Source organism: Acidobacteriota bacterium, from assembly GCA_016196065.1.
In the GTDB taxonomy this organism is placed as follows: domain Bacteria; phylum Acidobacteriota; class Terriglobia; order Terriglobales; family Acidobacteriaceae; genus Acidiflorens.
The window spans coordinates 57,672-173,014 of the sequence record JACPYL010000015.1 but is presented as its reverse complement, the minus strand read 5'-3'; the positions used below and the strand labels follow the sequence as shown (position 1 = coordinate 173,014).

At 56.5% G+C, this 115,343-nt stretch carries 109 protein-coding genes and 1 tRNA gene (2 of these 110 cut by a window edge); 38 read left to right on the top strand and 72 right to left on the bottom strand.

Annotation, left to right across the window (positions count from 1 at the left end; genetic code table 11):
* Positions 1–421: the 5' portion of a tyrosine-type recombinase/integrase gene (locus tag HY010_16630; protein ID MBI3477360.1), read on the bottom strand. Its footprint begins 545 nt before the window's first position; only the first 421 of its 966 coding nucleotides appear in the window; it begins with the start codon at positions 419–421; its stop codon lies off the left edge, out of view.
* A gap of 457 nt (positions 422–878) precedes the next feature.
* Here HY010_16630 and HY010_16625 point away from each other — a divergent pair, with 457 nt between their 5' ends.
* Positions 879–1,589 (top strand): hypothetical protein, encoded by a 711-nt coding sequence (locus tag HY010_16625; protein ID MBI3477359.1) that lies wholly within the window; start codon positions 879–881, stop codon positions 1,587–1,589.
* Here HY010_16625 and HY010_16620 read toward each other — a convergent pair.
* The 7 genes from HY010_16620 to HY010_16590 all read right to left on the bottom strand — a co-directional run bounded on the left by HY010_16620 (position 1,581) and on the right by HY010_16590 (position 8,286).
* Positions 1,581–2,783, bottom strand: coding sequence for a hypothetical protein (locus tag HY010_16620; GenBank protein MBI3477358.1), 1,203 nt, complete (start codon positions 2,781–2,783; stop codon positions 1,581–1,583). The genes HY010_16625 and HY010_16620 overlap by 9 nt on opposite strands.
* A 129-nt stretch (positions 2,784–2,912) precedes the next feature.
* Positions 2,913–3,728, bottom strand: a complete 816-nt coding sequence (locus HY010_16615) for a PRTRC system ThiF family protein (protein MBI3477357.1) — start codon at positions 3,726–3,728, stop codon at positions 2,913–2,915.
* The gene (locus tag HY010_16610; protein ID MBI3477356.1) at positions 3,691–4,407 is read right to left on the bottom strand and encodes a PRTRC system protein B; all 717 of its coding nucleotides are present in this window, start codon (positions 4,405–4,407) and stop codon (positions 3,691–3,693) included. The genes HY010_16615 and HY010_16610 overlap by 38 nt, the downstream gene beginning before the upstream one ends.
* Positions 4,373–5,461: a hypothetical protein gene (locus tag HY010_16605; GenBank protein MBI3477355.1), complete on the bottom strand. Its 1,089-nt coding sequence runs from the start codon at positions 5,459–5,461 to the stop codon at positions 4,373–4,375. Before HY010_16605 ends, HY010_16610 begins: the two co-directional genes overlap by 35 nt.
* A 308-nt stretch (positions 5,462–5,769) precedes the next feature.
* Complete coding sequence (locus HY010_16600) at positions 5,770–5,979, bottom strand: PRTRC system protein C (GenBank protein MBI3477354.1); 210 nt, start codon at positions 5,977–5,979, stop codon at positions 5,770–5,772.
* A gap of 53 nt (positions 5,980–6,032) precedes the next feature.
* Positions 6,033–7,286, bottom strand: coding sequence for a hypothetical protein (locus HY010_16595; GenBank protein ID MBI3477353.1), 1,254 nt, complete (start codon positions 7,284–7,286; stop codon positions 6,033–6,035).
* Between the two features lie 463 nt (positions 7,287–7,749).
* Positions 7,750–8,286, bottom strand: a complete 537-nt coding sequence (locus tag HY010_16590; protein MBI3477352.1) for a hypothetical protein — start codon at positions 8,284–8,286, stop codon at positions 7,750–7,752.
* 55 nt (positions 8,287–8,341) lie between these two features.
* Here HY010_16590 and HY010_16585 point away from each other — a divergent pair, with 55 nt between their 5' ends.
* The 4 genes from HY010_16585 (at position 8,342) to HY010_16570 (ending at position 10,845) form a co-directional block, all read left to right on the top strand.
* Positions 8,342–8,542, top strand: a complete 201-nt coding sequence (locus HY010_16585) for a hypothetical protein (protein ID MBI3477351.1) — start codon at positions 8,342–8,344, stop codon at positions 8,540–8,542.
* A 339-nt stretch (positions 8,543–8,881) separates the two neighbouring features.
* Positions 8,882–9,490: a hypothetical protein gene (locus tag HY010_16580; GenBank protein ID MBI3477350.1), complete on the top strand. Its 609-nt coding sequence runs from the start codon at positions 8,882–8,884 to the stop codon at positions 9,488–9,490.
* Positions 9,487–9,981, top strand: coding sequence for a hypothetical protein (locus tag HY010_16575; protein MBI3477349.1), 495 nt, complete (start codon positions 9,487–9,489; stop codon positions 9,979–9,981). Before HY010_16580 ends, HY010_16575 begins: the two co-directional genes overlap by 4 nt.
* Before the next feature lie 6 nt (positions 9,982–9,987).
* Positions 9,988–10,845 carry an ImmA/IrrE family metallo-endopeptidase gene (locus HY010_16570; GenBank protein MBI3477348.1) on the top strand — a complete coding sequence of 286 codons (858 nt, stop codon included), beginning with the start codon at positions 9,988–9,990 and terminating at the stop codon, positions 10,843–10,845.
* Between the two features lie 115 nt (positions 10,846–10,960).
* Here the strand turns inward: HY010_16570 and HY010_16565 are convergent, their stop codons facing one another.
* Positions 10,961–11,467: a PRTRC system protein E gene (locus tag HY010_16565; GenBank protein MBI3477347.1), complete on the bottom strand. Its 507-nt coding sequence runs from the start codon at positions 11,465–11,467 to the stop codon at positions 10,961–10,963.
* A gap of 72 nt (positions 11,468–11,539) precedes the next feature.
* Complete coding sequence (locus HY010_16560; protein ID MBI3477346.1) at positions 11,540–11,821, bottom strand: hypothetical protein; 282 nt, start codon at positions 11,819–11,821, stop codon at positions 11,540–11,542.
* 446 nt (positions 11,822–12,267) lie between these two features.
* Between HY010_16560 and HY010_16555 the strand changes: the two genes are divergently transcribed.
* The 4 genes from HY010_16555 to HY010_16540 all read left to right on the top strand — a co-directional run bounded on the left by HY010_16555 (position 12,268) and on the right by HY010_16540 (position 21,770).
* Positions 12,268–12,519, top strand: coding sequence for a hypothetical protein (locus HY010_16555; GenBank protein MBI3477345.1), 252 nt, complete (start codon positions 12,268–12,270; stop codon positions 12,517–12,519).
* Between the two features lie 67 nt (positions 12,520–12,586).
* Positions 12,587–12,865, top strand: a complete 279-nt coding sequence (locus tag HY010_16550) for a hypothetical protein (protein ID MBI3477344.1) — start codon at positions 12,587–12,589, stop codon at positions 12,863–12,865.
* A 335-nt stretch (positions 12,866–13,200) separates the two neighbouring features.
* A complete protein-coding gene (locus HY010_16545; protein MBI3477343.1) occupies positions 13,201–18,108 on the top strand; it encodes a hypothetical protein in 4,908 nt (1,635 codons plus the stop codon).
* A gap of 35 nt (positions 18,109–18,143) precedes the next feature.
* Positions 18,144–21,770 carry a hypothetical protein gene (locus tag HY010_16540; GenBank protein ID MBI3477342.1) on the top strand — a complete coding sequence of 1,209 codons (3,627 nt, stop codon included), beginning with the start codon at positions 18,144–18,146 and terminating at the stop codon, positions 21,768–21,770.
* A 204-nt stretch (positions 21,771–21,974) separates the two neighbouring features.
* Here HY010_16540 and HY010_16535 read toward each other — a convergent pair whose 3' ends face one another.
* Entirely contained in the window at positions 21,975–22,697 is a 723-nt protein-coding gene (locus HY010_16535) for a DUF932 domain-containing protein (protein ID MBI3477341.1), read from the bottom strand.
* A 141-nt stretch (positions 22,698–22,838) separates the two neighbouring features.
* Between HY010_16535 and HY010_16530 the strand changes: the two genes are divergently transcribed.
* Complete coding sequence (locus HY010_16530; protein MBI3477340.1) at positions 22,839–23,894, top strand: EamA family transporter; 1,056 nt, start codon at positions 22,839–22,841, stop codon at positions 23,892–23,894.
* A gap of 227 nt (positions 23,895–24,121) precedes the next feature.
* On the opposite strand, the gene HY010_16525 is transcribed toward HY010_16530, so the two are convergent.
* From HY010_16525 to HY010_16380, 30 genes are all read right to left on the bottom strand, one after another.
* The gene (locus HY010_16525; GenBank protein MBI3477339.1) at positions 24,122–26,452 is read right to left on the bottom strand and encodes a hypothetical protein; all 2,331 of its coding nucleotides are present in this window, start codon (positions 26,450–26,452) and stop codon (positions 24,122–24,124) included.
* A gap of 277 nt (positions 26,453–26,729) precedes the next feature.
* Positions 26,730–27,401 (bottom strand): hypothetical protein, encoded by a 672-nt coding sequence (locus tag HY010_16520; protein ID MBI3477338.1) that lies wholly within the window; start codon positions 27,399–27,401, stop codon positions 26,730–26,732.
* A complete protein-coding gene (locus tag HY010_16515) occupies positions 27,398–28,435 on the bottom strand; it encodes a class I SAM-dependent methyltransferase (GenBank protein ID MBI3477337.1) in 1,038 nt (345 codons plus the stop codon). The genes HY010_16520 and HY010_16515 overlap by 4 nt, the downstream gene beginning before the upstream one ends.
* A gap of 132 nt (positions 28,436–28,567) precedes the next feature.
* Positions 28,568–28,753 carry a hypothetical protein gene (locus tag HY010_16510; protein ID MBI3477336.1) on the bottom strand — a complete coding sequence of 62 codons (186 nt, stop codon included), beginning with the start codon at positions 28,751–28,753 and terminating at the stop codon, positions 28,568–28,570.
* A 103-nt stretch (positions 28,754–28,856) separates the two neighbouring features.
* Positions 28,857–29,054 carry a hypothetical protein gene (locus tag HY010_16505; protein MBI3477335.1) on the bottom strand — a complete coding sequence of 66 codons (198 nt, stop codon included), beginning with the start codon at positions 29,052–29,054 and terminating at the stop codon, positions 28,857–28,859.
* Entirely contained in the window at positions 29,051–29,623 is a 573-nt protein-coding gene (locus HY010_16500) for a zeta toxin family protein (protein ID MBI3477334.1), read from the bottom strand. Before HY010_16500 ends, HY010_16505 begins: the two co-directional genes overlap by 4 nt.
* 15 nt (positions 29,624–29,638) lie before the next feature.
* Positions 29,639–30,487, bottom strand: coding sequence for a phosphatidylinositol kinase (locus HY010_16495; protein MBI3477333.1), 849 nt, complete (start codon positions 30,485–30,487; stop codon positions 29,639–29,641).
* 144 nt (positions 30,488–30,631) lie between these two features.
* On the bottom strand, positions 30,632–31,189 hold the full coding sequence (locus tag HY010_16490) for a hypothetical protein (protein MBI3477332.1): 558 nt from the start codon (positions 31,187–31,189) through the stop codon (positions 30,632–30,634).
* On the bottom strand, positions 31,170–31,865 hold the full coding sequence (locus HY010_16485) for a helix-turn-helix transcriptional regulator (GenBank protein MBI3477331.1): 696 nt from the start codon (positions 31,863–31,865) through the stop codon (positions 31,170–31,172). The genes HY010_16490 and HY010_16485 overlap by 20 nt, the downstream gene beginning before the upstream one ends.
* 188 nt (positions 31,866–32,053) lie before the next feature.
* A complete protein-coding gene (locus tag HY010_16480) occupies positions 32,054–33,091 on the bottom strand; it encodes a hypothetical protein (GenBank protein ID MBI3477330.1) in 1,038 nt (345 codons plus the stop codon).
* 53 nt (positions 33,092–33,144) lie between these two features.
* Positions 33,145–33,582 (bottom strand): single-stranded DNA-binding protein, encoded by a 438-nt coding sequence (locus tag HY010_16475; protein ID MBI3477329.1) that lies wholly within the window; start codon positions 33,580–33,582, stop codon positions 33,145–33,147.
* Positions 33,583–34,029: 447 nt separating this feature from the next.
* Complete coding sequence (locus tag HY010_16470; protein ID MBI3477328.1) at positions 34,030–34,740, bottom strand: hypothetical protein; 711 nt, start codon at positions 34,738–34,740, stop codon at positions 34,030–34,032.
* Between the two features lies 1 nt (position 34,741).
* Positions 34,742–35,689, bottom strand: coding sequence for a hypothetical protein (locus HY010_16465; GenBank protein ID MBI3477327.1), 948 nt, complete (start codon positions 35,687–35,689; stop codon positions 34,742–34,744).
* A gap of 19 nt (positions 35,690–35,708) precedes the next feature.
* A complete protein-coding gene (locus HY010_16460) occupies positions 35,709–36,080 on the bottom strand; it encodes a hypothetical protein (GenBank protein MBI3477326.1) in 372 nt (123 codons plus the stop codon).
* 865 nt (positions 36,081–36,945) lie between these two features.
* On the bottom strand, positions 36,946–37,710 hold the full coding sequence (locus HY010_16455) for a hypothetical protein (protein ID MBI3477325.1): 765 nt from the start codon (positions 37,708–37,710) through the stop codon (positions 36,946–36,948).
* Positions 37,711–37,722: 12 nt separating this feature from the next.
* Entirely contained in the window at positions 37,723–38,271 is a 549-nt protein-coding gene (locus HY010_16450) for a hypothetical protein (protein ID MBI3477324.1), read from the bottom strand.
* Positions 38,237–38,584, bottom strand: a complete 348-nt coding sequence (locus HY010_16445; GenBank protein MBI3477323.1) for a hypothetical protein — start codon at positions 38,582–38,584, stop codon at positions 38,237–38,239. Before HY010_16445 ends, HY010_16450 begins: the two co-directional genes overlap by 35 nt.
* Before the next feature lie 32 nt (positions 38,585–38,616).
* On the bottom strand, positions 38,617–39,411 hold the full coding sequence (locus HY010_16440; protein MBI3477322.1) for a hypothetical protein: 795 nt from the start codon (positions 39,409–39,411) through the stop codon (positions 38,617–38,619).
* A 2-nt stretch (positions 39,412–39,413) separates the two neighbouring features.
* Positions 39,414–41,216 (bottom strand): type IV secretory system conjugative DNA transfer family protein, encoded by a 1,803-nt coding sequence (locus HY010_16435; protein MBI3477321.1) that lies wholly within the window; start codon positions 41,214–41,216, stop codon positions 39,414–39,416.
* A gap of 226 nt (positions 41,217–41,442) precedes the next feature.
* Entirely contained in the window at positions 41,443–42,264 is an 822-nt protein-coding gene (locus tag HY010_16430) for a TrbG/VirB9 family P-type conjugative transfer protein (GenBank protein ID MBI3477320.1), read from the bottom strand.
* Positions 42,265–42,326: 62 nt separating this feature from the next.
* Positions 42,327–45,095: a hypothetical protein gene (locus HY010_16425; protein MBI3477319.1), complete on the bottom strand. Its 2,769-nt coding sequence runs from the start codon at positions 45,093–45,095 to the stop codon at positions 42,327–42,329.
* Positions 45,096–45,679: 584 nt separating this feature from the next.
* Positions 45,680–46,414: a hypothetical protein gene (locus HY010_16420; protein MBI3477318.1), complete on the bottom strand. Its 735-nt coding sequence runs from the start codon at positions 46,412–46,414 to the stop codon at positions 45,680–45,682.
* A 181-nt stretch (positions 46,415–46,595) separates the two neighbouring features.
* Positions 46,596–47,780 (bottom strand): hypothetical protein, encoded by a 1,185-nt coding sequence (locus tag HY010_16415; protein ID MBI3477317.1) that lies wholly within the window; start codon positions 47,778–47,780, stop codon positions 46,596–46,598.
* 23 nt (positions 47,781–47,803) lie between these two features.
* The gene (locus HY010_16410) at positions 47,804–48,622 is read right to left on the bottom strand and encodes a hypothetical protein (protein ID MBI3477316.1); all 819 of its coding nucleotides are present in this window, start codon (positions 48,620–48,622) and stop codon (positions 47,804–47,806) included.
* Between the two features lie 10 nt (positions 48,623–48,632).
* Entirely contained in the window at positions 48,633–49,301 is a 669-nt protein-coding gene (locus HY010_16405; GenBank protein ID MBI3477315.1) for a hypothetical protein, read from the bottom strand.
* Positions 49,302–49,432: 131 nt separating this feature from the next.
* A complete protein-coding gene (locus tag HY010_16400) occupies positions 49,433–52,066 on the bottom strand; it encodes a hypothetical protein (protein MBI3477314.1) in 2,634 nt (877 codons plus the stop codon).
* A 4-nt stretch (positions 52,067–52,070) separates the two neighbouring features.
* Positions 52,071–52,403, bottom strand: a complete 333-nt coding sequence (locus HY010_16395) for a hypothetical protein (protein ID MBI3477313.1) — start codon at positions 52,401–52,403, stop codon at positions 52,071–52,073.
* An 18-nt stretch (positions 52,404–52,421) separates the two neighbouring features.
* Complete coding sequence (locus HY010_16390) at positions 52,422–52,877, bottom strand: hypothetical protein (protein ID MBI3477312.1); 456 nt, start codon at positions 52,875–52,877, stop codon at positions 52,422–52,424.
* A gap of 22 nt (positions 52,878–52,899) precedes the next feature.
* On the bottom strand, positions 52,900–53,562 hold the full coding sequence (locus tag HY010_16385; GenBank protein MBI3477311.1) for a hypothetical protein: 663 nt from the start codon (positions 53,560–53,562) through the stop codon (positions 52,900–52,902).
* Between the two features lie 21 nt (positions 53,563–53,583).
* Positions 53,584–53,955 (bottom strand): hypothetical protein, encoded by a 372-nt coding sequence (locus tag HY010_16380; GenBank protein MBI3477310.1) that lies wholly within the window; start codon positions 53,953–53,955, stop codon positions 53,584–53,586.
* 645 nt (positions 53,956–54,600) lie between these two features.
* Between HY010_16380 and HY010_16375 the strand changes: the two genes are divergently transcribed.
* Entirely contained in the window at positions 54,601–56,145 is a 1,545-nt protein-coding gene (locus tag HY010_16375; GenBank protein ID MBI3477309.1) for a SagB/ThcOx family dehydrogenase, read from the top strand.
* Between the two features lie 118 nt (positions 56,146–56,263).
* Here HY010_16375 and HY010_16370 read toward each other — a convergent pair whose 3' ends face one another.
* The 4 genes from HY010_16370 to HY010_16355 are packed head-to-tail and all read right to left on the bottom strand — an operon-like array spanning position 56,264 to position 59,962.
* Positions 56,264–57,616 (bottom strand): hypothetical protein, encoded by a 1,353-nt coding sequence (locus HY010_16370; GenBank protein MBI3477308.1) that lies wholly within the window; start codon positions 57,614–57,616, stop codon positions 56,264–56,266.
* Positions 57,613–58,542 (bottom strand): TrbG/VirB9 family P-type conjugative transfer protein, encoded by a 930-nt coding sequence (locus HY010_16365; protein ID MBI3477307.1) that lies wholly within the window; start codon positions 58,540–58,542, stop codon positions 57,613–57,615. The genes HY010_16370 and HY010_16365 overlap by 4 nt, the downstream gene beginning before the upstream one ends.
* Positions 58,539–59,048, bottom strand: coding sequence for a lytic transglycosylase domain-containing protein (locus tag HY010_16360; protein ID MBI3477306.1), 510 nt, complete (start codon positions 59,046–59,048; stop codon positions 58,539–58,541). The genes HY010_16365 and HY010_16360 overlap by 4 nt, the downstream gene beginning before the upstream one ends.
* Entirely contained in the window at positions 59,045–59,962 is a 918-nt protein-coding gene (locus HY010_16355; GenBank protein MBI3477305.1) for a MoxR family ATPase, read from the bottom strand. Before HY010_16355 ends, HY010_16360 begins: the two co-directional genes overlap by 4 nt.
* 158 nt (positions 59,963–60,120) lie before the next feature.
* Here HY010_16355 and HY010_16350 point away from each other — a divergent pair, with 158 nt between their 5' ends.
* Complete coding sequence (locus tag HY010_16350; protein ID MBI3477304.1) at positions 60,121–60,408, top strand: helix-turn-helix domain-containing protein; 288 nt, start codon at positions 60,121–60,123, stop codon at positions 60,406–60,408.
* Positions 60,409–60,533: 125 nt separating this feature from the next.
* Here HY010_16350 and HY010_16345 read toward each other — a convergent pair whose 3' ends face one another.
* Positions 60,534–61,769 (bottom strand): tyrosine-type recombinase/integrase, encoded by a 1,236-nt coding sequence (locus HY010_16345; GenBank protein MBI3477303.1) that lies wholly within the window; start codon positions 61,767–61,769, stop codon positions 60,534–60,536.
* Between HY010_16345 and HY010_16340 the strand changes: the two genes are divergently transcribed.
* From HY010_16340 to HY010_16330, 3 genes are all read left to right on the top strand, one after another.
* Positions 61,768–61,953 carry a hypothetical protein gene (locus tag HY010_16340; GenBank protein MBI3477302.1) on the top strand — a complete coding sequence of 62 codons (186 nt, stop codon included), beginning with the start codon at positions 61,768–61,770 and terminating at the stop codon, positions 61,951–61,953. The genes HY010_16345 and HY010_16340 overlap by 2 nt on opposite strands.
* A 506-nt stretch (positions 61,954–62,459) precedes the next feature.
* Positions 62,460–65,078: an alpha-glucan family phosphorylase gene (gene glgP / locus HY010_16335; protein MBI3477301.1), complete on the top strand. Its 2,619-nt coding sequence runs from the start codon at positions 62,460–62,462 to the stop codon at positions 65,076–65,078.
* Positions 65,079–65,206: 128 nt separating this feature from the next.
* Entirely contained in the window at positions 65,207–67,381 is a 2,175-nt protein-coding gene (locus HY010_16330) for a DUF3488 domain-containing protein (GenBank protein MBI3477300.1), read from the top strand.
* Positions 67,382–67,508: 127 nt separating this feature from the next.
* On the opposite strand, the gene HY010_16325 is transcribed toward HY010_16330, so the two are convergent.
* Complete coding sequence (locus HY010_16325; protein ID MBI3477299.1) at positions 67,509–68,153, bottom strand: hypothetical protein; 645 nt, start codon at positions 68,151–68,153, stop codon at positions 67,509–67,511.
* 135 nt (positions 68,154–68,288) lie between these two features.
* Between HY010_16325 and rimO the strand changes: the two genes are divergently transcribed.
* The 5 genes from rimO to HY010_16300 all read left to right on the top strand — a co-directional run bounded on the left by rimO (position 68,289) and on the right by HY010_16300 (position 72,474).
* Positions 68,289–69,800 carry a 30S ribosomal protein S12 methylthiotransferase RimO gene (gene rimO, locus HY010_16320; GenBank protein MBI3477298.1) on the top strand — a complete coding sequence of 504 codons (1,512 nt, stop codon included), beginning with the start codon at positions 68,289–68,291 and terminating at the stop codon, positions 69,798–69,800.
* Positions 69,801–69,887: 87 nt separating this feature from the next.
* On the top strand, positions 69,888–70,094 hold the full coding sequence (yacG, locus tag HY010_16315) for a DNA gyrase inhibitor YacG (protein MBI3477297.1): 207 nt from the start codon (positions 69,888–69,890) through the stop codon (positions 70,092–70,094).
* Positions 70,091–70,588 carry a phosphatidylglycerophosphatase A gene (locus HY010_16310; protein MBI3477296.1) on the top strand — a complete coding sequence of 166 codons (498 nt, stop codon included), beginning with the start codon at positions 70,091–70,093 and terminating at the stop codon, positions 70,586–70,588. The genes yacG and HY010_16310 overlap by 4 nt, the downstream gene beginning before the upstream one ends.
* 41 nt (positions 70,589–70,629) lie before the next feature.
* The gene (locus HY010_16305) at positions 70,630–71,688 is read left to right on the top strand and encodes a gluconolaconase (protein MBI3477295.1); all 1,059 of its coding nucleotides are present in this window, start codon (positions 70,630–70,632) and stop codon (positions 71,686–71,688) included.
* A 75-nt stretch (positions 71,689–71,763) separates the two neighbouring features.
* Positions 71,764–72,474, top strand: a complete 711-nt coding sequence (locus tag HY010_16300; protein ID MBI3477294.1) for a PEGA domain-containing protein — start codon at positions 71,764–71,766, stop codon at positions 72,472–72,474.
* Positions 72,475–72,505: 31 nt separating this feature from the next.
* On the opposite strand, the gene HY010_16295 is transcribed toward HY010_16300, so the two are convergent.
* Positions 72,506–72,961, bottom strand: a complete 456-nt coding sequence (locus tag HY010_16295; GenBank protein MBI3477293.1) for an NADH-quinone oxidoreductase subunit I — start codon at positions 72,959–72,961, stop codon at positions 72,506–72,508.
* 148 nt (positions 72,962–73,109) lie between these two features.
* Here HY010_16295 and HY010_16290 point away from each other — a divergent pair, with 148 nt between their 5' ends.
* From HY010_16290 to HY010_16280, 3 genes are all read left to right on the top strand, one after another.
* Entirely contained in the window at positions 73,110–73,265 is a 156-nt protein-coding gene (locus HY010_16290) for a hypothetical protein (GenBank protein ID MBI3477292.1), read from the top strand.
* Positions 73,266–73,381: 116 nt separating this feature from the next.
* Entirely contained in the window at positions 73,382–73,810 is a 429-nt protein-coding gene (tadA, locus tag HY010_16285) for a tRNA adenosine(34) deaminase TadA (GenBank protein ID MBI3477291.1), read from the top strand.
* 66 nt (positions 73,811–73,876) lie between these two features.
* Positions 73,877–73,966: transfer RNA gene (locus HY010_16280), tRNA-Ser, on the top strand.
* Positions 73,967–74,275: 309 nt separating this feature from the next.
* Here the strand turns inward: HY010_16280 and HY010_16275 are convergent.
* Entirely contained in the window at positions 74,276–75,598 is a 1,323-nt protein-coding gene (locus HY010_16275) for a PDZ domain-containing protein (protein ID MBI3477290.1), read from the bottom strand.
* A gap of 328 nt (positions 75,599–75,926) precedes the next feature.
* On the opposite strand from HY010_16275, the gene HY010_16270 reads away from it, so the two are divergent.
* The gene (locus HY010_16270; GenBank protein MBI3477289.1) at positions 75,927–76,439 is read left to right on the top strand and encodes a hypothetical protein; all 513 of its coding nucleotides are present in this window, start codon (positions 75,927–75,929) and stop codon (positions 76,437–76,439) included.
* A gap of 169 nt (positions 76,440–76,608) precedes the next feature.
* Positions 76,609–76,884: a hypothetical protein gene (locus HY010_16265; protein ID MBI3477288.1), complete on the top strand. Its 276-nt coding sequence runs from the start codon at positions 76,609–76,611 to the stop codon at positions 76,882–76,884.
* 575 nt (positions 76,885–77,459) lie between these two features.
* Here the strand turns inward: HY010_16265 and HY010_16260 are convergent.
* From HY010_16260 to HY010_16195, 14 genes are all read right to left on the bottom strand, one after another.
* The gene (locus HY010_16260; protein MBI3477287.1) at positions 77,460–77,828 is read right to left on the bottom strand and encodes a hypothetical protein; all 369 of its coding nucleotides are present in this window, start codon (positions 77,826–77,828) and stop codon (positions 77,460–77,462) included.
* Positions 77,829–78,122: 294 nt separating this feature from the next.
* The gene (locus HY010_16255) at positions 78,123–78,629 is read right to left on the bottom strand and encodes a nuclear transport factor 2 family protein (GenBank protein ID MBI3477286.1); all 507 of its coding nucleotides are present in this window, start codon (positions 78,627–78,629) and stop codon (positions 78,123–78,125) included.
* An 88-nt stretch (positions 78,630–78,717) separates the two neighbouring features.
* Positions 78,718–79,707 carry an AraC family transcriptional regulator gene (locus HY010_16250; GenBank protein MBI3477285.1) on the bottom strand — a complete coding sequence of 330 codons (990 nt, stop codon included), beginning with the start codon at positions 79,705–79,707 and terminating at the stop codon, positions 78,718–78,720.
* Between the two features lie 11 nt (positions 79,708–79,718).
* A complete protein-coding gene (locus HY010_16245) occupies positions 79,719–80,078 on the bottom strand; it encodes a nitroreductase family deazaflavin-dependent oxidoreductase (GenBank protein ID MBI3477284.1) in 360 nt (119 codons plus the stop codon).
* Between the two features lie 75 nt (positions 80,079–80,153).
* A complete protein-coding gene (locus HY010_16240; protein ID MBI3477283.1) occupies positions 80,154–82,523 on the bottom strand; it encodes a xanthine dehydrogenase family protein molybdopterin-binding subunit in 2,370 nt (789 codons plus the stop codon).
* 3 nt (positions 82,524–82,526) lie between these two features.
* Positions 82,527–83,048, bottom strand: a complete 522-nt coding sequence (locus tag HY010_16235; protein MBI3477282.1) for a (2Fe-2S)-binding protein — start codon at positions 83,046–83,048, stop codon at positions 82,527–82,529.
* 116 nt (positions 83,049–83,164) lie between these two features.
* Complete coding sequence (locus tag HY010_16230) at positions 83,165–83,671, bottom strand: damage-inducible protein DinB (GenBank protein MBI3477281.1); 507 nt, start codon at positions 83,669–83,671, stop codon at positions 83,165–83,167.
* A gap of 49 nt (positions 83,672–83,720) precedes the next feature.
* Positions 83,721–84,626, bottom strand: a complete 906-nt coding sequence (locus HY010_16225) for a DUF817 domain-containing protein (GenBank protein MBI3477280.1) — start codon at positions 84,624–84,626, stop codon at positions 83,721–83,723.
* A 147-nt stretch (positions 84,627–84,773) separates the two neighbouring features.
* Positions 84,774–85,769 carry an aldo/keto reductase gene (locus HY010_16220; protein MBI3477279.1) on the bottom strand — a complete coding sequence of 332 codons (996 nt, stop codon included), beginning with the start codon at positions 85,767–85,769 and terminating at the stop codon, positions 84,774–84,776.
* Between the two features lie 318 nt (positions 85,770–86,087).
* Positions 86,088–86,627, bottom strand: a complete 540-nt coding sequence (gene msrA, locus HY010_16215; protein ID MBI3477278.1) for a peptide-methionine (S)-S-oxide reductase MsrA — start codon at positions 86,625–86,627, stop codon at positions 86,088–86,090.
* Between the two features lie 39 nt (positions 86,628–86,666).
* A complete protein-coding gene (locus HY010_16210) occupies positions 86,667–88,484 on the bottom strand; it encodes a hypothetical protein (GenBank protein ID MBI3477277.1) in 1,818 nt (605 codons plus the stop codon).
* Positions 88,485–88,594: 110 nt separating this feature from the next.
* Positions 88,595–89,725 carry an aminofutalosine synthase MqnE gene (gene mqnE / locus HY010_16205; GenBank protein ID MBI3477276.1) on the bottom strand — a complete coding sequence of 377 codons (1,131 nt, stop codon included), beginning with the start codon at positions 89,723–89,725 and terminating at the stop codon, positions 88,595–88,597.
* A 69-nt stretch (positions 89,726–89,794) separates the two neighbouring features.
* Positions 89,795–90,658: a UbiA family prenyltransferase gene (locus HY010_16200; protein MBI3477275.1), complete on the bottom strand. Its 864-nt coding sequence runs from the start codon at positions 90,656–90,658 to the stop codon at positions 89,795–89,797.
* 103 nt (positions 90,659–90,761) lie between these two features.
* On the bottom strand, positions 90,762–91,967 hold the full coding sequence (locus tag HY010_16195; protein MBI3477274.1) for a threonine synthase: 1,206 nt from the start codon (positions 91,965–91,967) through the stop codon (positions 90,762–90,764).
* 158 nt (positions 91,968–92,125) lie between these two features.
* On the opposite strand from HY010_16195, the gene HY010_16190 reads away from it, so the two are divergent.
* A complete protein-coding gene (locus HY010_16190; GenBank protein ID MBI3477273.1) occupies positions 92,126–92,872 on the top strand; it encodes a hypothetical protein in 747 nt (248 codons plus the stop codon).
* Between the two features lie 344 nt (positions 92,873–93,216).
* On the opposite strand, the gene HY010_16185 is transcribed toward HY010_16190, so the two are convergent.
* Positions 93,217–93,957, bottom strand: coding sequence for a tetratricopeptide repeat protein (locus tag HY010_16185; protein MBI3477272.1), 741 nt, complete (start codon positions 93,955–93,957; stop codon positions 93,217–93,219).
* Positions 93,958–94,048: 91 nt separating this feature from the next.
* Here HY010_16185 and HY010_16180 point away from each other — a divergent pair, with 91 nt between their 5' ends.
* Positions 94,049–94,438, top strand: coding sequence for a nuclear transport factor 2 family protein (locus HY010_16180; GenBank protein MBI3477271.1), 390 nt, complete (start codon positions 94,049–94,051; stop codon positions 94,436–94,438).
* A gap of 85 nt (positions 94,439–94,523) precedes the next feature.
* On the opposite strand, the gene HY010_16175 is transcribed toward HY010_16180, so the two are convergent.
* Positions 94,524–95,153, bottom strand: coding sequence for a DedA family protein (locus HY010_16175; GenBank protein ID MBI3477270.1), 630 nt, complete (start codon positions 95,151–95,153; stop codon positions 94,524–94,526).
* Between the two features lie 76 nt (positions 95,154–95,229).
* Positions 95,230–95,454 (bottom strand): hypothetical protein, encoded by a 225-nt coding sequence (locus HY010_16170; GenBank protein ID MBI3477269.1) that lies wholly within the window; start codon positions 95,452–95,454, stop codon positions 95,230–95,232.
* Positions 95,455–95,566: 112 nt separating this feature from the next.
* On the opposite strand from HY010_16170, the gene nth reads away from it, so the two are divergent.
* Positions 95,567–96,409 (top strand): endonuclease III, encoded by an 843-nt coding sequence (nth, locus tag HY010_16165; protein MBI3477268.1) that lies wholly within the window; start codon positions 95,567–95,569, stop codon positions 96,407–96,409.
* A gap of 90 nt (positions 96,410–96,499) precedes the next feature.
* On the opposite strand, the gene HY010_16160 is transcribed toward nth, so the two are convergent.
* From HY010_16160 to HY010_16150, 3 genes are all read right to left on the bottom strand, one after another.
* Positions 96,500–98,155 (bottom strand): SpoIIE family protein phosphatase, encoded by a 1,656-nt coding sequence (locus tag HY010_16160; GenBank protein ID MBI3477267.1) that lies wholly within the window; start codon positions 98,153–98,155, stop codon positions 96,500–96,502.
* 56 nt (positions 98,156–98,211) lie between these two features.
* Positions 98,212–99,474: a DUF2029 domain-containing protein gene (locus HY010_16155; protein MBI3477266.1), complete on the bottom strand. Its 1,263-nt coding sequence runs from the start codon at positions 99,472–99,474 to the stop codon at positions 98,212–98,214.
* Between the two features lie 67 nt (positions 99,475–99,541).
* The gene (locus HY010_16150) at positions 99,542–100,747 is read right to left on the bottom strand and encodes a DUF2029 domain-containing protein (GenBank protein MBI3477265.1); all 1,206 of its coding nucleotides are present in this window, start codon (positions 100,745–100,747) and stop codon (positions 99,542–99,544) included.
* Between the two features lie 63 nt (positions 100,748–100,810).
* Here HY010_16150 and HY010_16145 point away from each other — a divergent pair, with 63 nt between their 5' ends.
* The 10 genes from HY010_16145 (at position 100,811) to HY010_16100 (ending at position 112,020) form a co-directional block, all read left to right on the top strand.
* Entirely contained in the window at positions 100,811–102,280 is a 1,470-nt protein-coding gene (locus HY010_16145) for a hypothetical protein (GenBank protein ID MBI3477264.1), read from the top strand.
* Positions 102,281–102,442: 162 nt separating this feature from the next.
* Positions 102,443–102,610 carry a Flp family type IVb pilin gene (locus HY010_16140; GenBank protein ID MBI3477263.1) on the top strand — a complete coding sequence of 56 codons (168 nt, stop codon included), beginning with the start codon at positions 102,443–102,445 and terminating at the stop codon, positions 102,608–102,610.
* 78 nt (positions 102,611–102,688) lie between these two features.
* A complete protein-coding gene (cpaB, locus tag HY010_16135) occupies positions 102,689–103,522 on the top strand; it encodes a Flp pilus assembly protein CpaB (protein ID MBI3477262.1) in 834 nt (277 codons plus the stop codon).
* 79 nt (positions 103,523–103,601) lie between these two features.
* Positions 103,602–105,053 carry a type II and III secretion system protein family protein gene (locus HY010_16130; GenBank protein ID MBI3477261.1) on the top strand — a complete coding sequence of 484 codons (1,452 nt, stop codon included), beginning with the start codon at positions 103,602–103,604 and terminating at the stop codon, positions 105,051–105,053.
* A 61-nt stretch (positions 105,054–105,114) separates the two neighbouring features.
* Positions 105,115–106,287: an AAA family ATPase gene (locus HY010_16125; GenBank protein ID MBI3477260.1), complete on the top strand. Its 1,173-nt coding sequence runs from the start codon at positions 105,115–105,117 to the stop codon at positions 106,285–106,287.
* Positions 106,288–106,292: 5 nt separating this feature from the next.
* Positions 106,293–107,588 carry a CpaF family protein gene (locus HY010_16120; GenBank protein MBI3477259.1) on the top strand — a complete coding sequence of 432 codons (1,296 nt, stop codon included), beginning with the start codon at positions 106,293–106,295 and terminating at the stop codon, positions 107,586–107,588.
* A gap of 3 nt (positions 107,589–107,591) precedes the next feature.
* The gene (locus tag HY010_16115; GenBank protein ID MBI3477258.1) at positions 107,592–108,554 is read left to right on the top strand and encodes a type II secretion system F family protein; all 963 of its coding nucleotides are present in this window, start codon (positions 107,592–107,594) and stop codon (positions 108,552–108,554) included.
* A gap of 3 nt (positions 108,555–108,557) precedes the next feature.
* Positions 108,558–109,463, top strand: a complete 906-nt coding sequence (locus tag HY010_16110; GenBank protein ID MBI3477257.1) for a type II secretion system F family protein — start codon at positions 108,558–108,560, stop codon at positions 109,461–109,463.
* Positions 109,464–109,492: 29 nt separating this feature from the next.
* Positions 109,493–109,891: a DUF192 domain-containing protein gene (locus HY010_16105; protein ID MBI3477256.1), complete on the top strand. Its 399-nt coding sequence runs from the start codon at positions 109,493–109,495 to the stop codon at positions 109,889–109,891.
* Complete coding sequence (locus tag HY010_16100) at positions 109,888–112,020, top strand: hypothetical protein (protein MBI3477255.1); 2,133 nt, start codon at positions 109,888–109,890, stop codon at positions 112,018–112,020. Before HY010_16105 ends, HY010_16100 begins: the two co-directional genes overlap by 4 nt.
* 36 nt (positions 112,021–112,056) lie before the next feature.
* On the opposite strand, the gene HY010_16095 is transcribed toward HY010_16100, so the two are convergent.
* From HY010_16095 to HY010_16085, 3 genes are all read right to left on the bottom strand, one after another.
* Complete coding sequence (locus tag HY010_16095) at positions 112,057–113,040, bottom strand: D-2-hydroxyacid dehydrogenase (GenBank protein ID MBI3477254.1); 984 nt, start codon at positions 113,038–113,040, stop codon at positions 112,057–112,059.
* Positions 113,041–113,172: 132 nt separating this feature from the next.
* Positions 113,173–114,780, bottom strand: a complete 1,608-nt coding sequence (locus tag HY010_16090; protein ID MBI3477253.1) for a 2,3-bisphosphoglycerate-independent phosphoglycerate mutase — start codon at positions 114,778–114,780, stop codon at positions 113,173–113,175.
* A 165-nt stretch (positions 114,781–114,945) separates the two neighbouring features.
* Positions 114,946–115,343, bottom strand: the 3' portion of a protein-coding gene (locus HY010_16085) for a DUF2059 domain-containing protein (GenBank protein MBI3477252.1). 175 nt of this gene lie beyond the right edge of the window; only the last 398 of its 573 coding nucleotides appear in the window; its start codon lies beyond the right edge, outside the window; the stop codon is at positions 114,946–114,948.

The following is a 115,343-nucleotide window of genomic DNA, read 5'->3' as shown; positions in this document are numbered from 1 at the left end:
AATTCAGTTTCACCCCAACACCGCGGCTGTTCGCAGAACAATTTCGATTTGCTTGTTCGAGAAGGGCGCGCGTTTCTCGCTCACTCAATGTTCGCGGAAGCTGCTTGATCCGACCAAAGCTCAGCTTTACCCGCCAGAATGGAGACTCGGGCAATTTTCCCTTTCTCACCCAATAGAAACAGAACACCTTCAGCGCGGCCATTTTCCTGCGTATCGAAGACGGTGCGTACCCGTTCTCGCGGAGGTGTGCGGCCCAGTGTTCAACAACGGCACCAGTTACGGACAGGAGGGGTATATCCGGTCCGGCAAACACCCGGAATTGGTTTAAGTCGGAACCGTATGCGGCCTTGGTCTTGCTCCCGCGATCATTCGTAGAAAAATATCCTGACAGAAACTCTACAACCGATTCGCTCAAGGACATTTGGGGGAAACCTAGCTCTCTGCCACACGACTGGCTGGCGTTCTCAAGCTGACAGAAAGAAAGGTCTTATATCGTACAGGAACTCTCGCGGTTGGACAGAAATCGTACAAATCGGACCCTTCGCGCCCCGATTCCGCTAGTACAGATAACTGAGAATTATCTTTCGTGCTCTAGTACAGATAACTGAGAATTATCTTTCGTGCTATTTGCAGCTTTCAAATCGCTTGTTCAGCAATTCCTCCTGATCTGCGGGCTACTTGCCGTGTGCGCCATTGCTGCATGGCTGTTCAATGGTCGTGACGCCGCAGTTGGCCTTATCCAGACTGCGGTAGTGGGCATGAAAGGGCCTTGGGTGTGGACGTTTGGAGTTGGTTTGGCAGCTTTTGTGTCGACGAGGGGCCGTCTCTTACCCTTGGACATCAATGGTGTGTTAGCCGCGAACGAGGTCACGGCTGCGATGACAGGCAGAATCGAGCGCTCAACACGCCACCGGAATGCCTATCGTTACACGATACCGGTCACCGTCGTGGGCGTGTTGCTGACCTCGGTTTACGGTATACCCAATACTGGCTTCGCGTACTATGCAATATTTCTTGGCGTATGCGCTATCTACTACGTCGCGGCATTCCTTCTGTGCCACTTCGTGGAAACAATTCTCGCTTTCCACGAATTGTTCGAGCACATGGAAACAGTCGAGTTCAAGCGTGTGTACAGTCCGTTGCATTTGGAAAACTTGACGTCCTATTTGGCGATGACGACGGCGCTAGGTTTGGTCGCCATTTACGCGGGATTCAGGGGGACCCTGACGGCTGGTTTTCACTTCCACCATGAGATGTGGAGAACTTTCCTGTCGACACCTCTTATCCTGTTTCTTCCCGGAACATTGTTCTACAACTACTATCCGCGCTACGTACTGCGGAAGATTCTGCAATACAAGGTGTTCAGAACGATGGAAAGACTAGGCGCGGCCGAGGAATCGAATACAAAGGGTCTTCTGCTCGATCTTCGGGAGAGTGCAGTGCTGAGCTCCCAAATCCTCCCCTTCTTGGACTATAAGAGTTTGCCTTCATACTTGCTGGCAATCTTCTTCGCAATCTCTCTGGCCTACAACAGTGACCCGGCAGTAAAGAGCTTTTTCAACTACCTGTTGGGCGTGCGTTCACCTTGAACGTATTCGCGACAAGAAGCGACTGACAGACTTCAGTACATGTGGGCCGAGAACGCTGCCCGGACGTAACACCGCATCAAGGCCCAGCCTCAGCGCCTTGACTCTCCGAAAGTCGAATTCTGCAAAAACTAGATCGTTGATGATGTCGTGCGGATACTGGCTCAGGTCCCGCACGAGCCGTTGGAAGTCGTCGCTATCGAAGGACAGTAGGCTCTCGAAGAGCGTCTCTTGGAAAATGCGATTCATCGCGGTCATATATTGGGGAATCGCATGCAACAGATGGTTGCGCATGAGTTTGTCGTCCCTTAGGCAGCCAACTATCGAAGCCGCCAGGTCACGATAGGAGCGCAACATCCGCGCGAGCCCGGTCGCACTGGCCGCAGGATTTGCTTGTCCCGCTTCTCCGAAGAAAACGATGCGGTCGAGCGCAGGTTGGTGCAGGCGTCCAACGGGGATGATCCCAAAATACGATTTCTGGCTCTTGGGATCCCATTCAACGTGTTGTGAGTAATGAGACTTCGTCAAAATGAAATGGAGGTCACCTTTTAGTGATCGGTCTATTCGATATTGGCGAGCTGGGAGGATTATGCCGGCATGCGCAGTACCCCTCGAACTAGGAAACAGTTCAAAGAATGCCGGATGCCGGTCGATGATTACATTATCCAGGGCGACCGGCGGCAGATCGTTCCTGATACGGACCTCTGTGCCGTACATAATGTAGTACCCAGTAATTGAAGCGATGTTCTTGGCGCTAACAAGGGGCGATCCGAAGCCCATACAGTCAACCAACAACCTTGCATGCAACGATTCCGCATTTGCACGGACTACGATGCCGTTTCGATTGTCGGAAACGCTGTAGAGCCTGTGTCCAGTCAGGATGCGAACTCCATGGTGGGAGAGTTCTAGGGCAAGCTGGTCGATGAGTTTGTTCGTATCCCAAAGGCAATACTTTCCATTCACCCTTGCCGTCAGCCCGTCGTAGGCAATGAAGTCGAGAAACTCATAGCACCTGTCGACGCAAGGAACGAGGTCAGGATTTCCCTGAAGTGCCTTCTCATCGGTTAACCAATACTTGTTCTGTGGAAGATGGCCAGACTGTTCGATCAGCACTACGGAACAGTGCGGTGCCAGGGCGCTGGCAATCAACAAGCCAGAGACGCCTCCTCCCGCCACGATGACGTCCGTAGCTAGCATCGATAATTCTCAGTTATCTGTGATAATTCTCAGTTATCTGTACTAGTTCAGCAATGATCCAACGGGACTTTGGCCTGTTTCTTTCTTGGGAGGGGAAGTCACCGATTTTCGTCTAGTTCGGATCGAGAGTCAAGCTGCCGCGGCGCCAGCGGGCCCTTTGCACGCGGACTGCCCACCACCGAATGGAACCGCCAAGCAGCTCACACGGCCAGTTGCAACATTTACGAACCCGCCATGATATGGCAGCCGACCGTAGCGAAACAGGCGCGCAAGCATGGCGAGAGAATGATTGGCTAGCACCTGGTTCACGAACGGTTCCTGCCGCTCCAAAGCCTCGACTGCGCTGCACGATGGCAGTTTGTCTCGTTTGTCCAATCTCGGATTGACGATCTCGGGGAAGAGATCCGCAACCGTTGGCAGCCGGCTTCCTCCCGTTTTGTTGTTTCGGTTATCGGGCTGGCCCAAAACGAATTGCCCAGTGTCAGCGTTGTTGCCGATGTCCAGCCAGTAGTAGCTCTCCCAGTACGATCTGGTGTTCGTGATGACTCGGCGAGCGGCGCGGGAATCAACACATCCAATGACGATGTCCGTCTCATCCCGCCAGCCTTGATCGAGATACTGCGGACTGCTTTTCCATCCCAATCCCCAGAACATATTGATCCGCGTGGCCAGAACGACCGCTTTGTACAGGCCGATTTCACTTTCGCTAAATGGTTGCCGCACACAGTTCGATCTGGAGACCCGGTCACCATCCACCAGCGTCACGTCGAGTCCGTGCGGATGGCCCCACGCCAGCATGGCTTGGTGCAGATGAGGTAGTCCAGCCGCGATTGCGCTCCCTGTTCCACCGCAGCCGACTACGGTGATCCGCACTTTCTTCTGCAACAGCGCGGCAGGAATACGATGCTCAGTTGTCTTGGTTTGCGTTGCGGTAGCTTTGGTCATTGTCATTCGCAAACTCCGCCAAGCTCTGTTTCAGCCCAATCAAATATCTGGTCGGGAATTTTCTCTTGCCTTCGAGAGCCTGCCACATCGCCATCAAACCGCCTGGATACTTGCTATGTTTGCGAACGCCTCCGGCGTGCGTGAACTCACTCTGGAAGAATGATTTTTCCCAGCAATCGATAGCGGTGACGGATTTCTCGCGAGGAATCGTCATGGTCCCAGTGCAAACAACGCCATTGTCGTAGCAGTTCCAGTGCGGCGCCACACTCAGTTTAGTGTCGGAGTTAGGCCGCTGGTTCTTCGCTATCGCGCGCACCCACAAATGGGACCCTGACGCCTTGAACACTAGAGGCGGTTGGGGATATTCCTTGCCATTCATCTTCTTCAGCGCCTCGTCACCGCCACGATCACTGAAGAACATGGTGCGTGTGCAGGCCGGCATCCACCACACGATCGTGTCGGCAGTTCGCACAATCACGCGTTCGGGCAGAATCTCGAGCGGAGCCGAGCGGCCAAGCGCAACCATCAGATCGCTGAGCAGTTTCGGGGTTACGAGCTGGCCTTCAGCAAGACGAGTGCTGTCGTTATCGTGGATCACTTCATGGACGGTGATGAACGGATGGCGGTATGGATAGCCGTTGTAGTCACTCTTGCCGTATAGCAGCAGGGCCCGGCTCAACCGAAACTCCTGACTTGAGCCGATGGTCACGGAGGTATTCATCGTCAACCTCCCGGATGAGCTTGATGATCCTGGCGCCAGAAGCCAGCGACTTGAGCATGGCGCTCACGTAGTTGAAAACGCGCCGAACTTCATCGTCCAGTTGGCTTGTTGGAAGGTCCAGCCGAATCATCAACATGATTGAGGGCTCCAGGGGCCCATTCTGGCCTGACGTGTTGGCTTCTTCGTCAAAACAGGCGCTGATTTCATCATTCTCGTGCCAGGTAATGGCACAACCCGGACAACAACCGTCCGTGTCACTCAGATATTCTTCGAGTCCGGGAACCTGCGCGGCCAATTTTCCCGGCCAGGGGTGTTCGTGACCCTTCCCGAGGCTATCCATCGTCAACAACTCGCGGATGAGCTGACGAGCCGTCGGATTCTCCAATCTGGGTTGGACATCAGCCAGAAAACACGATGCCTCCTCGCCGCCGAGCTTTGTCGAAACGCGTAGACACTCCGGTATCTTCTTTTCCACGAGCGGGTAGAACGAGTCCTTCAAGTCTTCGACATCCGCGCCCTCTATGTAGCAGTTCGCCTGCTCGACTGCGTCTCGGTAGTCGTAGACCCGCATCCACTTGTAGAGGTTGTCGGTAAAGACCTCAAAGAAGGCTTTGGGCAACCACTCATGTTCTCGGCGCAGCTTTTCTAGAGTCGGCCCGATCGGAACCGACGCTGCAGAATTGAAATCCCCCACTAAATACAAGACTTCACTCTCCTGCTCGGGTTCTGGATCGAAGGGGCCTCGGTACGATGCGTCCGAATCAAACTGGCAGTCCGTGATCCGCAACTCTCCGTCCCAAATCTCTTTGGCTTCATCCGCGCCGTTGGTGCGGCAAAATCGTTTGAATCCTCGTTCCACAAAATCCAGGGCGCTGCCAGACCAATCGCGAGTGTTGCATATCCCCAGGCGCAACAGGCTCTTGCCCAATTGCGCCGCCAGTTGTTCATCTGTGCGAGTGCAGTAGTGCCAAGGAATGTTCTTGATGTTGGGAATCGTTGTAGCTTGCGGCAAACCGATCAGACGATAGGAGGAACGACCGAGCCGGCCGGAGGTAGCCAGCGCTCGTCTTGCGAGACTTCGTCTTGGCCGTACTGGAGCGAGCTTAACGCTTTTTCGAGCAACTCGCCGGCTTTGAAGGCTTCTGGGCATTGTCTGAGTTGCTCCTCGATGGGATTGGTTCGGGAGTGTGAATCGCGCAAGACAAGATCCAACGCGTGCGTCAGACTGTCAACTGGCCCATTCACAAATCGGGCCTTGCACGTTTTCTTGAGTTTGTTTGTCATCGGCATGGACTCTCGGCTTGCGGTTGGGAATGGCGATTAACCCTTCGCGCCAATCGCACGGACAAACTTGTAGATCAGCTTGCCGTCGCTGGCCTCAGGACCTTCAATGGCGGCGGTGGCGAGCTCTGGGTACAGATGAACGTAGGTATCGCGTACCTGCTCAGGCGTCATTGCCGGACTGGTGTCGGGCAATTTGACGCCGTTGTAGACGAATTCTCGTTCCAGTTGACGTATCTCCATGGTCAGTCCTCTAGTGGGTCGTGTGCGGTATGTACAGGAGCCATCTGCCAGGAAACGAGCTAACTTTCCAATACGTTGCGCAGAGGCGGTAGGATCGGCGACCAGATTGTTGCGGAACCTTGAATTTGTTGCTTCTCCCCGGAAAGGAAACGTAGAATTTCGCTCCAAACAAATGCAGATGCCACCATCCCCAAGGAAGGAGCAGATGCCTGTATTCCCTCGTAGATCAAAAGCCCGCAAGCTCCGGGTGTAGCACGAAGCCGGTCAATAAACGGAGTTGTAGTTTGTGGTCGCGGCATCCCGCCAGGGTCAGTGCTGGGAAAGAGGCGCCGTGCCAGCGAATTGTTCGCAGGGATCGAGTGCCAGGAAACGCGTGGATGCAGAAATGAGTCTCCCAGACCCGCGTCGAATACCCAGGAATAGCCTCCGGCAATTGCCATGCGTCTGACGTCGAATTTGTCCAGACCCATGACTGCAAATTCGGAATGGCGTTCAGAACGGTGCCAACCCCACGTGATCTCCGTTCTCTCCGACTCGGCTTCCCATCCCCATGTCTGTGCTCGCTCTCTTAGATAGTCAGCTTTGGCACAGCCGATCCACTGGCTCTGTGTCTCAATAAGAATCTGAGTAGACCAATTTGGACTCTCGAAGAAGTCCTTGTCAACGAGCTGGATTCGCGGCACCTGCGGAATCACAGGCGCAAGAAAGAAAAGCAAAGCAATGTATGCCTGCCCTAAGTGCCCGAGACCAATAAACTGTAGCCCGCCTTTTGGAAGTCTCGGTAGTTCGAAGCATTGAAAGGGGAGGGATATCTGAGGTACTGCGAATTCCTCGCGATAAATGGGGATTCCCGCAGCTAGGGCCAAAGCGGCAAAACCGAGATAGCCAGCCAAGGCAAAACAGGATAGAGGAGTCGCCCTCTCCGATGACTCGATCACGGAGCCATAGTGAACTGTCGCTCTTCGAGCGTCTCCGCAGAGAGTCAAATCTGGCGACGACGGAAGGCAGCCAAGATGAATGGTTATCGCATTTTGCAGGGGTGTGTGTCTCACGAATCGACATCGAGAGCTGAGCTGCGCCGGCTGCCTCAATGGACTCGTCAACCCGGCGGTGATATAGATGTTTCCGGAAAATTGACGCTCGAGCACTGAAGCTAGGGCCCAAATCGCAGGCCATAGATCATCATCCGTTGCACGTCGGGGATCAGCCACGATTTCAATGTCCCGCAAGAGCAAGCCCGCGGCCCGGTCGGGGTCGTCCACAGCTTCAGCTTTCAGCAGCCCGTTTACAATTCTGTTCTCGTAGGTTTCCAAAGGGTGGACTCCGTGATGCGTACGTGCGCTCTTACCTGATCGGCAGACAGGCGCCCCCATCCGTTGGACGTGCGGATATGGATGCCCATGTCGGCAATAGGCCACGGTTCCCGGCCGTACCAGGGAACGACGAGAGACCAAAATCCCCTCTTTGAACAGAGTTGATTCCGTTGGTCGATCCAGCTGAGATCAACCCAATCCTCCGGATGGGTGTGAATGCCTGCTATTAGCCGGAACTGGAGACCATTGAGTTCCTCATAGAGCCTGAATTTCGCGTCCTCTGTCAGATGCATTGACCGGGGCTGGCCACGGTCATCGCAGAGACGATGGTGAAATTTCACCATTTCGGCTAGCCATTGCGAACCGACAACCCGGCCACAGAAAATGGCGGCGCTCTCGCGCCATCCGGCACTTCGAGCCTGCAGTTCCGCTAGGGTCTCGTCAAACAACTTGCGCGGAATGACTAGCTCTGTGTCGAGTGCGGCTGGCGGGTGTAGCCTCTGGTCGGCAGATTCAGCAGTTCCCGGAGGAAATTCAGATACGCGACAATTGGATTCCTTGTTTTCATCCATGCTTTTCGATCTCTCCAATCCGGATGTTGCTTGATGCCACCGGCGTCTTGCTCCCAGCAAACGAACAGATGCGGGTCCTTGAATTTGATCCACTGCTCAAACGTGGCATTACCTTGTGGCCAAGCCGTTTCGACGCATTGACGCGTGACGGAATCAACAAACTTGCAGTCAATTGGCTCTTCGGCATAACTCTCACAAGTAAATCGTGCCAAATACGACCGATCATCGGGTGCGAATAATCGGATGTAGACGATGATGCCGGATGCGTCGACCAACTCCCAGAAGAGTTGGTCGACGCCGTGACAAAACTCGGGTGAGGCCAGATCGGACTCGAGCTTATCGGTATTCGCTGCCATACGGTTCCGGTCCCGGTTTGACGAGCCATACCGTCTTGCATCCCTTGTGATGCCCGACATGAGTTCGATCATTTAAGACGGGTCCTGTGGGGCTGCCCTCATGGAGTTCGAGGTTCGCACAAGCATCATGGGGAACATCGAAATGGCGGCATCCCCAGTGATGGACGCGCGCCCAAGTTGCACGAGCGGGAAAATCATGCTTCGCCTCTTCAGATTCAAAGTGAAGATCAACACAGACACGGCGGTGGCGCCACCTGTGGCCATGCCGAAGGCACTCGCCCACTCTTGCTTCGGGCTGGAACTGGATGTCACCGACGCCAAGGTCTAGCAGCAAGTCCTCGACTCGGATTCCTGACTTGTCCGCGACAAGCTGGAGAAATCCTGCCAGCTCTGCTTCTTCGTTAGCGACTTCGACCTCGACCAGGCGAAGTTCCTGTTGATCCTGCTCAATCTCGATGATGACAACCATGACGACCTCCGACTCTCTTCCGGCGAACAAAGGTTGGCTCGCCCAAATTCGCTGGTGTATTCTCGACTTCAGTTCCGGCGGGGTGTCTTGCGCCACCCACCCGGCAGGTACGGTTGTGTAGCGGTTCAGCACTAGATTTTTTGCCACGGGATGGCAAGAAATGTAGGTCTCGTCCGCTTGCTGAATGGGAGGCTCGTATTGCCGCCGGAATCAGCCGAGCCGATCGACTACCAGCGCCTTGTCCTCCGGCTTACTGCCCATGCGTGGAGATTCCTGAGTGCCTGCCAAACCGCGGATAATGAAAGAGTTGTCGAGGGAACGGGATTATCTCCTGAAGACTTTGCGATCCAGGTGGTGGCGATGTTTGCCGTGGGTGAGCTTCGGCATGACGGTTCCAAGGGTATGGGAGGGCTGATTCGGCACCTAACAGTTGCAATGGAACGCGACATTCTCGACGCCCTGGATCGTGCGGAACACAAGCGGGTGGACTTCCTTGATCCGGTTGCTGTGACTGAAGATGGACACGAAGGGCACGAAAAAGTGCTGGCTGACCTGCGGGCCGAAGGGGAGGATCTGGGGGAGTGGCTGGACGGTGAAGCATTCAAGGCAAATGTATATTCTCTGGTGGAAAACGATCCTGAACTTAAGGAAATGGCCGTTGCCGTTTTCGAGGTGAACGCCCTCAAACCAAGGGAGATTGCGGCGGTTTGCATGACCACTGCTGCCGACATTCAGAATAGAAAAAAGAGGTTCGATCGGCTCCTGCAAGAGCAGGGATACAAGCCGAAGGAAGCGGGGCCAGTATGAAGGACAAAAAGACTTCAGACGAGGCGCGCGAATCATTCCGAGACGTGGTTGACGCCCTTGTCCCTTCCTTAGAAGAACTGGACGATGAGGAAGTAGCAAACTTGCTAGAGTCCTCAGGAATTGATGCGGATGCTGTAACCGCGAAGGCTCACCAGCGTCTCCAGGAACTGGCCGGTCGCCGCTATTTGTCTCAAGGGAAGAGTGTCCCTGCAGAATTGAGAGATGCACTCCATCAACTAAAGCCTGCCAGCTTCGCAGATAGAGTCAATACCGAGGCGAACAAGGCGAAAGCTGCTATCCGATCAATCTTCGACAAAGTCAAAGAGACCGTCGCACTGGCCGAGCCAGGACTGACTCAGGCCGCCATGCAACCTGCATTTCGAAACAAGAAGGATTTGACGGATGCTGATCGAAAGCAGTTGGCTACACTGCAGGATGAGTTGGATAAGAACGATGCGGCTTCTACAAAACGGCGTGCGGATTCCGAGTAGATCGCGATGAATCTATCCCGAAGTTCCCTTTATGCAAGTGCTCTGCGCGAGGAACTACAGATAAAAGGCTGTGTCGACCTCGCGGCAGTCGCTGAAGAATTCCGCCTCTCTATTCGAGAACTCCCCCTGGCGGGATGTGACGGGGCGCTGCTGAGGTCATCGATCGACTCTAGGGGCATTATCGCGGTGAACAGCTCAATCCGCGAATTCGGAAGGAAGCGTTTTACCGTTGCACACGAGATCGGGCATCGGGTTCTTCATGGTGCCTCCGCTGCTTGCAGCCCTTCGGATGTCGGGAACTGGTCCGCGGACGCAAAGCAGATCGAAAAGGCGGCCGATGAATTCGCAGCTGAACTTCTGCTTCCCTCTAAAGAAATCGGGGCTGTGATAAACAGTCGGAGCCCCTCCCTCCAAAACATACAAAGCGTCGCGCAAGAGTATCAGGCGTCTCTTTCAGCTTCAGCGCGGCGATTCTGCGACCTGGTGGGCACTCCGTGCGCCGTGATCTGGAGTACGAACGAAGTAATTCAGTGGTCACGCAAATCGGACAGTTTTCGGTTTTTCCTTCAACGTGGTGTTAAAGTGCCGCCGGCGAGCTACGCCATGGCGGCGTACAAAGGGAAGGAAGTACCGGACGATCCCGAGCCAGTTGCCGCCAACGAATGGATAGAGAGCGGACGCTTGCTAGACGGCGCTGAGGTCTGGGAACAGTCGCTCGGCCTGCGTTCGTACGACAGCGTTATTACATTGCTTTGGCTCAAACGCGAGATTGCCAGGGAAGAAGGGCACGAAGATTCTCTACTCGAAGAGCTCGATCCTGAAGAATTTACGCTTCGAAGAAGACATTGGCCGGGAAAGCGATGAGTTGAAGAGCCGAGGTTTTGGCCCTGCGTAGCCCGCTTGGAGACCCCGTATCGTTCCTCCAAACTCTGGCCTTTTTGTTTGGCAGTCGATCCCTGTTGGACAACTAGATCAGTATTCAGTCACCGTTCTTTATTTCAGCGTCAAACAAGTTGCCGGTGCTCGCCGTACCAATATCTGCAGTCGTAGCGACACCGCTGGTCTCTACTGCTTCGTTAGCCTCAGGGTATACGTGAGACGCAGTCGATTCTTCCGCTGCCTGCTGCGTTGGGCCTTGAGTCGCGCTCGTGGCGGACGCGCTGTTGGATTTCGAGGTCGTTGATCTCCTGGCCGCTTCCCTCGCAGCTTTGGCGGCCGCGTCTATCTGTTCTTTCGCACTCTTAAGGGTTGAAGACAGCCCCAGGTGAATCTCCACAAACTCCACCAGTTGCTTCGGCAGTTGTTCGTCCAGCTCTTTGGGAGTGCCCGTGACGGCCAGCGGCGTAGTGAGAGCGCTGTCTTCGCTCTGGTGGTCGGATTTCAGCGATTTCGGGATGACGTTGACACAGATTTGTTCGTCGGTTACCCGAGACAGAGTAACGATCAAGACGCGTTGCGACAACAATGGCATCAATTCTTGAAACATGGCTTTTGCTCCTTTGTCCCAAAAGGGGCTCCCCGTCCGTGATCGCTGAATCACAAACGGGGAGCCGGTTGGCTATGCTGAGAGTTGGGCCAGGAATGAGCCCAATTTCGCGGTGGCCTTGAATTGCGGAACGGGATCCAGTTCCTTGAACGCACTGGTGAACGCATTCGACAGGCTCCACATCGTCCGCGGCGAGAATTCCTCGTATTGTGGTTGGAAGTACAGCCGGTGCACCTCGGAGAGAAGACTCCGTGGCGCTTCCAGCTTGCCATCCACAAACGCGGAATAGAGAATCAGCTTTGCTCGTTCCTCAGTGATTTGCGCGTGACGCCACTCCTCCACCTGACGTCGCATCGGCTCAAAGCTTCGCTGAATCCGATCAACACCGACTGCTAGTGTGTCGATCAGGTTAAAGCTCTTAGTATGCTTCGCCAGGACCACTGTGAACCCACCTAGAACAGTGTTTCTGAGATGCATCTGTCAGGCAAGAGTCCGAGGCCAATTGGGAAGTTATTTGACATTCAAAGCTCCAGTGCATATCGTTGTCCCGATTCGACGAAACGAAGGATGAAGCTATTCCGGCTTCTCATCCGAGGGGGCTTCTACTCGCCGACTTCCCAGCCAGAGGATTAGTGTCGAAGGCACCACGCACTCCGGTCGGAGACGTGTGTTGTGCAAACCTTGCGTCCTGAAGCTTGAGATTTCGCAAGAGAATTCTGAATAGCTCGGGGTACTAGCGCAAGCGTATCCAATCGCGGCAAGAGGAGTATCCAATCAGAGGGTAGCTAGGGAGGTCTCCTATGGATCCGAATGCATTTCGTATGCTCGATGTGCCGGGGAATGATATCCGCAAAGCGAATGTCTCGAACCTTGTCCGGATATTCAGACGCGTTGCGCAACAACCGGAGGATGCAAAACAACTGCGCGGAGAATCATTTATCAGCTTTAAAAGCTACGATACGGATCCTCGCCCGAACTGGGCAATACCGCAGGTTCGCAGTTTCATTCAGACCCTCGACAAATCGCTGCCCGCACCCGGGCCAGTCGGATGAATTTTCTAGATAAAGCACACCATCACGCTCGGGGAATCTCCTCACGAGCCAAGTGAGCGTTTGCGAAATGAAGATTGACGAATCCGGCGATTGCGGAATGTCCGATTCCGCCACAGAACGGAATATGAACAGCGTGTGTCCGGATTCCTACTTCAACCAGCTGTCGTTTGAGCAGGGCGCTCTGGATCTCGTAAGGCAGTTTCGCAATCCCAAGACTCTGATCATCGATGTACGAAACAATTCTGGGGGCATCGCGCCTCAACGTTTGATTGAACTGCTCATGAACCGACCCCATCGGGAATGGAAGGAATCCACTACCATGCGGGTTGGAGATTTATCACAATAATTGTTGTTGACTTCAGATAGCTACGGAAGGACAATAGCTCGAAAATTGCGGTCTAATGTCGCGCGCATGTCGGACATTCAAGACCTAGCGGGCGTGCTTCCCTCCGAGTGTGATTAGATCTTCTCCCACGCCCTAAAGCGGGCTTTGCTTGATGGGTTCCTTTAAACGGCCAATGGGAGTCAGCGGCTAGAAAACAGGTTTCTGGTCATCCAATCCGTCAGCCGTTCTATCGGACACATCTGGCTCTGCCCTCAGTTTTTAACACTGAACGGCTGTTGGAGCAGTTCACTTCTCCTTTCGGTTTCGGCCCTAACTCGTAAGACTCAGGAGCCAGCATGCCTGATAACGTTCAAGACATCGCCGCGCTGACAGCCCAGCTTATAGCTCACGGTTCACAGGAAACCCAGAAACTAGACCGGTTGAAACGCGACGTTCTAGACGCGATTAATTCGGGGGAGTACCGCGTCAATCGGCGAGAGGTTCCCTTCATCTCAAGTCAGACTCCTCGATCAGTACCGGCTTGGGCAGCCGGGCAGCGCGTGGAGAAGACTCTGGGGCCGTTCAAAGACGCTTTGGGCAAACTGTTCTGGTTCGATTTCTATCGGATCAAGCGGCAAGTCAAAATCGCAAGAAAGGTTGCTTCCAACGTATTCCTCTCTGTTCCAGTCGATGACATCTTACGAGCACACAGGACACAGCAGTCACTGAAGCTTTCTGCGGGCAGTGTCTGGTTTATTGCGAATCACATCGAACCGGGCGCACCCACCGGCTCTTTCACTGGCCTGACGATCCGATCTGGCGAAATAGTTTTTCAAGGCACGTTCACGATCATAGGCGACGTCGTCACTGTCGGGGAAAACGATGTCTGCCAGCTGAAGCTCGATCTCGCCCAACCCTCCGTCACTGCGGATAGTAATTCGACCACGGGCAACGACGCCAAACATATGGACCTCGTGCTGCCGGAGAAGGTGGTCGCAGATTGCTCGCCCGGCAGAGCCGTTCTTTCAACCGTGTCAACGATGACGGCCACCATGTACGGAAGCAACTACAAGCTGAAGCAGGCCGCCAGGCCAAGTAGATATGACAGCGTCATCAACAGGATTTTCATTGCATTTGATAACGACAGGAATTCTGTCGACGTATCTAACGTCGAGTCGCCTCTGATCACGCCTTCCATGTCCGCCCCCATCGCCGAGAACGCATGGGCCCTTTCTATCACGCAAGGCGTCTCAATCGACCAACTGGGAGAGGCCGCCGGAATCGGTGCCCTGGCTATTGTTTGCTCAGCTGGTCTCAAGATCGCATGGGAAGATTTGCAGGGCCTGCCAATCGAGTTCGAGAAGACCTATATTCTTGCCGAGCCGGGTCGAATCGGTATCACTGTTCCCGTCGGACTCTCCAAGCACAACCGGCAGAAATTCGATCTGTGGCAATTCTCGACGAACGCAGACAACGTTGTGCTCGGGCAGGCCTCCCTGGAATACCCGAAATACATCGCCCTGATTTACAACTGTCTCGCAACATCGATCGAAGCCTTGGTCGTAAAGGAAGTGTTGGCAACTCTCAAGGTCGACCGGCCACTCACAGCGGATCAGAAGCGCCTCGCGCTGACCTCGGATCAATCGGAGTACATTAACTTTAAGATCAAGGACATCCACTATGTCTATGTCGAGGCGAAAGGAATTCTCAATCGACTTCTGCAGCAAAAGAACATCAACGCTCTGAAGCCGACGGCATTTGCACTTTCCAACGCTCTGATCAAGACGACGCAAATCGATGAGTTTTACCTGTTGGGTATCGTTGAAGGAGAGCACTCGATCACCCGAGGAGCTCTGAGGGTCGTTGCCCATATTTACAATCTGTTGCCATCTCTGCCAGATCCGTACGTCTCCTCGTATTCCCTACCGTCCACAACGACGGCTCGGGAACTATACAGCCGCTCCCCGCTTTCAGGGATCGATCTGTTTGCCCTCGTGACCTGGGATTCCCCGACTTCTGTGAACATGCTGCTTGGCTTCTCGAAATCGAGTGCGCAGCGAACGGCCGGAGTTGCGACCGCACTTCTCGCACCCGCTAGCGGTGCGGAAAGTTCCACTGAGGCCTCCAGTGCCAGCGTGGTGCGCACCAGCGGGCGACTTCTTACTAGAGAAAATCCTATCCTCACGACTCGCGCAGAAGATGCTGCGAACGCGGAGGGACTGGCGAAATTGTTCGAAGGCGCGTTCGGCGCGCGCAGCACTGGGAACCTCTATCTCCTGGATGTTTCGACCAATGTCGATCTGATGGGTGTCGGGTTTGCCCCGTATATATATCGAGAGAGACCCAAGGACGCAGCGCCATTTCCGACTGATTTGCCGGTCAGCATTCAGGGCATCGACCTGGTGAGTTACGCGATTAACACGAAGATCTATACGCTCCCCCAGATTCAGTGGGAGCCGATACGAACGGTGCAGAACCCGGACACATCGCCCTACCCATTTCCGTCCCCTACCACTTCGCCGGATACGGGTAGCCCCACACTAATTGCGATTGACAGCTTCAAGCTCGTGCCCATCGCGCCCCGCCCCGTCATCGATAATTTTCTATCCGCTTACAACGACAAGGCTCAGCCGGGCAGAGCCACTGCACTATTCAATCTCCCCTTCGGAATGAAGGCAGCAGCTCTTTGGCAGAAGCCAAAAGACACCACCCTTCCTCGTGCGTCCATTGATCTCAATCAGCCCGAATTCGAGACAGCAAAAGTAGCAGGTGGCATTCAGTTGGAGATTGTCGCCACCAGCCCCAACGTCGGAGACGAATTCGAAACACCTGGGTTTCGAGGCGCAACCATCCAAACGAGAAACCTGATTGACCTGCTGATGGGGACGGTCCCGGTCGACGACGAAGGAAAGCCACTGAGCGTCCTCGGACCAGTGGTCGATACCATCTTCAATGCAGAGTTCAAGCCGGGCGGTGCCAATGCGCGAGTGCCAGTGGAGCGGATGGACGTTTCCGGCTATGGCGCCACTTTGTTCAGTAACTGGCTCAATCCCAATGCGGAAATTGCCGCAACCAGCCAGGCAAAGTTTGATGTCCTGATCGGGCGCACATCGCACGAGATCATCCAGGTGAAGAGCATTCTGTATCCCTGGGGTGTGCCCGTCGTTCGAACCATTACAATCCAGCGGACCAGCGGTGCCGGCGTAACCCGCTACGACAGCGGATGGAAAGCGCAGGGTCCTGGTAAGTACGACTTTTCCTACTTCGAGGTGGTCGGGACCACTAAGGTACAGGTACCCAATCCCTTCGAATTTCATCCCGGCCTGGTGGGCCAGATTGACCACGTGACGTCCATCAAGGATACGGGCAGGATGTATCGCAAACCTGGTGGCGTCCCCGCCGACGACGTCATCATGCAGGAAGTTTTTTTCGATGCCGATGTTCTCATCGAAGATGTCGAGATCGGCGCGAACGCCGGGTACGTGCCATCCAGAAAACAGCGTGGATTCGTCCAGCTTGCGCCCTATCAAAAGCCACTCACGCCAGAGCAGTTTTATCGGCTGCTCACCGAAGAAGGGCCTCTCGGCGGCCCCGTCGATTGCGTTGTGAACGTCGGCCAATCAGGGCAACCCATGCGTGTGCTCCGCGCGGATGTCGCCGGGGTCAACGATATGGGCGGGCACTTCGTGTTCGTGACCTCTTGTCACGGGTCGATCAAACTACCGCGAGAGGGCTCCTGGAGTGTGGTCCGGAGACAGGAGAACTCAAATAACATCGTCGCCATTGATCAGGACTCAGGCTTGTCCCTGATCCGAGAAGGCCGGCTCGGAACAACTCCAACCGCGCCCTACCGGTTTGCCGATCCACCGGACGTCTTGCATTCGTCCGACCCTGCAGCCGATTACGGAATTCTGCATTCGACGGGGACCCAGAAGATCCTCTACTTGCGGCCCACCATTCAGCGCAGTGACCCCAATATCAAAAGCACTCAGCAACCCTACTTTGCAGATTCTTTTGCGATGGTAAATTCCAAAAGCATCTTTCCGGATCCGACGACGACCTTCCCGCTTGGAGCCTCCACTGGGACGAATCTTCGCGTCGTTGCCGCAGGACAATTGCAACTGACTTCCGGAGGAAATTACACCACGCCCGCTGGATACACCCGCGACATTGTGCACAGCGGTACTTCCAGACTGTATGTCGACTACTCGGATGCGGCCGGCTCCGGAAACCCGTGCGAAATCAACTATGCATTCGATTCGACTGCTACGGTTCCGTGGACCGCAAACTCAAAGAATCACAGCATCGTTGTTGATCTGGGTGGATTCAACAGCATCGTAACCGTCTCGACCGACTTCGATGCTTCTTACGGACAGAAAGCGTCGATGCCGAAGCCAAAAACAAAATTCGGCTCGATTCTCAAGCCCATCATGGACATTCTCAGCTTCCTGGGAGGCGAGGACATGGGCCAGGCACTGGACGTGAGCATGAGCAATCTCAACACGACCAGCTGGCAGCCGAAGCTTCAGGGAATCCTAGAAGTGGAAATCGAATTCAAGATTCCACCCGGCGAACTTGAGGTCAAGATTGCTCACTCGGGCCTTGACGGCAAACCGCCGATCCCGAACCAACCTGAGGCCGAACCGTTACCGACCTTCAAGCTGGAATGCACGATTGCTCTAAAAGCTTACTTCAACATGTCTCCTCAGTCTCTGACCGTCACGCATTCGGACGGCTCACCTGCCACCTCCGAAGAGCTCGCCGAAGCCACCGCCGACATGATTTCGTCGGGCGCGCAGCTTGAGATTGAAGGAGAGCTGCACATTCTGTGCTTCACGATCACACCAGGCGTTGCGGGAGTCTATTTTGTCGGGATTCTGGGATTGGAATTGGGGATCGATTCGCAGGAGGGAAAGTCTTTCGGATTCAAAGTAGCTGTCGGCCTCGAGCTCGCAGCGCAATGGCCAGTCGTAGGGGAAGTGTCGGTCATGATGGCTATCGGGCTCGAAATGGAATGGTCCGACAAAGGCTCCGGAATGTTCGCTCTAATGATCTTCAAGGGTGAAGCGGAACTGCTCGGTGGAATCATCGTCATCGGAATCCACATTGAGGCCAAAGGCGGCCAGGAGAGCGAGACCAATGCGAGCGGCGATAAGGAGACCTATGCAATATGCGAAGTCGAGTTCGCGGTGGAAGTAAGCCTGGCCTTTGTCATTCATTTTGAATTCGATGAGACCTGGCAGGAGAAGAGGCTCACGTCTTGAATTTCGGTCGATTCACCTTCAAATAGGAAAACAATATGCCGCCATCACCAACCAAACTTACGATCATGTCGTTCCCTCAACACTGGGATGGAACGAAGATAAAGGCGAACATTCTCGTACTTCCCCATGAAGATCCGCTCTCCCCGTTTACGAGCGGTATCCCGGCGGGGGTAGACACGCCTTCGTTTGCCGAAGCCACACTCGCGCTCCAGGCGATGCTGATCAGTGGCACCGACAACATGCCGAGCCCGGCAGACGTTACGTCCAACGTAGCGCTTGTGACCGTGGCGCCCGCGGACGCGAAGTCTCTATTCACCCAATTGGCTGCGTCGCTGAAGATCACGAAGCCATCGAATATCGTCAATCCAGTGGATCCATCCACTTATATTCAGAAATATCTTCCCAAGAGCTACCGCAATTCCTTCGCGTTCTCGCAGCCGCGAACCGCGAATGCCAAAACCGACGATAGTTATCACTGCGCACTTAGGAAGAAAGATCCGTCATTACCAAAGCCCGTATACAGCACCGACGACATAAGTTGGGGCAAAGCTTTCGCCCTCGCGCTCCGACAACCGCTTCTCGCAACAAAACTCGGGTTTATCTACAGCGTTGATGTCGCTGTCCCTGCTGGCACTTTCGACGAAGGAGGTTGGCTGTACTTCGATTTGCAAAGTGGCAGCGACTATTACCAGCAGTTAACACTGAATCCCGATCTGATCAAGAAATACGCAGGCAAGCTGCCGTCGCTGTCCGGATCCAGATCCCTATTCGCTGCCGTGCAGTTTCCAGTTTCAAGCGCTCCTGTTGCCGGCAACTACGACGCCATCTTCATTGAGGCGGACGATTACAACGATGGATTCGCAAAGATTGTCCACAGCATGCAGCCCGTCAGCGGCAATCTCCTTCTCGAACCAGGACAGGAACAAGAAGGCCTGCCTCCTTCACGGGATTTTGGCATTCGTCTGGGCTGGGACGACGAGCAACTGCTAATTTGGCAAAACCGTCAGATGGCCGCAGACCCTGACCTCGGGACCAGACTGGATGCGCCGATGGGCGTATTTCGCCACCGCGTGGATGTGAAAGTACATGGCGAGGCGGATTCTGAGTGGTCGTCCTTGATGAAGGCCGAAGGTGACCTGGCTCTCAATGGTATCGATATCGGATCGTTTTCGGGAGAACTCGGAATCGAAGTAGCACCCACGCAACTCGACGGACAAAAGACAGGAATCTTCTGGCTTCCTTCTTACTACACACAATGGACTGGCGGTTCGTTAATCATTAAGGACGAGAAGGCGGCTAAACTCGCGAAAACGGATTCCATTCTGAAGAGGCAGCTCACAGCCGTGGACGCTGACAAAAAGCCACTTCTTTACGGAAACACTTATGACTTTCGAGTGCGCTTTCTGGACATCACCGGAGGCGGACCGGACGAGAAGGACGTCAGTGTAAACGGTGGCGATGCGCCGGTGGGTACCTGCCGCTTCCGTCGCCACATACCCCCGCAAAAAGTCGCAATTCCCCTACGAGAGAATCCGCCCGCAGACGGTTCGCAGCCAACTACCTACCCGATCTTTCGGCCACGCCTCGGCTACCCCGCACTCCTGTATACGGGCCTGGCGAACGCCTACAACCAGCTTCTGGCGGATTTTCCGATTGCCTGTACCGAGAGAAGGGAGACGGGATATTTCGATCCCGACGTTACCCACGTCAAAATCGAAGTTGAAGTTCAGGCTCCGGAAATGGACACGTTCTTGTCCTTTAATAATAAGGATCCGTTTTATAGGCTGTTCACCACAACGCGACAATTTCCCAATGACCCGACGGCGGCCCTCAACCTCCGTCTTACATTCCATGACGCTGCAGTCATCAAATTCGGAGATGATGCGGACCTGGGCGACCTTCCCCTGACCGCGAATGACGACTCCTCGCCGCTTCAGCTGCCCACCGGGCGCAACATTAGGATCCGCGTGTACGCGTTATGCAAGGAAGATCCCACGCTCGCGTATTTTGCATCCGATGATGTCAGGACGGGCAAGCCAGTCACGATCGATGTCTGGGAGGATGCAGACGATGAGCGCAACTTATTCCTGAATCAAGCCGCGACGCGGGAATTCCAGAGCATTCTGCTTCAAGCCGACCCTCCACCGTCGCCGAACCTCGCCGCTGTTATGGCCCTGGCGGGTCAACCGGAAGCGACTCCTTCCAATCTGTTCCAGCGTCTCGCGGACCAGTGCTCGCTGGATACGTCGGAAACGACACTGCTGGCGAAACCGGGACAGAGAGTCGTCTTCGGATGTTCCAACAAACTTCGGCATACGCTCTCGCCTGAACATGGAAGCATTACTTTGGCGAACAAGACGGATCTGGTGGGCGAGTGGATTACCACCCTGATCTTAGAGATCAACCGAGACTGGTCCTGGAGATCGCTCGCGAACATCAGCTTTGAAATTCGACGGGATGGCGCCGAGTTGGTTGGAACGATTGAGTTCAAGAATACGGTGTCGCTGATCGCGATCAATCAGGCCGACCGTTCGAAAACCCGGATCGTGTTCTTTGACATCGTAGATCCCAAAAGCTTTACCACAGTATTTCCGGAGCCTGTGAACGTCTCCTACACGATCACGGCGATCTTCAAATCCGATCCCGCATCGAAGGATCCAGACAAAACCTTAAGCATGACGCTCCCGGTTGCGGTACCACCGGCGCAGGTACCCAAGCCGACAGCAGCCGGCATTGCCCTGAGCGACTACATAAAAGACGACACCTACTCGACCGTGCAACCGCGCAAAAAGATACTCTGGATCGAATTTGAGGAGCCGGTGACAAATCCTGAAGATGACTATTTCGTTTTCGTTCAGGCGTATGCCCCCGATGCGTTGTTATTGGCCGGAGACGAGCCCGTGCAAGATCCCAAAGAAAACCTGCCATTCCTTCCTCCTGAGATGATCCGAGTCATCACGGAAGGTCAACCCGATGACAAGGCCGGCCTGAATGCCTGGCAACGTCTGATTCCGGCGAAAGCCAATGCTGACGGCAGCGGGGTACGGCATTTTCAAGTGCCCCTGCCTCCTGGCCTGAATGCGATTTCCGATGAACTGTTCGGATTCTTTGTGTGTGAGTTCTGCGTGGGGCACGCGCGAGTCTGGAGCACAGCTCAGGCTCGTTTCGGGAGAGCGATCCGGATCACCGGAGTGCAGCATCCGGCGCCGCAGATGAGTTGTCTGGTGGAACGAGATGATGACGGCATCTCACTGACAGCTCCGTATGCGAACCCGGTTTACAACGGTGTATCCGTAATGCCTTCTAATCCGCGCACGGAGATTTGGGGCTTGCTATATGTCCAGGTGATGCAAGCCGACGGAAAGGATTTCAGGAACATCCTGTTGGGCCGAAAGAGAATGGTTCTGGTTCGGAAAAGGGAGCACGTCCGGGTTCCCAGTTTGCCGTTGTACGGGCTATGCGGCTGGAGTGAAGCGGAAGTAGCAACCTTGCTGTTCACTTTAGGACTTCCGGAAGATTCGCCTTTAAGTGCGATGGCCGTCGAACTTTTCCCCAACTACAACCGTTCCGCAGATCCGCTCGGCACGGAGTTGGGTACGACAAGGATCTACCGGACGTCGCCGCTGGAGCCTGTGATGAGAATATGTTGCTGTCCAGCCTAGCCGGATCGTCGAGGTAGTATTTTCGCGATTGCTGAATTCCGTATTCAACAGCGGTTTGGCTACCAGCACTGAAGTGCTTCAACGATAGCCGCCAGGCTCAGTCTAGGCGTCGTGGCTGGTGGCCCGCGCCATAATGCGCCGTTACACAGAGAATGAGCGTCCCGCTCACGGGTTCTTGCTGCGTGAACGGGACGAATTAATGATTCAGCTGGATAACTCCGCGAGAAACGAACCTAGCTTGGCGGTCGCTTTGAACTGCGGAATCGGATCCAGTTCCTTGAATGCGCTGGTGAAAGCGTTCGAGAGGCTCCACATCGTACGCGGTGAGAACTCCTCATACTGTGGCTCGAAGTAGAGGCGATGCACCGGAGATAGAAGACTCCTGGGAGCTTCCAGTTCTCCCTCGACAAATGCTCGGTAGAGAATGAGCTTTGCCGTGTCATCATTGAGTTGCGTCTGTCGCCACGACTCAACTTGGCGTCGCATAGGTTCAAAGCTTCGCTGAATCCGGTCAACACCTACAGCCAACGTGTCGATCAGGTTGAAGCTCTTGGTATGCTTCGCCAGGACGGGCGTGAATTCGCCGCTGAACGCCATGTTCGAGCAAACGAATACGCGCAGGCCCGAGGTCAGCCCCAGCCGGATTGATTTGTCATGTGAGTTGCGGATGCCAATCGAGAATCGGCACCCTTCCATCTGGGTCTCAAGGTCGAGCACGCCAAACATCTTCATGCCGTCGAAAGAGACTGCATACTCTTCATTCACCACACCGATGTGGCGAAAACCGAGGGTTTCAACTAATGCCTCAACGATGACGTGATGGGGCACTGGTTTGTGGGTTAAGGTTGCTTCTGGGACGGGGATTTGTTGCAGTTCCTGCCGCCCAATTTTGGGCAGAGGGCCGGCAACAAGAGTTCCGGTATTCATGGATTCCTCCTTGGGTTGTGAGTTGGAAAGGTGTAAAGGGGATGTTGAGGGTAGAACGAAGAAACGCGCTTCCAGCGATGGTATCCGCAGATTTATCTATTGTTTCTCGGTATTCTGGTCTGCTTGGCTGAGGAAACCACGATGAAATCTGGTGTGATATACGCGTTGGCCGCGGCAACACTGTTTGGTGCGAGCACGCCCTTTGCTAAGCTGCTGGTCGGCCAGATTCCGCCAATTATCTTGGCGGGCTTGCTCTACTTGGGCAGCGGAATTGGCTTGTTGAGCTGGCTCTTGCTGCGAAGGCGGTTCATCGATCGTAGGGCGAGACAGTCGGAATCGCTTCTGACGCGTCGGGACCTCCCTTGGCTCGCCGGTGCCATCGCTGTGGGTGGAGTTGTGGGGCCGCTACTGCTCATGTACGGGCTCACGCTGACAACGGCATCGGCATCCTCACTCCTGCTCAACATGGAAGGAGTATTCACGACTCTCCTGGCATGGCTTGTGTTTCATGAGAATTATGACGTCCGGATTCTTATCGGCATGTTGCTCATCATCACTGCCGGCGTCTTGCTGTCTTGGGAGCAGGTGCCGAGGTTGGGAGTACCGTGGGGAGCAATCGCGATCGTAGGCGCCTGCTTGTGTTGGGCGATTGACAACAACCTCACATGCCGTGTGTCGGCCAGCGATGCGGTGCAGATCGCTGGCCTCAAAGGCCTGGTGGCGGGGGTGGTGAATCTATCTTTGGGGTTTGCGTTGGGCTTTCATTTGCCGAGCTGGTCGAGAGTCCTGCCGGCTGCCGTAGTAGGCTTGTGCGGCTATGGCATCAGCCTCGTGCTTTTCGTCCTCGCATTGCGCAATCTGGGGACGGCCCGTACCGGGGCGTATTTTTCGAGTGCGCCTTTTTTCGGCGCAGTGATCTCGATATTGCTCTTGCATGAGGTCCCAACTCTTCTGTTCTGGATGGCCGCAGGATTGATGGGAGTCGGCATCTGGTTTCATCTGACCGAGAAACATGTGCATGAGCATACTCACGAACCTATCCGTCACAGTCACGGTCACGTTCATGATGAGCACCATCAGCACCCGCATGACTTTCCATGGGAACAAAGCGAACCCCACACTCACGAACACGTCCATGCGCCGCTCACACATGCGCATCCTCATTATCCCGATGTTCATCATCGGCACGGCCATTAAGCGGTACTCCGAATTGCCAGCCACGCGGTGATGAGCCAACGATAACAATGCGTCCTGGAGATGTGGCCGTCGCAGCGTGGAAACGGGCTTGTCGGAAACCAAAGACGAGGTCTGGGCGAATGTTCGGAAATCCGGAAGTTGAGAACTCCGGCCCGGAATGCCGCTTCTCGTCCGAGAACCGGCGTCTCGTCGGTATTGTCCGGAAAGGCGAGGTCAACCTCTTACAGCTAACTGAAGCTGAACAGCGACGCCTGCTCAGGGACAGCGGCCCTTGCTCGCCGTCTTCTTCCTGACAGCGAATCAGGCCTCTGTCCGAACGCAACGATCGAAGTGTTGTCGAGAGCGGACTCGACAAGGCAAGCTGGGTCGAACACGTTCTCAGTTAGAATGCGTGGTGCATCGGCGGGTGGAACATCACCGTTGTTGATCGTTGGAAACAGCTTTTGATTTTCCGCGTTAAGAGCTTTCCAGATAGCATCGGCTGTTTCTCCGATTCCGTTTCGTTCGACAAGCTCGCGCGCCATCGCCGATAGCATGTCATCATCTTCATCAATGTTTTGCAGCCCTTCGCCGGCAAACTTGCCCTCCATGGTGAGCGCGACTAGGAGCTTCTTTCCCATAAGCCGCAAGCAAGCCGTCTGCATGGTGCCTTCGTAGCAAAGGAACTTCACTCGTACTGGTCGCCTCTGCCCGATTCGCCAAGACCTCCGACTGGCCTGCCTTAGCGTGTGCAGCGAGTAGCCGGACTCATAGAAGAGGATGGTTGGGAAATCCAGTAGGTCGAGACCTGTTTCCACCAGTTTGGGATGGCAGATGACCACCTGCACTCCGTCTTTAATTTGTCTCGCATACCACGCTTCTCTTTTCGAGGTATCGACACTCGCTCGCAAAACTGCCGTACGGATGCCTTCATTGCTCAGGATTCGTTCCAGCCGGGCCGTGACATCATGTTTCCGCGTGTAGACCGCAAAGACCTGGCATCGGCGTCCTTCGGCCAGTTCCTGCTTGATCTCTTGCAGGAGTCGCCGTTCCTTGGAATAGAGGGAGTCTTCAGGAAGGTCGCGGGTCTCGGCGATGACGAATGAAACCTTGCGTTTGAGTTCTGAATCGAACTCCGTGCCATACAGAGTCCCGAGTCCATATGGGTGGTCTGGATATAGCAAGAGGGTGTTGAGCATGGTACTCAACACCGACCTGTTGCCCTTGTGGGCCTTCAGCGCCTGCCGAATGTCGTCTTCCAGCTCGCGGTATGCATCGCGCATCGGCGGATCCATCGCAACGCTCAAGTAGGTCTCTTCGTAGGGCGGAAGCTCTCCCGAGATGTCCTCCAGGAAGACGAATGCACACAACTGCATCAGGAACTCTCCAAAGAGAAGAGGTGAAGCTCCCGGCTTGCGTCGAACCACCGTGCTGGTCTTGGCTTTGGAACACTTGTTATCGGCGGGTTCTACCTTCGTGATGGTTTCCAGAACTCCGTAGTCTTGCGTGAATGAACTTCGTCCTGTCGTGCCCCATTCGTATCCGTGTTCCTTCATCCGTCCGGCCTCGAGTCGGAACAATGTGTTGAACAAATCGTCCGCGTAGCCGCCCAAGAGGGTGCCGGTCAGGCCGACAATCCGATCCGAACAGGACGCCAGTGTGCCGAGAGCATTGCCTTGGGCCGTGTCGCCGGCGAGTTGATGGACTTCGTCACAAATTGCATAGTCGAACCATCCCGGCATGTAGCGCCCAATGAACTCAATCGGAGCCATGCGGCGAATCTTGTCGCCGTCGGCCTGCCAGAGTGGGCTGTGCAACAGCCTGCAAGATTTGTCCCCTCGCGATTCGATGGTCTCGGAGATCTTGAACTGCTCGAACTGGGCCGCAGTTAATCGGCCATCGTCCACAATTACTGGTTTCCCGGTGTCGGAGTTAACGACACAGCCTTGGTATGGTCCCGATCGCGGCACCGTGTAAGCGTGGCGCCAGAAGTAGCCTAGCTTGGCCCTCTCCCGCCCGACGATGAACAACGCAGGTCTGCCACACAACGACTGCCATCGGTTTCGGGAACTCGATGACTCCCGGCGCAGCCGCAGCTCACTGAGCGTTGTACGGAGGCCCTCCCGCACGATGCGCCCCTGTTTCAGCCGTACTTCGTTCACTCCATGGAATTTGTTTTCGTCACCGCCATTCCTAAGGTCGTCGATCAGGAAGACTCGTATTCCCGGCAAGGTGAAGAACGTTTCCCGCGCCCACTTTTCGACCAGGTGTGGAGGAACCATGGCTAGGGCGGTGAATGGATTTCCGTCGCTGTGGACGTGGATCGCTCCCAACGAGATCAATGTTTTGCCAGTACCGCATTCCGCGACCACCATGCCGGTCCGTGCCCGCTGCCAGCGTTTGGCGACTCCCATGATGGCGACGGTTTGCGCCGGAAAAGGTTTCCGCTGGAGTCCCGCGATACGCGGTGAAACTGGATCGTCAAATTGGTGGAGTGCTGGGTACTCCTGGAGGATGCGCTCTCCTAGGAGGGCGGCGTGACCGCGCATGTAGTCATAGATGGTGCAGAGATCGGGCATGGGTGATCCTCGTCGTTTGGAAGGTCTGCGATGGGTGAGCGCTTGAAACGAAAGGGGGGAAGAAGGAAGGGCGTTACGAAGCGACCGGCGGCATGTGCTCTCGTTCTGCCGAGATGTCGGCAAAGGTGCCGAGCAATCGGCACGCCGTCGTGCGGTGCCTAAGGCCGGCCGGAGAGGCCCCCCTCTCAAGCCTTCATGGAGCGGATCCTACGTTGAAGGCTCGGAACTCCTACCCGGCGCGACCACCATGCTACACCGAGACAGCCGTGAGAGATGGCTAAACCATCGGCACGAAGATGTCTAGAAGGCTCAGACTCGGCCATCGGATCGAACCCGTTGCTGCGGGTAACTTTATGGCCTCACTCTCAACGCCCCAGCTGAGCCAATCGAGGAACTGTTCCTTCTCCCCTTTGACCAGTACCGGATTGCATCCGATCCCAAGCGCTCGGACGACGGCCTTGTGTGAGTCCAGTTCACCGGCAAACCAGTCCGCCCATGCCGGAACCCCTGGAATTCCCTGGATGTGGGCCAGGGCTGCCCAAACGAACTGGCTGTCTGAGCCCCCCAGAAGAGTACGCCCCGAACTTCCCGATACGTTGGTGTTGGCGAGTTCTTCCGATAGTCCAATCAGGTGCCGGAGTGGTTTCTTGCGTCCGGCGAGTTGCACCGAGCCTTTGAAACACTGCGCATTCCGTTCGAGGCATACGCGGATTGGTTGCACGCCCGGCCCTTCCACCATGAACTTGTCTCCTAGCGAAATCGCGGCGCTGATGGCGGCAATCTGGGTGTCGCCGCCAATCACGGAGATGAGGTGCGCTTTGGCCTGTCGCGGAGGATCCGGGAGAACTTCTCCAATGAAGCGGTCCAAGCGCAACTTGATACTAGTTGTCGTTTTCTCCGTGCTCTTGACGTAAGTGAGCCAGCCGAAGCGAAGATGAGCGTTCTTCATTCGGACTCCTTCTTCTCGTGCGTGAGAATCTGTGTCTTGCCGTTGGCAAACACCAGTGTCAGTTCGTGAGAAAACCGTTCCCGATCATGGAGAATTCTGGTTCCATCTTCTTGCTCTTCTTCCCAATGGTCGGTGAACTTGACCGACCGCCAGTGGGCGATGTGACGCTCTTCGCCATCGCCGAATATTCCATTGAGCATTCCCGCGGTACACAGCAGCCCAACATGCCCCCCATGCAGCGGTGTGAGCGGTCGCCCTTTGACCTCTCCCAGTTTGGGAAGCAATACACGGCCGGCCTGTCGGTAGGCCGACGATTCCAGCAGCAGATCTTCCACTTCGTCCAACGGAATCCCCATGTTGGTCAGTACCACGCGTTCGGAGGCAGGAACCTCGTAACGAACATCAACAGCATCTCCCAAGGGCTCTAGATCGGCTCTTGTTGAAAGCGCTTCGAGGTATCGCACGCCATCCAATAAGGCAGTGTCTGAAAGGCGGGCATGTCGTTTGCGGCGGGTGGCTATGACAACGATTTGCTTGAATTGCACGCAAGCCGGTTCAGTGAGCCGGAACACTCTCAAGTCGGTGAAGTATTCGCTCAGCAATCGGGCGCATTTTGCTAATCGCATCTGGGGAATCACAAATAGCAGGACTCCGCCGACTTTGAGCCAACGATAGGTATGCTCCAAGAAGACGGATTCCAATCTCTGATTGTGGCTCTCCCCGGCCTCCCAGTCGTACGGAGTGTTGAGGTAGAGCACGGACACTGCTTCCGGCGGGCAGCGGACATCCATCGTGTCAGCTTGCAGGGTTTCGACTCCGAGGGCTTTCGCTTGTTCTGCTCGATTGGCGTCAACCTCTATTCCGTAACGGTTGCAGGCCACGTCCTGAAGCAAGTGAGCGAATGCCACGCCATCGCCGACGCACGGATCAAGTGCCGAGAATCGCTCCGGGAAGGTCAGCCAATTCTTCAGTCGCTTTGCCTCAGTTATCGGGAGAGGGAAAAAGCCAAGCTTGGTTTGGCCATGAGGACGCATAGGTAGACCTCCTCAGCGGGAATGTTGTTGGAGAAACGGCAGGAGGCAGTATCAAGGGAAAGTGTGCACGACAACTCGCCGTGCCGCACCACACTACGCTGGAATTGATGAATCGGAGCTTGGCGACCGAAGTTAGGCGGCGGTTTGAACTTCCTGGGATTGCTTCGGGTCAGCGTGCAGCTTCGCTTGCAAAACTTTCTTCAGGACCTCCAAGCGGTGACCCTCGGACTTCTGTTCGTACCGGAGGTGTTGCATCCTGGACTCGTGCTGTTTCGATAGAGGAAGTTCGTAACGATTGGCTTCAAAAGTGCGATTCATTGAATTCCCTCCGGAGAACTGAAGTTTAGCCTCAGGGGGCGTCGGGATCAAGCCCGCGCTAACGTCCCTACGAACGAAGAGCTTAGAGGTGAGGATGTTGATCTCATTTGGCCTGAGCCGACCTGGACAGTTTGAGAACCTCGTCGGCGGACACTTCCACCACTTTGCCGTCGCGCCAGATATAGATCGGAAATCCGAGGCGGGCGTGTTCGTCGATGGCTTTCGCCACAGCCACTTTGAACGCGATTTCTGCACGCTTCTCCAAGGGTAACCGCAGCACGTCTCTTGAAGGCTTACTCATATTGACCCGTAGCGCTCCACCAACTCACCGTAGACATCAGCTTCTATTATACGGAGCCCTGTCTTGTTCTCAAACGCAACCACCGTGGGGCTGTTGCCAGAGTTATCAAACAGGGTCCAAACGTGTGCCAGCTGGCGATAGTGAAGCAGGAAGTTTCGAATTGAGCGATCGAAACGGCGACGGATCACTGTTTCTGGCACATCATGCCCGCCTCTCAAAACTCTCTCTCTGACTCTCGACAACGCGAGATCAACACTCTTGACCCACAGGAAGAAAAGATGCACTTCATACCCTTGGGCCTTCAGACGCCGAAGGAAGCCCATATAGCTGCGTCCGGAAAGTGTCGTTTCGAAGGCAAAGGGCACTCTCTGCTTGGCAAACGACTGGACCTCGTTGAGCATCATCCTCCCCGCTCGCAAGGCGGCAGTCTCGGGAGAAAATGGCGCCATTCCTTGCGCGATTAAATCCGCATTGACGAAGTTCTTGCACTCCGCGTAATCAGGAAGAAACTCCCGCGCGAACGTGGTTTTGCCGACACCGTTCGGCCCCGCAATAATGTAAAGCTCCATGAAGTTTTCCCTATCCTACCCAATTTCGACAGCTTCGTCCCGCCTTTCGGCAGACCAGTCAATGGGTGTCGGCGAATCTGCCCAGTTTGGAAACGGGTTCCGCATGGATTCACGAAACTTGCTGATGAGTTGCCGAATCGTAGCCCGACGATGATAGAGCGCCTCCACCAACCGAAGCAGCCCGTCTCGATCTCCTTCGTACCACTCTTCCGGAATGTCGACCGCACACCGCCAAATGATGTCTGAGTCCATCTCTTCTGCTCTGGTCAAGGCCGGTTCGAAGGCATCCCATCCTGTAACATCTTCGTACACGCAGTTGTTCGCGAACACTCCTCTCAATGGATAGTCAGGAAATGTCCACTCGCCGGCATTAAAGCAATAGCCCTGGTCAATGAATGTCGCGCTGTATCGTCGGCTGCGCGCCTTTTTACGAACGTAGACTGCTTGCCGTCCATCCGCGTTGCAAACCCACTTGTCCAGGACGAGCGCTCGGGCGAAGTCTGCCACATTGCTGGCCCGCGTCAGAAGTTCTTGCGGCAAGTAATCCAATGTCATGCCGGGCGAGCCCACGTACAGCGATCCCAGTTGCTTGCCACTCCGGCACGGAATCCTCTGACCACCAAGCTGGATTCGCAGGTCTTCTGTGTTCTCGATCAGCCAGTCGGATACCTCGATGACTTCTACTCGAGGCATGGGCAGACCGAGTGTCAAACCCAACCGTGTCGCGAGCATTTCGTTGGCAAGCACTCGGATGTGTTGAGGATTGTTCTGGAACTTGGTGACATACCAATTGTCGTCAGAAGCTCGTAGCAAATGAGATTGTGCTCCCCCGCGCAGTGGACGCACGTGTTGGACTGCGGAGATGCAGGTCTCCACAAGCACCTCCTCAAGGTTTGACTGTGAGTAGTTAGGGAGAACGGGGATGGAATACAAAAACGTGGCTACGCGCGGAAAACTAAGGCGGGTCCGGGGTGCCTGCTATGGCGCAGCAATTCTCAAGAACGCTAACTACTGGGCTCTCTCTTCTTCAATGGCCTCAATCCACAGGCGGATAGTAAGGTCTTCGCGCTCGGGATTGCCGAGTTGCCAACGCAGTTCCTTCTGATATCGCTCTTTCAGCACTTCCAGGTCAAGCGGGACGGTTCGCGCCAAGTGCTTTACATCATCGCGGTCGCGCTGGATATTGCGTTCCAGCTTTGACAATGCAAGGTCGTAGGGATCCAGAGCGAAGAGTCGAAGATGCTTGAAGACTTTAGGGAATATCCCGGTCAGCCGGTCCTCGTAGTTTTCCGGCACATGGGCCACGCCCACGTGGTCAAGATAAACCTTGTACTTCTTGTGTAGCGCACCGCCCTGCATACCGAGTTCTAGCAGGGCTCGGCCAGCATCCCTCGGTGCAATTTCCAAGACGTCCAGGTCTGCCGTTGGTCGCGAAAAGCCGTACACCATGGTGACGACAAAACCTCCCATGCAGTCCAGCCTAACGTCCTCGCGCACGGCCGAATCCAATTCGCGCAGGAAGGAAAGCCATGGTTCCGGAATGCCTTTATTTGGATGCGTAGGCAAGGTGTTCTCCCTTCATGTCGGTCAGGAGATTCCAGTATGCTGCGGCGACCGAGCGATGTTCACGCAGCCACACTCTTTCAGCGTGGGTCATCGAGTCGTGGCAGAACGTATCTTCGCGCACAAGTCGGGAGCTCTCCAAGACTTCCAGGTGTTGCCGGAGCTTCTTGTCTCGTTGGCTGTCGCGCTTGTTTTGTGCCACTTCGCTCGCCAGAGAGACGGCAAATCCCAATCGGTTTTGCCGGTCACGTACCTTAGCGTTGCGAACCAGCCAATCCCAGTCCATGTCAACGTAGGTGAGGGCCAGCCACGGAAGGGCCTCGGCAACCCGGGCATCGAGGTTTGATTGGTTCAGTGCTTCCAGCAGCACTTGTGCCGGGTTCCGTCGCGCTTTCGACCGTAGGTAGGAGAACCCCGGATAACCGAGAGCCCCCAGTTCCACGCCGAAATCGCGCTTCCGGGCAGGCAATGGAATCGTCACTTCCTCGGATCGCAGCGGCAGCGCCGTAGCCGGCAGATTCAGCACCTTGAGAGCCTTACCTACGAATCGTTCGGACAGAGGACGACGCCCTTTCTCCATCATCGACAAATAGGCTTGGGTGACATCAAGCGCAACGGCAGCCTGCTCTTGAGTCCAGTTCTTCCCCACGCGTGCCTCTTTCAACATGTCACCATTCATACGGATTCTCTTCCTCTCGAAGCGCTATTGGTAATATAACATTTTATGTTATATATTTGCAGTCCCACTCTCCCATTTTGGGTGCTGCCCCTCATCCGTCAATAAGGATCCTCCTATTAAAGGATGACTGTTTATCTCATTGATAGAAAAGGTGTTGTGGTAGGCACGAAATAGGGCGGCGCTCGGGTTCAGTGGGTGCTTTCAGCCACTCGTTCGGCTTCGAGCACGACTCCCTTGAGAGTCTCCAGACTGTCCACTTGGTCGAGCGAATTGAGGCGCAAGGAGCGCAGAATGGGAACCAGTGTTCCCGGCTCAACGCTGTTCAGCGCAGCGTCCAGTCTTCGCAAGCCCCGTTCAGCCGCCTGCATTTGTTCCAACACCTTTCGCAGAACGTCGGCCTCGTGTATCTCTGTTGGATTCCAGACTCTGGCAACGGTCTTCAATAGCCCGCGATACAGCCTTCTGCCTAATGGTTCTGCCATCGCTTCAATCTGGCGAATCAACGCGCCCGATTCTTCGAGGTTTACGTCCTGCCCCTGCGAGGCTACCTCTCCACCGAAATCCCCTCTCGGGGCGGGATTCGACAACGTGGTATCGCCCGCCTGGCCAGGCTTCAAACCCTGCCGCCAGCCTTGCGGAGTTGCCCAGCCGAACAGCCTGGGAATTCTCTGGGGTCGCTTTCGCGCGTCGAGGTCGACCCACACTCCCGAGAAGTGGTACAGATACCGACCCAGGCCAAAGCAGGAGCAAGCCCGCTTGAAAGCCTGCGCTTCGGCGCTCGTACCCGCATTGTCGTCATCCGCCCACTCCTCTCCTGTCGCCGAGTGGGAGCCGAGACCAAAGATCGTCAGCTCGCATGTCACCAGGATCTTAGCGACGATCCTTTGGTCCTTGCCTCGCTCGAAGTTTGCGCTGGTATGGATGGCGTATTTCCGCGTCCAGCCCGCAGGAGTAACCAGAGCGTTGAGGCGGTCGGTGTACGCTCTCTGATCTGCATAAGGGATCACCTGGCCACGGAGCTTGTCTTTCATGGTATTGGTGACACGCCACTCGATCACTGAGGGGTCGAACGGGACTGCCAATTCTTTGAACAGTTCTTGGACCTTCTGAGAGGCAGGTGGTGACGTCGCGGGCACGTCGAGTACGTCTGCCGCCGCAAGAGGTCCTGTGGTTTGACTGGGCTGACTGACTGCAGCGCCATTTGCGCGTCCATTTGCAGGGCTCATGACTCTCTCCTGTTCGGTCTGTTTCTGAACTGCCTGATTCTGGTACGTCCGTCTTAGAACGGGATATCTTCGTCCGTGATTTCGCCCGACGCGGCATGGTCGGGCTCACGCTGTTCGCCGGTGGTGGCCGGTTCCTGCTGCGAGTTACCGTTCTCTCGCAAGCCCAGTAGTACGAGGTCGCGAGCCACGATCTCCGTCCGATACTTCTTCTCGCCACTCCGCCGGTCCTCCCAGCTTGAGGTCTGAAGCTTTCCCTCGATATAGACTTTCGAGCCCTTGGACACATATTCGCCAACGATCTCGGCGAGCCTCTGCCAGGCGACAATGTTGTGCCACTCTGTCCTGTCCTGCCACTCACCGCCTTTGTTCTTGAAGCGTTCATTGGTGGCAAGGCTGAATTTCCCAACCGGGACACCACTCGGCGTGTACTTGACTTCGGGATCTGCGCCTACGTTTCCGACGAGGATTACCTTGTTTATGCTTTTCGGCATTTGTTTCTCCAATCGTGTAAGGGTTTCTGAGGATGTCCCGAGAAGGCATGGTCACTGGGAAGTGGGAGGGACAGGAGTACGCTCAACTTTCCTCTACCGATCCTGGCAAATTGGTCTTCAAGTCTGATTGAGGAAACGGACGGGCGACTGGTCTCGCTTTAGAGCGGGAGGATGAGTACTCCTTCTACGGTTCAGCAGAGAGGATCGCAGAGTCTGATTTCACGCCGGCGGAAGGGTGGAATGCTTCCACGCTGACTCGATGATTTCTCGGCATCTCCGGTCTAGCAGTCGGGCTAGGATCTCCGAATCATTTGCGGCGTCAACTGGATCACGAGACAGTGCCGAATGCAGAGAGGCTTTGAGCCAAAAAGATGCGGCGGGGTCCGCAAAAACCTCGTCGATTTCCGGCAGATCACTTGCTTCAAACGGTTCGTTCATCGCAACACGTCAGGCAGCACCGATATCAACACGCTCGTGAGTTGTTCGCTCTGCGGGCGGAGCGACATCATCTACGGCGTCCACGGCGATGGGCTTCGGTTCGAGGAGATGGCAGTGCCGGCAACCCGTACACGCAACCGCAGCTGTCAGTCGCGCCGCTGCGGTTTGAAGTTCGCGCGGCAACGTGACTGGCTCTCCGCTCCGGCTGTAGAAGACGGGGCAGACTCCGCCTCTGAAGGCTGCGTCTTTCCCCCAAAGCTCCATCTCCAGGCTCCCTCTACGTCCATGGAAGAGAATTGAACTCTCGAGCCGTGGCGTTTGCTGGTTTGTTGAATTTGCGAGGCTGTGCCGCGTGATGAGTAGGTCATACGTGCGTTCAATCCGAAGCATCTGTACGCGCACTAACACTGGGGCAACCACGATTGCGTGTACGCCGTTGACACCGATGCTGTCGATGCGCTGCAGCCAGGAGAGCGCGGCGCCTTGCTCATCTACAAAGCCCGAATAGGCTCCCAGTTCGGCCACGGCTCCGCCGGATTCGACTCCACGAAGGACGTACTTCTTCGCCAGGTGCTGGTGTTCAATCGAGATGGATGGCTGGCAGTAAATGCCAGCGCTGCGGAGATGGTTCAAGGTGACAACCGGGAGACGCAGTCCCTGTCGGGCCAAAAGCTCTCGGTGATCCACCTTATGACTTTGAGTTGTCGCCACATTCTTCATTTCACCCGGCCCTCCTGACTCGAATTGGTTGCCCTATTGCTGCGCGGATCATCTCTTTGGTGCATCCCGCCCAGCACTTGTACTTGCGCGGGTCGCAGACCGAAACCGCCAGATTGTCCCCGCCGAGATCTCGTCCCTGCTCAGCGCAGGACGGGCATCGTGCCCAATAATTGCCCGAACGTTTGCGCACCGGCCGAACGTGATCGAGAATCCGAAACTCCTGCCGCGTAGGATCGTAGGGAGGCAGCTCAACTTTAGGTCTGGGCCGGAATTCCTGCGGCATCTCCAGGCCATCAACGAAGGCCGCCATTTCCTCTTCCGTGATTTTCTTAAGCCGTTCCAGGTAATCCAACTGCGCCTCGAATTTGTAATCGGCCCCATAAAACCAATATCGTCTTTTAATCGCACGATGGATCCCAAGCGGCCCTCTGATCCCATTCCCGAATTCATGCGGTTCCAGTTCGTCCTGGCGGGGGAACACTTCGATGCCTTCCGCTAGGCCTGCGCCTCCTTTCACCGGGACTTTCAGCCGCCGGGCGAGGTTATGGATGTAAATTCGGCAATGCCGTGCCAGCAGTGGCTTTGCGGCAAAGATCCAAAGATGAGCGCCACGGCGCGACTTCTCAAGCGCAGCCTCTACCCCATCCTGGCTCAGTTCCCATTGCAACTTGAGTAGATCGTTCAGCGCGTTCTCATAGTCGGCGTCAATGGCGACCCACTTGGAGCGTTGCGTCTTCGGGTTGAGCGCATAGAGGCCCATCGTCAGCTGGCCATCGAGGTGCGAATGGATCGTCTCAAGCGACAACCGTCTTCCGTCCTTCGCGCGGTAGTAATAGTGTTTGCCATTCCTGTCCGGCTTTGGAGACTGTACGGTGTAGGCCAAGCGGTTGACGAACAATTTGAAATACCGTGCCGCCAGCCTCAGATTCGCCTGACCTGGTCTCTCCATGACTTCACCTCGCTCGCGCTCACGCTCTTGCTGCCTTATTGAAAGCCGGAAGCAGCGCAGGGTTCGCCGTCCACGACACCAGGTCGTATTCGGTCACCAGCTGTTCGAACTCTTCGACACTCAGGCTGTCGTCGTGCCCCTGGTCGAAGCACGCGAAATAGAAGATCTGCCGTTCACGGTCGTACAGATAGATCGCTCCAGACTGAGGACTGTTTGGGACTGCTTGCAGCAGTAAAACGCCCTTTGGCATTTGAACCCAGCGCGACGCTATTGCCTCGCCGATGCATAGGAATACTTTGATCGCGTGTTCGACACTGGCATCTTTGCGCAGGCCAATGTCCTCGGCTGCAAACAACGGGTGAAAACTAACTGGTCCTCTGCTTTGAAACATGATTTGCTCCTTGTCTATTGATTTCCGTTCTGCTTGCCCTAACAGATTGCTTAGCGCGCTGCTGCACTTCAGACGATTTGTTCTCGTCCAACTTCGCGATGGTCCTGTTAGAACGGTGACGTGCTGAGCGGGAATGCGCCCGCTTTCCATGTCGCTGGATCGCCGCTCCGGACAGCGCACACCAATGCGTCTGTGCAAGAACCGCCAAGATCGGACCTCCCCGACAGATTCGGAGATCAAGCCCACAAACCACGGCAAGCCATCCATCGAAGGGCCCCAGGCAAAGAATCAGCATTCCAGTCGTCGTAGTTGCTGCTTCGGTATCCACGCCAGGAATACCAATTGGCAATGGGCGGGGCCGCAAAGTGGATAGCATCTGGACATCAAAAAACACACATGTAGCTGATCTGGCGGACAACAAGAAGGTCGCCACCTCACGGAGATAGAGCGCAAGATTGCCGGTCAGATGGGGGTGGTGCTGTTCGGGTGAATGCGCGAATCGTATGTCAGGATAAAGCCAGAACTGCGGAAACGATCGAGATGCCGAGGGAGCACACTGATTGGGGGGAGCAAGATTCACAATCGCTTTCGCAATCAATGACAATTTGCTGCCAATCGGCAACTGAGCCCGGAGCCAGAGGGTAGATGTGGTGGCAGCACTGTAGGCAGGCTTCCAGAAGGTTGCACAGGGATCTTCTAGTAACGTGAAATATAGAGGGGAGTCAGAGCGCAACTGATTGGTCGGAGGCAAGTTACAGACCCCCCAAAAAGCTCAATTTCGCGGCGAGCGCGCTGCACGAACAGCCCACGGACAAGACGACGGTGAGGCAAAGCACACGCAATTGCGAGTTGTTCCTTTCTCGATTCATTGCAGTAACTCCCTGAACCTGACGCTCGCCGCATCGCGGGCGATCACGACCGGTGTGTCGAGGAGTTCTTTCGCGAAGTCTTTGGCGTTGGCAAACGCCAGAGACTTGTTGACGGAGCGCAGTTCCTCAAGAAGATGGAGCAAGACCTCGACTCCGGAAGTCAGGTAGAGGATGCATCCGATTTGACGCTCAGCTTGAAGCGCAGCCCGAACGCGGGCATACTCCTTAACGCTTTTCAGCGTGCGTTCATACTCCAGGGCGAATTGCGCTCTCTTGTCACCAACCCAGACATCGACAATAGCGTCGTAATCCTTCTCGTAAGGAGACCGAGAAATCGTATTGAACGATGCCACTTCGACCTCAGATTGCCATCCCGCAAGCAGGTTTGCCTGCGCCAACCCCAGCTGAATTCGATTCAGTTCAAGCGAATGGAACGCCTGTGAAACATGGGGAAGATGTCTAGTATTGGAACGCAACACTGTCGTGAATTCGCCGTGGTGTTCGAGTAGCGCAATCCCGCGCCGTCCGATGCGGTAGACAGCAGACCCCGCCCCGTACACCTCGTGGCACAGCTCCAATTGCCCGTACGTAACGAGCCGCTTCACGCGCCAGTTGAAACTGTTTCGTGAGCGGTCTACACCGCCGAACTTCATGAACTCAAACAACTGAGCATGGCTCACGAAGCGGGAATTGCGGACCTGGAGCAACAGCGGAATGTCGCGTTCCGCGTTGATGACCAAGCCGCCTTTGGCGTATCGCATAGGCCAGTACCTTCAGTACAGAGCGGCATCTTCGAGCAACTCCAGCGACGCCCCATACGGGAGATTTGAAGACACTCGAAGTTGCCAGAACCCGAGGGTGGTTCGGACCCAATCGAGCGGCTTCATGAGCAGCAATGCTTCCTGCTTGTCACGCAAATGGCTCACCGCGATTGGCCTCACTGATTGGGATCTCCAGCCGGTATCCTCAAAGTCGAAGCCGCCGAACCTGTCGTTCGAAACAACCAACAGGTAGTAATCTGGGCCCGATTGTGCGACTTTCTTGCGAAACAAGATGCGGCTTCCGCCGAGCGCAAAGATGAGGTCAGCGCATTCGAAGGTCTTGCCGAGTGCGCGGTTGGGAAACTGAGGATTGAAGTCTCCCGCGCCGTTAAAGCGGATCAGACCGGGAACCATCCAGTGCCGCCGGATCTTCGAGCCGCAGCGCACACCTGCAGAGTTAAAGTAGGCGGCGTGCCGGGTGAAGCGGTAGCGATCCAGGGGATCGCGGCCGAAACGCGCCCACCAGTTACTGCCGAATCCCAGGATCTTGACCAACATCATTGAGGTACTCCATCAGTGCACGGTTGATGCCCTTCAGAGCGCGAATCCGTTCAACGATTGCAAGAGTGGAAAGCCGTCCAATTTGCTCCATGACCTCGAGCGGAACGTCTATCTTCTGCTGGGAGACGTACTGGCAAAGATCGGCAAATCGGGTGCTTTCCTGGGCCAACTCTTTTTGGTCCGGAGGCAAGGGCTTAAGCCTCCGTTCGTACTCGTTACGGTCTTCGATTGGCCCCAACTCGCCGCCCGGCTCGAACTTGTCGAGAGGGCCTCCTGTTGTGTTCGACTGGCCCTTCTTTTCGTCGTTCGACATCGTTCTCGGACTCCTTATATTTGTCTGCCGCCCTACTCGCCTTTGAGGACTCGGTTCTTTTGTTCCTCTGCCTGCGCCCGCTGGCCGGCCTCGTTCACCTGGCGTCGCAGCAATTTGGCTTCGTCCCGCGAGCGGCCAAGCTGCTGTTCGAGTGAATTGACTTTCATAACCAGGTCAACCTCCGGTTTGAAGAGTCCTATCTGATTGCCGGATTGCGCCGCTGGTGCTGCGCTTACCGTGCTCGCAGCAGTCGGCTTGACAGCGGTATCCTTTGCTGGCGATGCGGGCAAAGGCGGTGTGCTTGCTGCGCGGCTTCGCGGCGCCGGTACTCGGGGATGATCCAGCATGTCCGCAGGTAGCGCTTGGGCACGGAGCGCCGACTCTCTCAGCAAAGTCAAGGCCTCCATGAGACCGCAATTTCTCTGCGTGGCCTCATCGACTTGTCCATTCGCGAGTGACAGGGAATGCTTGTATTGCGCAAGCATTTCCGCCGCGCTCCACTCCCGGCTGCGTTGCGCCCTGTGCTGATAGATAATGATGATGAACAGGCACCCGAGCAGACCGAGAGACACGATGTTGGACCAGAAGTACGCACTCTCAATCGTCTTTTGGAGCACCACCCTACGGCCATCATCGAGATGTTGCCCGTAGTCTGTGTCGCAAGGATTGATCCGATTCAGGGTGGAATCGACGAAGCCGTCCTTTTGCTTGGAAGAGCGCTGTTGCGTCAAAGGGTCGTAGCTCGGCCTGTTACCCTGGGCGCTCGACAGGGGCGACAAAAGAGCCAGGAAGAGGCCAGCAACGGCAATCCGAAGTGTACGGTTCACATTCATGCTAAGCGGCTGAAGCGCGCGGCCAGACGGCCGTTGCGTCGGATGAGTTCTGGGTCTTTGAAGCGGAGGTTTGCGCCTTCGGCATGGGACACGGCGTGCAGCCTGGGGTAAATCCTCGGATCAAGTCCGGGGAACTTGTACTGCCGGGGCACGCGCACATGGAGATGGGAATGGAGAGTTCCCAGGCGGTTATCGGTCATCAGGATTTCCATCTGCCCAACGGGCAAGTTCTTGATGTGTTCGTCCTCCGCCCTGGTTTCCTTGATGTCGGTTTCGCTGCCAAATCCGATAGGCTCGTACCGGTCTTCGAATACTCCCTTGCGCTGAACGGTCAGGGTGCGCCGCGTCTGGCGTACGCGCGCCGATGCTTTGAGGAAATACTGGGCGGTCTCCTCGTCTTTCGTGCGCAGCAACATGTTCGTGTTTGGGGCTGAGGAGACATCGTCTTTGAAACCTCGGCCCACTGTTAAGAGCTGTGGAAGCGCCTGCAGGGCGAAAAGGAAAGCGGTATTGGTGCCGCGCGCCGTCTGCAAAATCTGGGCGAAGTTCGAATAGGCAAACGGGGCGAACTCGTCGAGAATGACGCTGACCATTGGCCGATTTTCCCGTCGGCGTTCCCGCTCGTTTTCGTAGCGCTTTCCGATCATCAATTGCATGTTCTGCAGCAGCATTCGGCCCAGGGCCGTGACCGCCTTCGAGTTCTTGTTGGTATTCAGCGAGACGAACAGGATCAGTTCCTGGTCGATGACCTCGTCGAGCGAGAGCAGTTCGTCGTATGCCCCGGTGATGATCGAGAGGTCATCTTCCAGAAAGGTCATTAGCTCGTTGAGCAGTCCCTGGATCTTAGGCACGCGGTCGCGGTCTTCGAACGACTGCCGCAAGTTCCTGACCGACATTTCAAAGTTCAAACGGCGCTGGTTGCTGGCGCCCGCTTGCGCTTGTAGACAGGCGCGAGCGATCGCAATTTGCTCGCGCAACACCTGCTGGTCGAGCGCCAGCACCAACACGTCGTGGATGTTGAAGCGTTTGCCGGTGTACGCCAGCACGCGGACGAGGTCGCTCAAATAGGTCGCCTGATGGCCGTGGAAGAAGTCTTCCTTCAGGTCGAACGATTCAAAGACAAAGTTCGCGTGTTCCTGATACAGACCCTGCTCGCTGAAGAAGGGGTTGTAGCGTACCGAGATGTCGGGCTGGGAAGGATTCAGCACTCTGAACTGATGCATCCGGCCGGCTGTCTCTATGGCTGGAAGAAGATCGGAAAGAAACTCCTGATCTCCCTTACCGTCGAAGATCAGCATGGGAATCCGATGCCGGTCTTCGGGGGGACCGACGAGACGGAAAAGGTCTTGTGTGATGATGTTTTTTAGGAGGGTGGTCTTACCCGAACCAGTGGCCCCGAACACGACCGACTGCATCACGCGCGTCGCATCGGGCCAGAGCCAGGGCTTGCCATGCACGTCATAGCCGAGCACGATCGCGTTCTGTTCATTTGCGTCTTCGACGGCTTTCCGGTCTTTGGCCTGGCTTATGAATAAAGGAGGGTGAGGCCAATTGAGTTCGCGGCGCTTGCGCAAAGTGAACACGTACCAAGCGACCGTGATCGCGGCAACCAAAGCGTAGAGCAGATAAAGGGAGATCTCAACCAATTGCGCGGTGCGCAGGTGAAAGCGATGCACCAGGATATAAAAGCCGGCGGCAAGTACGATGATTGCAACGAAGGCCAGGATAGCGCCAACGCTTTCTTCGCGGTCCTGATGATAGACACGGCGGCCCAGGCGATAGTCGTTTTCTGAAGTCACAAGCCACCAAAACTGAAGAACAGAAATGTGCCGGTCGCAAGCACAAGGATTACCGCCAGTAAAAGGAGAATCGGGTTTAGGCGTAAGCGTCCATTTTCATCTCGCGGCCTGAGCGGGTCTTCAATCTGCCGCAGCAGACTCGCAAAGAGACGCGCCTCCGGGTCGTACGCGTGAAACTCCATGAGCCGTTCGCGCATTCGACGAATTTGTGCGTTTTCCTTCATGGTTAAAGTACGAACGTGGCCTTCACGCCGCCCTCAAACACCAGATGCACGATTGCCGGCGAGTTCAGATCCTGCCGTATGGCAACCACTCCCTGAGTTGCCTCGCCTGGTGCCAGATCTTCGGCAGCGCTTTCCGCATGAGCAATGGGAAGAGAAACATTTTGGGCGCTGACAAGTTTTCCCAATAAGCGCGGGTCTAGCTGCTTGTGTGCAAGGCTCGACAAGGAAATGGACGAATGGTTCCCTTGCACCTGGTATGCGCTCGGGGCAGCGACGTGGTAGGAGCTCTTGCTGTTGTTCTCGATCGTGTAGTGGATATAAACACTGCTCCTGGTTCGGAACACTTGCTCTACGCGGACGCCTACTTGGTTCTTTGGGGGCCGCGTGTTGACCGAGGTGATCTCAACGGTCCCCAAGAAAGCGCGGGTCAGCATCAGGTCCGCGAGTTGGTCTGTGGATGGACTCACAACCAGATGAACCGCTGGCGTGGGCACCGCATTATCAATCGCAAAATTCATGTTCTTCACCTCCTGGGTCGTCTCAAGTTCGTAGGCAAATCGTCTCGAAGCCGTCCAGACGAACAGGTCAGTGGAGGCACCTGACTTCATCGGCTTGACGAAAACTTTGTTCTCCTGACGCTCGATCTGGAAGTCAGAGCTACCCGCCGCGGCCATCGTGACCGGCTCGTGAAATTCCAAGATGGTCAAGTGATTGAGAGCGGTGGCCACGTGGACGACGCTCGAAGCGGGTGGGTCCGTCTGTTGGGGGAAGGCCGCGCCTGCGCAGGCGCTACATATAAGGATGAGCGACAAGAATCGTTTCATAGTTCCTTTCTTGGGCCCTGAGCGGAATCCTGTGAGAATTCCGCTCAAAGCGGTTGCTTCCCTTACATAACCCAGGGCGCGTCGTCCACTTCCCCATCGGGAACAATGGGTGGAAACTCCACGGCCTCATCGGGGACCGCGGCTTGCGCCGTGTTCTCCGACTCTTCGTGAAGTTCGGTCGATGTGCTCTCGGCCTGTTCGGGCGTGTCGTCGAGGAAGATCTTCCCTTCCTTGTACTTGAACAGGAAGGTGTGTTTCTGTCCTCCGTCCTTGAGTGGATCAACCAGGAAGGCACGGCCTGATGGATCGATACGGACGAATCCCTCGTAAAGCCTTGGTACGTTCACGCGGACCATCCTGCCTCCGGTGCGCTCCGCCAGCTTCACGATCATCTCCTGCGGAAAAGCAAGAAAGAGAATCGAGCCGCTCGAGCGCTGGCCGTTACACACAATACGGTTCAGCGCCTGCAGCCAGCCCATACGGTTCTCCAACTTGTTCTGGGCCCAGATACGGATAAAGGCCAGAACGGCCCGCATCTCGTATTTGCCCCGCTCCTCGTCGCAGTGACAAGTGGCGTAGGCCTGGGTCTTTGCGAACAGCTTCTGTCTCCGCAGTTCCTTGTCGGGACTCTGCCGAACTTCGTCCCACTCGGCTTTGGCCTTCTCCAGTTGCTTTTTGAGTTGTTCGCGTCTTTCGGCAATCTCGCCGATCTTCGCGGCATAGACCCGATTGACGAACCGGCAAGCCTCGAGCATCTCGCGGGTGACCTGTTCGCCCACCACGAGCGCCTTGAATGCCTCAATCGGGGCCTTGTTGATCAGCAAGTCTTCGATCTGCTTGCGAACATGGTTGTAGAGATGGCCGATGCGGTCGGTCCTCTCCGTTTCAAGATGCAGCGGGAGATCAGAAACCCGGCGTTCGTTCTTGTAACGAAGCCAAGCCGCCTGACCGACCTGCTGGCGTATTTCGGCGACCAACTTGAGGTCGGGCTGGACCTGCCACTTGAGGCTGTCGAGTGCGTTCTGAAGCTCTTTGGCTAGCTGCGCCGCAAGCTCTTCACGACCCGCTGCCCGGCACGAGGTCATCAGGTCGGTGATCGAGCCGATGTGATTACCTCTTGCCTTCATGGCTACATGTTCCAAATTAAACCAGGGGTCGCGGGCCTTGGCGGCCTTATTCTTCCCCTGTTGCTGCCCGACACCCCTTGAGAATCGGTCTTTTACGAAGCGCGGAAACCGGTCCTCTTCGACCACGCAGACCCAGTCGAAGTCATAGTCGCCACCGTTTTTCTTCGCCGTTTGGGAGTGGAGCACATAGGTGCCCTCCAACCGTAGTTGCCGCGCAACCAAGTCCTGCGCTTCCGACTCGGTAAGCGTGCAATTTTGGCGGCGAAGGTCCTTGTTGAGCTGCGCGATGATCTCCTCCTCGGATAGATTTCCGAAGGGGAGCAGGTCGTCCACCATGCGTATTGGATAGCGAACGCACAGGCCGCACCTGGAGGCCAACTGCACAATGGCTTTGTGCTCGGGAATCCAATCAGAACCCGAAAACACTTTGCCATCTCTCAAGAAGAGATAGCCGTCGTGCATGAGAGCAAACCCCGGCAGACGAAAGCCTCCTCCTGTCGCAGTCTTGAACGCCCATCGCGCAAGCAGTTTGTTGAGCTGATTGTTGACGTAAGGATGACGGACGATTTCGCCGCTGGCGTCAGCCAGGAGCAGTCCCTCGACGACCCTGAATTCTTCGTTGGGATCCAGCTCCAACGCATCCGAACCCTTGTCCGGATGCCGGCCTAGAAGTTCCAGCAACTCTTCGTAGCGGCCCTCGCCCACAGCCTCACTCAGCTTGGCCACTTGTTTCATGGCCTGGGGTAAAATTTCCAGCTGAATTGAGTCTTCAGGAGCATGTTCTACCAGCGTGTAACTTGACTCAAACTCGAGCTGGCGGGAAACTTCGCGGATACCAACTCCTACGTTGCCCGCGAATCTTCTGCCCGGCCCGAAGAGCGAGTACATCACCGCCGGTATCTTCAGTCCTGGTTTGACCGCGCTCTCCGGCAAGATAAAGTCCGCTTCCAGCGCGTCGGCAACATCATCCTCCATGATTTTGAATGAGCCTTTCGCCTGGGTACCGGCAAAGGCCATACGAAACTGGTAGAAGCGGTTCGAGGACAAGACCTTCGCGGCCGTTTCCCGTTCCGCTTGTTCGACGACCGATAGCCTTTCTTGCGCGTCCAAGTCAAGGTCCTCCTCTCGAACGTTTCCATAACGTTCCCTGAGAAGCCGCCTAACCTGGTGAGCCACGAGTTCCGCGGCGTGTTTTGTTTGCAGCAGCTGGAACTTGGATTTCGCGATCCAACTCCCGCAATCGTTTGTTCCGAGCGCACCGTCCGGCACTACCAGCACGCGAGCATCAGGGGCCTCCATCATTACCTTGCAGGGTGAGACGAGGATCCCGAGATATACAATCGCCGCCTGTGGAGAATGTTGGAACCGCTCGGCGATGTCACGGCTGTGCTCCTGGTCCACAAAGTAGAATTTGCCCTTCTTTGCGGAACCGCTCGCACCCACTAATTTGTAGTGGACGTCGTTCCAGATGAGCCTTGCCAGGGCGTTCTCGACCTGCGACTCCTCAAAATCATCGAGAGGTTCGGTCGGGACATTGACGCTGGCAACCTTAATTCCGGGATAGAGCACGCCGAGGAGCGTGTTCTCGAGGGGCTCAAGATCGTGCAGCCGCGGCGCAATTCTGCCGTTGCGGTCGATCTCAAGGTTCTGGATTCGGTCGGCCGGGATTCTGTATTGGTTCGTCGATGTAGTATTCTTCGTCATTTTTTATTCTCCTTATCTGTTCTTCTTTCCGGGGGATTAACCCAGGAAAGAGTTAAGGAGTTTGCGTGACCGCAAGCTTCTCCTCGCTCTCGCCTGGCTGCTCCCCGTTTTGGGTTCGCTCGGCCAGGCCCTAAAGTTAAGAGATGCCCGGTCAGCACATATCCCCACATAAAGCTGCGGGGCGCTCAAAGGACCAAATCATCTGTGTGGTCATCTGAGAACTTTTCGTGCTGATGTCTTCAAACTAGAAAACTAGCTGCGTGCAACAGCCTGCCTCACGATCACAGGGCTGCCGCCTCCATTTACCTCCGTCGACGCTTTGCATACGGTTAACGCATAGAACGGCTGGCTACTCTTAAAAGCCTCGATTAGCGCTTCACCCTCGCTGGACATCTCCCGTCCCAACTCCGGTTTGTCTGGAGTCGATCCAGGTTTTGGCAAGAAATAACGAACGTGATCATCATCAGTGCTCAGCCTTCTGCGCCTTGTTTTCGCCACGCCAGCTACCGCCGAGGGTGGCGCCGTGCCAGTTGCTGATCTGGTTTCCATCTGCCGCTCCTTTGCCCAACGGTCATGCTCAAGAGTCACTGCACGCTGTTGAGTCCGGTCTGCTGCAAAACCCAGTCGCGCTTTTCTCCCTCAATCGCCCGCTCCCAGAACTCGCCGACCAGCAGGCCGCTTGGGTTCTGCTCAGACCTTTTCTCCACGACCAGCCGAATATGAAATTCGCTTACTACCTTGTCGACGGTTTCGTTGTGCTCGTGAACATGGTGAATCTCTTTCACTCCGAAAGCCGCAAAGGTAAGCGGATCCTCTTTTGCAGCTTCGAGGGAGCGCAACTGAAATTCCGAGCTGGCCTGATCGTCCTGGATCTTTCCAATCATGTTTTCCTTCTGCATCCCGGCATAGGCCGTCCGGCGCAGGTTGGCGGTCATCATGTTGAGGCTTTCGGCCCAGTTGCGGCTTACATTCGAGGCCGCGAAGTTTAGGTAGCGTTCAAGAAACAGGCGCACGAAGGCACGCTTCTCGAACTCCGTTGGTTCCGACCCGGCTCCTTGTGTGACCGACAGTTGTGGTTTTGCCTTGCCCACCACGACAGCTCGGCCGTCCTCATCCACGCGAATGATCGTGGGCGGCTGCAAGCGAACGTAGACCGCAAAGCCCAGCGCCAGCATGGTCGCAGGCACGCACAGAAATGCCAGCATCATGGCGCGATTGGCATACGCCCGCAAAGCTCCGTCATGCTCGTAGTACTGGCTGTAACGAAGCTTCTCCGGTGTGTCCATGTCCTTTTTGTTTTTGCTCTTTTTCAACCACATGATCGTTGCTCCCCAATGGTGCCGCTCTCAATAGTTGTTTGCTAGCGTCGTCCGAACAATCGTCCGAAGAACTTCCCGATATAAAAGAAGATCAGCGTCGTGATGCTGTACGGCCGAAACTTGCTTCCTTCCGGCTCCCAGATCGGCGGTCGTTGCCACATCGAAGCCTCCTGTCCGTGTGCTAGTTGTTGTCAGCATTTGTTCTCCCCGCGGCTTTTCCCAGCGCTCGCGCCACGTTGTAGGTGATGGCTTGGGTCACTGAGTGCGGGCGATAGCCAAAGCCCGCCCCGGCCGCGGGAGCGGCAGAGCGACTGCCGTTGCCGGAGTTCCCGATGCCGTTTGTGCTGGGGGAAGAGGCTACCGGGCTTGTGCCGCTGTTCATCACGCTTGTCATTCCCGAGCGCAGAAACCCCGCCATGGAAGATACCGGCGACGGGGGCGGCATTGAAGAGGCTAGAGTGACAGACGTGGACGTGCCGCCCGCGCCGGCTGCCGCCGAACTCGAAGTGCCTCCCGCCCCTGCGCCGACTCCGGCAGAAAATCCACTCACTCCAGCCAGAGCCGCGCCGGCGGCGACCGCCCCTGCGCGCACCAAGGTGAATGCAGTCGATCCCACATCGCCGGAAATAATCCGCTTGGCAATGAAAGGAACCAGGGCAACCGAGAGTGCGTAGAAGATGCTCACTAGGCCAAGTATGAGCGAGTCCGGTGCGCCCTTCAGGAAACCCAGGAACCCGTTGCCCAGCACATCGTTGACTTGATTGAAGTGGATTGCGGTGATCAGTGCGCCGAAGACTGCATACAGAATGCCCCATGCGTTCCAGACCATGACGTTGATGGCATAGGTCTTCCCCAGTTGGCCAATGCCGGATACTGGAATGAGCGCCAGCACCAAGGGCCCGAGGACGTATAGCAACGAGCCAAACAACACGTAGAAGAAGCAGAACACGATGATGGCTAGCGCATACAGCACATAGGCAACAAGCAGCAGGAGCACTGTGATCGTGCCTGCGGCATCGCCGTTGATCAGGTCCCAAAACGTCAAGCCCGGGTTGTTCGTGGCTTGTTGCTGGAGTTGGGTCATCCAGTTGAGGAACATGTCGCTCGCGCCCGAGCTTGACCCGATGAAATTGGCGACCGCATTAAACGACCCGTTCACATCCCGGAAGACCGACGCCCAGTTGGCAATGATCATGGCAACCACCAGATACTTGATCGCTGTGACCGCGAGCGCCTGGAGGTCTCCGCCGCGCAATGCCGCCTGGTAAAGGCCGATGAGGAAACCAACCAACAGGATCGCAAACGCGATGTTGGTTACGGTGGGGATGATGCTCGTGGCATCGATGCCTCCTATAGCCGTATTCATGAGCTGTTGAAAATAAAACACGGCTAATGCGCTCCCTGCTGAAGCACCTGACTCCCACTGTTGTGCAGCGTGGAGGTATGAGCAGTACTGAATTTAAGCTGCGCCCCTTGATTGGCAAGCTCGATCGAGCGGACGCGCACCAATTCCGCCATGGCCGACTGCGTGTACGCGTTGGCACGCACCAGCCACGCGGATGTCTGGGCCTCCAGAATCGCTGCACTCCCCGGTGCTGCCGTCTGCAATTGCTGGTTGATTTGTTCCGCGGCTTGCAGCTCAAGATCGGCCAACGCGTCGATCTCAACCGACTTTTTCATGGCGGCCTGGGCCTCGGCATCCGTCATGTCCACCAGGTCACGGACCGGTTGCGAGGCGTCCGTTGCCGGCATCACCGAGCCGTACAGCGCGGCATAGTTGGTGGTGACCTCGGGCACCGCGCCGGGATTGCGCGACAGCAGGCTCTTTTCCAGTTGTTGCGACGTAGGCAGCGTGGCGCTCGATACTGGGAGTTGGAAGACCTGGCGCATCTGAATGAATTGCGCCTGCGCCTGTGTCGCCAAGCCTCTCGCCTGGTTGATAGCCGTCACCGGAAACACGACTTGCTGCTCAAAGTTGGCGGATTGCTGTTCGAGCTGCTGGATCGCGCTCAGGGGTTTTGCGACCACGCCGCTCAGCAGGTTCGAAATGCTGCTCAGCCCCACCGAGATAATGGCGCAGCAGGGGTCGAGCCCTAGCTGGCTGCGTGCCTTGCTGGGAAGAATCATGACCACAACGGCAAGCGCGAGCGCAAAGGCCAGCGCGTTGCCGATAAACTTTGCAGCACGAGTGAATGACTTGCGTATCATTTCTCTACTCCTATGGGTGCGAAAGCACCTGCTGTATTTGGTTCTGCAGACTGCGTGTCGACGCCGCGCTCTGTTTCAGCAGAGTGTTCTGGTGCGCGAGCTTTGCGGCTTCCTGCCGCAGCTCCGCCGCAAGCATCTTGGCCATGTAAGCCTGGGTCTCAAGGTCTGCTACCTGCGCTTGCGCCGAGAGCATCGGACCTGATCCTGGCGCAGCCGCCGCGCTCTGCTGTTCGAGCTGATCGGCAAGAGCCAGCATTCCCTGGGTCGTCTGGTCCGACAGGACCGTAGTCTTGAGCGAATCCATGGCCAGTGCATCGTCCATGTCCATCATGTTGCGATGCACTGGCCGGGCATCGGTTGGGGGAGGGACTGTCGCGTAGACCTTGGTGTACATCTGCGTAAGTTGGGCAATCGACCCCGCCTGGCCGTTCCGGAATACCGATTCCAACTGCGATGGATTGGCGAGCGTCGCACTGTTGTTCTTGATGGTCTGGATTTGGGACATCAAACCGCGGTATCGCGCAATGGTCGAGGTCACCGACGCCTTAGCCTGATTGATCGCCGCGACCGGCCAGATGGTCTGCTGCCGGAAGTTGTTGATGGCTGAATTCAGAGTCTGAATCCCGCTGAGCGATCCTCCGATCGCGTTTTGGAGTGTGCTGGTAATGGTTTGGATCAACGTCAGTATGTCCGCGATCCCGGCCGCCCTCGCTGTTGTCGGCAACAAGCAGAACGCGACTACCAAGACAGCCAAAAGACGCTTGGTGCTTGTAAATCTAGAGTTACTAAGCATCTCTGAAATTCGCCTCTTCATGAAAGCGCTCCTCTCGCCACTTCTCCCGATACTTCTTCCGGCAGCGGATCAACATCGGCCAGACCGAACGGGAATCTGTCCCCCAGCTCGATATAAGCGTCAAGCTGCGTGCCTTTGCGCCGCTCTAGCCACCAGGAGCGATAGACGCGCTCCCGCGCGTAGGTCGTCATGATCCAGTAATCGACAGCAGTCGACGACATGCGGATCGTGTGCGTGGTCTCAGCCTTTTCACCGATGACGATCAGGGCATCGGCGCTCTTGCCTTTGACTGGTGCGCTGAAATGCTTGATCTGATTAAGTGCGGTCTCGTTCAGGTGCAAGTGCTCCCGCAAGGCAGTCAGATCCCCTGGTTGCTGGCCGATAATCTTGGTTGTGGTGTTCTTGACGATGCCGGCCCCGTGGACTCTGGGGTTCGATTCAGTGCCGACAAAATCTTCTGCGGTTTGGCTGATGCCCCAGACGCTGGCGTTACGTTTCCGCGCCGTGCGGAACAGCTGCACTACTTCCGGCGCTAGCACAAGCGAATCGAGCAGGAACCAGCACTCATCGAGCACAGTGATGCTCCTTCTGCCCGCCTTGCCCGCCGCCCGCTGAGCTGTGGCGTGGGCAATGAGCAGGCTCATGGCCGTCTCAAGCCTCGGGTCATCACTTAGCTGCTCCACGTTAAAAAACAGCCATGGGTTGTCGAGCGAAATCGTGGTCGGACGATCAAACAGCTTTGCGTACACTCCTTTTTCACCGGTCCAGCTGCGCAGCTTGATTGCCGCTAGGTGCGCTTCGTCCATCACCCTCTGGTTCTTTTCTTCGTCGCGCCACTGGGCCAGCTCATCGCGCAGGTCTGAGAAGGTTGGAATGGGATTCGACGGTCGGATCGCCGCCCTCTTGTAGGTCCTCAGAATGGCTTCCGTGATGATGTTATCGAGCAATTCCGTGTCTTCGGCTCGCCCCTCGCCCAGCATGTGCCGCGTCAGGTTTTTCAGAAATGCCACTTGGTCTTTGCTCGGCTCCTTCTCTCCTTCAGAGAGGTCCCACGGATTGATCGTCTGGTCGGTATCGAGCGACATCGTGATCATCTGTCCGCCCATTAGCTCGACCAGCGGATGGTAAGAGTCACCACGCTCTATGATCGAGATCAAAGGGTTATCGCGAGCGGCCATCAAGAGGAACTGCTGGACCATAAACGTCTTGCCGCCACCGCTCTTCGCCATCACCAGCATGTTGGCGTCGCTCAAGCCGGGATCAAATAGCGAGAACGGAATCAGCTGGCGGTAAGGAGTTTCGAGCAGAAAGAGCGGAGAGCGCGGCGTGCCGCGCCACGGCATCTCCACCGGCACGAGATCGGCGGCGTTTGAGGTAAGCAAATCCTGGTCGCGCTTGTCCGCATCGCCCATGGCCGGGAGCGAACTGAAGAACAGTCTTCTTTTCGCCAGAGTCTCGGCCACGGCTTTGGCGCCGTTCATGCGCGCGATGGCATACAGGAGTTGTTGCCGGCGGTTGTCGATTGTCCGCTCAGCTTGCTCAAGCTCGAAGGTTGTGACTGCCGGCTGCGAGGTGCGTGTGCCGATTACCAGGCTCAGCTTGGCGGTTTTGACCGAACTCGAAATAATGTCCTGCTGTACCCGGACAAGTTGAGCCTCGGCGACCTGGGCCTCTACATTGATCCGGACTCCGCCGTTCGAATCTCTCTGCGCGGCCTGCATCTTGCGCAGCCGGCTCTTGTATCCCTTGAGCACTTTGGCCTGGTCGGGGATCGTGACTTGGGCGTTGACAATAACCGGGAAATCAAGAGCGGCCAAGTCTCTCAGGATCCCAGGATAGGTCGCGTCCGGCAGGTCCTTCAGGCTGACAAACGAGTACAGAATCCCGCCGAAGTTCAGATACGAGTCCGTCTCATCCACAAGGCTCACATCGGCGATCTGTTCACGGGCGCTTGAGTATAGAAGTTGCTCCTCTCCGCGTCTGTAAGGGCGCCGATCCGGACACAGTGGATTGAGCGCCCGTTTGGCTTCAACAAATAGCTCTTCATCGTTCATCCGGCGCGCGCCAAGTTCGGCTGCTTCGAGCGCCGTCTCTGCGCCACGCAGGAGGCTTTCAAACTCCGACAGGAGTTCCTGGTGCTCCCGCCGCGTTCGCTCAATCGACTTCCGCGCCGACAGGCTGAACATTTCGCCTCTTGGCTTCAGCGGCTTGCCCGCGATGCGGTGGTGCACAACCGGGTCCCAGATGAAATACACATGCAAGAGAGGCCGCATGTAGGCCCCGTTGATCTCCTTCGTTCTCCATCTCTCGACCCGCAGCGCATCAAGCGCAATGACCTCGGCTCGTTCTGACCGCTGCCCGGCCGCATACTGTTCGAACAGATCACCCAGATCTTCCACCACCTCGAAGCGGAATTGCACTCTCATGCTCTGCTCTGGCAGCGACCGCAGCAGCGCTTCGAGCATCAGCTTGCCCCGGTCCCGGCCTTCGTCACTGGCAAAGTACGAAGTCAGCCCCTTCATTTCGTACCCTGCCACAAGAGAGCCGTTCGTGCGGACAACGACGTTGTCCAGGTAATCGCGGACCGGCACCTGTTCGCACAAAGCGGGATCGTGGAGTTTTCTCTCGTGTTTTTCAAGCGTCAACGGCACTGCCCTATTCCCCCTTTAGATATGCGGTCCTGATCGCCCGGTCGCGGGCCATGGCGCAGTAAGCGCGGGGTCTCATGTGCCAGAAGGCGAGGTCCCGGACATAGCCGCGCGGCTTGCCATACTTAAAGGCCATCAGCACAGGCACCATGAACAGCGGCACTCCGTACTGAAGGACAAGGTTCATTGGCATACCGGCGATTTCGCCTCCCACGAAGTGGCCGACGATATTCATCACCGCTGCCGCCCCAAGCACCACGAACAGGTCTTCAAATTCCAAGAACATGAAAGTCACCCTTGTTTGCAAATTCCGATTCACTGGTGTCACCTGTAACGCCATCGCTCAACTCCTTCCTACCTACGGCACGCCGGCCGTTCCGTGCTGAATCCAGAACTCTCCCAAGCGCAGCAGTCCCGACAACCCGAAGCAACACATTGCCGCGACCAGGTTGCGCACCCAGGCCTCGCCCACCGTCATGCGTTCGAGCAATCCGGCGTAGTGCGTTACAGCCAGCACTACCTGCAGTACTCCGTAAAGCGGGAGCAGAACATTCCCCACCCAGTTGACTAGCGTCAGGATCGAGATCCAGTAGCGATCCGGATTGTTCCAGGCCGCTTGGTTACTGAATGATTCAAGCGCCCGCAGGAGCCCCGAGCACATCAGCGATGCCAGAGCGGCATACGCCAGGTGTTGATAGTTTCGGCCTTTGGTGAAGTTAAAAATGGCGGCGGCAGCGAACAATCCGGCCACGGTCGGCATGATGACGTTGCCCAGCCAGTTCGTCAGGTTGAGCATTCCATTCGCAAAGTTCATTGCCATCACCTCCTTCTCTTCATCAGCCGACCATGGCCAGAACCAGCTTCCAGATGGCCGAAACACTCAAGAACGCCAGACCCGATCCAACCAGCGGCATGAATGGCCGGTGGCGCGCGTAATTGAAGATCGCGCCCACGATGGCCAGGCCCGCCGCTTCCGGGAGAATCGTCCCGGCCAGAAAGTTCCAAGCGGAATTCAACATGTCCGTCGTCGCAAACTCCGTGCCGCTGTTCCAACTCTGCATCAGCTGGACCATGCCGGATGCGGACAGCAGAAAAATGGCAGCGATGACGGACCCGAGCGGGTTATGTCCTTCGGCCGCATCAAGTGCCGCCTTAAGCACACAAAAAGCAGCGAGCACGGGAGTCAGCCTGGCAACCACAACATTTGAGACAAAGCCGGTAAAGCTCGTCTCTACGCTCGTGACCCATGGACTACTGATGTTCCCGCCCTGTGGGGGCAGCGAGATTCCTTGCGCCGCAAACCAGGAGAGGAACTGGGGCAGCGTTAGCAAGATCACCGACCAGAGCGCCCAACGTTGGAAACGCCCTCCGGCTTGAAAGTTGACGCCGCCTTCCTGCCGCAGAGCGACCCCAGCCAGGACCATGGTGCAGATAGCGGCTGGAGCTGCCATATCGAATAGCAGTTTCATCAGATCGACCAGGATTTGCGGCAGCGTCATTGGTTGAGTACCCCGGTTTTGCTACTGCACACCCGCTGTGCCGTTTTGGATCCAGAATTCGATTAAGCGTGTAAGACCCGAGACCACGAGCAGTCCGCCCGCGGTAACTGCCCAGCGCGCCACGCCGCGGCCTTGCGAATAGGCCACCACCGCCATCACGACGGCCAGCGCGGCCCCTACCGGCGCTATCACGTTGCCCACCCAGTTGACCAAATTCAAAACCGTGCCTTCCGGCTGCGCCGCCGTCTGTCCCTGCACTGCCTGTCCCGTCGCCGGCGCGGCTCCGAGGTTCTGGGCATAGGAGATCAACGGGAAGAACTGAATGACAAGGATGGTCAAAAGAAAGGCAAGAACGAAGCACTGCCGCCTCTTTTCCCAACTCGACAATTTCATACGGCTCCTCTTCTGCGGTTGCGTTGAGTGAATCTCCCGCGTCGCAGGCGAGAACATAGGTCCGTTTCAAATTTCGGGCAAATCGGGAAAGGCTTGTCCAAGTAGGGCAGAAGGGAGATTGAAAGGCGGCTCTCCTAGGACAAATTCGCAAACGACCGGGCGCGTGTCGACTGCAATTGAATCTAAAGGGTGCTTGCGCGAACGTTCGTCATGTCCTACTTGGAAGCGGAAGGTTTATCAGATGAAAATAGGTTTGCGTTTGGTGCATCTCACAACGGGAGTCTCAAGGCAAACCTGCGGCAGAAAAGGCCTGCTGACGAGATGGACAAATCTGGAGACATGTTGTCTTACGTGAACGACTCCGTTTCTTCGGTGCGATTCGGCTCGTTTGCAGTAGCCGATCATTCAGTCAAACTGGATGGCGAACGCGAATCTCCACGGAGGAAGGCTTCCGGACCGGAATGGCTCCCCGCGTAGGCCATGATCCGCCAGCAATGACAGCAAGCTCCCAATGGAGTTTCCAACTAGCCGACTTCTGGCCCGGAATAGTTTCCGATTAGCCTGTCATCCAGGCATAATCCGCAGTCGCAGGTTCATTGCTTGCGCCCGTGATCCACCGCAGGTGCTAGTCTGGCGCAGTAACCGATGAACAACCGCGACATCGAGGCGACTTGGAAGTATCACGATGGCACGAAGCACTCCTACTGGAGTATTCGTAACCATCCTCATTTCCTGGACTGGGCGAATCGGCCGCAGCCTTTCAAAATCTACCCAAAGATAGAGCCTCTTCCACTGCCGCGCGACGTGCCGCAAACAGGGGTGGCGGCGCTCTCCGCGATTTCAGTGCGAGAGCCCTCGTCGCGGACTGAATCGGTCCCTGACCTTCAGGATCTGGCCCGCATCCTCTATTTTTCGGCGGGGATTACCAAACAGCGTGCATATCCAGGTGGCGAAATCTACTTTCGCGCTGCAGCTTGCACGGGAGCTCTCTATGAGATCGAACTGTACGTCGTGAGTAGCGATCTTTCGGGTTTGGATGCCGGCGTGTATCACTTCAATCCATCAGATGTGTCGCTACGGCTTCTGCGACAAGGCGATTTTCGCGGAAACCTGGCTCAGGCGACGGCGATGGTGCCCGCGGTGGCTCACGCGCCCGCGACGATCATCTGCACCGGGATCTACTGGCGGAATGCCTGGAAATACCAGGCGCGCACCTATCGCCATTTTGGTTGGGACAACGGCACGCTGCTGGCAAACACGCTGGCGGTTTCTGCGGCTTCAGGACTGCCCGCCGAGATCGTGCTCGGCTTCGTGGACGCCGAGGTGAACCGCCTACTTGATCTCGATACGCGGCGTGAGGTTTCGTTGTGTCTCGTACCGATCGGGCGCACATCGGAGAGTTCGCTGCCGCCACCGAGAGAGGCTCAGGCGCTTGGCTTGGAAACAATCCCGCTTTCACAGCACGAAGTCGAATATCCCGCCATGCTTGAGATGCACGACGCGTCTTCGCTTGAGTCTGTAGAGGAAGTAAATCAGTGGCGCGCCAAGCCACCAGTCCTTGCATCTTCCGCTCCGGCGGGCGAGGCAGTTCGCCTTCCGCGCCTGCCGGAAGAAGAACAAACGAAGGACACGATCGAGCAGGTGATCCTGCGCCGCGGCTCTACCCGAACGTTCGATAAGGCGGCGTCCATTACACTGGCACAACTTTCTACCATTCTCGACTACGCCACGCGAGGTCTTCCGGCTGACTTCCTTGAGCCTCCGGGCGCGCAGCTGAACGATCTGTACCTAATCGTGCATGCGGTGCAGGGGCTTAAGCCGGGCGCATACCTCTTCCGGCGTGAGCCGAACACCCTGGAGCTTTTGAAGGAGGGACAATTCCGCGCCGAGGCCCATCATCTTGGTCTGGGGCAGGAACTGCCGGCGGACGCCTGCGTGGACATCTTCTTTCTCGCCGACTTAAAACGCAATCTGGAGCAATATGGAAATCGCGGCTACCGGGCCGTCCAGCTCGAGGCGGGTGCCATCGGCGGCAGGATCTACCTGGCTGCGTATGCCCAGCACCTGGGTGCGACCGGGCTGACCTTCTTCGACGATGATGTAGTTAACTTCTTTTCCCCACACGCAAAAGACAAAAGTGCCATTTTCCTGCTCGCGATTGGCAAGCCGCTGAAGCGCAAACCACAGTAGAGCCAACTCTCGGATTGTCGGCAAATCGGAAGTAATCGCGAAACTCGGTTCGTACGATGACGGTTCCGGTGTCAACTAGACCGGCGTCTTCCTCGTTGCGCCTCTCTATCGCTTTTCATCATCGCGTTGTTGTACTCGACTGACTCAGTTCGCGCTGCAGCTGTAGCAACTGTCGAAGTTCGTCAGCGTTCAGCGAGTCAGCTAGCTGGGTACTGTGCAGCCCTGATTGGGTTCGAGCTGCGCTCGACTTCGGTGTCTGCTCCAGCACAACGTAGATCGGAGTATCGGCCGAGATCGTAACTACGATGTGCTGGGTCACTGCCATCCTCGATATTTGCTCATCACCGGCCTCGCCGATGTTGTTGCTGACCCTCTCTCGCACAAGGTCCGACTCGCTTAGAGGCTGGTTCAAATTGCCGCGTCCGAGCAAGGTGGCCCCAACCTGGCCGATGCCCGACAATGACCGGACCAACACGTTCTTACCCGTGTTTTTCCCCTCGACTTTTCCCTTAAGTGGGCGCATTTCCAGATCCGTGGCAACGGCTTGGATTGGCATGGCCGCACCATCGGGCATTATCAGTGAGTCGAACTCGATGCGCACGTAGCCTGAGCGGTCCGCGTCCTGCAGGTGTCCAACCACTCTCGCTCCGGCGGGGACAACGATCTCCCCGTCGCGCTCGTAGGTGTATTCGATCACGGCCAGCACCGGAGTGCGCACCGCCGTGCTTGCAGCTGATTCGAGGCGCGCCCGCAATCGCGTTCCCGTGGCCAGCCCCAAGCCAATATCCGGACCTGGGTCACTGGATATTTCCCCGTTGCGAGAATTACCGTGGAGCGCAGAAATGCTGCGCACATAAACTAGCGAGGACTTTTCCAACGCTTCACGCTCCGTCTTGCTTGGTTCAGCGACGTCAGTCACATTGTTTGCGCTTGTCTGCGGCTGGTAAGGCGGCGCTTGCCAGTTCTGCTGCTCTCCGAAAGGCGGTATGGATGCCAACGTTCCGTCTGCATTTCCCTGTCCTGCACGAGGCATACCGGGAGTTGGCCGCCCGGTTGCCGTCCGCTGCAGATCTCGTTCGTTCAGAAATCCTTCGTGCGTCTCTTTTGTGGCGGGCCGGCCAGAATCAGTGATAGGAAAAAGGCTCCTATCACCAGGCGTGGCGCTGCTTTCGGGCGTCGCGTCCTGCGTGGTGGTGGCCGCACCGTTCTTTGATTTCGGAACTGAGCGCTTGCTGGGCATCGACGTAGCAACGAAGATCAGCAAAGCGACTACAAGCGCGCCGGCCGCGATGATCACGAACCGGTTCTGTTGGAACTGCTGTCTGGTACGCTGCTTTGCCCTTGTCGCGAGTTCCGGCCCCGTCCCGAGTGCGTCTCCGACTGCGGGTGCGGCGATGACCGATTCGCTTGCCGCTGACTCTTGAATCGTTGAACCGCTTCCGTTGCCGCTCTGTCCGTTTGGGTGGATCATTTCGTCGCTCCTTTTGCCGGGGCCACAAACGTAATCGGCATCAGGACCGGGCGGTCCACTTCTTCCGCTTGCGCAACCTGCAGTAACAATCGTTCTCTTGATTCCTTGAAGGTGGGACGTTCGAACATGACAACTCCGTCCGCCCTTGCACCGGGCGCCAGTCGCCGCGCGGTCATTTGGTAATCCTTGATGGCCACCGGCTCGGACTTAATCGCCTTCCCATGTCTGGCCTTTGATGTCCCGGCAAGTTGTATTTGTGGCGGCAACAATTCGATCGTCCTAGGAGAGGAATTGAGAACGGAAAACATTACTGTCATCCGCTCATCGGCCCCGGTGGCCCGTCCCACTGCAACCCGCAACTGTTTACCCTCCCAGTGCGGAGCCTCAAGTCTTTGTTGTCTGAGCAACTCCGGTTCGTCACTGACGGCGTTGCCTTGGGCATTGCTGATTGGCGGGCTCTCCTGTGTGAGGCTCTTTGTGTCACCAATGACGAAGCTGGAATGGCTCGGTCCGATCAGAACACTACGTGGCTGCTCGTATTTCAGAACGTAATCGACCGCCCCGCCGCGGTCTGAATTACCTTCGCTCACCAGGCTTAAAGAAACTTCGTGCCCCGTCTTGGTGGTAATCAGCGCGTTCGTTTCGGCCGGCTTTGGGCTGGTCGGTTTGAAGAAAACCAACTGGGGCTCTGCCTCGGAGTGTTCGGCCTTGAAGGCCCCGGGATCTCCCAGCACGACGGAACTGACCTCCTCGGGCAGCCGTACGGAACTGACAAACCCTCGTCGCAAGTGCAGGGTGGTGACACTTTGCGGGTCCAGATTCAGGGTGACAATTTGTGCCTTTGGCAGCCCAGCCTGCGCTGCTCCCGCCTGCGCAAGCGCGGTCGTGAGCGTTATCACATGCACCAAACACAAACAGATTTTCATCGCATATCTCTTTCCGAAGTGTTTTTCTCAAACTTGGCTGCCGATTCGACTTGGCGAAGATAAGTCGCTCTGATTCTCGACACATACGCGACCACGTCCGGATTGCGGTACGTCAGTCCGCGCCTGCCGATCACCCGTTCGCCGGCATAGTAGGCGGCAGCTACGAGCCTAAGATCGTTATGGAATAACTGCATCAGCCATGCCAGGTAACGCACGCCACCGGAGATGTTTTGATTGATGTCGCAGCGGTCCCGGACTCGCAAGAGCTGCGCAGTCGTCGGCATGAGTTGCATCAGGCCCGCCGCGCCCTTGGGAGAGAGCGCGCACGCGTGCCAGTCCGACTCGCGCTCAACCACGGCTCGCACCAATGGAACGGGCACGCGGTAGTGTTGCGCATAGGCTGCAACGTAGTATTCGGCCTCAAGCCGGGTCGCTGGTTTCGGCGGTCGTGCCCAGCAACTCGAGACCGCACAAAGTATGAGTACCACCGAGAAGCCTCGGTTCATGCGGCGCTCCCTTGCAGAGTTTCCGTGCAGTATTGCTGTGCGTCGCAGACCAGGCTGGCAAAACCATCTCGCAAGAGCAGCTTTCGCCGATCAGCCTCGGTCTTGGCCAGCAAGGGCAGCAGCGTATCTCTCATTTCTGCCGTAACCCGCTCAGCGCCGAGGACCTTGAGCGCCTGCGCCAGATCCAGAATTTCCGAGACGGATGGCGGCTTCTCCAAGCTCCATCCCCGTAATGCCTTGGCGAGTCCCGCCATTCCCGCATGGAATTCGTGGCTGGAGTCTGGTGTTCTTAGCGCGACAATCTCCGCCTCTCGCTCCGCGGTGGGATGTTCAACGCGCAAATAAAAACTACGACGGCGAAGAGGGTCGCCGATGCACCGCTCTTCGTTCGAGGTAAGCACGACGAACGGAATGCTCTTGGCCTGCATCGTGCCTAGCTTCGGAATGCTGAGTTGCCATACGCTCAGCAATTCCAGCAACAGGGCCTCAAAGGCCTGGTCTACCTTGTCCAATTCGTCAATCAGAAGGACACACGGCTTTTCACATTGCAATGCGCGCAGAAGCGGGCCGGCGCTGAAGAATTGCTGACTGTGCAGTTCCGTCCGCACAGACTCCCAATCGAAGTTCGCGGTCTTTGTTTTGAGTTCAACGCAAAGTCTCTGGAGAGGCTCGTCGAACTTGCCAATCGCCTTCTCTTCGTTGATTCCTTCGTAGCACTGCAGGCGCTCTACGGTTGTATCTGCGGCCTGGGCGACAGCGTAGGCGAGTTGCGTTTTACCGCTGCCTGCGGGCCCTTCCAGCAGCAATGGCTTCTGGAGCCTCGCCGCCAGATACACCGTTGTTGTGGCAATGGAATCGGCGATGTAGCCGGTGGACCTAAGCCGTTGACTGACTTCTTCGAGAGATGAAAACACCCGTGACTCCTGTGCCCGAGACGAATTTCCCGGTCGCGAGCGTCAAGAACGTAATCGGGAATGAAATTTCGGTCAAATCGCAATCGATTCCCCTGAGTTTTGACCGAAATCAGTGTTCGGCGTAGAACCGGATCTTCAGCAGTGTTTGGGAGTTGACTATGGCGAACTCGGCTTATCGGTTCAGTTTGGGACGCGACAGTGTCTCTGGAGCGGCAAAGATACTGCAGACGCTCGAATCCAAAGAGCACGCCTTAAAAGCGAGCGAGTTGGCTAAACTACTAGGCGTAACCCGGCAACACATTTACAAAATGGCAGCGGCCAGCGCGATCCCTTCTTTTCGCGTAGGCACGGCGGTGCGATTTGACCCAAAGCAGGTTGCGGAGTGGCTGGGCCGCAGGATGCCGCAAGCGGTTACTTCTCCTGGCCTGAGCCGGATTGCTGTCTGAACAAATTTGTGAGGCGATGCCCCTATCGTGGATTCGTACAAACTAGAGATAGTCGCGGTTTTACGAATTGGAGAAGATTTTGCAGATACCGTCTGCACAATCTCCAGCGTTCCCCACGGGCCCGGTCAGGCGACATACGCCGCAAGAGCGCCTGCGTTTACTTTTGCCAGGGCATCTTTTGATTGGACGCCTTTCAGATACACCATGGTCGACTGGATGTCACGGTGTCCCATCCAGGACTGAAGGGTGCGAATGTCCACTCCATGACGCAAATGCTCGGTAGCAAACGTGTGGCGAAATTTGTGCTGGAAAAATAGTTGGCAGAAAGGCCCTTCCGCGCACCGATTGCCGTGCCTGGTAACGCACTGTCCACAGTTCAATTCCGCCCGGTGGGCGACCCGCTTCACAATCGTGTCATTCTCCCGATTGGGGCGGCCGCGTTTGTTGGGGAAGACCAATTGCGCCAGCTGCGCGTTGCGCCCCTCTCTTACCCTGAGAAGCTGGTCGACGAAGGGAGTCGGAAGGGGCACCACTCGTTCCTCCCAGTTCTTGGGACGGAATCCCCACAACGGTTTGGCGGTCACTCGTACCTGACTGTGGCGGAAGTCGAAGTCACGCCACGAAACGTGTTGCGCTTCCTGGTCGCGAAAGCCGGAGACGAGCAGGAATTTCAGAAAAAGAGCCTCATCGTCTTTGGCATGCTTGAACATCGCATGAATCTCCTCCAGTTCATAAATCGGCCGGATGGTTTCAACGTATTTCGGCCAGTCGCTCGGTGCGAGCAACCCGCTTTTCCCCTGGCGTTTGAAGAACTGCAGAACCACGACTAATTTGTCATAGACCGTACGCGGGCCAAGCCCAATGGTGTAGCAACGCGTCATGAAGGTCAGGATGTCCTCGCGGGTCACCTGGTCCACGGACTCCTTCTCGTACGATGGGAGCAGCAGCTTCTTCAGGGTGTAACGGTAACTCAGATAGGTCCGGGGGCTACGCTGCGCCTCGACCATGGCAAGATACTGGTCAACGGCTGTTTTCGGCGCAATGCGGTTGGTTGCGGCGGCTGGTTGCGCGGGCCGAACCAGCACACCTGCTTTGAGCGCCTCTACTTCAATGGCCTTGACCCGCGCCGCTTCGGCCACGTGCGCAAGATCGGCGATGGCCTTGCGGTGCCGTTTACCGTTCTCATACCACTCGATGTAGTAAGTGCCTTCGGCATGATGTTCATCCTGTCCAGCGAGCAGGACGTGGTCGCGGACCACCTTGCCCCGGTTTTCGACGACAGCGGCAAAGCGCCAACCGGCGGCGGCTTTGATGTACTTGAGGACGTTGACGCGATTGCCATACTGCTTGACCCTTGCCATGAGTTCATCACCTCGTGTGGTGATGGACAATTACGATGGGCTGAAGATTCGGTCAAATTCAGAGACAGGATGGAAGAGGTTGACGCAGTTGACGGATTTCGGTGGAGAGGAAGGTGGACAGGAAGTGATTCAAGTGGATGAAAACAAGGGAAGTTATAAAGTTGGCAGCGTTCTAACCAACTGAACTACGTCCCCGGTGCCGATCGGTTTCCCGGTAGCAGGTAAATCGAGTATAGCAAACTTTTTTGGTTGCGGGACTTCCCCGCCGTCAGAGCATCTTTGTACAGAAGACTCGCCGAATCCCTCATCACTACTCTCTCGTACAAAACAGATCTAGACCGGGCGCAACGAAAGGCAGAGCAACTGTCTCGGTTAAAGAATGTCTTCAATGTTGCCGATAGAGATCATTCGGGCGACCGATTCCGTTGACAAACATCACGGTGAACTTCAGTTGAAAAATTCAACAGCACCGGCTGATGTTTTATTGAATTTCAGCAATGATCGAATACTTTTTTTTGCAAGATCCCGATCGGAACTGATACCCACGGACAAAGTGCTGATAGGCCGCCGGGTTGGTAGAAATTTGACAGAGCGCTCACAGGCTGATTGCCGTCGAGGACCGAACGAACGTCGCCTTCGATTAAGCCCTGCCTCCGGCAAATCACTCCTTCCCGTCTTCGAGGTAGTTCAATGAAACCGCTGGCCACTTTCAAAGTCCGACCCAATCTGCCTGAGCCACTACAAGGATTGAGTACGCTTGCGCACAACCTCCGATGGAGTTGGGATCACGCCGCGATCGATCTCTTTCGTCGTCTGGATGACCAACTGTGGGAATCGTCAGGGCACAACCCTGTCCTGCTCCTGGGAGCAGTTGAGCAGGCGACGCTTGAGTCCGCGGCTAAAGACGATTCCTTCCTCGCTCATTTGAAAGGAGTGGAACAAAAACTTGCGGTCTACCTGGGCGGCGAAGGTTCCTGGTATCGTCGCGAGCATCCCAAGGAAGACAAGCTGCTGGTTGCCTATTTCTCCGCGGAATTTGGTATTACGGAATGCCTGTCGATCTTTGCGGGCGGATTGGGAGTATTGGCGGGCGATCACGTCAAAGCAGCGAGCGATCTTGGACTGCCTCTGGTAGGAGTCGGCCTGCTTTATCAACAGGGATATTTTCACCAGTATCTGAATGCCGCCGGATGGCAACAGGAAGCATACGAAGATAACGATTTTCATACTCTGCCCGTCGAGCTTGTACCGAACCTGACGGTTCAAGTCGCGCTACCGGATGGATCAGTCACTGCCCAGGTGTGGTGCGCTCGGGTCGGGCGTCTGAAGCTCTTTCTTCTGGACACGAATATTCCCGCCAACAAAAGCGAATTCCGGAAAATCACCCATCAGCTCTATGGCGGGGATTTGGAGATGCGGATGCGGCAGGAAATCCTCCTCGGGATCGGAGGCTATCGCGCTCTGGAAGCGATGGGATTGGAACCGACCGTCTATCACATGAATGAAGGACACTCTGCATTCCTCAGTCTGGAGCGCGTCCGACGGCTGATGCAGATGCGGCAGATGTCGTTTCATGAAGCGCGGGTATTGGCATCCGCGAGCCTGATCTTCACAACACACACTCCCGTAGCCGCGGGACACGACTACTTTCCGTCAGCACTCATTGAACGATATTTTTCCGACTTCGCACGTGAACTCAGTATCAGCACCTCAGAATTCATGGCGCTGGGACGGCAAAATCCGGCGAACCATTCCGAGGACTTCTGCATGACCGTGCTGGCATTACGTCTGGCCTCTTCGAGCAATGGTGTCAGCAAGCTTCATGGACGCGTGTCGCGAGGGATGTGGAAGCAAATCTGGAACGGCGTTCCCGAGGAAGAGATTCCAATCGGCCACGTCACCAACGGAGTGCATTTCCGAAGCTGGGTTTCCCTTGAGATGAACCAACTCTACGACCGCTATCTGGGACCCAAGTGGCGCGAGGAACCGGCCGATGCCAATCTCTGGAAACGCGCCCAATCCATACCTGGGGTCGAGTTGTGGAAGACTCATGAGCGGCGTAGAGAACGGCTGGTTGCGTATGCTCGAAAATGTCTGCGCGAGCAGTTGCGGAAGCGGAATGCTCCGCAAACTACCATCGATTCCGCCGATGAAGTCCTGAGCCCGGACGCGCTGACGATCGGTTTCGGACGGCGCTTTGCCTCCTACAAGCGCGCAAACCTGTTGATCCGAGATCCAGAACGATTGCTCCGCCTGCTCAACGATCCGCAGCGGCCCGTGCAGATCCTCTATGCAGGAAAGGCTCATCCCCACGACAACCTCGGAAAGGAGCTGATCCAGTCTCTCATCGAACTCGCCAACCGGCCGGCTTTCCGCTCGAAACTCGTGTTCCTCGAAAACTACGATATGGCCGTCGCCCGCTACATGGTGCAGGGATGTGACGTCTGGCTCAACACTCCACTTCGCCCGCTCGAAGCGAGCGGAACCAGCGGGATGAAAGCCCAAGCCAACGGTGTTTTGAACCTGAGCACACTCGACGGCTGGTGGGACGAAGCATGGCAGATGGGTCGAGACCAGGGAGTCGATGTCGGTTGGTCCATTGGCAACGGCGAAACCTACAGCGATTCCGAGTATCAGGTCCAGGTGGAAGCCGAAGCCTTATACGAGACTCTGGAACGTGAAATTGTGCCGACCTTTTATGACCGGCGCGCGGACGGTGTGCCCACGAAATGGGTGGCGCGCATGAAAACCTCCATCGCCACGCTCTGTCCGGAATTCAATATGCATCGGATGGTCATGGAGTATGCCAATGACCGTTATCTCTCCGCCGACCACCGCTACCGAGTTCTTGACGAGGACAATGGCACGAAAAGCAGGCACTATGCCACCTGGTTAGAGCGAACGCGGGAAGCATGGCCCTTTCTGGAAATCGTTTCCGTTCAGAGTGATCTTGACGAAGTGGGCCTCGGCGAGCAACTGGAAATTTCGGCTCACGTCCGGCTCAACCGACTGACCCCGGACGACGTGTCCGTGGAGGTCCTCACCGGACGAGTGACTGCCGACTCTGAAATTTCCAATCCGATGACTACTCCGATGGTGGTCACATCGCAGGATGGACAGGGAGGCTACACGTATCGCTGCTACTACCAGCAAATTGCCGGTAGTGGCATGTACGGTTATGCGATTCGAATTCTACCCAGGTATGGTGAGGCCTCGACGCCGCTCATCCCGGGGCTGATCTGTTGGGCCAGTTGTCAACCGTCCGCCAAGCCGGGAAATGCATTCACGGCCCGATCGGGCGGCGACTAGACGGCAAGCAGGTCCTGACAAACTCGATGATGCACGTGACGCCGATATCTTAATTCCTCCGGCGTCCTGAGTCTCGTTACCGCCGACACTTCCCTTCTTGGCCGGTTTCGCCAACAATGGAGTTAGCTGTGTTTGCGGCCACCACCAATCCGGGTAAAGCCACGATGGCCACGGCCATTGAGCGCTACTTCAACGTCTCGCTCTATTTACTTGTCCTAACAGGCTTTGGGACTCTTGCATCAACCGGCGGATTGGATATGCTGGCGGTCCTCGCCGTGGGATGCGCCTTGCTGGTTCGCGGATACCACCTGATCACCCAGCAGCAAGTCGCCATCCCGGAGCGGTGGACGACATATCTCACACTGCTTTACGTCGCGGTATATTTCGCGGACTATTTTTTCGTCTCTCGCAGTTTCCTCGTGTCGACGGTACACCTGGTGCTCTTCGGGATGGTGATCCGTCTTTTTTCTTTGCAGCGCGCGCGCGATCACTTCATGCTGGCCGTGCTCTCGTTCTTGATGGTGCTCGCCGCAGCTGTGCTCACGGTGGATAGCGTATTTCTTTTTTCTTTTGCCGGATTTCTGCTGGTGGCCGTCATCACGTTTGTACTCATGGAAATGCGCCATTCGGTCGCCGAAGAGAGCGGGCGCGCCCAGGAGCCAAAAGACTCAGCACCCTATCGACGCATGGCAAGCGTCCTGCTTGCGACCGCGCCGATGCTCATGCTGATGATCCTGGCCGGCGGTTCGCTGATCTTCTTTCTTCTTCCTCGCGTTTCCTCACGCTACCTGAGCGCCTATTCGCCGAGCAGCGACCTCTCCACGGGGTTCACCGATCGCGTCCAACTCGGGCGCATTGGTCAGATTCAGCAATCCAATGCCGTGGTGATGCACGTTGAGATCGAAAATGACCTCGAAGGCGCCTACGACCTCAAGTGGCGTGGTGTCGCGTTGAGTCAATTTGACGGGAGAATCTGGTCGAATCCATTTTCGCAAGTCGACCTCCGCCTCACCGGACTTCAGAGTTATCGGCTCGGGGCAACACCGGGCGACACCGGAGCAGCTGGGATCCCGGTCCGCAAAGTGCGCTATCACGTGCTCATGGAACCCATGGGCACCAACGTCTTCTTTCTCGCGGACAAGCCAGCAGCCCTACTTGGGACGTACGTCCATGTGACAACTGATGCTGGTGGAGCGGTCTACAACCTCGACGTGGACCATCCCGTGAACCGCTACGAAGCCGAATCGCAACTCACGGAACCCGATGCCAGCGAATTGCGGCTGTCTCCAAACACCGCTCCGGGAGGCCTCGCGCTCTACCTTACGTTGCCGCCGCTCGACATCCGAATTTCCAAGCTCGCTGAAGAGATTACCGCCAACGCTCCCAACAACTACGACAAGGCGGTGACGTTGGAGCGTTATCTCCGCACGCACTTTGGCTACACGCTGGATCTCGGCCGCAACACTCCTCGCGACCCACTGGCCTATTTTCTTTTCGAACGGAAAAAGGGGCACTGCGAATATTTTGCGAGTTCGATGGCGGTGATGCTGCGCTCGCTTCGCATTCCGTCCCGCATCGTGACGGGCTTCAGGGGCGGCGAGTTCAACGACCTGACCGGGCAATACGTAGTGCGCGCCAGCAACGCTCATTCCTGGGTCGAAGCCTATTTTCCGGGAAGCGGCTGGATCAGCTTCGATCCGACTCCTGGCGGTGATCTGGAAACGCACTCCGGCTGGTCCCGGATGTTTCTCTATGTCGACGCGGCCGCATCGTTCTGGCGGGAATGGGTAGTTAACTATGACGTCGCCCACCAGCGCTCTCTGGGAGAGGGTGCGGGGCAGAGCAGCCGCCGGCTCTACGACGATTTGCGGCAATGGTATTCGCGAAACTATCAAGCGCTGCTGAAGTCGGCTCGGCGTACTCACCAGCAGATCACGCACTCTCCCGCAACGTGGATGATCGGCAGCGTGGCAGTATCCGTGTTGCTGCTCCTCGTGCTCAATCTGCGTCAGATTATTCAGGGGCTGGCGAATCGCAGGCTGCGCGCTCATCCTGACCGTGCTCCCCGGGAATCCGCAGCGCTCTGGTATGACCGGATGTTGAAGAGGTTGGCGCGCCGCGGGTGGCGTAAATCTCCCGGACAAACTCCGCACGACTTTGTCGCTGCCATTCTGGAGCCGGTCTTGCAGGAGAAGGTTGCTACCTTCACCAGGGCATACGAATCCGCGCGATTCGGCCAGTCCGTGGACGATGCTCGAGCTTTGCCTGAGTTGTTTGAGGAAATTACCGCCGGAGAACGATAGGCGGCACCTTACGAATTCTTCACCAAAGCGGTCAGAGAAAACAATAGGGAAAGCGATTTCGCTTTCCCTATGATTTCTGTTGCAAAGAGTTTTCCTTGGGGAGTATTCGGAAACAGCAACGCACGATCTAGAAGCGCCGGATAAATCCACCACCTACGTAGATATTGTGCTGCCGGGTTCGGACAGTCGTGACATTCAGATCAGGCACTCCCGAATAATAATCACGAGCTTCCAGCCGGATACCCCACCGTTCCCAAGGCCAGACGTCAAGACCAGCCCCAAACTGGACGATGCCGGTGCTGTTGCTGGTTTTTCCAGGGTTCGGTCCACCGAAAACCAACTGCTTGGACTGCCGGAAATAGCCGTAGCCGCCGCCAACACTCAACCAGGGCGTGACCGTCTCGCCGGAGAAAATATTCATTCTCACTGCCGGGGTAATGAAGTAAGACTGATAGCCTTCCGGAATCAGATTCTGACTGAGGTTCAGGTCCATATCCGGGCTGTAGGCGCCGGATACTTCGCCGGAAATGCCAAAAATACCGTACGTCTTGAGCGTGCGGCTGTAATTGCCAGCGACGGTCATTCCATTGCCGAAATGAATGTTCGGGTCAAAGAAACCCGCTCCCGTTACGGCCTGGGAACTAACGAAGACTTTACCGAAGGTGGCTGAAACCTCGTTGCGCGGCGAACCAGAGTACTCGCGCTGCGCGCTCGCGCTCGCGACCAGGATTCCAACACAGACCATCAGTACAGCGAAGTTCTTGAGCGACATCTCTCCTCCGAAGTATTGAGGATGTAGTTTGTTTTCCTAAGAGTAGCACGCCCCACACCCTACAGTAGAAACGAAAGTACCCGCCGTACTGTGGAGGTTAACAACCGGGCTCGCCAGCGTCCTTCTGTGTACCAGATGATAAAATCAATCTGTCGCCCTTTCCGGTTGACCGATTCTCCCGTGCCCGTACAAAAAGACATCGCCGAGCGCCCGCAGCAGACCGCCCCGACCAAGGTTGGTTTCGTCAGCCTGGGCTGTCCCAAGAACCTTGTGGACAGCGAGGTCATGATGGGCATGTTGGCGCACGCAGGTGCGGAACTTACCCCGGCGGCCGACGATGCCGACGTCATCGTCGTTAATACCTGCTCGTTTATCGGCTCCGCACAGCAGGAATCCATCGACACGATTCTGGAAATGGCTCGCCACAAGACCGGCGGCAGGGCAAAAAAATTAGTGGTTGCAGGCTGCCTGGTGGAACGTTTTGGCACCGAGATACTCAAGAACATTCCCGAAGTCGATGCGGTGGTTGGAACCGGCGAACTGGAACGAATCCTTGCCGCGGCTGGTGTCGCACCTGCCAAGCCCGCGACGAGCCCATTTAATATCCTCACTTCCCGTCCCGAAGGTGACCACCGGCGGCAACAAGGGCGATTTGCACGCGATGCTTGGGATGGCGCCATCGCCGATCTGCCGAATTATCTGTATGACGAAGCCACGCCCCGCATTCTGGCGACTCCCGGCTACACCGCATACATCAAGATCGCCGAGGGCTGTGATCATCCCTGCACGTTTTGCATCATTCCGCAGTTGCGTGGACAATTTCGTTCTCGGCGCTTCGAATCCGTGATTGCCGAAGCAGAGCGGTTGGCGCAGGCGGGTGTACGCGAAATCACGTTGATCGGCCAGGATACGACTTGCTATGGCGAGGACCTGGGATTGAAAGACGGCCTGGCCCTGCTGCTTGAAAAACTCGCCGCCGTTGAGGGACTGCGCTGGATCCGATTCCTGTACGCGTATCCCAACAAGATCACGGGGCGCCTGCTCGAGACCATCGCCGCACATGACAACATCTGCTCCTACATTGATGTGCCACTGCAGCACGCGTCTGCGACGGTCTTGAAGAGGATGAAGCGCGGCGGAGGCTCCGACTTGTTTCTGCGTTCGATCGAGAAGATGCGGCGCACGATTCCGAATCTCACCTTGCGGACATCCTTCGTTGTGGGCTTTCCGGGCGAAACCGAAAAAGAGTTTGACGAGCTTTGCGAATTCACCAAGGCGGTCGGCTTCGACTGGATGGGAGCCTTCGGCTACTCGGACCAGGAAGGTGCAGACGCCTTCGATCTGGAAAACAAGGTGTCTCCCCGTGAAATCGAGCGGCGCCGGAAGTCGTTGATGTCCATTCAAAAGAAGATCAGCCGAGCGAAGAAGAAAACGCTGGTCGGCCGCGAACTCGATCTACTGCTGATGGGACCTTCCGAAGAAAGCGAGTTGCTTCTCGAAGGCCGCACTGCGATGCATGCTCCGGAAATTGACGGCAAAGTCTTCGTCAATGATTTTCCGGAAGGAACCGAGCCGACGAAAGGCCAGTTCTATCGTTGCCGGATTACCGAAGCTCACGACTACGATATCGTCGCCCAGATCGTTTAAGGTCAGAGGTGAGATTGCAGGAGTGCGCTCATCGTCACCGCGGGATTTCACTTTTGCAATCTGACCTCTGAATTCTGTATTTTTTCTATGCCTGGCAAACTAAAACTGCGCTGTCCGATCTGCAAGAAGGCTGTCGTTAGCACTGCACCTGACTTCCCTTTCTGCAGCGACCATTGCAAAGAAATCGATCTTGGCAAATGGGCCACCGGAGCCTACGTGATTTCGGAGCCGGTCCATGACGAGGAAGAAGTCATCCGGGATGGAAACCTCGGCTCCGTGGACGAAAGCGAGTGAAGGAAGCAGCCAAATCTGCCGCTCCTCTCTGGGCAACACTGGTTTCCACGTTCTTCGGCATTGGCCGTTTGAAACCGGGTCCGGGCACGTGGGGATCGGTTGCGACGGTAATCCTGTGGGCTCTGATTAGTTTTGTGATCCCGCCGGAATCTCGCTCGTGGGCAACAATTGCGGCCGCGGCACTGGTCACTGCCATAGGGATCCCTGCCGCGACCCAAGTTGTACGAGCCACGGGAATCAAGGATCCGCAGTTTGTCGTGATTGACGAAGTCGCCGGACAGCTTGTGGCCTTGATCGCCGTGCCACTCGGATGGAAAACGTTTCTGGCGGGCCTTATACTTTTTCGTGTCTTCGATATTCTCAAGCCTCCGCCGGTGCGCCAACTCGAGGCCTTGCCGGAGGGCGCCGGAATCGTGATCGACGACCTTGGAGCCGGACTTTACGCTCTGGTGATTATGCATCTGTTGTTGCATTTCCGACTTCTAATAGGGTAGCTGTCAAGCGGGCGCATGCAGCCCGCACGGGAAACGGACTGATGAGTATCTCGGATCGAATATTGGGCAAGAAGAGCGTCAACGGCAAACCGCACATTGATGCGATCGCTCCCGCCTTCGCGTTGCCGGGAGGCGACATTCGCATCGTTGGTAGCGGATTGCGTTCCGCGGAACTGCGCCGGCCGAGCGTGCGTTTTGGTGAAGTTCAGGGAACGGTTGTGATCAGCGCGGACGATTTTGTGATCGCGCGCGTACCCGACGATGCTGTGTCCGGGCCGATTGTTGTGGATACCAATGGACACGTCAGCAATGCACAGGAAATTCGGGTCGCTACGCCGATCGCAGACGATCTGCATCCCGTAACCAACCCAGCCGTCGATCAGGAAGGCAACATCTACGCGACCTTCTCCGGATCGCGCGGGCAAAAAGTCCCGGTGGCGATTTTCAAGATCGATACGGATTACATCGTAAGGCCATATCTGAACGAAATGATGAACGCCACCGCGATCGCTTTTGATCGTGAAGGCGAAATGTACGTTTCATCCCGTCATGACGAAACGGTTTACAAGGTCGCACCCAACGGGACGATGTCGTCCTATGCGGAAGGCATGGGTGTGGCAACTGGGATGGCGTTCGACCGGGAACAGAATTTGTATGTCGGCGATCGGAGCGGGACCATCTTCAAGATTGCTCCCGACCGCCAGATCTTCGTCTTCGCAACACTTGAACCAAGTGTGTCGGCGTACCATCTCGCTTTCGGACCGCACGGTGACCTCTTCGTCACCGGCCCGACCACATCCAGTTTCGACTGCGTTCACAAAGTCGATCCGCACGGCAGCGTGTCGGTTTTCTACCGTGGGTTAGGACGCCCGCAAGGCTTGGCGTTTGATGTGGACGGAAACCTCTATGTGGCCGCTTCCCTTTCCGGTAAACGCGGTATTGTGAAAGTCACGCCTGACGCCAAAGCGAGCCTGCAGGTATCCGGACAAGGACTGGTGGGCCTGGCATTCGCGCCCGGCAAGTCCGCGATTCTTGCAACCAACAATGCCGTCTATAAGATCGCTTGGAATATTCAAGGTTTGCCGCTGTTGCCGGAGTAGTTTCTGGTCTATACTCCTCCCGCTCTATCTGATCTACTAAACATACCGTGCAGGTAATTGATCGGGAGGATAGTCATGAGACGTTCGACCCTTTCTTGTGTTGTTTTTTTGACGATTCTTGCAGTCCTGTCGCCTTTCAGTGTCGAAGCGAAGCCTAAGAAGAAAACCTACAACAACTCTCCCGAGCAGGTATTTATCGCCGCCATGCGAACCGCACGGGAGCGGCACGTGGTGACGTATGTCAACGAGAAGATGCTGATGTTCACTTTCGAGACGGGCCGCTCATTTGCGTCCGAGGGATTCGTGGCCAATGCGGCCGTTGAGCCGGAGGGCACCGACAAGTCCACTCTCATCATCAACGTCCAGAACAAGAGGGGGATGTCGTGGGGCGCCGGCGACCGCATGGCTGAGAAGTTCTACGACCAGGTCTCGGATGAACTCGCGGGCGATTCCAAGCAAGCGTCCGCCGTTAAGTCCACTGAAAAAGCGATTGCAGTCCCAGATGCGAAAGCGGCCCCGGAGACGCCTTCGATTACAAAATCTGCCGACGCCGCCCCGGCTCCTGCTCCAAAGGACGAAGGTAAAATCACCCTGAATTCTGTGCCGGACGGTGCTGAGGTTTATGTTGACGACAATTTCGTCGGCAACACGCCCGCTGCCCTGAAGCTTCCCTCGGGCAAACACAAGGTCAAGGTCTCAGACAAAGGGTACGCCGACTGGGAAAAAGAGATCTCGGTATTCGCGGGCTCGGATGTGAATATGAAGGCTACGCTGGAGAAGAACTAGAACGGGATGATTTGACCTCAACCAATGCGGGCTACTTCTGATACACCGTCGGACGTGGCCCGTTTTCCAGCATCTCGCGATCCCAGATCATGCCTTCTCGCGAGTACATAGCCATCTCGAAATCCTGAGTCAGTTCGAGCGCGCCGGAGTGGCACGCTTCTTCGCATAGGCCGCAGAACATGCAACGGCTCAGGTCGAAAGTGAACGTAGTCATTTCCTTACGCTTTGTCACTTCGTTGCGGACACTGCCGACGACAATCAGATTTTCCGGACAAGCGGTCGCACACAAGTTGCATCCCACGCACATGGTCGTGCCGGTTTCTGGCTGTTTCCTCAGGCGGGGCGCGCCCCGGTATCGCTCGGCGACAACCGGGCGTTCCAGCGGATATTGCTCGGTACAGGTCTCTTTGGGGTGCTGATATTTGAACGTGACTTTCAGACCCTGGATCAGGTCCACGAGGAACAGTTTCCGGGCTATCTCTGTCATCCGCATAGCGTAAACAGGCTAGCATTCAATGCCTCACGGGGATGTGACGTAGATCACATTAAGTCCGGACATACCAGAATCCCAGCCGGGTAGGCGCCCCCGGAACTTTCCCGAAGTCCCCTGCGTATCAGAACCCAAGGATATGGTTATGAAAGCTTATTTCGCCAACCTTCCGACGAGTTCCTGGATACTGATCGCCCTGCCAGCACTACTGGCCGCGCGCACGGTGGTAACCACTGTGGTCCCGCTGGTGGTCCATGCAGTTGTGCCCGAAGTGGTGCGGACGGTATTCCGAGTCCTCTGAAGTTCCTCGCTCGCGGTCTGATCGTTTCATAAACGCGCGGTACTCTGCCCCTGTTAGAGTCACGCAAACCTTACAATGGATTGGTGGCTGGCCCCATTGCTCCCGACGAACTCCTGATGGAAGAAGCTCTCCGCTGCGCGCAGCGTGCGCTGGAGATCGAAGAAGTTCCCGTCGGAGCGATTGTCGTCCATGAAGGTACGATCGTAGGCCGGGGATGGAACCGTAATCTCGCGGATAACGATCCAACCGCGCACGCCGAGATCATGGCTCTGCGCGATGCCGGTGCGAACCTCGGTAACCACCGGCTAAGCGACTGCGAACTGTTTGCTACAATTGAACCGTGCGCGATGTGCGCGGGCGCGTTGATCCATGCCCGGATTCGACGCCTGGTATACGGCGCGGACGATCCCAAGGCGGGTGCTGTCCACTCGGTGTTGCCGGTATTGAATCACCCGCAACTGAATCATCGTATGGACGTTCGTGGTGGGGTCCTGGCAGGCCGCTCAGCGGAAATCCTGCAAGAGTTCTTTAGAAAACGTCGTTAGTCCTTCGTCGATTGTCGGTGGCCAAACGGGGCCGGCGCATGAGGCGACCAACGATGACTGCTTTCCGGAGAGGTGCGTGAGTGGTTGAAACGATCCGCCTCGAAAGCGGACATACCTTAACGGGTATCGTGGGTTCAAATCCCACCCTCTCCGCCATTCTTTTACCGCTTTGTTCTCAATAGCATCACCGAACTGCCATATGATCTGCGCTAATCCTGTGCTAACGTCCTCGGCCTTAGCGCCTCGGGACAAAATCCGTGTGCGGATTTACCAAACTACGGGGCTGTAGAGGGGTCGGCCGTAGCGATTTGCGGCGGCTCGTACGCGTTTCAAAGTAGTTGGTGTAATCGCCTGTTAACAACAGTTTGCTTCGACTCCCGCGAGCTTTGATGAGAGACGGAAGCCTAACGCGGAAATGTATGCCTCAAGAATCGACCGGAGTGGTAGGGCCGGGACGTCTGCCTTTCAGTGCTGGGGTGACTCAGCATCCGGGAATATTCTTCCAGCCTCTTCTGGGCTAAGCTGACCGCCAACCAGCGCGGCAGCTTTCGCCATCGCTGGATCCCGGCCCCTTGCCAAATCGTGAGGCGTCGGAAGAACAGTGATGTCCGGTTCTACGCCCACATGCTCCAAACTCTTGCCGTCTGTCATGACGAGGTTAGCGTCGGTAACGAATACCCTATAGAAAACCTCGGAATCCAGATAGGTTTCATAAAAAAAGCCCTTTGATAGATCCACGTGACCGGTACTGCGGTCTCCTATAATAAATCCGCGCTTCTCCATCTGGACGACGCGAGCGAACAACTCGGACGCCTCTGCGGACTGGCTATCGATCAGGACGGCTAACCTTCCCGTAAAAGCATCGTGGTGGCGGCCTACCGCAGATTCGGACCGTGTCGAGGCTTTTCCAATGCGGTCATAGATCTTCACTTCATGCTCAAAGATGCCTCCCAGCATTTGCTTGAGTATCTCCGGCCTGCCGCCGCCACTCCCCCGCAAATCGATGACAACGCCTTTGTGCTTCCGCATCTTTCTTATCATTCGATCAACATCCAAAGCCGAAGGGTAAGGTATTTTCACCACCAACAGGGAGTCACCCTTCTCGAAATAACGCGGCACCATGCTATCGTCCACGTCTTGCCAGTCGCGGATGCGCTGACCCAGACCGTGTTGCAGGAAATACCTTACTCCCGAAGACGTTTCGATTTTCGCACCGACTTCCAGCTGTCGCTGTTGACCGCCTTCGTCGGTTAGGGTCAGACGAAGGCCAGGTTGGGGGTCTAAATCTCCGTAGATATAAAAGACTCTCCAAAGTGTCTTGCGTGAAAGGCGATGCTCGTTGATGGCAAGAATCTGATCTCCTGCCTTGAGGCCTTTCTTTTCCGCATCACTGCCTGGGCGCACTCGAGTGACAAAGCAGCCTTCGCCAATTAGGTGCATCGTGAACCCGTAGTCATGCACATACGTGCGTGGCGGCGGAACAAAAAACGTACCAGAGTCGTTCAGGCTATCGAGGGCGGCGGCGATCTCCGATACGGCACCGTTTAGCGAATCGGCTTTGTCGATATTTCCCTTCGCCTTACGGACCGTCGCGTCCCAATCCACTCCATGAAACTTAGGGTCGTAATAGTTCTTTTGAACATCTCGCGCCACATTTCGCAGCATGTCTTGGACGAGATCGCGGTCAGATTTGCTGAACTGTTGGGGCCAGGAGAGGACAGGAAGCAACCCTAGCAGTGCGCCCAACGCTGCGGAACAACGAGTAAGTTTCTTGCCAAACCAAGGCATTGCGATCTCGCCTTATTTGAGAGCCGCGGACGGCGATTTTTCTAGCTTAGGAGAGCAAAATTGTACACCGAACTCCATTTGGTGCGCGTCACGTCGCGGATAGTTGGCGAAAAATCGCCATTACATCAACTACCCGGCCCGGCAGGATGAGGGCAGTTGTTGGTGTAATCGCCTGTTAACACCAGCCATTAGTCTATGGTCGCACATCGCATTGCCATTGAACTCATGTAGGCGACTTTCGGGCTATTGACGCGGATATTTAGAGACCTACAATCACGCAGTGAGGCAGGCAACCCTTTACTTGCTCGTACTGGTTCTCGTGGTTTCCATGTTGGCCTTTGTCCGCCATGTGGCAAGGCCAACTGGCCTCGCCAGCATGTTGACGGACACTTCCTCCCGCAAGGACCTCAAAATCTATTATGACGAGTCGCACGAGGCCTTGTTCGTCTACGGTGACGGCAGGCTTGCGTTGCAAAAATACCGCACCGATGGAACTGTTGAAGACGATGGTGTCGTCCCAACTTGCACCTCTACCGCAAGCCAGCAGGAAATCGAATCCTTGGTTCGATTGATGATTCAAAGACACTTTGTTGAACTCCCACAGAATGGGTTCCCTAACTACGTGGGGGCCGCTGAAGCGTTTCCGTGGCACTTACACATCATCATGATTTCCAGCAAATCAACGCATGGGCTTTGGGTCTTCGAGACCGGGGAGTTGAACGGCAGAAGAGAGTTTATCCCCCCGGATTTCGCAGCGGTCGAAGCTACTCTACGCACGCTAAAAAACTCGATGACAGGGACCCCGTGTCCAGACGCACCCAAGGTCAAGTTGGACTTGTAGTTACGGGAAAGATGGCGGCTTAGGGTCGCTAACTGTCATAATATCGCGATTACACTAACAACTCCGCCCCGCAGGCTGAGGACAGTAGTTGGTGCAATCGCCTGACTTCGCCAGTTACCCTTGATTGGCATATCATACGGACGTTCGCGGGCCTCGGAGAGGCAGTTAAATGGTCGCTTTCGCGCTCTCGGCACTGGTGATGCTGGCGCTCGTCAGCATTGTGTTCCATTGGGCCATGCGAGTCCGGTTGATGAAAGTGGATTCATCGAGAAACAGAATCGAGTGGCTGAGTTTCCGTGGCGGTGATGACGTTTTGCAGACCTATGAATCCCTGTTTCCCCGGAGCGTCCTACCACGTTTCTGTCGGTTTGTATTCTGGACGGGCATTGTTTCCGGTGTCGTAGGCCTGTGCGCGATGGTCATTCTAAAAGCGGCTGGCAGGTAAGTACTGCCGACCGGAGTGGCCTGATAATGTGCGCACTCGGACTAGCCACTACGCCCCGTGATTATGCCCCATACTCTGGCGAGTAGACTGGGCGGATCATCGAGGAGCGCAAAATGCGCCGGGTGGGGATCGGTCCGTTTGACTAGGGTCGGCGACTGCATCGGATAGTCGCAGTGTGTGGACAATACGCGGTCAAGAATTGCAGGGTCGGTTCCTGCATAGCGGTGACAGTCCAATTCTTGGGCTTCGAGAACCGCAATGGCCTGTTCGAGTTCCGCTGGAGTTTCAGGTTGTTTCTTCCAAAAGCAGTGTTGCACCTTCTCCTCTGCCCAGCCAACGAGATCAGGCGCTACGACGTGAGGAACTCCGCAAGCCAGACATTCCCCCTTCACCACATAGAAAGCACCGGGAGCGGATTTCGGGTGAGGGGTGAATTTGGGAGCGCGCCATGTCTCATTTTACGTAAAATCCCGATTTCACTAACAACCCCGGCACGGGCACGCGTGGGGCTGGTTGTTGGTGAAATCGCCTGTTTAACGTCAGCGGTGAGAAAGCGGTGAAACCGTGCTGCCTCCTCATTGCTTCGTTGGATGAGTAAACACGACCAAACCAAACCACACCGCAAAGACCGAATAAACGATTGCCCCCGTGACGATGTCGCTGCTCCTGGACGTCCCACTGGCGATTGCCTTCCACACAGTGAGCCCCACGATACCGAAGTGGAGGAAGTTGCCGAGTGCTACCGGACGCGCATAAATACCGCCGATGAGGATGTCCCGGGCCATCCAGTTCAGAACAGCGAACCCCAGATACAGCGCACCCACGACTTGCAGCAGCAAGGTACCTAGTCCACTCGAATGCGCGCCATAATGGGCCAGAATTTCCTGCGGCATAAAAGAAGCTGCAAGCCCCAGAATCCCAAGAAACAACGAGCTTAGGCGCATAAGCATCTTCGTATGCACGGGCTGGCTACTCCAAAATGGGGTTTGAAATCTGACTACAGCCCGAGACTAACAGCCTTCTGCGACGGTGGTTGACGTAATATCGCCATTACACTCATTGACCCACGGGTCACAATTCCGGCCCCGAAAAATCGAGCTGATTTGTGCTAGCCGCCAGGACTTCTTGGACATCTTGGACTTTTGGGACATTAGAGAATCAACAACGTAAGCGGAATCAACACGGCTTTGGTCCAAATCCCACCCTCTCCGCCGTTTCCCTGCCCCATATCAAACCGGCTACTTCGCGGGAATCAGCACCGTAATCGACGCTGCGCACTTCCACGTACCGTTGATCCTTACCCAGGTATCGACATAGCGCTCGCGGTTCATATACTTTTTGCCTTTTTCGACACCCTTGGTGCGAAAGATTCCAACCACCACGGCGGAGTCGCCGTACACCTCAACTGAACTTTGTTCGGTCACAGCCTGAGTAGGAGGATGGTAGTTGGGCGCTCCGATGCTGGCGATGAATTCCGCCTTCGACTGCATGCTGCCGTCGATGTCCACGGACACAAACGTTTGCGCGAGAAGAAGGTCGAGGGCCTTGGTGTCTTTGGTCTCCAGAGCGCGGTTCCAGGAATTATCCAAGGCAAGTACCTGGGTGCCCTCGTCGGAACGGCGGCTTGACTGCGCCTGGGCCACGGGCATTGCGAGCAGCAATACGGTGCCGGCGGAAAGAATCCATACCTTGCGTAAGGATTGACAAAGGGCTGCACAGCGGACAACCATCCGTTTCATCGACACGAAGGCCTCCTGGCAAGCGACTTCGTTGCGCACCAAGTGTACTTGGCTGGAAGTTGTGTTCGCCTGTCTAAATCAAATGATTCGACGATCAGGCCCAAAGCCGGTTGTCTTGACGCAATTTCGCGATGTCCCGCGTCGGCGCATTGCCGAAGAAGCGGCTGTATTCCCTGCTGAACTGCGACGGACTGAGATAGCCGACGTGCTGGCTCGCAGCGCCCGCGTCCATCATGGACGACAACATCAGTCGCCGCGCCTCCTGCAGGCGCAGCACTTTCTGATAGTGCAGCGGGCTCATCGAAGTCACCGACTTAAAGTGCTCGTGAAAAGAGGAAACGCTCATGTGCACCAGCCCAGCGAGGTCTTCAACTTTCATGGGCTGCGAGAAGTTGGTACGCAGCCAGGCGATCGCCTTCCCTACCCGGTCCACGCTCGACTCGGCGAAACCCATTTGCGCCACGCGTACACCAATCGGGCTGCGAAGAAGACGAATCAAAATTTCGTCGAAGATGAGCGGGGCAAGCAGTTCCGAGTCTCCGGGCCTAGCCAGGCACTCCATTAGCCTGTTTGCGGCGTTCACAATGTGCGCGTCGACCGGACTCACGTACACGGCGCGCCTGTCTTTCTCGTGTACTGAAGGCAGCCCCTGCGGAAAGACCTTCAACACCAACTCCGCAATTTTGCGTGGATCGAGGTCCAAACGGAGTGCAAGATACGGCTGGGACGGGCTGGCTTGCGTGATCTGGGACGCGATCGGCAACGCGACCGAAAACACGATCATACGCGACGCGTCGTACGCGTAGACTTCTTGTCCCACGACGACCGACTTTGCTCCTTGCGCGGCGATGCATAACGAGGGCATCCGGAGAGTGTGGAAGCACTGCGTGTTGGCGCGTGCCATACGGCTGGCATGCAATCCAGGGATGCGCAACTCGAAACTGCCGTCATGCGGGGCATAGGCGGCAAGCAGGCGGGCCAAACTGGTTGTATCGAGCGTGGCGGAAGCCGGCTCGTTGGATGGGCGCTGAAGGGGCACTACTTTGGAGGTGCTTCTTATGTTTTGAAGGATGCTTTTCTTCATGATGGCATGCTCTACATTTTCACCAGAACAGCAACGTCGAACTTGGAATAGTACTTCTTCACTTCTCCAGCCCCGTATTTGGCGCGGAACTTCTCGATTACCGACGCGACTCCGTTGGTATCCGTGATCGGCACTGCCTGCACTTCGGCTCCTGCGTTCCTAGCCGTGATCTTCATAGCCGGGTTGGCGAGAATGTTTTTGTACCACTGGGTGTCCGAACCCTGTACCGGTAGGAGATAGAGTTTCTCGTCATCCCACGCGAACCAGATTGGGATAGAGATGGTGCGACCGGATTTTCTGCCAGTCACCGTGATCGTAATTTCGCTATCGCGCGATAGGCGGTCCGTCAGCGAATCGTTTTTCGTTGGCATGGCACCTCTCCGCGCGAAAGCGCAATTCAATGTAGCCGCCCCAGCGGCACGAATGAATTCGTGCCCTCCCAAAACCTAACTCTTCAAAGCCGCCTGCACGTATGCCGGTTTTAACGGAAGGCGTCGAACGATTTTTCCAGTTGCATCGTGTACAGCCGCTGCGATGGCGGGCGCGGCGAGAGCATTGGCGGCTTCCGAGCCTCCACCGTATGTGCCGACTTTCGGGTTGTGCAGTAGTACCACTTTCATCTCTGGGACGTCCGCCATGGTCAGGATCGGATAACTGTTCCAATCATCCTGCGTGATTCCGCTCTCATCGAACGTTACCTCTTCGAGCAGAGCAATGCTGATTCCCATGACGGCGCCGCCTTCGACCTGCCGCTTCAATTGCATCGGATTGATCACGATGCCGGGATCAACCGCGATGGTGTACTTCTCCACCTTGATTGCGCCGGTGCTGGGACTGACCACGATTTCGCACACACAGGCCCAGTAGGTTCCGCTGCGCTCCATCAGAGAAACTCCTCGGCCACGCACCGGCGTTGCTCCGGTAGAGACGGCATCCGGACGCGGCGAGGGACGCGTGTCCCAGCCGGAAGCATCGCGAACCGCCTTCAGTACGCCGATCGCCCGTTCTTCACTGGCGTGGTCGATGCGGAACTGGATCGCGTCGGCGCCGGCGAGCGCAGCAGCCTCGCTTACCGCCAGTTCGCGCGGATAGTTCTGCTGGAACTGTACCGGCGTACGCATACTGTGGTCGCGAAGGCCGACGGCGAGCGGCGAAGTTTCCTGTCCGACCTGGAATGTGCCGTGGCCGCGCTCGGCCACGTTGGGAACAGGCGCATACAGCCACGGGTCGGCAATATTGTTGACTGTCGAAGTGATGAAATCATTGTGGACATCGGGAGCCGCCATCGTCGGCAGTCCCGCGAGGACCGCGCCGATCGGGCGATCATCCTGCATGGCGGGCATGTAGTGGTCGGCCTGGTAGGCCGCCATTTTGCCTTTGTCGTCGACAGCAATCTGAATTTCGGAGTATCCCGCCGGCGAATTTGTGGACCACTGCATGTCGTCAGCGCGCATCCACTGCACGCGCACGGGTTTTCCCACTGCCTGCGACAAGATTACCGCCTCGTCCTCCGCGCCTGCGTTTCCTCCGTTCGACCGGCCGTAGTGGCCAGGGCCGGGATACGTATGCACGATGACCTTATCGATTGTGCTGCGCAGCATCATGGCAATTTCGCCGCGCAGTGCCTGCGGGTTCTGGTTATGGGTGTAGATGTGCACCGTGCCGTCCGCTTTCACATCGGCCACCGCCATGGTTGGGCCGATCGGCGCATGCTTCATATACGGCATCTGATAAGTTGCGGATAGCTTCTTGTGAGCGGCGGCGAGTGCGGGACCGACGTCCCCTTTGGCGGCCTGGCTCTTGGTGGCGGGAGTACTCGCCCAATCAGCTTTCTCTTGTAAGTGTTGGTGCAGGTTAGCACTGCCGGGCAGGCCTTTCCACACGGTCCATTTCGTAGCACTGGCCACCTGATCGGCGGCCTGGATCGCTTCCCACTCGGTGGCTGCGAGCACCCCGACAAGATTCCCTTTCACAAAGACTTGCGAATTCGGGAACTTGGCCTTATCCAATTTCCCCGCAGACACCAAAGTCGAACCCAACGTCTTGGGATGAATCACGCGGGCGTGCAACATGCCGGGGAGGCGTACATCGGTCGCCCACGTTTCTTTAGCCGCCACTTTCGAACTGATGATGGAATTCTTGAACGATTTGCCAATGACGGTGTACTCGCTGACCGGCTTCATCGGCGGATCGCCCTGGACGGCCAATCCAAACAGGCTGGTCAGCTCTCCCTTGACCGGGATCGTGAGCTTCAATTGCTGGTTCTTCACGAGGTCGCCGTAGGAAATGTGCTTCCCGCCTCCGGAGACGATGCCATCCTTCACGGAAAGCTTGTCCTTCGCAACACCGAGTTTTTCGGACGCGAGGTCGAGCAGTGCCTGATGAGTGTACGCAGCCGCCTTGCGGATGTTCGGAGTTCCATGGCCGAGGAAATCGAAGGCACCGCTGCCGTCTGGCGTGCGATCGGTGTCTCCGTGCACAACGGTCGTGATCGCTTCGAACGGGACACTCAGCTCGTCCGCCACAATCTGCCGGTACGCAGTAAAGGTGGTGCCCTGGCCGAAGTCGGGCTTCCCGGTGCGAATCAGAATCGTGTTGTCGGGATGAATCTCGATCCACGAACTGGGCAGGGTGGGATCGAGCGAGTTCTTCAACGAGGCAGGGTTCGCGGTATCGGCTTTTAGAAACTCCGAACCAACCAGGCTGAACCCAACCACCAGCGCTCCACCAGCTTTCACAAATTGGCGGCGCGACAGCGTGGCTCCAAAAACGGTTGCCGATTTTTCGTGGGCGGCTTTTTCACTGGTGGTGGTCATCGCTTACCTCCCCTTCGCCATGATTTCGGCGGCATGCTTCACGGATTCAATGATCGCAACGTAGGTTCCACAGCGACAGAGATTAGGCGACACCCCGGAAGTGGTGAAAGCTTCCTTGATTTGCGCCAGGCTCGGCTGGGGATTACTTTCGAGCAGTTCAGTCGCCTTGATCATCATCCCGTTCTGGCAGAAGCCGCACTGCGGAGTCTGCTCCTCAATCCAGGCCTGCTGTACCGGATGAAGCGTATTTTTCGCGTCCTCCGCGGAAAGGCCTTTTTGCTTTGCCCACCGCGCTGGCAGCCCTTCGAGCGTCGTGATTTCCTGGTTGCCAACGGACGAAATGGCCGTGATACAGGAACGCACCTCTTTTCCGTCGATCAGGACTGCACAGGCTCCGCACTGAGCGAGTCCGCAACCGAACTGCGGACCGACCAGATGGAGATCGTTGCGCAAAACGTAGAGTAGAGGAGTATCGTCAGGCGCCTGTACTTCGTGCCGGACTCCATTCACATTTAGTGTGACCATAAGAACTCCCTTCGGGGACAATCAAATTCAGATGACCTTACGACGCCTGCGCCGGTGGTCGATTGTCGTCAGCTAAGATCGCTTTCTACTTAATGCGGACCAACGCGTATTCCCACTCAATCTTTTTTATTCATCCAGACGCTCCATGTACCTGGCCCAGCTTCGTCATCGCTGATAGGGTGGCCTGCCAACTTGAGCGCCAGTTTGATCTGACCGTGATGGTAACCCTCATGCCAGATCATGTGCTGGAGAAAAAGAACCGGGTGATCATAGTGGAGGTTCATCTGCCCGCACGTCTCCACCCTATTCCTTAGCACGTCTCTCACAACCTTCGCACTATCGTTCAGCATTTGGACCATGCGGTTGCGGTTGCGGTCGCGCTCGGTCCTCCACTCTCCCTCGGGCATCGGCTTGGCAAAATCGGGAGCATCTTCGGAGACGAATACGAGCCGGACATAGTGGATGTGCATCAACATCTCTCCGACGGACGGGCTACTCTCCATGGCCCGGACTTCGAGTCCACCCTCTGGGACGGCGCGGAGCAGGTTGATCAGGATGGTGTTGTTCCTGTCCCAGGAGTCCAGTAGAGCTTCAAGCAGGTTTGCATTTCGTACGTCTAGCATATTCACACTCGTTTGTTCGATGCGCAGATTGGGGTAAATTCTTGAACCCTCACAGTTCCTGATCCGCCTGCATATCACCGGTGCTAATACCGAAGTCCATGGCATCAACCTCTGCTGACGGCAAGCGCGGCGGGTTTACCAGTGAAACCAGGATAAAGCTGATGATCATCAGCAGGAACCACGACCCGTATTTGCCGAATGAGACCAGGTGCCAGACTGTCCTTTGCGCGGGATAGACCCAGGCGGTTGCGAATGTGCCAATATTTTCCGCACCCCATATGAAGAGCGCAACCAGTCCGAAGCCGACCAGCAAAGGCATGCGCCGGACCGCAATGTACGGGCGGTAATAGACCCACGTCCGGCCGAAAGTGGCGGCCACCATGACAAAGATCAGAATTCGCAGGTCCGGGATAAAGTGATGCGTAAAGAAATTGGCATAGATCAGAACGGCGACAGCAACCGTAACCATTGTGTTTGGATAACGCGTATATCGCATATCAAAAATACGGGTGACCCGCGCGAGATAGCTGCCCACCGACGCGTACATGAAGCCAGAGAACAGCGGCACATGGCCGATTCGAAAAAAATTGCTTTCAGGATAAGTCCACGAGCCCATGGTCGTCTTGAAGAGTTCCATCACGGTACCGACGATATGAAAAATCAGGATGACCTTGGCTTCTCGAACGGTCTCCAACCGACAAAGAAGAAAGATCACCTGCACCGCTAGCGCGAAAAGAAACAAAAAGTCGTAGCGCGCCAGCCAGGCGTCCTTTGGCCAAAACCATTTTGTGAGCAGCAACAGGCCGAGAATCATTCCACCAAAAAGACAAGCCCATCCCTGCTTAAACCCAAAGAGAAAAAATTCCCATAAAACCGCGCTCAGCCGAGTGTTGGAGACATGGTTTTCAAACCGGACGCGCACTTCATGGAAACGGGTTTTGGTAAAGCTCAGCATTGGCCTGACGGCACGCCTTCGAAATGGTTCTGCTGATTGTAATGGCAACCAAGTCAGAAGTTTCCCGGAACAGATCGTCTCTGGGATTCATCTCCATTCTTGGCATTGCCTTGCTGACTGCGCTCTTGTTTCGTCCGACGATCTTCTTTACAGTCCGGTCATTTTCTCAATTGCTTCCGGATACCGCGCCCCTTCTACTGTGATCTTTGAGGCAGCGCTTTCGATTTCGCTAAGATCACTTGCAGTAAGCTCAACCGTAACGGCTCCGATGTTTTCATCGAGGCGGGCTAGCTTGGTTGTGCCCGGGATGGGAACGATCCACGGCTTCTGGGCAAGCAGCCAGGCGAGCGCAATTTGCGCAGGAGTTGCTTTCTTTTTTTGTGCGATCGTGCCCAGCAGATCAATCAGAGCCTGATTCGCCTTCAGCGCTTCCGGCGTGAAACGCGGCAGGCGGCTGCGGAAGTCGTTGCTTTCAAATTTCGTGCTCTCGGTCATTGCCCCCGTAAGAAAGCCTTTCCCGAGCGGGCTATAGGGCACGAACCCGATACCTAGTTCTTCCAGGGTCGGCAGAACTTCCTTTTCGGGATTTCTGAACCACAGCGAATACTCGCTCTGTACGGCTGTAACCGGCTGGACTGCATGTGCGCGACGGATGGTCTTGGCGGCTGCTTCGGACATGCCGAAGTGTTTTACTTTGCCTTGCTTGATCAGGTCTTTCACCGCTCCGGCCGTGTCTTCGATGGGGACGTTCGGGTCAACGCGGTGTTGGTAGAACAAGTCGATGGCATCGACTCTGAGGCGCTTGCACGATTCCTCGGCGACCTGCTTGATGCGGGCCGGCGTGCTGTTCGGGCCTTGGAACCCGGGGCTTCCGTCTGAATTCAGATTGAAGCCGAACTTGGTGGCAATCGTCACTTTCCCGCGAAACGGTTCGAGGGCTTCGCCGACCAGTGCTTCGTTGGTGAAGGGACCGTAGACTTCGGCGGTATCAAAGAATGTGACGCCGCGTTCGACGGCCGTCCGGAGGAGCGCAATCATCTCCTGCTTGTCTTTGGGTGGGCCATAGGAAAAGCTCATCCCCATGCAGCCCAGCCCGAGGGCCGAGACTTCCATGTTGCTCTTTCCAAGTTTGCGTTTCTGCATTGCATCTCCTCGGCTGGGAAGTCGGTCTACCTTCGCAGCGAGGTTAAGCATAACTTCCCGGACGTTCGGCTTCTTGCCTATTTCGATGAAGTTCTTGCCGGATTCTACGAGGATGATCGCCTCGGAGCCGAGCGCTCTCGATTGAACGGCAAAACAAAAGGGCGGGTAGCGGCAACTACTTCCGCCGTACCCGCCCTTTTCATCCCGCCTTAGAGTGTGCTGTAGATCACGGTCACGAGCGTGTCTGGAGCAATGATGCCCTTGCTCCCACTTCTCAACGGAGTGTACTGAACGCTACCATTGCTCTCATCAGGCGATTTACGCCTGTAGCTTGGCCGCGAACTTCGCTTCCAGCTTTGCCAGCTTGGGAGAGATCACGAACATGCAGTAAGGCTGCCTTGAATTCTCGTTGTAGTAATTCTGGTGATAATCCTCGGCCACGTAGAATTTCGACGCCGGCTCGACGGCGGTGACGATCGGCTCCGGAAATTCCTTGGCAGCAGTCAATTCCGCAATCGTCGCTTCGGCAACGCGTTGCTGATCTTCATCGCTATAGAAGATGGCCGATCGGTACTGCTCTCCCGCATCGTTTCCCTGCCGGTTCAGCGTAGTCGGATCGTGCACGGCAAAGAACACGTCGAGCAAGTCGCGATAGCTGATTTCATCGGGATTGAAGGTCACCCGTATCACTTCCACGTGCCCGGTATCGCCGCCGCAGACCTGGCGGTAGGTTGGATTATCGATGTGGCCGCCCATGTATCCGGATTCCACGTGCGTCACGCCGGTCAAGCGTTGGAATACGGCCTCGCTACACCAAAAACACCCACCGCCGAGCACTGCTGTCTGTTCTTTAGTCATAGCCATTAGATGCGCATCGGTAGAAGAAGTTCCTGACCGTTATTGAATCTCGAGCGAAACCACATCTCCTTCGCCATCAGGACGTCCGCGATAGTTCACGGCCACATTCTTGCTCTTCCAATCGCAGGAAAAGTGATCCGCGCCAATCACGATCACGTGACCTGTGTCACGTACGTGCAGTTTCAAAGACTTTGCGCCCGCATTGAGCGTCAAAACAGCCTGCGGAGCGGCTGAACAGTCTACACTCGCCAGCTTTCCCTTCAAGAAATGCACGGCAGTGACCGTGATCGGGGCCTCCACTCTCGCACTGTTTACCGTCACGTCCGGCGCTTGCCGGATCGCAACACCATGGTCTGAGTTCTGGTTCTCGACTCGTACGGCAAAGGTGCGCGACTGCTCCCGGTAATTTTCAGCTTGCACGCGTGTTTCGCGGGCATGCATCGCAATCTCCTGGTCGGAGCTACTCTCGAGGCTGCGAAAGATCGCGATTGCCTCATCCACCTTCCGGTTCGACATATACACATTCGCGAGGGTGAACTGATAGTGTTCGTTCCGGGGCGAGAGTTCGATTGCCTTTTTCAGTGTCTCAACGCCTTTTTCAGGTTCGCCGGATATTGCCTGCTGATATCCCAGCAAGGAATAGGCATCGGCCAATGTGGGATCCAGTGCGATCGCGGCCAGCAATTCCTTCTTGATTTCATCGCCGCCTGAATCTTGTCTGGCACCTTGCTCCCTCAACAGCATGGCATAGTAATAGTGGACCCACGGATCCTTGCTACTCTGCTGAGCCGCCCGGCGAAAGTAGTCGGCGGCATGTTCCCAATCCTTTTGCTGCAGGTAGCCATATCCCATACCACGAAGTGCGGTTTCGTTATTCGCATCCGATTTCAAGATATCTTGAAATTCCTTCATAGCCTGATCTTTATAATCCGGCGAATGAGCGTGGATATCGGCCAGTACGACGCGAGCGTCTGCAAGAGTTACGGGAGCAGCGGAAAATTGGGCGGCCACAATTCCGGCCGGCGTCGGAATCGGATAATAGAGATAGTGTCCGCTCCTCAGGTAGTCATACAGGACTTTGTCGAACTCCCCTGGCGACATTCCAAAGGCTGCCTGAAAAGACTGTTCCACCGTCTTCTTCTGGAGTTGCAGAGTATCGAAGTAAACAGCCAGCTTGGGTATCAAAAGTTTGTCGTAGAGATAATGAATCGTGAGTCCAGACTGGGCATAGAACGTGGTGCGATGGTCTCCCGACTCGTTGTAGGTCTTGGAGTATTGCTGCACGCGAAGCAGATCGACCGTCTTCATCATGCCGAGTTGCGACAGAATTCCGTAGGTATCCTCGGGGATCTTTCCGACGCGCGCTTCCTTGTTATCCACCTCGATACTGGAGAAATACTCGGCAAAGCCCTCTTCGAACCACGGGTCCGTCCGGAACGTGAGATTGCCATCCATCAACCGGTGCGCGTACTCGTGGAAGACGACCGTCCACGGATCTTCCACCGACATATCCAACATGATGAAACTACGGTCTTGCCCACTCTGAAACAGGCCGGCCAGTTCCGTCGGCTTGCCCTTAAAAATTGGAGCGACTTGCCGCATCTCTTTTTGGCTGCGAAATGCCACGATCTGCGGAGGGACCGACAGATTGACGTTTGCCTTGGTTAACAGCGTGCCGAATACGGATCGCATCTGCTCGAAATGGAGTGCCACATCCCGGCCGCGCTTTTCTCCGGCATCGGTGATCACGGAAAAGTGTGGCGAGCGTACCTCGACCCACTGCGGATCTGCCGCAAATCCCAAGGACGGGCAAAACAACAGGCAGGCGATCGACAAGCGGGCAATCAGGATTTGCACATTTCGCTCCGGAGACAGAGCATGGTACCCCAGAATGGGTGCGTCGACGAATAACTATCTCGCGGCGAGAGAACGTGGGTTAGTACAAATTGCGATATCGAAACTGCGACTTACACCGAAACTGTGAACGACGTCTCCGTACGTGTAACCGGACGGTACAAGGTGTCCCTCTCCACTGGCTCACGTCCGGCTTCGGTGATGAGTCGAATCAAGTCCTGCCGCCGCATGCCCTGCGGTGTGGTCGCGCCCGCATCGTGGTAAATCTTTTCTTCGACCACGGTGCCGTCGATATCGTCGGCGCCAAAGCGCAGGGAGATTTGCGCGATCTTCGGCGTCATCATCTGCCAGTAAGACTTGATATGCGGGAAATTGTCGAGCACCAGCCGGCTGACCGCGATCTGCTTGATGTCGAGCATGCCAGTAGTAGTCGGCAGATGCTGCAACGGAGTATTCGCGGGATGGAATGCCAGCGGAATGAAGGTCTGGAAGCCGCTGGTTTCATCCTGCAATGTACGGAGCTTCAGCAGGTGATCGACGCGATCTTCATCGTTCTCGATGTGCCCGTATAGCATAGTCGCGTTCGATTTGAGTCCAACCTCGTGAGCTGTGCGTGCCGTGTCCAGCCATTCGCTGCCGTCAATCTTGTGATCGCAGATGATGTGCCGCACGCGGTCGGCAAAAATCTCCGCTCCGCCGCCGGGCAGTGAATCGACGCCCGCTTCTTTCATCTTCACCAGCGTCTCGCGGATGGAAAGCTTCGACCGCTTGGCCAGGTATGCGACTTCCACCATGGTGAAGGCTTTCATGTGAACCTGCGGGAAACGATCTTTCAATCCTGAAACCAGGTCGAGGAAATACTGGAATGGCAGGTCAGGATGCAACCCGCCTACGATATGAAATTCTGTAATCGCCTCGGAGTATCCGGAAGACGCCGTTTGAAACGCTTCCTCCAGCGCCATCGTGTATGCACCGGGCGAATCTTTCTTGCGGCCGAAGGCACACAGACGGCATGCCGCGATACAGACGTTCGTGGGATTAATGTGGCGATTGACGTTGAAGTACGCGGTGTCTCCATGCATCCGCTCCCGCATCCAGTTGGCAAGCCAGCCTACGGCGAGGATGTCGCCCGTCCCATAAAGAACCAGGGCATCCGCCTCGTTGAGACGTTCTCCGGCGAGAACCTTGTCTTTAATTGGGTGGAGGCGGGGGTCGTCAGTCTGAAATGAGTGGGAGTTCGCCATCCCCTCAATGATACCGCAGGGCCGGGCATTCGATCACATCATCGTGTGACTTCATCGGGTTCATCTTCTTCAAATTCGAAGCAACAAGTCAGCGCCGATGAATACGAAGAAAACTACTGCAATCACGCCATTCATCGTAAAGAACGCCGCATTCAGCTTGCTCAAATCGTCATGCCTCACCAGGGAATGTTCGTAGGCCAGAAGCGCCGCCACCGCTGCCACGCCCACCATCGCCAGTTTGCCGAGCCCGAAAGCCAGAATCAGTGCGACCAGCAGGGCGAGCATCACCAGATGGAAGAGGCGCGCCACCCACAACGCACGATGGATCCCGAGATAGCGCGGAACGGAGTGCAATCCGTGATCACGATCGAATTCGTAGTCCTGGCAGGCATAGATGACATCAAATCCGCCCACCCAGAAAGTCACAGCGGCGGTAAGCAGCAGTATCCGTGGATCGAGCGAGCCGCGGACCGCAATCCACGCCGCCGCGGGTGCTATCCCGAGGGCAAGTCCCAGTAAAAGATGAGACCAGCGCGTAAAGCGCTTGGAATAGGAATACAGCAAGACCACTGCGAGTGCGACCGGAGACAGTAGAAGCGTCAGCCGGTTCAATTGCCAGGCAGCAAGAACGAAGACAGCGCAGGAAATGAAGACGAAGGCACTGACAAACGATGGCGTGAGCAATCCTGCCGGGAGTGCTCGAACACTGGTACGAGGATTGGCGGCATCGATACTGGCGTCGGCGAGACGATTGAACGCCATGGCGGCCGAGCGCGCGGAAACCATTGCCACCACGATCCAGACCAGTTGATGCCACGGCGGCACGCCGCCCGCAGCCAGCATCGCGCCGCAAAGGGCAAACGGGAGCGCGAAAATCGAGTGCTCCCACTTGATCATCTCTAAGGTGATCTTTAGATTTTGGAGAACCGCCACAGAACGATTGTAAAGCAGTGGTTCGTGGTTCGTGATTAGCAAAACCACGACTTGGACCTCAGGGTTTTGCTAATCACTGATCATTAACCACTGACCACTATTTTCAAAACGGCCCAATGATCCCGCCAATATTCCGCGATGCCGGCGGCTCCGGGCGTACTGTTCTTCGTTTCGCTTCCATCATGTCGAGATACTTGTAAGCCGTTCCGGTATTGAAGAGGACGACGGTGTCGTCGGCTTTGAAAAATCCCGACGCGCGTAGCTTTTGATACGCGAGCAGCGACGCCGCTCCTTCCGGAGCTGCGAACACGCCTTCGACGCTCGCCCAGTGCCGCACTCCGTCGAGGATCTCGTCATCGGTTGCAGAGACGGCCGTGCCTGCGCTCTTCTTGATGATGTCGAGGATCAGGTAGTCCCCGTATGCCTTCGGCACGCGCAAGCCGGACGCAAACGTCGTCGCGCCGACACACATCTCGGAACTGCTCTTCCCTGCTTCCCAGGCTTTCACGATCGGCGCGCAGCCTGCAGCCTGCACGGTCACCATCTTCGGACGATCGGTCCCGATCCAACCTAACTGCTCCATCTCGTCAAAAGCCTTCCACATTCCGATCATGCCGACGCCACCTCCGGTCGGGTAGATGATGCCCTGCGGCATTTTCCATCCCAACTGTTCGGCGACTTCGTATCCCATGGTCTTTTTGCCTTCCACACGAAATGGTTCCTTCAACGTGGAGACATCGAACCATCCTTCTTTGTCTTTTCGTTCAGCGACCATGCGTCCGCAATCGCTGATGAGGCCGTCGACTAGGGTAACGTGCGCGCCGTAGTAATCGCTTTCCATGCGGTTGGCGATGGGTACATCTTTCGGCATGAATATATGTGCTTCGATGCCAGCCGCTGCCGCATATGCAGCGAGTGCTCCACCAGCATTTCCCGCGGAGGGTGCGGCCAGCTTTTTCAACCCGTAATGCTGTGCCATCGTGACGGCGGCCGACATGCCTCTCGCTTTGAAAGACCCGGTAGGGTTCAATCCTTCATCTTTGATGAACACGTTGGGGAATTCACGGCTGGCCAACATCGGAGTAAAGCCCTCGCCGAGCGTGACGGGAACTGCGTCAGGCAACACCTCGGCATAGCGCCACATGCTGGCGACGCGTCCAGCGATATCTTCGCGCCGCAGTTTCCCACGCAGAGCGGCCAGATCATAGCGGACATAAAGGACGCCGCCATCTTTGGGGCAAACATTCAGCGGGCGATCGGCGGAGAGTTGCTCGCCACAACGGGTGCATTCAAGATAGGCAATTCGCATCGCAGGAAGGATAGCATTTTAGAATTCGGCTCACGGATAACAGTACATTCCGTTGACATTATGTCTACAGCGGCGTAGCGTTGCGCCTGTTTGCAGCAAAACCATTCGTGAAGGCTCGCCATCCCCCGGCGGCCTGCAGTCCAATTTCAGGAGAATCCATGCGTAAATTCGTCCCCTTCGTCACTCTAATAGTCCTCTCCGTCGCGGCCCTGGCCCAGTCCTCGCCGCAACTGGTTTCCGAAGTCAACATCGATACAGTCAAACCTGGCATGACCGCGCAATGGGAAGCTGGCCGCAAACAACATTCCGCGTTTCACGCCGCTCAGAAAGACACCTGGAGCATTCTGGTCTGGGAGATTCGCACCGGCGAACGCACGGGCGCTTACATGATGTCTTCTCCGGGTCACAACTGGAAGGATTTCGATTCCCGCGAGGCTTTCAACAAGCTCGACCAGCCAGACGTCGAAAAGACCATGGGCCCCTATACCGCGGGCACGGCGAGCGCGTACTACGTGTATCGCGACGACCTCAGCCAGACCAAGCCGCCGGCCACTCCGGCGAAGATGAGGACGACCGCCACGTACTCGGTCATTCCCGAACATCTGAATGACTTCATCGATGCGGTGAAGAAGATCAACGCGGCGATTCAGAAAACGAATTACCCGGTAAAACCGTCCCGCTGGTATTCGCTGGCCAATGGCGGCGAAACACCGACGTTCGTGCTCGTCACCGACCGTGCATCTTTTAGTGATATGGAACCGGTCGAAAAGAAACTCGAAGAAGCGCTGAAAGAAGCCTACGGAGATACTGGTCCGCAGGTGCTCGAACACCTGCGCCGCAGCTGTCGCCGGATCGTCGGCGAAATGTCCGCCTTCCGCGCCGACCTCAGCTACATACCGAAATAGGTCGCGCTGCGATACCTTGCCGTGAGAACGACTCGCTCTGAGTTGTTCTCACGGTAAGCGCAATGTGGTCAATATTGCTCAGACCACGGAACTCGCCTTTCCTTATCGTTTCAACCAGCCCGCACAACAGGAGCGTAAGACTATGTCGTCCAAGAACGGTGATCGATCCAGGTACCATCGACTCCGCAAACAGAAGATCGCACGACGAATTCGGGATCGTGCAATGATGAGTACGCTGGGCAACAACGCGAAACCAGCTGGCGTATCGAGCGCGAAAACAAAGACGAAAGTCGCCTAAGGCCGGCCTTCAAGATGTGCGGCCCGGAGTGACAGCGGGTAGCGCCTCATTGCGCAGGCAATCTCTTGAGTACTTCTTTCGCCTTCCTGAACCAGGGCCGCTCCCGCCGCCGCAGATAATTTGGCATCGTCGGCTTCTTGTCCAACACTTTCTGAGCCCATTCCCGTGCTTCGGCTCCGCGTTGTTCGGACGCCAACAGATCGGCAAAGTTCAAATAGGTTTCGGACAGCGTCGACGTCACGGTTACCTGGCGGAACAGCGCTTCAGCCTTTTCCTTCTGCCCGGTCTGAGCATAGGCGTGGGCGAGTAAACCGGCAGCCCGCTGAAAATCGTAGTCGGCCTGCTTGGCCGTGACTCTCTCCAGATCAGGAACCGCAGCGGCATAGTCACCCATCTGCATTGCGCAGACTCCACGCCGGTAGAAGGGATCCGGCGTATCCGAACGAGTTGTGATGGCGCGGTTGAAGGCCTCCCGTGCCTGCGGGATCTTTCCGTCATCCATGTAGAGGTCGCCGAGTTCTTCATAGTTTCCGGGCGAAGGATTGTCGCGAATCATGGCTTCGAGCTGGCTGATGCGCTTGCGACGCGGAAAGACCTTGAAGGATTGACCGACGAGACCGAGGTCAGGGAGAGCTTCCACAAACAGATAAACAACTGCACCGATTGGACCGAGAAACAGGATCACGTAGAACCAATAGTTATCCGGCCGCCGGCGAATGAAGTGGACGATCGCCAGTCCCTGAAGCAAGAAGCCCCATGGATAAAAGAGTGAGCTGAAAAACCCCATGCCGTATGCCGCGTGACGCTGAGATTATACGTTTATCCTGAGAAAGTGGAAGTTACTGGCGGATAGCACGGTGATGACCATTGGAGAATGCATGTCCGAGATTGACTTCGACGATGAACAACAGATCCTCGCCCTGCACCTTGCAGGCGACAAAGCGCTAGTCAGTGCTGATGTCGAAGCACTGGCCCGGATTTTCGCCGACGACTACGTACAGTACAACGAATCGGGGCAAGCTTTCACCAGGCAGGATGTCCTCAATAATTTCCAGACGGGCGCAATCCGCTATCCGTCGATTGTCTCGACGGGGGAGGACAATTCGCGTGTTCGGAGACATGGCGGTAGTGAACGGTTCGGAGTCCGACGAAGAGGAAGTGGGGGCAAGAAGATGCAAGTGCGTTATGTGTACTTGGACGTTCTCCTGAAACGAAATGGGGAGTGGAAGTTGGTGGCGTCACAGCTGGCAAGGCCGAGCAAAGAGTGATTTGTTTCCTCCGTGTCCCCTGTGGTTAAAGCCTTTGACTTTCCTGACCACAGAGGTCGCGGAGGACACGGAGAAAGGCGGGTTGTCATTCTTCGTTGGCTTGGAGCCGATTTCGCCAATGCGATCGCACAAACCAGACGATCCCAACGACGAGCAACACTCCGATCACCGCGTCCATCTGGTGAAAGTATTTGCCGATGGAACGCCAGTTCGCTCCCAGTTTCATGCCCGCATACGCGAGGGCGTAGCACCACGGCCATGATCCCAGAAAAGTGTAGATGTGAAACTTTGCGCGCGGCATACGGGCAACGCCGGCGGGGAGTGCGATAAACGTTCGAATAACCGGAAGAAGGCGGGCGACAAATACCGCCGCATGTCCCCAACGCGCGAAGAAGCGGTCTGCCCAGTCGAGTTCGCGGCGGCCCATCAGAATCCAGCGGCCATAGCGCTCGACAAGGGGGCGACCGCCGTAGTGGCCAACCTCGTATGCCACCAGCGAGCCCAAGTTGCATCCGATCGCGCCCGCGGTTGCGACCCAAAACAAATTCATGCTGCCTTCGAACACCAGATATCCGGCGAAGGGCATGATCAGTTCCGACGGAAGTGGAATGCAGGCAGACTCGATCCCCATCAGGATGGCGATGCCGGCATAGCCGGTGGCTCCAATGATGGATTTGATGAAGACAAAAAGGACGGCGAGGATTCTTTCGGTCATGCGATCAGGGGATGAGCAGCCGAACTGCAGATCCCTCGCTTCGCTCGGGATGACAGTTCCCATTTACCAGGAGATCTCAGAAGGCCCCTTCCTGCGTAAAGCTGAAACCCGGCAAGGTCACGCCCTCACCTGACTTGGAGACCTTGACCTTCACCGTGGGCGCGTCCGGGGCGGTGACTTCCGCTGGACGCAGCACCGCGAACTGGCTGAACACTTCGCTGTACACCTTGGTGACCAGAAAATCCTGGCCGCTGGAATCCTGGCGCCAAACTTGTCCGAGTTGTATGACTTTCACGGCCACGTTTAATTTCCTTTGGCTTTCAGACTACTCAGGTTGGCAAGGAGTCGTCAATTACCGAAAGTGCGCGTGCGTTTCGTTTGCTACCATGAAACCGCCCCACCAAGGAGACTCTATGCCCCGCGGAAAGACTCCGCGTCAACCGAGCCGCAACGGACGCCACGAAGGTACCCGCCGCGCGACCGGTTCCGGACCGAAGCTTGCAGCGGCTCGCTCGGTCGCACCCGCTCGCCCGCCGAAGTCGAAACCGTCGAAGGCTCCATCGAAGAAAACTCCCGGTTACGACGCGCTGGCGCCGGCACGCTTAAGCGCGATCCTCGGCGGACTGGATCAAATGTATCCCGACGTAAAGTGCGCGTTGACGCACAGCAGCGCATGGGAACTGGTCGTGGCGACGATTCTTTCCGCGCAGTGTACCGATGTACGCGTGAACATGGTCACGCCGGGACTATTCGCAAAATATCCTACCGTTCAGCATTTCGCCGCACTTGAACCGGAAGATCTCGAGCCCGACATTCGCTCGACTGGGTTCTTTCGCAACAAGTCGAAGTCCGTGGTTGGAGCGGCGCGCAAAGTTGTCAATGATTTCGGCGGAGTCGTCCCACAGACCATGGACGAACTGCTCACGCTTCCCGGAGTCGCGCGAAAAACGGCGAACGTCGTGCTGGGATCGTGGTTCAAGAAGAATGAAGGAGTCGTCGTTGACACGCACGTCACTCGGATCTCGATTCGGCTGGAACTCACCGAACACACCGACGCACCGAAAATCGAACAGGACCTGATGCAGATCATTCCCCGCGAACGGTGGACGAAATTTTCTCACCAGATCATCTGGCATGGACGAAAGCTCTGCGTCGCGCGCGGACCGAAATGCGCGGAGTGCGGCATCGAAACACTGTGTCACGCCGGCGACAAAACCTGGTCAACGGTCGACATTCACAAGAACGCAAAGCTGTAGCCCGTGCAATTTGGACCTCAGTGCATGAAAGGCTGCTGTGCGTCTGGAGCTGGTCGTCAATTCGTCCAATATATAGGTGTACGCGACCGATCAGTTGCCGCTGTAGACGAGTTCGATCACGGTGCAGTCGTCGTTGAGGGGAGTGCCGCCGCAGAAGTCGGCGACTGCGGAGAAGATGTCGTCCATCGACAGACTCTTCCCTGCTACGACCTCAAGGCGGTCGCTGTCGAACATGTCGCCGCGTGCATTCTCTGCTTCGGTGACGCCGTCGGTCACGAGGATCAGGCGATCGCCCGGTTGCATCTGGCAATGATCGCTCTCGTACACGGCATCAGCAAGAAGTCCGACGGGCAGGTTGCCGTGTCCCGGCCTGAGTACTTCCTTGTTGCAGATCCACACCGGCGGGACGTGCCCGCAATTTACATATTCCAGATCGCCGTCATGCCGCAGGCGGGCAATGATCATGGTGGCGTACTTCGAGCCAATGTGCTTTTTCGTGAAGAAGCGATTGAGCGCGGTCACGATTTCCGTCAGCGGCATTCCCGCAATCAAGTGGGAGTACACCATCCCCTGAAGAATCGATGCCAGCAAGGCCGCTGAGACTCCCTTGCCGCTCACGTCTGCGAGTACGACGGCGAGGCCGCTCGGTGTATTGACCGCATCGAAGAAGTCGCCGCCGATTTCTTTACAAGAAAGATTGCGTCCACTTAAACGCGCAAATGGAACTTCGGGGATCGTTACAGCCATCAGTCCTTGCTGAATCGATGCTGCAATCGAAAGTTCCTGCTGATAGCGGCGACCTGCTTCCTCGGCCTGTACGAGGCGGGCATTTTCGATCAACTGCGCGGCTTCTGTCGCGATCGCGCGCAAAATGTCGTGGCTGACACTGGTGATATCGCGCGCCGCGAATCTTGAATCGACATAAAGCGCGCCCATCACTTCGGCACTGGCCGGCTGCTCGGAACGAATCGCCTGCACTTGCGGCTTGCGGAGCGGCATGCAGATCACAGTCCGCAAATCAAAGGCGACGATGCTTTGCCGTTCCTTCATGTCCATCATCTGGCTGGTATCGGTAACCATGTACTCGGAATTCGAAGCGCACGCTTCTTCGAGCACCGAGCGGGAAATTGTTTTGTCGTCGAGGAGGGGCTCGCCTTTGGAATTTCGTCCGGCAGCAAGAATGAGTTTTCCGTCAGGATCGCGCAGAAAGATAAAGCCGCGTTCCGCGCGCGTCAGTCGTAAGGTCGCATCGATCAGCGTGACCAGAATTTCGTCCAGCACACCGATGGTGTTGAGCTTACGCGCCGCTTCGAGGAAGAGAGTCAATTTCTCGAGATCGCTGGCTTCCGGAGCAATCTGGATACCTGAAATCTGGCTAAGAAATTCGCGCGCAGTATTCGAGGTCGCGTGCAGTGGATGAAAAATCAGGTACGCGATGTCACGAGCGCCGAATTCCAGGCGATCGTTACGCGCCAATTTGCGGCGGTCGACCCGTTCGCCGTTGACGAAGGTTCCGTGCTTGCTGCCCTGATCGATGACGAAGAACTCGCCGTTTTCGGCAACGATGTGGGCGTGCTCGCGCGACACGCGCGGATCGGGAATGACGAGATCGCGGTCCACCTTTCGGCCAACCGTGTAGGGAGTGTGATTCAGCGAGAGCGTCTGCTGCTCGTTCCCCTGTACATAGATCACGACCGGGAAAATGCCCGACACTGAACTCGACGGCGTAACCGAGGAAACCGACATGCCTGCTGAATTCTCCTGAGCCGAGTCCCCGCCCCCGAGGCCCGACCGTTAGCATTCTACGCTGGGACGGGCTTTCTGGAGGCAGAGGATGATCCCCGATGTGCAACTACCAGCATCAGGGCCGCCACTGCCACCGGTAACGTGAGCGCGGTCCAGCCCGGAACCGCCCATGCCTTCTGAATGACGTCGGTTGGCAGGACAAACGATAAACCGGCCAGAACGGTACTCGAAAGCCAGGGCCAGGTCAGCAACAGAGATACCGCGAACAGGAATACCTTGCCCGCCATTCCCATCTTCCAGATACGTAAACGGTCTCGGACGATCAAGAGAATCGCGGGGATCAGCAGTACCTGGTTGTAGAGCGCGTAGCTCGGCACAAGCAGCAGAGTCGTAGCCAAAGCCAGGCACATGCAGACCGTGAATTTTTCAGAATCCGCTGTCACGCTGCGCCACCGCCAGAACGCAAGTCCGGCACCGGTTGCAGCGGCCAGCTCGACGAAACGGCTCCATGGATACAGGAGCAACTTGTCGAGCGCAGGGACGGCATCGGTATAGAGCTGATAGTCACGCGCCGCTTGCCAGAAACGGGGAATCCAGTGCGGGAGCCATATTTCGCCCGCGACGCACAGCACAGTCATAGTCAGCACGAGCGACACGATCCAGCGGTAACGACGTTTCCAGTCGCCAATCGTCCAGATTGTCATCCAAAATAATAAAACGCAGATCAATTGAGGCTTGACGGTCGCGAGGGCGAGCAAGATACCCGCCGCCACCGGGTAGCCCCTTTTCAAAACCGCGAAGGCAATCGCCAGCAGGGCAGCCACCAACAACGTCATCTGTTGCAGTTTGAGTGCTTGCAAGACGACCATGCTGCCCAGGGTCAAGATCACAACCACGCCTTGCATAGACATCGACAATTGCCACCGCAGGATTCGCAGCCAGATCAACACGCTGCCCACAGTCAGGATCAGCAAGGTCCAGAAAAAACTTTCCCGCACAATCTCGAACGGCAGATGCACAGTTGGCGCGAGGTAGAAAACGATATAAACCGGATAGGCAAACGCCTGCTTGTCTTTTGGATCTTCTGGACGGGAGGGATCGATGGGGCGGCCGTAGTATCCCGCCTGAATCTCGCGCGTCACTTCGGGACTATAGGGATCGCGTCCGTGCAATAGCAGTTCGCGCGCGCCCAGCCAGCGCGGGTAAAGATCGGACAGATTCCCGCGAGGCCGTCCGTGTTCGGCAGCGTCGCTCACCTGGTGAGCGATCAACACGCGTTCCGCATACAGCCACATTCCAGCCAGACAGACTACTGACACCGGAATGAGCCACCAAGGGCCGCGCAGAATGGAATTTTCCCGCATCGATTCGAGAACACTTTGGATACTACAACGCCTGCGTTCCGGTTGCGTGCTCCGTAAGTTGGCCGGAGAGATTACCCTTCCGGAATAGCCAGAACAGAAACGCAGCGAACCAGACGAAAGGGCTCAACCAGGCCCCAACCAACTCAAAGCGAGGAAGAGCGTACAGCAACAGCAGAAGCAGGATGTCGATTTGCCCGGATCTCTTAGTCGCGTGCTCACCATCCGCGAAAAGCAGGAGGATGGCTGGAAACAGAAGGCTCAGATCGTAGGTCAGTGAGTGATAGCTGACCAGAAGAGCCGCTACGGTTGCCAGCGTGAATGTGAAACGGAGGGAATATTTCTGGAAGCGAATGCAATATCCCGCGATCCCCATCACCGCAACGGAACACAACATAGTTGCTACGAATATCGGACTGGAGTCTGCCGACACACCGGGTAGTCCCGCCAGCAGGCCGCGCAAGTTGGGCATCCCCGAAGGCACGATGCTGCCGCCCGCCCCGCCCTTCTCCATGTTGATAAGGAAATGGAGGTAGCCGGTTACACCCGTCCATCCCACCATGCCAAGGGACAGAACACCAAGCAAAACGGACATCGGAACAAACCCGAGCAAAATTCTCCATCGCCGAATCGCCAGTAACAGGATCACGGGCAACACGAGTTGGAAGCGAAACATGCCGCCAGCCAGAAGCAATCCAGCTGCAGTGTCCCATCTTTTTTCCAGAGCCACGACCGCGAGCACGAACAGAAATAACAAGAGAATGCAGTCCTGCCCCTGAATCAACGAAGTAACAGCCGGATAAAACCCCGCAGCGGCCAGTGCGAGAAAAATCGGCGACACTCCTTTTAGTCCCGGGCCACTCCTCAAAATCAACAGGCTGACCGCCAGCAAAACCAGGTTCAGTGCCGTCCACAATAGATAAGACGGCCAGTATGGAAGCAGCGTCAGCGGCGCAAACAGCAGCGCCTCAAAGGGAGGATGAATATACGGCAGTGCAGCCTGACGTATCGAAACGTTGGGCGCAAATTGCTTTTGCATCTCGTACTGCGCCGGTAAGTCGTAAAGTGCGGTGGCCTGGCCAGTCCGCACCATCGTGCCCGCGGTATAAAAGCTGGCAAAATTCGGATAGCCGTTCCTGAGATAAGGCGTCAGCTTCGCTGCCATGACGAGATGGCTGACGGCCATCGCCAGCAGGAAAATTCCGGCGACGAATTCTTTACGACGACTCAATCGATTCCAGCCCATAGACTGTGTGCAGGCCGCTTGATTCTATAATCGCCTGCAGATTTCGAAATGAAGATTCCACGATTAGACCGCGCCCGGACGTTTGCAGGCATCCTGCTCTTCGGTCTGCTCGCGATGACGGCGCGCAACGCAGTTGATCCGGATCTGTGGTGGCACATCCGTACCGGCGAGTGGATCGTGCAAACCGGTCATATCCCACATACCGATTCGTTCTCGTTCACGCGCGCGGGCAGTCCATGGGTCGCGCATGAGTGGGTCTCCGAGGTAGTGTTCTATGGAATCTCGAAATATCTCGGCACGGCTGGACTGATCCTCTTTGCCGCGATGGTTACGACGGCAGGGTTCCTGATTCTTTATTGGCGATGCCGCGCTAAGCCGCACTGGGCAGCCGCAGCCGTTGCCCTCGGCGCCTTGGCGGCTGCGCCTGCGTGGGGTGTGCGGCCACAGATGTTCACGTTCTTGTTTGCCAGTTTGCTGCTCTGGCTTCTGGAACGAGGACAAGACCACCCGCGTTTGCTGCTTTGGATACCACCACTTTTTGTGCTTTGGCTGAACCTGCATGCCGGATTCGCGCTTGGTCCCGCATTGATCCTCGCGTACATCATCGGCATGATCAGCGAATCCGCACTTGGCGAAACTGGATGGCAAGAAGTTCGATCTCAGATCGGGCGTCTTGCACTTGCGTTCGTCGCTTGTCTAGCCCTGATTCCTCTGAATCCCAGCGGTGCAGAACTTTATCGATACCCGCTACAGGTTCTTCGGTCTGCCGGGATGCGGTCCTTCATTGTCGAGTGGTTCCCTCCCGACTTCCACCAACTGCGCTACCTTCCAGTGTTCCTGATATGGACTGCGCTGCTGATCGCGTTGCGGACACTTTCGTCCCGGCCGAAATCACGGTTGCTCTTCCCGCTCTTGATGACATTTCTGGCTTCCCTCGACGCGGTGCGCCATATTCCCATCTTCGTATTGCTGGCGACTCCGGTGATCGCCGTGGCGCTTTCGGAAGTGGCTTCCGCCCGGTCAGTCGGGTCATCCCGCCGGACCACTGGGTCTCCTCGACTTCAACTCGCCTTCCGGGTCAGCATCCTGGTGTTGATGGCTGGATTCGCGATGACACGTTGCCTTGATCTGGTCCGACGGCAATCGCAGACTGAGGCCGAAATGTTCCCGACCCGAGCCATCGACTTCCTGCACTCGCACCCACAGCCGAGCCGATTGTTCATTTACTACGACTGGGGAGGCTACGCCGTCGCCAGGCTCTACCCCGAATATCGCGTTTTTGTGGACGGCCGGGCGGATCTTTACGGTGATGCCATACTTCATCAGTTCCAGCAAACGATCCAATTACAAACGGGTTGGAGGCAGGTTCTGGAACAGTCGGGAATACAATCTATCCTTGTACCCCCCTCCAGCGCGCTTGCCCAAGGACTATTCCTGGACCCTGGGTGGCATGCCGAATACACGGATTCGCAGGCGGTTCTCTTTGTGCCCCATCCTGCAGAAAAGGCCCCGTATTGATCCAATATCTACTCTGCAAGGGCAAAAAGTGAAAAAATGTGTACCAGAGACTCCCGAATCTGCGAAACTACACCCGTCCAGACGGGTGCCATTTGACCCGGGGGCTCAGAACGACAACTTCTTTACAATTGTGGATTTGTGGAAACCATCTGGAGGATATGAATGACATACCTAGCCAACCTGTTGTGGCGGAACGAAGAAGGACAAGACATTGCGGAATACGCCGTAATGTTGGCCGTGATCCTGGTGATCGTCATTGGCACGGTTCGCCTGATTGGCGGCAACGCCAACAATGTATTTTCTTCCGTCGCCAGCGGGATCTCGCAGTAGCACCGAGCAACACGGTACAAAGAGGTCGGCCTAAAGCGTTTGGTGAATAGGTCCGGGATCAGCCCGGAAGGATAAGGAATGAACCGAAGTCGATTGCTTATGATCGGAGGCTTGGCCTTGGCCTTAGGCCTGCTGGTCAGCTATACGGTTTACAACCGCCTGCTGAATTCCTCGAGTGCGAACAACGAGCCTGGCGTGGACGTGGTGGTGGCAGCGAATGACCTCCAAGTGGGCGCCAAGTTGGAGGAACGCGACATCCGCCTGGCTCGGTTTCCACAATCCGTAGTACCTCACGGCGCCTATGGCAAGACGGCGCAAGTTACCGGCCGCGGAATTGTTCTTCCCGTCAGCAAGGGCGAATTCATCTTGCCGGGCAAACTGGCTGCCGAAAAGGGTGGATCTGGTTTGCCGTCGTTAATTCCGCAGGGCATGCGCGCTGTTTCGGTCCGCGTCAACGACGTTGTTTCGGTGGCGGGGTTCGTGCAGCCTGGTTCGCGCGTGGATGTTCTCGCGACCGGCAATCAAGGGAATAATGATCGGCAGACAACTACTGTTCTGGAAAACGTTGCCGTGATCGCTGTCGGCAAGAATCTGGAACGCAATGCCAACGGAGACGCTACGACGGCGTCGGTAATCACCCTGCTGGTTTCGCCCGACGACGGACAAAGGTTAACGTTGGCCTCGCAGGAAGGGCGCATCCAATTGGCATTGCGCAACCCGCTCGACCTGAAAAAAGCAGAAGTGACCGTCACTCGTGCCAGTTCTTTATATCCGGGAGGCGCACCGCCGGCGAGTTCACAGAGCAAGCAACCCAAGACTCACAAGCAAACGATACCGGTCACAGTGGTACAGCCTTCCAGCTACCAAGTGGAGACGATTCGTGGCAGCAAACGGGATGAAACCAAGTTCTGAGCCGGAGGGCGCAGTTGATTTTAGAGATTCAGATTCGCATGCAGGGCCAGTGCTCGAGTCGTCGGAGAGGTTCGAATTCATGAAAGTGTTCACGCTGCTCGCAGGCGCTGTGATCCTGTGCATCGCACCCGTGTTGGCGCTTGCCACAGAGTCCGCCGGTTCACAGAGCGCCCCTGCGGCCGCCCCGGGAAATGCGGCCACTTCCCAAGTCTCGACTCCGGCAGCCGAAACTTCCACGCAGGCAACGCCTGGGGCCGCCCCGCTACGGGTGATGGTGGGCAAATCATTGCTGATTAACACCACGGAGCGGTTGAAACGCGTTTCTGTCACCGATCCCGCCGTCGCTGACGCCCTGGTGGTGACGCCGAATCAAGTGCTCGTCAATGGACTTGCGCCAGGAGAAATTTCGCTCATGATCTGGGACGAGGCGGAACGCTCCCAGAGTTTTGATCTGCGGGTCGATGTCGACGTGACTGCCGCCGCCGAAGAAGTGCACCGGCTTTTCCCGGACGAACAAATTAGCGTCACGCCTTCGCGCTCGGCGATCGTGCTCTCTGGACATGTCACGACCGAAGATGTCTCCAAGCACGCCGGCGCGATCGCATCCGCCTATTCTAAGAATGTCGTCAACGTATTGAGCTTCGGCCCGGTCGGAGCGCAGGAAGTTCTTCTGGAAGTGAAATTCGCCGAGGTCGATCGGTCTGCGGTAGTCCAACTTGGCGCCAATTTATTCATGCCGGGACTGGGCAACACCGTCGGCCTCAGCCAGACGGGTCAATTTGGCGGCCTTGGTATCAGCAACACTGCCCAAACAACTGTGACCAACGGCAACACCCAGACAACGACCACGACGCTGACTCCACCCGTTACTCGCGTCAACGATTTTCTCAACCTGTTTATCGCGCGCACCGACATCAACATCGGAGCTGTCATCCGCGCTCTGCAGCAAAAGAACCTGCTGCAGATACTAGCCGAGCCGAATTTGATCGCCGTCAATGGCAAGGAAGCAAGTTTTCTGGCCGGCGGAGAATTTCCCTTCCCCGTGGCACAGCCGAGCGCGCAAGGATTGTCCACTGTGACGATCCAGTTCCGCGAATTTGGCGTGCGCCTGAAATTCACTCCGATAATTCAGCCCAACGGAAATATCCATTTGCGGGTTGTGCCAGAGGTCAGCACGCTGGACTTTACGAACTCCGTGACCGTCGCCGGAACCACCGTACCCGCCATCAGCACGCGCAAGGCAGACACCGAATTTGAACTGCAGGACGGCCAGAGTTTCGTCATTGCCGGATTAATTGACAACCGCCTGACCAACATCACCAGCAAAGTTCCATGGCTGGGAGACGTCCCTGTGCTGGGCAATTTTTTCAAGAGTAAGAGCATTCAGAAGAGCCGGGGTGAGTTGATGGTGGTGTGTACGGCGCGACGGGTATCTCCGAGTTCTCAGTCGCCCGCAACGCCGGTCAATCCGCAGCCGCTCTTGGATAAAGAAAGCTTTGACAGCAAGAAGCCGGAAGGCACAAAGAAATAGGCGTTTTCTGAGCCGCGACGCTGTGGGAAACGAATCTAGGGGAAGGTGGTAAGGTCGAGTTATGCCCGAGTTGTCCGTAGCCGTCTTTGCCACCGACAATGACCAGCGGGCTGTGCTCCAGGTCCTGGTGGATGGGACTAGCGTGGCGCGCACCGTGTGCAGTCAGAGCCATTTGCCGGTCGCAGCCACTGACAGTGTCATTCGGAGAACCCAATCTTTTGCTCCCCATGTGATTCTCGTCGATATCGCTACGGACGGCACGTCGGCCGCTCTCCGGGCGATCGAACTTCTGCACCAGGAACTTCCAGATGCGGCCGTGTTTGCCATCGGAAGCATGTCCAACTCCCAGTTGATTGTCAGCGCCATGCGGGCGGGAGCACGCGAGTATATCGAGCGTCCCACCACTACCACCGATCTCCTGGAAGCCTTTGTTCGCCAGACGTCGATGCGCCGCAAGCCTGGTCGCGAAACTTCACGCGGAAAGATTCTGACCATCGTCAATGCCAAGGGTGGAAGCGGCGCCACGACCGTGGCGGTCAATCTGGCACTCGCTCTGCAATCGCTGCAACATAGCATCGCCTTGGTGGACCTGGCGCCGCTCGGCCACTGCGCCCTTCATCTGAATATCAAACCGACATTCACGGTTACGGACGCGGTCACAAACCTCCACCGCTTGGACTCTTCTCTGCTGGATAGTTTTATGGCGCGGCATCCGGGCGGATTGCAATTGCTCGCGGGAGCCGCTGCTCCAGCGCCCATCGAACCTTCTGCATCCGACTTTGCGCGCCTGTTCGACACCATGGCGGGACTGTTTCGCTACATCGTCGTCGACGCATCCTCGCGGCTTGATAGTGCCACACGGCTGGTGAGCAACTTATCGGAAAAGGTCTTGTTGGTAGCACATGCCGACGTCGCATCGCTTTGGAGTGCCGGACGCGTCGCCCAATATCTGGGTGAAACCGGTTCACGCGATCGTTTCGCGCTGGTGCTGAACCGCTATCGCAAAGTCTCTGGCTTCAACGAAGCAGAAACAGAGGCTGCGATTGGTGCGCCTGTTCTCTGGCGCATCCCGAATCAATACTTCGCGGTCTCGGCGGCCATTGACCGCGGCGTCCCTGTGATCCAGCAAAGCAACACAGAAATAGCGCGATCTATTTACGGACTGGCAGAGCATCTCACCAAAGACGATCCGGAAACAAAGCGCACGGCGTGGTCTTTATTTAAAACGGTCTAGCAAACATGGCGAATCTGCAAGCCTTCGAGCGAAGTGAATACCAGCAGGTCAAAGCCGACCTGCACCGGAAGATCCTGGACCGGCTCGACCTCGAGAAGTTGGGGCGAAGCCAGGGGGACTCCGCGCGCGAAGAAGTTCTCGTACTGATTCGTAATTCGGTCAACAGCGAAGCCGTTCCTCTCAGCTTCGCCGAACGCGAACGCCTGAGCCGCGAAATTCTGGACGAGATCTTCGGACTCGGCCCCCTCGAGCCCTTGCTCAAGGACAACACGGTTTCCGACATCCTGGTCAATCGTTTCGATCGTGTGTACGTGGAGCGTGCCGGCAAACTGGAATTGACCAGCTTCTCCTTCAAAGACAATCAGCACTTGATGCAGATCATTGATCGCATCGTGTCGCGGATCGGCCGCCGGGTCGACGAATCTTCGCCGATGGTGGACGCTCGTCTCGCTGACGGCTCGCGTGTAAACGCCATCATCCCGCCGCTGGCACTCGACGGACCGTGCCTTTCCATTCGCCGTTTCGGACGCGATCCAGTCACCGCGCGCAACATGCTCGATAACAAGACCATGAGCGAGCCCATGCTGGAACTGATGTCAGCCATGGTCAAGGGCAAGCTGAACCTGCTCATCTCGGGCGGCACCGGCGCAGGCAAGACGACGCTTCTCAACGTGCTCTCGGGATATATTCCGAACTCCGATCGCATCGTCACAATCGAAGACGCGGCCGAATTGCAACTCAAGCAGGAACACGTTGTTCGCCTGGAAACGCGACCACCGAACATTGAAGGCAAGGGTGCAGTACGGCAGCGCCAGCTTGTGATCAACAGTTTGCGCATGCGTCCCGACCGCATTGTGGTGGGCGAGGTGCGCGGTGAAGAAGCCTTCGACATGCTGCAGGCCATGAACACTGGCCACGAAGGATCGCTGACCACCGTACACGCGAACTCCCAGCGCGACGCCCTGGCTCGTATCGAAAATATGGTCGCGATGGCCAACCTGAACATTCCGGAGCGCGCGGTTCGGCAGCAAGTCGCAGCCGCGATTCACGCCGTGGTGCAGGTGGCGCGCCTCTCCGATGGCACCCGTAAGATTCTTACCGTTTCAGAAATTACCGGCCTGGAATCCGACGTTATCTCGATGCAGGATATCTTCGTCTTTGAGCGTGTCGGGATCGACGAAACTGGCCGCGTTCGCGGGGCGTTCCGTGCAACCGGCATCCGGCCCCGCTTCGCGGAACGGTTGGCCACGGCGGGCTGCCGCTTCCCCGCTTCCATGTTCGAGTCGCGGATGGAGGTCTAGCCCATGCAGATCGCCATCGCTCTCCTGGTATTCCTGGTCGTAACTCTGGGAGTATTTGCTGTCTTGAGTCTGCTCGACCAGCGCCAATCGCAAGCCCGCACCCTTCGCGACCGGCTCTCCTCTACACAAAAACCGGACGAAGCGCCGGTCGACGTGAAACTCCTGCGCGACGAGATGCTGAGCCGCATCCCGGCCTTCGATACTTTTCTCCGCCGCTCCGAACGCGTGACGATTCTCCAGAAGATGCTCACACAGGGCGAAGTGAATGTTCGAGCCGGAAATTTCCTGGTGTTCTGCATCGGGTCGGCCATTTTTTTCGGGCTGGGTTTTATGGTCGCTGGCCGAAATCCATTCTTCGGATGGGCCGGGCTTATCCTCGGATTCTTCATTCCCTACGCTTATGCTTCGCACCGGCGCGCCAAACGGTTTCAACAATTTGAAGAAAAGTTTCCGGAAGCCATCGATACTTTGGCTCGCGCTGTCCGGGCCGGGCACGCCTTTACGACTGCGTTGGAACTGATCGCCAGCGAAGTCTCGGAGCCAGTCGCCGGAGAATTTCGCCAGCTCTTTGAGGAACAAAAGTTCGGACTTCCGGTCCGCGACGCGCTCATCAATCTTGCCGAACGCATTCCACTCGTGGACGTGAAGTTTTTCGTGACCGCCGTGATGTTGCAGCGCGAGACCGGAGGCAACCTGGCGGAAATTCTCGACAATCTTTCTTATGTGATCCGGGAACGATTCAAGATTCTGCGCCAGGTTCGCGTGCACACTGCGCAGGGACGTCTGACCATGGTGCTCTTGATGGCATTGCCTCCGACGATTGTGGTCGTGATGGTGGTCATGAACCCGAGCTTCATTCAGCCGCTATTCACGGATCCCCTGGGTCACGCCCTCATCGTGGGCGGCATCACGCTCCAGACGCTCGGTTATTTTGTGATCCGCAAGATCATCAGGATTCAGGTCTGATTCATGATTTGGGCCCTCTCCATTCTGATTTTTTTCACCATCGTAGTGGTGGTGTTCGCTTTCGGCGCTGCGACCATGGCGCCGTCGTCGGTGCTGGGTTCACGTCTTCGTGAAATCGGATGGCAGCGGCCAAAAAAAGAAGAGAAGCCTGCCATACGGGAACGGATTCAGCAGGCGCTTGATCCGATCAGTCGCGCGCTTCCGGTTACTCCTACCGACGTTTCCCAAACGCAAGCCTGGTTGATTCAAGCCGGATATCGCGATGCCCGTCATGTCCGTTTTTACTTCGGGGCAAGAATTCTGTTTGCGATTCTTGGTCTGGCGGGCGTGCTTGTATTCTCTGGGGTTGATTCGTTGCTCTTGCTGGTTGGAATTCCAGCGTTCGGCTTTTTCCTGCCGCGTTTCTACTTGAAACGGGCCCTGAGAGAACGGCAGCGCCGAATTCGACTGGGACTACCCGATGCGCTCGACTTGACCGTGATCTGCGTGGAGGCTGGACTCGCCCTCGACCAGGCCATGTTGCGCGTTGGCGATGACCTGCAGCACGCGCACCCCGAACTCAGCTCCGAATTTCATCTCTTCAACCTAGAGACCCGTGCTGGTAAGCCACGTGCCGAAGCGCTCAGAAACCTCGCCGCTCGCACGGGAGTGGACGATGTCCGCGGTTTGGTGGGTACCTTGATTCAGACGGATCGATTCGGAACCAGCGTCGCCCAGGCGCTGCGGGTCCATTCCGATTCGCTGCGGACCGAGCGCCGTCAGCGAGCCGAAGAACAGGCTGCCAAGACCACTGTTAAAATGATCATTCCCCTGGTCCTGTTTGTGCTGCCCTCCCTGATTTTCGTCACCGTGGGGCCGGCTGTTATTCAGTTGATACACTTACTCGGTCCCATTTCCGGCGGGAAGTAGTGAATCCGGTTCGAAGTTGAGGAGTGGTCATGCCCGCCCACGGGCCTTCGGGATACGCTTTCAACCGTACACGCAGTACTTATCTCGCGACCGAATTACTGGTCGCGCGAACCCACTGGACCCGTTTTCGCGGCCTGATGGCAACTGACGCCTCACGTTTCCGCCCCGGCCAGGGCTTGTGGATTACGCCGTGCCATGGCGTCCACACATTTGCCATGCGCTTCCCCATTGATGTGCTCTATCTGGACCACGAAAGGATCGTCATCCACATGGAAGAGTCGCTCAAGCCATGGCGGATGGCGGCAATTCGCGTCCTGGCGGCGTCAGTGCTGGAACTTCCGACTGGCACAATTCGCAATTCTGGCACCCTTTTGGGCGACCAAGTCGATATCCTGATGGAGCGTCCGCTCGATACCGAAGCTGCATGAGTACAGTCGAAACCATCCCGCAGAATGTTGACCAGCAGCCATGGCCTGAACCGCCCAAATTGCTGGTGGAATGGTCCTCGCCCTGGCAGGAATTCAAGACTGCTCTCGGTCCCGCTCTCAGCAAGTCCCCCAAGCACCTTGCCGGAGAAGCTCCCATCGGCATGTTTCCGTACCGAGGGATGCTGCTCACGTGGTCGCTCGAAGTATTGCTGGTATTTCTATTGATCGTAATTCCCGCCCGAATTGCAAGTCTGCAGCCCTACACGCCTCCACCCGTTCAAAAATGGGACATCATCTATTACACGGGCGACGAACTTCCCAAGACCGAAGACGCCGGCGGGGCGCAAGCCGGCAAATCAGGACGCGCGGGAGGCCGGGAATCTCACCATCGCACGCAAACCATCCGGGTCGCTCGTGGCAGCACACCCACTGAAAAAGTGGTCGATGCTCCGAAGCTGAACCTGCCGCGCTCGGACGCATCTGTGGCCAACCTGCTCGCGATCAAGCCCGTACCAGGACCACCTCCGACCGAAGGCCTGCGCTCGTCGTTCGCCGCACCGGCGTTGCCGACACCGAGTGTGGTGCCTCCCACGCCGGAACTAAACTCCACTTTGACGCGCAAGCCGGACAGCCTGATGGCTAACGTAATCGCGCCCGCGCCGGAAGTTTCGCACACGAACACGCGCTCCTTACCCACGGTGAACGCACCGGTGATCGCTCCTGCGCCGGACGTAAAGCGCGACCGAATGCGCGGAGCAACGTCGATCACGCCCTCGGTCATCGCGCCCACACCCAACACCAACGACGCGCAGCGTGATCTGGCGAGCTCGCGTTCGTCTCTGACGCAAACCGCCAACGTGATTGCACCGCCCGTCGCATCGCCCCAGCGCGACCGTTCCGACACTCCAAAACTTGCGCTCCCGGCACCGGTGGTGGTCGCTCCACCGCCATCGCAGGTCAGTCGTGATTTCAATAGTTGGGGCGGTTCATTGACGGGAGACGTGCATCCCTCTCCGGTGCCTCCACCACCCAGCATGTCAGGTGGAGGATCGCTGTCGCGTACCGGAGCGGGCAGCATCACGACACAAGTTGTCCCACCTCCTGTGAGCCCTGATGGCGGAGGCTTGAAAGGCACGGCTGGCAGCCGTTCCGGAGGATCCTTACTCGGATCAACCGAAGTCGTGCCGCCTCCACCCAGCCTGGGAGGAGGCAATGCCCTTTCCGGAAGTGGACGCGGCAACAAAGGAGCAGGTACCGGCAGTCCCCTCGATCCTGGCACAGCTGTAACTCCACCCGGAGCTAACGGCAGTGCGGCAGGCTCAGGTGTTGTGGTGTCCAACCAACCGGGATCCAAAGTCGGACTGCCGAATGCCAGTAGCGGCGCGATCGCAATGTCTCCAAGCGGCGCGGCAAAGACAGGGCTCGGTGGCAATGGCGGAGGAGCGGGCCTCGGAAAAGGCACAGGGCCCGGAAGCGGCCTGCAAGGAGAGAACTCTGGCGCCGGCAAAGAGGGGACGGGCCCAGGTTCCGACCCCAACGCGCGCTCGGGAATTTCCCCTTATCCAGGCACCGGCGGCACGGGACAAGGTACCAACGGTGCACCTGCGATGCCCGGCGTGTCCGTGCAAGGCGGCAACAGCATCACTCTTCCCAGCTTCGGACCCGCCGGTGGAACTGCTGGCTCTGGGCCGGGACGGTCGTCGGCCAACGATCACAAGCGCTCGGGATATACGATCCAGGCCACGTCACGATCCGGTGGCGTGTTTAACTACTACGGCTTGCTGAAAGGTGACAACTATTCGATCTATATCGAGACCTCTCTCGGCATGGCGGTCATGCAATATGCCGACGCAAGCTCTGGATCGCATCCCGCAGGAGTTCCTCTCACCGAACCAGAACCCATCCGCAAGGATCTCCCTGCCGGCCTGCGACCGACGCGCGTCGTGATTGCGTGTGTCCTCGACCGTTCCGGTGTTCTGAAGGATATGAAAGTACTCGAACCGGGTGCGGCGGAAACAACTTCGAAGATTCTGGCAACGCTACCGAACTGGAAATTTCGTCCCGCATTTCGGGGAAATGAGCCCGTCGAGGTAACGGCTATTTTGGGATTCGGGATCGATACGCGCTAGGGCAGATCCGCCGGGTGTCGTGCAACTATCGCTACATTAGTAACCGCGCTTCTTATCTACTACCCCACGCAATTCCTTGCCACCGACATAGCGCCTCAGGTTTTCCGCGAACAACGCATAGTGCCTCTCCCACAGCTTGTCGGTTAGCGCTGCCGTGTGCGGTGTGATCAGGAGGGTTGGGATATCCCAAAGAGGCGAGTCGGCCGTCAATGGCTCTTTTGGAAAAACATCCAAGGCCGCGCCCCCGATTCTCTTCTCACTCAACGCCGAGGCGAGTGCAGATTCGTCAATCAACTGACCGCGAGCAACATTGATCAGGCACGCGTCAGTCTTCATCAACGCGAGGCGTTCTGCGTTTGCCAGGCTCTTCGTTTGACCAGTCACCGGGGCCGCCAGCACGACGTAGTCTCCCTGACGGAAAATCTCATCAATTTGGTCCGGTCCGAAGACCGCATCCGCGCCCTCGCTTCCCTTCTCGGGATGTTCCCGCACGGCAATCACGCGCATTCCCAACGCCTTCGCACTTTTGGCAACCGCGCGGCCGATACTACCCAAGCCCACCAATCCAACGGTCGCGCCCGCAACTTCGCGTACGCGTGGAAGTTCCTCCCACATGCGTTGCTGACCCCACTCACCCTTTGCCTGCAGTCGCACTGCGTCGGGAATTTTCTTCGCCAACGCAAAGATTTGCGCGATCACATGCTCCGCAACGACTGGCCCGTGCACCTCCCGTGCATTGGTGAGGACGATGTCACTCTCCACCAACTCCGGGAAGATAAGTTGATGAACCGCTGCAGCGGGAGAGTGAATCCAGCGCAGCTTCTTCGCGGACTTGATCTGCTCCGGCCGGACAGACCATGTGACGGTAATCTCGGCGTCCACGATCTCGGCATCCACGCGCTTGTAGTCGGAAAGGTGGACAATATCAAGCGAAGGAAAGTCAGTTCGCAGTCTCTCCGCGAACCAGCCAGGAGCATTCCACAGGTTAAATGGATGATGGACGAAGATCAGCAGCTTCATGCGCACAACAGCTTACCAGGCAGAGACGCCAAAGAGTTGTGGAGCTACAAACAGCAGGTCCTTCGCTTCGCTCAGGATGGCAATTTTTTCAACGCCGTCCTGCCTCGGCGCACTCTGCGTCTCGGCGGTCCATTATTTTCGTAGGACACGCAAGTCGGCTCCAGTCATCTCTTTCGGCTCGTCGACGCCGAGCATCCCAAGGATTGTCGGCGAAATATCGCGCAATGATCCGTTCGGTTTCAGGGTGTACCGCGATGCATCGGCGGCTGCCACGATAAACGGCACGGGATTCGTCGTGTGCGCCGTATGCGGACCGCCGGTTGCCGGATCGATCATCATCTCGGCGTTGCCATGGTCGGCGGTGATCAGCATCGCGCCGCCTCGTGCGCGGACCGCTTTTTCAATTTGGCCGAGGCAGGCATCGACCGTCTCCACGGCCTTTACGGTCGGTTCGATCTTTCCTGAGTGACCGACCATATCGGCATTGGCAAAATTCACGATCATGACGTCAAACGTGCCGTCATTGGCGGCTTTCACCACAGTGTCGGCAATTCCTGCCGCGCTCATTTCCGGCTTCAAGTCATAGGTCGCCACTTTTTGAGATGGCACCACGATGCGCTCTTCCCCAGGAAACGGTTGCTCCACGCCACCGTTGAAGAAGTATGTGACATGCGCATACTTCTCCGTCTCGGCGACGCGCAGGTTGCGCATATTGAGTCCGCCCATCACGTTGGCCAGGATGTTGGCCATCGACTCGGGGGTTATCACCATCGGCAGGCTGAAGTGCTGGTCGTACTGCGTCATGCAGACGTATTTCAGATTCTTTGGCCCACGCTCGGCAGGAAGTTCAGTATTGAGATCAGCCGCGCCGGGCAGATCACCGCCCGCCTGCGAATTCAATCCACTGGTGCGGCAAAGGGCGCGGGTAATTTCGCGAACGCGGTCGGCGCGGTAGTTGAAACAGATGCAGGCGTCATCGTCGGCGATCTTCGCCAGGGGCTCGCCGCGATTGTCCACGCACACGAACGGCACGATGAATTCGTCCGTCACACCTTTCCCGTAGAAGTCTTTCACGCCCTGCACAGGATCGACGTAGGTGCCGCCCTCGCCCTGACCGAAAACCATCGCGTTATAAGCCTTCGCAATGCGCTCCCAGCGCCGGTCGCGGTCCATCGCGTAGTAGCGTCCATTCACGGTGGCAATCTTGCCGGAGTTGTACTCGCGCATCTTCTGCTGCAATTGCTGGATATAGCCCGCGCCATTCGTCGGCAGAGTATCGCGTCCGTCCATAAAGGCATGCACGAAGACGCGATCCACTCCATTCTGTTTCGCCATCTTGAGGAGCGCGTAGAGGTGCGTCTGCTGGGAATGGACGCCACCGTCGGATAGGAGTCCGAACAAGTGCAGCTTTCGGCCGCCCGTGCGCGCATGCTTCATCGCGTCGAGCAGCACCGGATGCGAGAAGAAGTCGCCATTCTGGATCATCACCTCGATGCGCGTGATATCCATGTGCACGATGCGCCCAGCGCCAATATTGAGATGCCCGACTTCGCTATTGCCCATCTGTCCTTCGGGCAGACCGACAAACGGACCACTGGTGTGAATGAGCGTGTTCGGATACTCACGCAGCATCCGGTCGTAAACCGGCTTGCGCGCAAGCGCGATCGCATTGGCCTTGGTTTCAGCGCGGTATCCCCAGCCATCGAGGATGATAAGAACGAGAGGTTTCGGATGAGGCAATATCAGCTCCTAGCTATTCGCTTCTGGCTTCGACCACCAGCCATTCCGGACGGCGCCACATCGGTGCGCCGATTAAGTCAGGCAACAGAAATAAGGAAAGTACGTTTGCGGAAAAAATGTGAGATCAGATCGGTTCGCCGTTTCAGCCAAGTACCGCCGGGTTCCCTATTTCTTGGGGTCCGCAGGCTTCGAGTCTGTGCCGCTCTTTTTCTCGTCGTTCGCCATCGCATCCACACGCGACTCCATCTTTTTCAGCGCATCCTCAATCTTCGGCTGCATGCGGGCATAGGAAATTCGCATCGCCTCCGCCGTCATCGCAGGCATCTCCTTCAATACCTTTTTGCCGACCGGGGACGAATAGAAATCGACGATGGCCGCCAAATCCGCCTCACTCAGATGATTCTGGTACACGGGGACCATGTCACGGAGCAAGTCGTCGATTGGATAGTTCTTAAAAAGATCATTCGCCATATCACTCATCAGGCTCTCGAATTGCTTCCGCTGTTCGGGAGTGGCGTCCGGCATCCGCTTGCTGAACATGTCCCCGACCATGATGTTGACTT

Excerpts from the sequence above, each read along its gene's own strand:
- HY010_16390 (MBI3477312.1), bottom strand. The coding sequence starts at position 52,877 with ATGAACTTTGCGAATGGAATGCTCAACCTGACGAACTGGCTGGGCAAC.
- HY010_16120 (MBI3477259.1), top strand. The coding sequence starts at position 106,293 with ATGGCGAATCTGCAAGCCTTCGAGCGAAGTGAATACCAGCAGGTCAAA.
- HY010_16105 (MBI3477256.1), top strand. The coding sequence starts at position 109,493 with ATGCCCGCCCACGGGCCTTCGGGATACGCTTTCAACCGTACACGCAGT.
- HY010_16615 (MBI3477357.1), bottom strand. The coding sequence starts at position 3,728 with ATGACCAAAGCTACCGCAACGCAAACCAAGACAACTGAGCATCGTATT.
- HY010_16325 (MBI3477299.1), bottom strand. The coding sequence starts at position 68,153 with ATGTCGCTCAAGAACTTCGCTGTACTGATGGTCTGTGTTGGAATCCTG.
- HY010_16420 (MBI3477318.1), bottom strand. The coding sequence starts at position 46,414 with ATGTGGTTGAAAAAGAGCAAAAACAAAAAGGACATGGACACACCGGAG.
- HY010_16460 (MBI3477326.1), bottom strand. The coding sequence starts at position 36,080 with ATGTTTCAAAGCAGAGGACCAGTTAGTTTTCACCCGTTGTTTGCAGCC.
- HY010_16145 (MBI3477264.1), top strand. The coding sequence starts at position 100,811 with ATGAAGATTCCACGATTAGACCGCGCCCGGACGTTTGCAGGCATCCTG.
- HY010_16160 (MBI3477267.1), bottom strand. The coding sequence starts at position 98,155 with ATGTCGGTTTCCTCGGTTACGCCGTCGAGTTCAGTGTCGGGCATTTTC.
- HY010_16365 (MBI3477307.1), bottom strand. The coding sequence starts at position 58,542 with ATGAAAATCTGTTTGTGTTTGGTGCATGTGATAACGCTCACGACCGCG.
- HY010_16180 (MBI3477271.1), top strand. The coding sequence starts at position 94,049 with ATGTCCGAGATTGACTTCGACGATGAACAACAGATCCTCGCCCTGCAC.
- HY010_16230 (MBI3477281.1), bottom strand. The coding sequence starts at position 83,671 with ATGCTAGACGTACGAAATGCAAACCTGCTTGAAGCTCTACTGGACTCC.
- HY010_16340 (MBI3477302.1), top strand. The coding sequence starts at position 61,768 with ATGAGTTCATCACCTCGTGTGGTGATGGACAATTACGATGGGCTGAAG.
- HY010_16475 (MBI3477329.1), bottom strand. The coding sequence starts at position 33,582 with ATGCCGAAAAGCATAAACAAGGTAATCCTCGTCGGAAACGTAGGCGCA.
- HY010_16385 (MBI3477311.1), bottom strand. The coding sequence starts at position 53,562 with ATGACGCTGCCGCAAATCCTGGTCGATCTGATGAAACTGCTATTCGAT.
- HY010_16550 (MBI3477344.1), top strand. The coding sequence starts at position 12,587 with ATGAAGATTGACGAATCCGGCGATTGCGGAATGTCCGATTCCGCCACA.
- HY010_16540 (MBI3477342.1), top strand. The coding sequence starts at position 18,144 with ATGCCGCCATCACCAACCAAACTTACGATCATGTCGTTCCCTCAACAC.
- HY010_16530 (MBI3477340.1), top strand. The coding sequence starts at position 22,839 with ATGAAATCTGGTGTGATATACGCGTTGGCCGCGGCAACACTGTTTGGT.
- HY010_16480 (MBI3477330.1), bottom strand. The coding sequence starts at position 33,091 with ATGAGCCCTGCAAATGGACGCGCAAATGGCGCTGCAGTCAGTCAGCCC.
- HY010_16220 (MBI3477279.1), bottom strand. The coding sequence starts at position 85,769 with ATGCAGAAACGCAAACTTGGAAAGAGCAACATGGAAGTCTCGGCCCTC.
- yacG (MBI3477297.1), top strand. The coding sequence starts at position 69,888 with ATGCCTGGCAAACTAAAACTGCGCTGTCCGATCTGCAAGAAGGCTGTC.
- HY010_16250 (MBI3477285.1), bottom strand. The coding sequence starts at position 79,707 with ATGAAGAAAAGCATCCTTCAAAACATAAGAAGCACCTCCAAAGTAGTG.
- HY010_16350 (MBI3477304.1), top strand. The coding sequence starts at position 60,121 with ATGGCGAACTCGGCTTATCGGTTCAGTTTGGGACGCGACAGTGTCTCT.
- HY010_16485 (MBI3477331.1), bottom strand. The coding sequence starts at position 31,865 with ATGAATGGTGACATGTTGAAAGAGGCACGCGTGGGGAAGAACTGGACT.
- HY010_16525 (MBI3477339.1), bottom strand. The coding sequence starts at position 26,452 with ATGCCCGATCTCTGCACCATCTATGACTACATGCGCGGTCACGCCGCC.
- HY010_16465 (MBI3477327.1), bottom strand. The coding sequence starts at position 35,689 with ATGGAGAGACCAGGTCAGGCGAATCTGAGGCTGGCGGCACGGTATTTC.
- HY010_16130 (MBI3477261.1), top strand. The coding sequence starts at position 103,602 with ATGAAAGTGTTCACGCTGCTCGCAGGCGCTGTGATCCTGTGCATCGCA.
- HY010_16115 (MBI3477258.1), top strand. The coding sequence starts at position 107,592 with ATGCAGATCGCCATCGCTCTCCTGGTATTCCTGGTCGTAACTCTGGGA.
- HY010_16560 (MBI3477346.1), bottom strand. The coding sequence starts at position 11,821 with ATGCGACGTCAGGTGGAGGAGTGGCGTCACGCGCAAATCACTGAGGAA.
- HY010_16175 (MBI3477270.1), bottom strand. The coding sequence starts at position 95,153 with ATGACCGAAAGAATCCTCGCCGTCCTTTTTGTCTTCATCAAATCCATC.
- HY010_16535 (MBI3477341.1), bottom strand. The coding sequence starts at position 22,697 with ATGAATACCGGAACTCTTGTTGCCGGCCCTCTGCCCAAAATTGGGCGG.
- HY010_16275 (MBI3477290.1), bottom strand. The coding sequence starts at position 75,598 with ATGCCTTGGTTTGGCAAGAAACTTACTCGTTGTTCCGCAGCGTTGGGC.
- HY010_16515 (MBI3477337.1), bottom strand. The coding sequence starts at position 28,435 with ATGCGTCCTCATGGCCAAACCAAGCTTGGCTTTTTCCCTCTCCCGATA.
- HY010_16425 (MBI3477319.1), bottom strand. The coding sequence starts at position 45,095 with ATGACGAAGAATACTACATCGACGAACCAATACAGAATCCCGGCCGAC.
- msrA (MBI3477278.1), bottom strand. The coding sequence starts at position 86,627 with ATGACTAAAGAACAGACAGCAGTGCTCGGCGGTGGGTGTTTTTGGTGT.
- HY010_16225 (MBI3477280.1), bottom strand. The coding sequence starts at position 84,626 with ATGCTGAGCTTTACCAAAACCCGTTTCCATGAAGTGCGCGTCCGGTTT.
- HY010_16240 (MBI3477283.1), bottom strand. The coding sequence starts at position 82,523 with ATGACCACCACCAGTGAAAAAGCCGCCCACGAAAAATCGGCAACCGTT.
- HY010_16555 (MBI3477345.1), top strand. The coding sequence starts at position 12,268 with ATGGATCCGAATGCATTTCGTATGCTCGATGTGCCGGGGAATGATATC.
- HY010_16470 (MBI3477328.1), bottom strand. The coding sequence starts at position 34,740 with ATGAAGAATGTGGCGACAACTCAAAGTCATAAGGTGGATCACCGAGAG.
- HY010_16410 (MBI3477316.1), bottom strand. The coding sequence starts at position 48,622 with ATGATACGCAAGTCATTCACTCGTGCTGCAAAGTTTATCGGCAACGCG.
- HY010_16265 (MBI3477288.1), top strand. The coding sequence starts at position 76,609 with ATGGTCGCTTTCGCGCTCTCGGCACTGGTGATGCTGGCGCTCGTCAGC.
- HY010_16260 (MBI3477287.1), bottom strand. The coding sequence starts at position 77,828 with ATGCGCCTAAGCTCGTTGTTTCTTGGGATTCTGGGGCTTGCAGCTTCT.
- HY010_16100 (MBI3477255.1), top strand. The coding sequence starts at position 109,888 with ATGAGTACAGTCGAAACCATCCCGCAGAATGTTGACCAGCAGCCATGG.
- HY010_16505 (MBI3477335.1), bottom strand. The coding sequence starts at position 29,054 with ATGAGTAAGCCTTCAAGAGACGTGCTGCGGTTACCCTTGGAGAAGCGT.
- nth (MBI3477268.1), top strand. The coding sequence starts at position 95,567 with ATGCCCCGCGGAAAGACTCCGCGTCAACCGAGCCGCAACGGACGCCAC.
- cpaB (MBI3477262.1), top strand. The coding sequence starts at position 102,689 with ATGAACCGAAGTCGATTGCTTATGATCGGAGGCTTGGCCTTGGCCTTA.
- HY010_16545 (MBI3477343.1), top strand. The coding sequence starts at position 13,201 with ATGCCTGATAACGTTCAAGACATCGCCGCGCTGACAGCCCAGCTTATA.
- HY010_16445 (MBI3477323.1), bottom strand. The coding sequence starts at position 38,584 with ATGTCGAACGACGAAAAGAAGGGCCAGTCGAACACAACAGGAGGCCCT.
- HY010_16430 (MBI3477320.1), bottom strand. The coding sequence starts at position 42,264 with ATGAAACGATTCTTGTCGCTCATCCTTATATGTAGCGCCTGCGCAGGC.
- HY010_16565 (MBI3477347.1), bottom strand. The coding sequence starts at position 11,467 with ATGTTTCAAGAATTGATGCCATTGTTGTCGCAACGCGTCTTGATCGTT.
- HY010_16195 (MBI3477274.1), bottom strand. The coding sequence starts at position 91,967 with ATGCGAATTGCCTATCTTGAATGCACCCGTTGTGGCGAGCAACTCTCC.
- HY010_16360 (MBI3477306.1), bottom strand. The coding sequence starts at position 59,048 with ATGAACCGAGGCTTCTCGGTGGTACTCATACTTTGTGCGGTCTCGAGT.
- mqnE (MBI3477276.1), bottom strand. The coding sequence starts at position 89,725 with ATGGCGAACTCCCACTCATTTCAGACTGACGACCCCCGCCTCCACCCA.
- HY010_16295 (MBI3477293.1), bottom strand. The coding sequence starts at position 72,961 with ATGACAGAGATAGCCCGGAAACTGTTCCTCGTGGACCTGATCCAGGGT.
- HY010_16245 (MBI3477284.1), bottom strand. The coding sequence starts at position 80,078 with ATGCCAACGAAAAACGATTCGCTGACGGACCGCCTATCGCGCGATAGC.
- HY010_16125 (MBI3477260.1), top strand. The coding sequence starts at position 105,115 with ATGCCCGAGTTGTCCGTAGCCGTCTTTGCCACCGACAATGACCAGCGG.
- HY010_16415 (MBI3477317.1), bottom strand. The coding sequence starts at position 47,780 with ATGAATACGGCTATAGGAGGCATCGATGCCACGAGCATCATCCCCACC.
- HY010_16570 (MBI3477348.1), top strand. The coding sequence starts at position 9,988 with ATGAATCTATCCCGAAGTTCCCTTTATGCAAGTGCTCTGCGCGAGGAA.
- HY010_16625 (MBI3477359.1), top strand. The coding sequence starts at position 879 with ATGACAGGCAGAATCGAGCGCTCAACACGCCACCGGAATGCCTATCGT.
- HY010_16620 (MBI3477358.1), bottom strand. The coding sequence starts at position 2,783 with ATGCTAGCTACGGACGTCATCGTGGCGGGAGGAGGCGTCTCTGGCTTG.
- HY010_16290 (MBI3477292.1), top strand. The coding sequence starts at position 73,110 with ATGAAAGCTTATTTCGCCAACCTTCCGACGAGTTCCTGGATACTGATC.
- HY010_16455 (MBI3477325.1), bottom strand. The coding sequence starts at position 37,710 with ATGCGATACGCCAAAGGCGGCTTGGTCATCAACGCGGAACGCGACATT.
- HY010_16095 (MBI3477254.1), bottom strand. The coding sequence starts at position 113,040 with ATGAAGCTGCTGATCTTCGTCCATCATCCATTTAACCTGTGGAATGCT.
- HY010_16300 (MBI3477294.1), top strand. The coding sequence starts at position 71,764 with ATGAGACGTTCGACCCTTTCTTGTGTTGTTTTTTTGACGATTCTTGCA.
- HY010_16185 (MBI3477272.1), bottom strand. The coding sequence starts at position 93,957 with ATGGGGTTTTTCAGCTCACTCTTTTATCCATGGGGCTTCTTGCTTCAG.
- HY010_16520 (MBI3477338.1), bottom strand. The coding sequence starts at position 27,401 with ATGAAGAACGCTCATCTTCGCTTCGGCTGGCTCACTTACGTCAAGAGC.
- HY010_16500 (MBI3477334.1), bottom strand. The coding sequence starts at position 29,623 with ATGGAGCTTTACATTATTGCGGGGCCGAACGGTGTCGGCAAAACCACG.
- HY010_16345 (MBI3477303.1), bottom strand. The coding sequence starts at position 61,769 with ATGGCAAGGGTCAAGCAGTATGGCAATCGCGTCAACGTCCTCAAGTAC.
- HY010_16305 (MBI3477295.1), top strand. The coding sequence starts at position 70,630 with ATGAGTATCTCGGATCGAATATTGGGCAAGAAGAGCGTCAACGGCAAA.
- HY010_16270 (MBI3477289.1), top strand. The coding sequence starts at position 75,927 with ATGTTGGCCTTTGTCCGCCATGTGGCAAGGCCAACTGGCCTCGCCAGC.
- tadA (MBI3477291.1), top strand. The coding sequence starts at position 73,382 with ATGGAAGAAGCTCTCCGCTGCGCGCAGCGTGCGCTGGAGATCGAAGAA.
- HY010_16395 (MBI3477313.1), bottom strand. The coding sequence starts at position 52,403 with ATGGCGTTACAGGTGACACCAGTGAATCGGAATTTGCAAACAAGGGTG.
- HY010_16585 (MBI3477351.1), top strand. The coding sequence starts at position 8,342 with ATGGGGAACATCGAAATGGCGGCATCCCCAGTGATGGACGCGCGCCCA.
- HY010_16575 (MBI3477349.1), top strand. The coding sequence starts at position 9,487 with ATGAAGGACAAAAAGACTTCAGACGAGGCGCGCGAATCATTCCGAGAC.
- glgP (MBI3477301.1), top strand. The coding sequence starts at position 62,460 with ATGAAACCGCTGGCCACTTTCAAAGTCCGACCCAATCTGCCTGAGCCA.
- HY010_16380 (MBI3477310.1), bottom strand. The coding sequence starts at position 53,955 with ATGAAATTGTCGAGTTGGGAAAAGAGGCGGCAGTGCTTCGTTCTTGCC.
- HY010_16110 (MBI3477257.1), top strand. The coding sequence starts at position 108,558 with ATGATTTGGGCCCTCTCCATTCTGATTTTTTTCACCATCGTAGTGGTG.
- HY010_16510 (MBI3477336.1), bottom strand. The coding sequence starts at position 28,753 with ATGAATCGCACTTTTGAAGCCAATCGTTACGAACTTCCTCTATCGAAA.
- HY010_16370 (MBI3477308.1), bottom strand. The coding sequence starts at position 57,616 with ATGATCCACCCAAACGGACAGAGCGGCAACGGAAGCGGTTCAACGATT.
- HY010_16375 (MBI3477309.1), top strand. The coding sequence starts at position 54,601 with ATGAACAACCGCGACATCGAGGCGACTTGGAAGTATCACGATGGCACG.
- HY010_16140 (MBI3477263.1), top strand. The coding sequence starts at position 102,443 with ATGACATACCTAGCCAACCTGTTGTGGCGGAACGAAGAAGGACAAGAC.
- HY010_16235 (MBI3477282.1), bottom strand. The coding sequence starts at position 83,048 with ATGGTCACACTAAATGTGAATGGAGTCCGGCACGAAGTACAGGCGCCT.
- HY010_16450 (MBI3477324.1), bottom strand. The coding sequence starts at position 38,271 with ATGATGTTGGTCAAGATCCTGGGATTCGGCAGTAACTGGTGGGCGCGT.
- HY010_16190 (MBI3477273.1), top strand. The coding sequence starts at position 92,126 with ATGCGTAAATTCGTCCCCTTCGTCACTCTAATAGTCCTCTCCGTCGCG.
- rimO (MBI3477298.1), top strand. The coding sequence starts at position 68,289 with ATGATAAAATCAATCTGTCGCCCTTTCCGGTTGACCGATTCTCCCGTG.
- HY010_16590 (MBI3477352.1), bottom strand. The coding sequence starts at position 8,286 with ATGATCGAACTCATGTCGGGCATCACAAGGGATGCAAGACGGTATGGC.